This window comes from Duganella sp. 1224, assembly GCF_013408245.1.
GTDB lineage: Bacteria > Pseudomonadota > Gammaproteobacteria > Burkholderiales > Burkholderiaceae_D > Rugamonas.
The window spans coordinates 57672-173014 of sequence record NZ_JACBYS010000006.1 but is presented as its reverse complement, the minus strand read 5'-3'; the positions used below and the strand labels follow the sequence as shown (position 1 = coordinate 173014).

At 63.0% G+C, this 115343-nt stretch carries 94 protein-coding genes, 1 tRNA gene and 2 pseudogenes (2 of these 97 cut by a window edge); 58 read left to right on the top strand and 39 right to left on the bottom strand.

Going from position 1 to position 115343, the window contains the following annotated elements; genetic code table 11:
- The 18 genes from leuS to FHW58_RS22135 all read left to right on the top strand — a co-directional run.
- Nucleotides 1-283 carry the final stretch of a leucine--tRNA ligase gene (gene leuS, locus FHW58_RS22220; protein WP_179675358.1) on the top strand. It extends 2342 nt beyond the left edge of the window, so the window shows 283 of its 2625 coding nt (coding positions 2343-2625); its start codon lies beyond the left edge, outside the window; its stop codon occupies nucleotides 281-283.
- Nucleotides 284-291: 8 nt separating this feature from the next.
- Complete coding sequence (lptE, locus tag FHW58_RS22215) at nucleotides 292-900, top strand: LPS assembly lipoprotein LptE (protein ID WP_179675357.1); 609 nt, start codon at nucleotides 292-294, stop codon at nucleotides 898-900.
- Nucleotides 901-909: 9 nt separating this feature from the next.
- On the top strand, nucleotides 910-1926 hold the full coding sequence (gene holA / locus FHW58_RS22210) for a DNA polymerase III subunit delta (RefSeq protein WP_179675356.1): 1017 nt from the start codon (nucleotides 910-912) through the stop codon (nucleotides 1924-1926).
- Nucleotides 1927-2041: 115 nt separating this feature from the next.
- Complete coding sequence (locus FHW58_RS22205; protein ID WP_179675355.1) at nucleotides 2042-3307, top strand: glutamate-5-semialdehyde dehydrogenase; 1266 nt, start codon at nucleotides 2042-2044, stop codon at nucleotides 3305-3307.
- Between the two features lie 20 nt (nucleotides 3308-3327).
- Nucleotides 3328-3750, top strand: coding sequence for a CopD family protein (locus FHW58_RS22200; protein WP_179675354.1), 423 nt, complete (start codon nucleotides 3328-3330; stop codon nucleotides 3748-3750).
- A 10-nt stretch (nucleotides 3751-3760) separates the two neighbouring features.
- On the top strand, nucleotides 3761-4363 hold the full coding sequence (locus FHW58_RS22195; RefSeq protein ID WP_179675353.1) for a 2-hydroxychromene-2-carboxylate isomerase: 603 nt from the start codon (nucleotides 3761-3763) through the stop codon (nucleotides 4361-4363).
- 58 nt (nucleotides 4364-4421) lie between these two features.
- Nucleotides 4422-5624, top strand: a complete 1203-nt coding sequence (locus FHW58_RS22190) for a class I SAM-dependent RNA methyltransferase (RefSeq protein WP_373996722.1) — start codon at nucleotides 4422-4424, stop codon at nucleotides 5622-5624.
- 102 nt (nucleotides 5625-5726) lie between these two features.
- Nucleotides 5727-7007 carry a multidrug effflux MFS transporter gene (locus tag FHW58_RS22185; protein WP_179675352.1) on the top strand — a complete coding sequence of 427 codons (1281 nt, stop codon included), beginning with the start codon at nucleotides 5727-5729 and terminating at the stop codon, nucleotides 7005-7007.
- Between the two features lie 270 nt (nucleotides 7008-7277).
- Nucleotides 7278-9368, top strand: a complete 2091-nt coding sequence (locus FHW58_RS22180; protein WP_229265448.1) for an HDOD domain-containing protein — start codon at nucleotides 7278-7280, stop codon at nucleotides 9366-9368.
- Between the two features lie 7 nt (nucleotides 9369-9375).
- Entirely contained in the window at nucleotides 9376-11619 is a 2244-nt protein-coding gene (locus FHW58_RS22175; RefSeq protein WP_179675350.1) for an EAL domain-containing protein, read from the top strand.
- Nucleotides 11619-13214, top strand: a complete 1596-nt coding sequence (locus FHW58_RS22170; RefSeq protein WP_179675349.1) for an SEL1-like repeat protein — start codon at nucleotides 11619-11621, stop codon at nucleotides 13212-13214. Before FHW58_RS22175 ends, FHW58_RS22170 begins: the two co-directional genes overlap by 1 nt.
- A gap of 77 nt (nucleotides 13215-13291) precedes the next feature.
- Nucleotides 13292-14743, top strand: a complete 1452-nt coding sequence (locus tag FHW58_RS22165; protein WP_179675348.1) for a flagellin — start codon at nucleotides 13292-13294, stop codon at nucleotides 14741-14743.
- 111 nt (nucleotides 14744-14854) lie between these two features.
- Nucleotides 14855-15886, top strand: a complete 1032-nt coding sequence (locus FHW58_RS22160; RefSeq protein WP_373996721.1) for a sensor histidine kinase — start codon at nucleotides 14855-14857, stop codon at nucleotides 15884-15886.
- Nucleotides 15883-16635, top strand: a complete 753-nt coding sequence (locus FHW58_RS22155; protein WP_179675347.1) for a LytTR family DNA-binding domain-containing protein — start codon at nucleotides 15883-15885, stop codon at nucleotides 16633-16635. Before FHW58_RS22160 ends, FHW58_RS22155 begins: the two co-directional genes overlap by 4 nt.
- 17 nt (nucleotides 16636-16652) lie before the next feature.
- Nucleotides 16653-17747, top strand: coding sequence for a S41 family peptidase (locus FHW58_RS22150; RefSeq protein WP_179675346.1), 1095 nt, complete (start codon nucleotides 16653-16655; stop codon nucleotides 17745-17747).
- Nucleotides 17748-17863: 116 nt separating this feature from the next.
- Complete coding sequence (locus tag FHW58_RS22145; RefSeq protein WP_179675345.1) at nucleotides 17864-18541, top strand: CsgG/HfaB family protein; 678 nt, start codon at nucleotides 17864-17866, stop codon at nucleotides 18539-18541.
- Between the two features lie 12 nt (nucleotides 18542-18553).
- A complete protein-coding gene (locus tag FHW58_RS22140) occupies nucleotides 18554-18925 on the top strand; it encodes a DUF4810 domain-containing protein (RefSeq protein WP_179675344.1) in 372 nt (123 codons plus the stop codon).
- Nucleotides 18922-19587 (top strand): DUF799 domain-containing protein, encoded by a 666-nt coding sequence (locus FHW58_RS22135; protein WP_179675343.1) that lies wholly within the window; start codon nucleotides 18922-18924, stop codon nucleotides 19585-19587. The genes FHW58_RS22140 and FHW58_RS22135 overlap by 4 nt, the downstream gene beginning before the upstream one ends.
- On the opposite strand, the gene FHW58_RS22130 is transcribed toward FHW58_RS22135, so the two are convergent.
- Nucleotides 19588-20844: a M28 family peptidase gene (locus FHW58_RS22130; RefSeq protein ID WP_179675342.1), complete on the bottom strand. Its 1257-nt coding sequence runs from the start codon at nucleotides 20842-20844 to the stop codon at nucleotides 19588-19590.
- Nucleotides 20845-21018: 174 nt separating this feature from the next.
- Between FHW58_RS22130 and FHW58_RS22125 the strand changes: the two genes are divergently transcribed.
- Nucleotides 21019-22497: a sulfatase-like hydrolase/transferase gene (locus FHW58_RS22125; RefSeq protein WP_179675341.1), complete on the top strand. Its 1479-nt coding sequence runs from the start codon at nucleotides 21019-21021 to the stop codon at nucleotides 22495-22497.
- A 58-nt stretch (nucleotides 22498-22555) separates the two neighbouring features.
- Nucleotides 22556-22629 (top strand) — tRNA-Gly (locus tag FHW58_RS22120).
- A 23-nt stretch (nucleotides 22630-22652) separates the two neighbouring features.
- Here the strand turns inward: FHW58_RS22120 and FHW58_RS22115 are convergent.
- Nucleotides 22653-23099, bottom strand: coding sequence for a MarR family winged helix-turn-helix transcriptional regulator (locus tag FHW58_RS22115; protein ID WP_179675340.1), 447 nt, complete (start codon nucleotides 23097-23099; stop codon nucleotides 22653-22655).
- 153 nt (nucleotides 23100-23252) lie between these two features.
- Between FHW58_RS22115 and FHW58_RS22110 the strand changes: the two genes are divergently transcribed.
- From FHW58_RS22110 to FHW58_RS22100, 3 genes are read left to right on the top strand one after another with little or no spacing between them, the layout of a single operon-like run.
- Nucleotides 23253-23663 (top strand): organic hydroperoxide resistance protein, encoded by a 411-nt coding sequence (locus FHW58_RS22110; RefSeq protein WP_179675339.1) that lies wholly within the window; start codon nucleotides 23253-23255, stop codon nucleotides 23661-23663.
- Between the two features lie 19 nt (nucleotides 23664-23682).
- Nucleotides 23683-24060, top strand: a complete 378-nt coding sequence (locus FHW58_RS22105; RefSeq protein WP_179675338.1) for a GFA family protein — start codon at nucleotides 23683-23685, stop codon at nucleotides 24058-24060.
- Complete coding sequence (locus FHW58_RS22100; RefSeq protein ID WP_179675337.1) at nucleotides 24060-25040, top strand: alpha/beta fold hydrolase; 981 nt, start codon at nucleotides 24060-24062, stop codon at nucleotides 25038-25040. The genes FHW58_RS22105 and FHW58_RS22100 overlap by 1 nt, the downstream gene beginning before the upstream one ends.
- Before the next feature lie 83 nt (nucleotides 25041-25123).
- On the opposite strand, the gene FHW58_RS22095 is transcribed toward FHW58_RS22100, so the two are convergent.
- A complete protein-coding gene (locus tag FHW58_RS22095) occupies nucleotides 25124-26044 on the bottom strand; it encodes a hypothetical protein (protein ID WP_218892848.1) in 921 nt (306 codons plus the stop codon).
- 132 nt (nucleotides 26045-26176) lie between these two features.
- On the opposite strand from FHW58_RS22095, the gene FHW58_RS22090 reads away from it, so the two are divergent.
- On the top strand, nucleotides 26177-27322 hold the full coding sequence (locus tag FHW58_RS22090) for an MFS transporter (protein WP_179675336.1): 1146 nt from the start codon (nucleotides 26177-26179) through the stop codon (nucleotides 27320-27322).
- On the opposite strand, the gene FHW58_RS22085 is transcribed toward FHW58_RS22090, so the two are convergent.
- Entirely contained in the window at nucleotides 27319-28893 is a 1575-nt protein-coding gene (locus FHW58_RS22085; protein WP_179675335.1) for a tryptophan halogenase family protein, read from the bottom strand. The genes FHW58_RS22090 and FHW58_RS22085 overlap by 4 nt on opposite strands.
- Before the next feature lie 234 nt (nucleotides 28894-29127).
- Here FHW58_RS22085 and FHW58_RS22080 point away from each other — a divergent pair, with 234 nt between their 5' ends.
- The 4 genes from FHW58_RS22080 to FHW58_RS22065 all read left to right on the top strand — a co-directional run bounded on the left by FHW58_RS22080 (nucleotide 29128) and on the right by FHW58_RS22065 (nucleotide 34269).
- Entirely contained in the window at nucleotides 29128-31596 is a 2469-nt protein-coding gene (locus FHW58_RS22080; protein WP_179675334.1) for a TonB-dependent receptor, read from the top strand.
- A gap of 194 nt (nucleotides 31597-31790) precedes the next feature.
- Nucleotides 31791-32717 carry an alpha/beta hydrolase gene (locus tag FHW58_RS22075; protein WP_179675333.1) on the top strand — a complete coding sequence of 309 codons (927 nt, stop codon included), beginning with the start codon at nucleotides 31791-31793 and terminating at the stop codon, nucleotides 32715-32717.
- Between the two features lie 102 nt (nucleotides 32718-32819).
- Nucleotides 32820-33968 (top strand): TMAO reductase system periplasmic protein TorT, encoded by a 1149-nt coding sequence (gene torT / locus FHW58_RS22070; RefSeq protein WP_179675332.1) that lies wholly within the window; start codon nucleotides 32820-32822, stop codon nucleotides 33966-33968.
- Between the two features lie 40 nt (nucleotides 33969-34008).
- Nucleotides 34009-34269: a hypothetical protein gene (locus FHW58_RS22065; protein ID WP_229265447.1), complete on the top strand. Its 261-nt coding sequence runs from the start codon at nucleotides 34009-34011 to the stop codon at nucleotides 34267-34269.
- Here FHW58_RS22065 and FHW58_RS22060 read toward each other — a convergent pair.
- Both FHW58_RS22060 and FHW58_RS22055 read right to left on the bottom strand, forming a co-directional pair.
- A complete protein-coding gene (locus FHW58_RS22060) occupies nucleotides 34249-35013 on the bottom strand; it encodes a LytTR family DNA-binding domain-containing protein (RefSeq protein ID WP_229265446.1) in 765 nt (254 codons plus the stop codon). The genes FHW58_RS22065 and FHW58_RS22060 overlap by 21 nt on opposite strands.
- Nucleotides 35010-36359 carry a sensor histidine kinase gene (locus FHW58_RS22055; protein WP_179675331.1) on the bottom strand — a complete coding sequence of 450 codons (1350 nt, stop codon included), beginning with the start codon at nucleotides 36357-36359 and terminating at the stop codon, nucleotides 35010-35012. The genes FHW58_RS22060 and FHW58_RS22055 overlap by 4 nt, the downstream gene beginning before the upstream one ends.
- A gap of 133 nt (nucleotides 36360-36492) precedes the next feature.
- On the opposite strand from FHW58_RS22055, the gene FHW58_RS22050 reads away from it, so the two are divergent.
- A complete protein-coding gene (locus FHW58_RS22050) occupies nucleotides 36493-37566 on the top strand; it encodes an acyltransferase (RefSeq protein ID WP_229265445.1) in 1074 nt (357 codons plus the stop codon).
- Here the strand turns inward: FHW58_RS22050 and FHW58_RS22045 are convergent.
- Together FHW58_RS22045 and FHW58_RS22040 are read right to left on the bottom strand one after the other, a co-directional pair.
- Nucleotides 37514-38893: an MFS transporter gene (locus FHW58_RS22045; protein ID WP_218892847.1), complete on the bottom strand. Its 1380-nt coding sequence runs from the start codon at nucleotides 38891-38893 to the stop codon at nucleotides 37514-37516. The genes FHW58_RS22050 and FHW58_RS22045 overlap by 53 nt on opposite strands.
- Before the next feature lie 105 nt (nucleotides 38894-38998).
- A complete protein-coding gene (locus FHW58_RS22040; protein ID WP_179675329.1) occupies nucleotides 38999-40333 on the bottom strand; it encodes a GH1 family beta-glucosidase in 1335 nt (444 codons plus the stop codon).
- Between the two features lie 223 nt (nucleotides 40334-40556).
- On the opposite strand from FHW58_RS22040, the gene trmB reads away from it, so the two are divergent.
- A complete protein-coding gene (gene trmB, locus FHW58_RS22035) occupies nucleotides 40557-41237 on the top strand; it encodes a tRNA (guanosine(46)-N7)-methyltransferase TrmB (RefSeq protein WP_179675462.1) in 681 nt (226 codons plus the stop codon).
- A gap of 132 nt (nucleotides 41238-41369) precedes the next feature.
- Here the strand turns inward: trmB and FHW58_RS22030 are convergent, their stop codons facing one another.
- The 3 genes from FHW58_RS22030 to FHW58_RS22020 are packed head-to-tail and all read right to left on the bottom strand — an operon-like array spanning nucleotide 41370 to nucleotide 44029.
- A complete protein-coding gene (locus FHW58_RS22030; RefSeq protein WP_179675328.1) occupies nucleotides 41370-41747 on the bottom strand; it encodes a hypothetical protein in 378 nt (125 codons plus the stop codon).
- Nucleotides 41744-42253, bottom strand: a complete 510-nt coding sequence (locus FHW58_RS22025) for a hypothetical protein (RefSeq protein WP_179675327.1) — start codon at nucleotides 42251-42253, stop codon at nucleotides 41744-41746. Before FHW58_RS22025 ends, FHW58_RS22030 begins: the two co-directional genes overlap by 4 nt.
- 30 nt (nucleotides 42254-42283) lie before the next feature.
- Complete coding sequence (locus tag FHW58_RS22020) at nucleotides 42284-44029, bottom strand: amidohydrolase (protein WP_179675326.1); 1746 nt, start codon at nucleotides 44027-44029, stop codon at nucleotides 42284-42286.
- Between the two features lie 102 nt (nucleotides 44030-44131).
- Between FHW58_RS22020 and FHW58_RS22015 the strand changes: the two genes are divergently transcribed.
- Nucleotides 44132-44947, top strand: a complete 816-nt coding sequence (locus FHW58_RS22015) for an FKBP-type peptidyl-prolyl cis-trans isomerase (RefSeq protein ID WP_179675325.1) — start codon at nucleotides 44132-44134, stop codon at nucleotides 44945-44947.
- Here the strand turns inward: FHW58_RS22015 and FHW58_RS22010 are convergent.
- Entirely contained in the window at nucleotides 44941-45843 is a 903-nt protein-coding gene (locus tag FHW58_RS22010; protein WP_179675324.1) for a DMT family transporter, read from the bottom strand. The two genes, FHW58_RS22015 and FHW58_RS22010, sit on opposite strands and share 7 nt — an antisense overlap.
- 103 nt (nucleotides 45844-45946) lie before the next feature.
- Here FHW58_RS22010 and FHW58_RS22005 point away from each other — a divergent pair, with 103 nt between their 5' ends.
- The gene (locus FHW58_RS22005) at nucleotides 45947-46873 is read left to right on the top strand and encodes an AraC family transcriptional regulator (protein WP_179675323.1); all 927 of its coding nucleotides are present in this window, start codon (nucleotides 45947-45949) and stop codon (nucleotides 46871-46873) included.
- Between the two features lie 211 nt (nucleotides 46874-47084).
- Here the strand turns inward: FHW58_RS22005 and recQ are convergent, their stop codons facing one another.
- The 5 genes from recQ to FHW58_RS21980 form a co-directional block, all read right to left on the bottom strand.
- Complete coding sequence (gene recQ, locus FHW58_RS22000) at nucleotides 47085-48908, bottom strand: DNA helicase RecQ (protein ID WP_179675322.1); 1824 nt, start codon at nucleotides 48906-48908, stop codon at nucleotides 47085-47087.
- A gap of 25 nt (nucleotides 48909-48933) precedes the next feature.
- Entirely contained in the window at nucleotides 48934-49770 is an 837-nt protein-coding gene (locus FHW58_RS21995; RefSeq protein ID WP_179675321.1) for an undecaprenyl-diphosphate phosphatase, read from the bottom strand.
- 192 nt (nucleotides 49771-49962) lie between these two features.
- Complete coding sequence (locus tag FHW58_RS21990) at nucleotides 49963-52350, bottom strand: TonB-dependent receptor (RefSeq protein WP_179675320.1); 2388 nt, start codon at nucleotides 52348-52350, stop codon at nucleotides 49963-49965.
- Nucleotides 52351-52532: 182 nt separating this feature from the next.
- Nucleotides 52533-54731 carry a glycoside hydrolase family 88 protein gene (locus FHW58_RS21985; protein ID WP_179675319.1) on the bottom strand — a complete coding sequence of 733 codons (2199 nt, stop codon included), beginning with the start codon at nucleotides 54729-54731 and terminating at the stop codon, nucleotides 52533-52535.
- 21 nt (nucleotides 54732-54752) lie between these two features.
- The gene (locus tag FHW58_RS21980) at nucleotides 54753-55574 is read right to left on the bottom strand and encodes an NAD(P)-dependent oxidoreductase (RefSeq protein ID WP_179675318.1); all 822 of its coding nucleotides are present in this window, start codon (nucleotides 55572-55574) and stop codon (nucleotides 54753-54755) included.
- Nucleotides 55575-55721: 147 nt separating this feature from the next.
- On the opposite strand from FHW58_RS21980, the gene FHW58_RS21975 reads away from it, so the two are divergent.
- Genes FHW58_RS21975 through FHW58_RS21960 form a run of 4 tightly spaced genes read left to right on the top strand, consistent with a single transcriptional unit; the run spans nucleotide 55722 to nucleotide 62125 of the window.
- The gene (locus FHW58_RS21975) at nucleotides 55722-57590 is read left to right on the top strand and encodes a hypothetical protein (protein ID WP_179675317.1); all 1869 of its coding nucleotides are present in this window, start codon (nucleotides 55722-55724) and stop codon (nucleotides 57588-57590) included.
- Between the two features lie 10 nt (nucleotides 57591-57600).
- Nucleotides 57601-57981: a 5-carboxymethyl-2-hydroxymuconate isomerase gene (locus FHW58_RS21970; RefSeq protein ID WP_179675316.1), complete on the top strand. Its 381-nt coding sequence runs from the start codon at nucleotides 57601-57603 to the stop codon at nucleotides 57979-57981.
- Between the two features lie 20 nt (nucleotides 57982-58001).
- Complete coding sequence (locus FHW58_RS21965) at nucleotides 58002-59912, top strand: glycoside hydrolase family 2 protein (RefSeq protein ID WP_179675315.1); 1911 nt, start codon at nucleotides 58002-58004, stop codon at nucleotides 59910-59912.
- Entirely contained in the window at nucleotides 59909-62125 is a 2217-nt protein-coding gene (locus FHW58_RS21960) for a glycoside hydrolase family 3 N-terminal domain-containing protein (RefSeq protein WP_179675314.1), read from the top strand. The genes FHW58_RS21965 and FHW58_RS21960 overlap by 4 nt, the downstream gene beginning before the upstream one ends.
- Here the strand turns inward: FHW58_RS21960 and FHW58_RS21955 are convergent.
- Nucleotides 62122-62832, bottom strand: a complete 711-nt coding sequence (locus FHW58_RS21955) for an ABC transporter substrate-binding protein (protein WP_179675313.1) — start codon at nucleotides 62830-62832, stop codon at nucleotides 62122-62124. The two genes, FHW58_RS21960 and FHW58_RS21955, sit on opposite strands and share 4 nt — an antisense overlap.
- A complete protein-coding gene (locus FHW58_RS21950) occupies nucleotides 62826-63728 on the bottom strand; it encodes a LysR substrate-binding domain-containing protein (protein WP_179675312.1) in 903 nt (300 codons plus the stop codon). Before FHW58_RS21950 ends, FHW58_RS21955 begins: the two co-directional genes overlap by 7 nt.
- A gap of 269 nt (nucleotides 63729-63997) precedes the next feature.
- Here FHW58_RS21950 and FHW58_RS21945 point away from each other — a divergent pair, with 269 nt between their 5' ends.
- Nucleotides 63998-64528 carry a GNAT family N-acetyltransferase gene (locus FHW58_RS21945; protein WP_179675311.1) on the top strand — a complete coding sequence of 177 codons (531 nt, stop codon included), beginning with the start codon at nucleotides 63998-64000 and terminating at the stop codon, nucleotides 64526-64528.
- On the opposite strand, the gene FHW58_RS21940 is transcribed toward FHW58_RS21945, so the two are convergent.
- Both FHW58_RS21940 and FHW58_RS21935 read right to left on the bottom strand, forming a co-directional pair.
- Nucleotides 64525-65466 (bottom strand): LysR family transcriptional regulator, encoded by a 942-nt coding sequence (locus FHW58_RS21940; RefSeq protein ID WP_179675310.1) that lies wholly within the window; start codon nucleotides 65464-65466, stop codon nucleotides 64525-64527. The genes FHW58_RS21945 and FHW58_RS21940 overlap by 4 nt on opposite strands.
- A 43-nt stretch (nucleotides 65467-65509) precedes the next feature.
- Entirely contained in the window at nucleotides 65510-66298 is a 789-nt protein-coding gene (locus tag FHW58_RS21935; RefSeq protein ID WP_179675309.1) for an SDR family NAD(P)-dependent oxidoreductase, read from the bottom strand.
- Nucleotides 66299-66526: 228 nt separating this feature from the next.
- On the opposite strand from FHW58_RS21935, the gene FHW58_RS21930 reads away from it, so the two are divergent.
- Nucleotides 66527-66817, top strand: coding sequence for a putative quinol monooxygenase (locus tag FHW58_RS21930; protein ID WP_179675308.1), 291 nt, complete (start codon nucleotides 66527-66529; stop codon nucleotides 66815-66817).
- Nucleotides 66818-66828: 11 nt separating this feature from the next.
- On the opposite strand, the gene FHW58_RS27645 is transcribed toward FHW58_RS21930, so the two are convergent.
- Entirely contained in the window at nucleotides 66829-67074 is a 246-nt protein-coding gene (locus FHW58_RS27645; protein ID WP_373996720.1) for a Fe-S-cluster oxidoreductase, read from the bottom strand.
- A gap of 324 nt (nucleotides 67075-67398) precedes the next feature.
- Here FHW58_RS27645 and FHW58_RS21925 point away from each other — a divergent pair, with 324 nt between their 5' ends.
- Nucleotides 67399-68055 (top strand): hypothetical protein, encoded by a 657-nt coding sequence (locus FHW58_RS21925; protein WP_229265444.1) that lies wholly within the window; start codon nucleotides 67399-67401, stop codon nucleotides 68053-68055.
- A gap of 10 nt (nucleotides 68056-68065) precedes the next feature.
- On the opposite strand, the gene FHW58_RS21920 is transcribed toward FHW58_RS21925, so the two are convergent.
- The 4 genes from FHW58_RS21920 to FHW58_RS21900 all read right to left on the bottom strand — a co-directional run bounded on the left by FHW58_RS21920 (nucleotide 68066) and on the right by FHW58_RS21900 (nucleotide 71192).
- Nucleotides 68066-68344, bottom strand: a complete 279-nt coding sequence (locus tag FHW58_RS21920; protein WP_179675306.1) for a YkgJ family cysteine cluster protein — start codon at nucleotides 68342-68344, stop codon at nucleotides 68066-68068.
- Between the two features lie 138 nt (nucleotides 68345-68482).
- Nucleotides 68483-69247 (bottom strand): alpha/beta fold hydrolase, encoded by a 765-nt coding sequence (locus FHW58_RS21910; protein ID WP_179675305.1) that lies wholly within the window; start codon nucleotides 69245-69247, stop codon nucleotides 68483-68485.
- Nucleotides 69244-70248 carry a M14 family zinc carboxypeptidase gene (locus tag FHW58_RS21905; RefSeq protein WP_179675304.1) on the bottom strand — a complete coding sequence of 335 codons (1005 nt, stop codon included), beginning with the start codon at nucleotides 70246-70248 and terminating at the stop codon, nucleotides 69244-69246. The genes FHW58_RS21910 and FHW58_RS21905 overlap by 4 nt, the downstream gene beginning before the upstream one ends.
- Before the next feature lie 44 nt (nucleotides 70249-70292).
- Nucleotides 70293-71192, bottom strand: coding sequence for a LysR family transcriptional regulator (locus FHW58_RS21900; protein WP_179675303.1), 900 nt, complete (start codon nucleotides 71190-71192; stop codon nucleotides 70293-70295).
- A 104-nt stretch (nucleotides 71193-71296) separates the two neighbouring features.
- Between FHW58_RS21900 and FHW58_RS21895 the strand changes: the two genes are divergently transcribed.
- The 5 genes and pseudogenes from FHW58_RS21895 (at nucleotide 71297) to FHW58_RS21880 (ending at nucleotide 77445) form a co-directional block, all read left to right on the top strand.
- On the top strand, nucleotides 71297-72313 hold the full coding sequence (locus FHW58_RS21895) for an aldo/keto reductase (RefSeq protein WP_179675302.1): 1017 nt from the start codon (nucleotides 71297-71299) through the stop codon (nucleotides 72311-72313).
- A 4-nt stretch (nucleotides 72314-72317) separates the two neighbouring features.
- Nucleotides 72318-72707: pseudogene (locus FHW58_RS27635) on the top strand (SRPBCC family protein); the annotation flags it as partial.
- Nucleotides 72708-72722: 15 nt separating this feature from the next.
- On the top strand, nucleotides 72723-73526 hold the full coding sequence (gene dkgB / locus FHW58_RS21890; protein ID WP_229265460.1) for a 2,5-didehydrogluconate reductase DkgB: 804 nt from the start codon (nucleotides 72723-72725) through the stop codon (nucleotides 73524-73526).
- Between the two features lie 111 nt (nucleotides 73527-73637).
- Entirely contained in the window at nucleotides 73638-75242 is a 1605-nt protein-coding gene (locus FHW58_RS21885; RefSeq protein WP_179675300.1) for an ABC-F family ATP-binding cassette domain-containing protein, read from the top strand.
- Nucleotides 75243-75339: 97 nt separating this feature from the next.
- Nucleotides 75340-77445: a bifunctional diguanylate cyclase/phosphodiesterase gene (locus FHW58_RS21880; RefSeq protein ID WP_179675299.1), complete on the top strand. Its 2106-nt coding sequence runs from the start codon at nucleotides 75340-75342 to the stop codon at nucleotides 77443-77445.
- Here FHW58_RS21880 and FHW58_RS21875 read toward each other — a convergent pair.
- The 3 genes from FHW58_RS21875 to FHW58_RS21865 form a co-directional block, all read right to left on the bottom strand.
- The gene (locus tag FHW58_RS21875; RefSeq protein WP_179675298.1) at nucleotides 77442-77885 is read right to left on the bottom strand and encodes a hypothetical protein; all 444 of its coding nucleotides are present in this window, start codon (nucleotides 77883-77885) and stop codon (nucleotides 77442-77444) included. The two genes, FHW58_RS21880 and FHW58_RS21875, sit on opposite strands and share 4 nt — an antisense overlap.
- A 68-nt stretch (nucleotides 77886-77953) precedes the next feature.
- On the bottom strand, nucleotides 77954-79948 hold the full coding sequence (locus FHW58_RS21870) for a glycoside hydrolase family 97 protein (protein ID WP_179675297.1): 1995 nt from the start codon (nucleotides 79946-79948) through the stop codon (nucleotides 77954-77956).
- Between the two features lie 84 nt (nucleotides 79949-80032).
- On the bottom strand, nucleotides 80033-82993 hold the full coding sequence (locus tag FHW58_RS21865; protein WP_179675296.1) for a sensor histidine kinase: 2961 nt from the start codon (nucleotides 82991-82993) through the stop codon (nucleotides 80033-80035).
- A 197-nt stretch (nucleotides 82994-83190) separates the two neighbouring features.
- On the opposite strand from FHW58_RS21865, the gene FHW58_RS21860 reads away from it, so the two are divergent.
- The 3 genes from FHW58_RS21860 to FHW58_RS27830 all read left to right on the top strand — a co-directional run bounded on the left by FHW58_RS21860 (nucleotide 83191) and on the right by FHW58_RS27830 (nucleotide 87191).
- On the top strand, nucleotides 83191-84156 hold the full coding sequence (locus FHW58_RS21860; RefSeq protein WP_179675295.1) for an MBL fold metallo-hydrolase: 966 nt from the start codon (nucleotides 83191-83193) through the stop codon (nucleotides 84154-84156).
- Nucleotides 84157-84310: 154 nt separating this feature from the next.
- Nucleotides 84311-85333 carry a serine hydrolase gene (locus tag FHW58_RS21855; RefSeq protein ID WP_179675294.1) on the top strand — a complete coding sequence of 341 codons (1023 nt, stop codon included), beginning with the start codon at nucleotides 84311-84313 and terminating at the stop codon, nucleotides 85331-85333.
- A 238-nt stretch (nucleotides 85334-85571) separates the two neighbouring features.
- Nucleotides 85572-87191: a methyl-accepting chemotaxis protein gene (locus tag FHW58_RS27830; protein ID WP_179675293.1), complete on the top strand. Its 1620-nt coding sequence runs from the start codon at nucleotides 85572-85574 to the stop codon at nucleotides 87189-87191.
- Between the two features lie 75 nt (nucleotides 87192-87266).
- Here the strand turns inward: FHW58_RS27830 and FHW58_RS21845 are convergent, their stop codons facing one another.
- Both FHW58_RS21845 and FHW58_RS21840 read right to left on the bottom strand, forming a co-directional pair.
- Nucleotides 87267-87653 (bottom strand): VOC family protein, encoded by a 387-nt coding sequence (locus tag FHW58_RS21845; protein WP_179675292.1) that lies wholly within the window; start codon nucleotides 87651-87653, stop codon nucleotides 87267-87269.
- 116 nt (nucleotides 87654-87769) lie between these two features.
- The gene (locus FHW58_RS21840; RefSeq protein WP_218892845.1) at nucleotides 87770-90688 is read right to left on the bottom strand and encodes a TIM-barrel domain-containing protein; all 2919 of its coding nucleotides are present in this window, start codon (nucleotides 90686-90688) and stop codon (nucleotides 87770-87772) included.
- A 656-nt stretch (nucleotides 90689-91344) separates the two neighbouring features.
- Here FHW58_RS21840 and FHW58_RS21835 point away from each other — a divergent pair.
- On the top strand, nucleotides 91345-91848 hold the full coding sequence (locus tag FHW58_RS21835) for a DUF6036 family nucleotidyltransferase (RefSeq protein WP_179675291.1): 504 nt from the start codon (nucleotides 91345-91347) through the stop codon (nucleotides 91846-91848).
- A 1673-nt stretch (nucleotides 91849-93521) separates the two neighbouring features.
- On the opposite strand, the gene FHW58_RS21830 is transcribed toward FHW58_RS21835, so the two are convergent.
- Nucleotides 93522-96890, bottom strand: a complete 3369-nt coding sequence (locus tag FHW58_RS21830; protein WP_255484694.1) for a DEAD/DEAH box helicase — start codon at nucleotides 96888-96890, stop codon at nucleotides 93522-93524.
- A 376-nt stretch (nucleotides 96891-97266) separates the two neighbouring features.
- Between FHW58_RS21830 and FHW58_RS21825 the strand changes: the two genes are divergently transcribed.
- The 3 genes from FHW58_RS21825 to FHW58_RS21815 are packed head-to-tail and all read left to right on the top strand — an operon-like array spanning nucleotide 97267 to nucleotide 100639.
- Entirely contained in the window at nucleotides 97267-98268 is a 1002-nt protein-coding gene (locus tag FHW58_RS21825; RefSeq protein WP_218892844.1) for an ABC-three component system protein, read from the top strand.
- A complete protein-coding gene (locus FHW58_RS21820; RefSeq protein WP_179675289.1) occupies nucleotides 98256-98768 on the top strand; it encodes an ABC-three component system middle component 2 in 513 nt (170 codons plus the stop codon). The genes FHW58_RS21825 and FHW58_RS21820 overlap by 13 nt, the downstream gene beginning before the upstream one ends.
- Nucleotides 98765-100639: a hypothetical protein gene (locus tag FHW58_RS21815; protein WP_179675288.1), complete on the top strand. Its 1875-nt coding sequence runs from the start codon at nucleotides 98765-98767 to the stop codon at nucleotides 100637-100639. Before FHW58_RS21820 ends, FHW58_RS21815 begins: the two co-directional genes overlap by 4 nt.
- A 319-nt stretch (nucleotides 100640-100958) precedes the next feature.
- Here the strand turns inward: FHW58_RS21815 and FHW58_RS21810 are convergent, their stop codons facing one another.
- The 3 genes from FHW58_RS21810 to FHW58_RS21800 all read right to left on the bottom strand — a co-directional run bounded on the left by FHW58_RS21810 (nucleotide 100959) and on the right by FHW58_RS21800 (nucleotide 105225).
- Nucleotides 100959-101777: a hypothetical protein gene (locus FHW58_RS21810; RefSeq protein ID WP_179675287.1), complete on the bottom strand. Its 819-nt coding sequence runs from the start codon at nucleotides 101775-101777 to the stop codon at nucleotides 100959-100961.
- 71 nt (nucleotides 101778-101848) lie between these two features.
- On the bottom strand, nucleotides 101849-104056 hold the full coding sequence (locus FHW58_RS21805; RefSeq protein WP_179675286.1) for a ThiF family adenylyltransferase: 2208 nt from the start codon (nucleotides 104054-104056) through the stop codon (nucleotides 101849-101851).
- Entirely contained in the window at nucleotides 104053-105225 is a 1173-nt protein-coding gene (locus FHW58_RS21800; RefSeq protein WP_179675285.1) for a metallohydrolase, read from the bottom strand. The genes FHW58_RS21805 and FHW58_RS21800 overlap by 4 nt, the downstream gene beginning before the upstream one ends.
- A gap of 776 nt (nucleotides 105226-106001) precedes the next feature.
- On the opposite strand from FHW58_RS21800, the gene FHW58_RS21795 reads away from it, so the two are divergent.
- From FHW58_RS21795 to FHW58_RS21785, 3 genes and pseudogenes are all read left to right on the top strand, one after another.
- Nucleotides 106002-106712 carry a response regulator transcription factor gene (locus tag FHW58_RS21795; protein WP_179675284.1) on the top strand — a complete coding sequence of 237 codons (711 nt, stop codon included), beginning with the start codon at nucleotides 106002-106004 and terminating at the stop codon, nucleotides 106710-106712.
- Nucleotides 106657-108861 carry a sensor histidine kinase KdpD gene (locus tag FHW58_RS21790; RefSeq protein ID WP_179675283.1) on the top strand — a complete coding sequence of 735 codons (2205 nt, stop codon included), beginning with the start codon at nucleotides 106657-106659 and terminating at the stop codon, nucleotides 108859-108861. Before FHW58_RS21795 ends, FHW58_RS21790 begins: the two co-directional genes overlap by 56 nt.
- Before the next feature lie 424 nt (nucleotides 108862-109285).
- Nucleotides 109286-109612 (top strand): annotated as a pseudogene (locus tag FHW58_RS21785) (helix-turn-helix domain-containing protein); the annotation flags it as partial.
- 5 nt (nucleotides 109613-109617) lie between these two features.
- On the opposite strand, the gene FHW58_RS21780 reads toward FHW58_RS21785, so the two are convergent.
- From FHW58_RS21780 to FHW58_RS21765, 4 genes are all read right to left on the bottom strand, one after another.
- Nucleotides 109618-111072 carry a hypothetical protein gene (locus tag FHW58_RS21780; protein ID WP_179675282.1) on the bottom strand — a complete coding sequence of 485 codons (1455 nt, stop codon included), beginning with the start codon at nucleotides 111070-111072 and terminating at the stop codon, nucleotides 109618-109620.
- Between the two features lies 1 nt (nucleotide 111073).
- Nucleotides 111074-111622 carry a hypothetical protein gene (locus FHW58_RS21775; RefSeq protein ID WP_179675281.1) on the bottom strand — a complete coding sequence of 183 codons (549 nt, stop codon included), beginning with the start codon at nucleotides 111620-111622 and terminating at the stop codon, nucleotides 111074-111076.
- The gene (locus FHW58_RS21770) at nucleotides 111546-111986 is read right to left on the bottom strand and encodes a hypothetical protein (RefSeq protein ID WP_179675280.1); all 441 of its coding nucleotides are present in this window, start codon (nucleotides 111984-111986) and stop codon (nucleotides 111546-111548) included. The genes FHW58_RS21775 and FHW58_RS21770 overlap by 77 nt, the downstream gene beginning before the upstream one ends.
- A gap of 94 nt (nucleotides 111987-112080) precedes the next feature.
- Nucleotides 112081-112509 carry a helix-turn-helix transcriptional regulator gene (locus FHW58_RS21765; protein ID WP_179675279.1) on the bottom strand — a complete coding sequence of 143 codons (429 nt, stop codon included), beginning with the start codon at nucleotides 112507-112509 and terminating at the stop codon, nucleotides 112081-112083.
- Between the two features lie 310 nt (nucleotides 112510-112819).
- Here FHW58_RS21765 and FHW58_RS21760 point away from each other — a divergent pair, with 310 nt between their 5' ends.
- The 4 genes from FHW58_RS21760 to FHW58_RS21745 all read left to right on the top strand — a co-directional run.
- The gene (locus FHW58_RS21760; RefSeq protein ID WP_179675278.1) at nucleotides 112820-113464 is read left to right on the top strand and encodes a TetR/AcrR family transcriptional regulator; all 645 of its coding nucleotides are present in this window, start codon (nucleotides 112820-112822) and stop codon (nucleotides 113462-113464) included.
- Nucleotides 113465-113632: 168 nt separating this feature from the next.
- Nucleotides 113633-114286: a protein-L-isoaspartate O-methyltransferase gene (locus tag FHW58_RS21755; RefSeq protein WP_179675277.1), complete on the top strand. Its 654-nt coding sequence runs from the start codon at nucleotides 113633-113635 to the stop codon at nucleotides 114284-114286.
- 12 nt (nucleotides 114287-114298) lie between these two features.
- Nucleotides 114299-114622, top strand: a complete 324-nt coding sequence (locus tag FHW58_RS21750; RefSeq protein ID WP_179675276.1) for a rhodanese-like domain-containing protein — start codon at nucleotides 114299-114301, stop codon at nucleotides 114620-114622.
- Between the two features lie 99 nt (nucleotides 114623-114721).
- Nucleotides 114722-115343, top strand: partial view of a TolC family outer membrane protein gene (locus FHW58_RS21745; RefSeq protein WP_179675275.1) — the start only. 710 nt of this gene lie beyond the right edge of the window; the window shows 622 of its 1332 coding nt (coding positions 1-622); it begins with the start codon at nucleotides 114722-114724; the stop codon falls past the right edge of the window.

The following is a 115343-nucleotide window of genomic DNA, read 5'->3' as shown; positions in this document are numbered from 1 at the left end:
GCCGCACATCACCCACGTGCTGTGGCAAGAGTTGGGCTACGCCGGCGACATCCTGGACGCGCAGTGGCCGCAGGTCGATCCGGCCGCGCTGGAACAGTCGGAAATCGAGATGATGATCCAGGTGAACGGCAAGCTGCGCGGTAGCGTGGTGGTCGCCAAGGGTGCCGACAAGGCCGCCATCGAAGCCGCCGCGCTGGCCAACGAGGCGGTGCAGAAGTTCATCGAAGGCACGCCGAAGAAGGTGATCGTGGTGCCGGGCAAACTGGTCAACATCGTGGTGTAAGGCGGATTATGGCGACGACTACTAGCAAAATTTTGAGCGCGGCAGCGCTGGCCGCCGTGCTGACGCTGTCCGGCTGCGGCTTTCACCTGCGCGGCGACAGCGGCCATTACACGCTGCCGTTCCCGTCGATTTACGTGGGGCTGCCGGAGTCGTCGCCGTTGGCGATTGATCTGAAGCGTAACATCCGCGCCAACGGCGGCACCACCGTGGTGGCCAGCCCGCGCGACGCGGACGGCGTGATCGAGGTGCTGACCAATCCGGAAAAGACCAAGACCAAGACCATCCTGTCGCTGAACAGCAATGGCCGCGTGCGGCAGTACCTGCTGACGTATAACATCGTGTTCCGCGTGCTGGACAAGCAGGGCAAGGAGCTGCTGGCGCCGACGCAGATCACGCTGACGCGGCCGATCGACTTCAACGAAACCCAGCTGCTGGCCAAGGAGCAGGAAGAGGCGCTGCTGTACAAGGACATGCAGACCGACCTGGTGCAGCAGATGATGCGCCGTATCGCCGCCGTCAAGACGCCGGGCATGTCGCTGGCGCCGACGCCGCTGCCGGCCGACAAGCAGCCCTCGGCGCAGCCGTCGACGCTGCCGCCGGCCGTGCCGATTCAGTAAAGGCGCCGCATGCAATTACGGTTGGAGGCGCTGGACGGTCATTTGAGCAAATCGCTGTCGCAGCTGTACGTCATCAGCAGCGACGAGCATTTGCTGGCGCTGGAGGCCGCGGACAAAATCCGCAAGGCCGCGCGCGCGCAGGGCTATTCCGAGCGCGACGTGCTGACCGTGGAGCGCAGCTTCAAATGGGGCGAGCTGCTGGCGGCCAACCAGGCGCTGTCGCTGTTCGGTGACAAGAAGCTGATCGAGCTGCGCATCCCGACCGGCAAGCCGGGCAAGGATGGCGGCGCGGCGCTGCAAAACTATGTGAAGGATCTGAGTCCGGACAACCTGACTTTGATCACGCTGCCCAAGCTGGACTGGCAGACGCAGAAGGCGGCCTGGGTGGCCGCGCTGCAACAAGCGGCGGTGTATATCGACATCCCGCAGGTGGAACGGGCGCAGTTGCCCAATTGGATAGGCCAGCGCCTTGCCCAACAAGGGCAAAGCGCGGACCGGCAGAGCATTGATTTCATCGCCGATCGCGTGGAAGGCAATCTGCTTGCGGCCCATCAGGAGATTCAAAAACTGGCCTTGCTGCACGAGCCGGGCAAGCTGACCTACGAGCAGGTGCACGAGGCGGTGCTGAATGTGGCGCGCTACGATGTGTTCAAGCTCAGTGAGGCGATGCTGGCGGGCGATCCGGCGCGGTTGATCCGCATGCTGGACGGCCTGAAAGGCGAGGGCGAAGCGCTGCCGCTGGTGCTGTGGGCGGTGTCGGAGGAGATCCGCACGCTGCTCAAGCTGAAGGCGGGCATGGCGCAGGGCCGGCCGCTGGGGGCGCTGCTCAAGGAGCATCGCATCTGGGGGCCGAAGGAACGCATGATGGACCCGGCGCTGCGCCGCATTTCGCTGCCGACGCTGGAAGCGGCAATGAAGGAGGCCGCGCAAGTGGACAAGATGATTAAAGGGCTGCGCGCGAAAGCGTATGCCGGCGATGCCTGGGACGCCATGCTGCAACTGGCCCTCAAAGTCGCCCGTGGCTGACACCGATACCGCGTCATTCCGGCGTACGCCGGAATCCATGCTGAGCCAGCGTTCCATGGACCGCAGCGGCGGACCGTCCGGCTTGCGCCGGAATGACGGGGGCAGGAGATAACGAATGGACATCAAGCAGTACATGGAAGAATTGGGCCAGCGCGCGCGCAAGGCGTCGCGCGCCATGGCCCGCGCCGACACCGCCACGCGCAACCGCGCGCTGACGCTGATCGCCGACGCCATCGAACGCGACGCCTACGCGCTACGCGCCGCCAACCAGCAGGACATGGACGCCGCCGCCGCCAACGGCCTGGCGCCGGCCATGCTGGACCGCCTGGCCTTATCGGACAAGGCCATCGCCACCATGATCGAAGGCCTGCGCCAGATCGTCGCGCTGCCGGACCCGATCGGCGAAATATCCGGCCTCAAATTCCGCCCGACCGGCATCCAGGTCGGCCAGATGCGCGTGCCATTGGGCGTGATCGGCATCATCTACGAATCGCGCCCCAACGTGACGGTGGACGCGGCGGGCCTGTGCATCAAGAGCGGCAACGCCACCATCCTGCGCGGCGGCTCGGAAGCCATCCACTGCAACCGCGCGCTGGCCAGGCTGGTGAAGGAAGGCCTGGAAGGCGCCGGCCTGCCGGCCGACGGCGTACAAGTGGTGGAAACCACCGACCGCGCCGCGGTCGGCGCGCTGATCACCATGCCGCAGTACGTGGACGTGATTGTGCCGCGCGGCGGCAAGAGCCTGATCGCGCGCCTGATGGCGGAAGCCACGGTGCCGATGATCAAGCACCTGGACGGCATCTGCCACGTCTACCTCGACGCCAAGGCCGACATGAAGAAAGCGCTGGACATCGCCTTCAACGCCAAGTGCCACCGCTACGGCACCTGCAACACGATGGAAACGCTGCTGGTGGCGCGCGCGATCGCGCCGGCGGTGCTGCCGGAACTGGCCAGGCTGTACGCGACCAGGCAGGTCGAGCTGCGCGCCGATCCGGAAGCCGCCGCCATCCTGCGCGGCTACCCGCACCTGGCCGCGGCCACGGAAGAGGACTGGTCGACCGAATACCTGGCGCCGATCCTGGCGGTGAAGGTGGTGGCCGACATGGACGAGGCCATGGACCACATCAACACCTGGTCGTCCAAGCACACCGAGGCGATCGTCACCGAGGACCATACGGCGGCGATGCGCTTCCTGCGCGAAGTGGATTCGTCGTCGGTGATGGTCAACGCCTCGACGCGTTTCGCCGATGGTTTTGAGTACGGCCTGGGCGCGGAGATCGGCATCTCCAACGACAAGCTGCACGCACGGGGCCCGGTCGGGCTGGAAGGTCTGACCTCGCTGAAATACGTGGTCTTCGGCCACGGGGAAATTCGACAATAAGTCGACAATAAGGATCGCTCATGCTGTACCTCTGGATCAAGGCACTGCACATCTTCTTCGTCATCGCGTGGATGGCCGGCGTGTTCTACCTGCCGCGCATCTTCGTCAACCTGGCGATGGAGACCGACAGGAATACCACCGAGCGTTTGCTGCTGATGGCGCGCAAGCTGTATCGGTTTTCGCTGTGGATTTCGGTGTTGGCGGTGCTGTTCGGGGCGTACCTGATCTACCTGGCCTACGGCGCGCACATGCCGGGCTGGCTGCACGCCAAGCTGACGCTGGTGGTGCTGCTGATCGGTTATCACCATATGTGCGGCGGCATCCTGAAGCGCTTCGAGCGCGGCGAGAACAAGCGCAGTCACAAGTGGTTCCGCGTGTTTAATGAGCTGCCGGTGTTCCTGATGCTGGGCATCGTGCTGCTGGTGGTCGTCAAGCCTTTCTGAGGGAAACGTCATGAGCAAAGTGTGTCAGTACTATTTTGCGGCGCATTCGCCGTGGGCGTATCTGGGCCACGAGCGATTGGTCGCCATCGCGCAAAAGCATGGCGTGCAGATCGAGCTGAAGCCGTGCGACTTGAGCAAGGTGTTTGGCGTGTCCGGCGGGCTGCCGCTGGCCAAGCGCGCGCCGCAGCGGCAGGCATACCGGCTGCTGGAACTGGCGCGCTGGTCGGAATACCTCGGCATGCCGCTCAAGCCGCAGCCGCAGTTTTTCCCGGTGTCGCCGGAACTGGCCAACAAGATGATCGTGGCGGCGCGGCTGGCACACGGCACCGACGCCGCCCTGCAATTGGCTGGCGCCATCATGCGCGGCCTGTGGGCCGAAGACCGCAACATCGGCGACGAGGCCACGCTGGTGCAGATCGCCGGCGGCTGCGGGCTGGATGGCAAGGCGCTGGTCAAGTCGTCGGAGACGGCCAGCGTGCAGGCCGAGTATGACCGCAACACCGACGATGCGAATGCCGCCAGCGTGTTCGGTTCGCCGTGGTATGTGCTGGATGGCGAGAATTTCTGGGGCCAGGATCGCCTGGACTTCCTGGAACGGGCAATGACGAAGTAACAGCGCCGCGCCCGCGTGGGCGGCGCGCAAATTTTTTTAACGGACAAAAGGTACACCTATGGCATCCTTCTTTTGCCCATGCCCGCGCGGCATGGAAGCGGCTTTAACCGAAGAACTGCGCGAGATCGCGCAACGCAGCACCACCATGAAGGTGCACAACGAAGTCCCCGGCGGCGTGCACGCCTCGGGCGAGCTGACCGACGCTTACCTCATGAACCTGCACTCGCGCATCGCCTCGCGCGTGTTGATGCGCATGGGCGCCGGCGGCTACAAGAACGAGAACGATATCTACGACCTCACGCTGGAGCAGCCGTGGGAGGAGTGGTTCAGCTATGAGCACACCATCCGCGTCGATCTGACGGCGGTGAAGTCGCCGCTGAAAAGCCTGGAGTTCACCACGCTGAAGATCAAGGACGCGATCTGCGACCGCTTCCTCGATCAGTACAAGAAGCGGCCGTCGGTCGATACCAAGGAGCCGGATATGCGCATCTTCGGCTTTGTCGACGCGCACCAGTTCATCGTGTATCTGGATACGTCGGGCGAGGCGCTGTTCAAGCGCGGCTGGCGCACCGAGACCGGCGACGCGCCGCTGCGCGAGAACCTGGCCGCCGGCCTGCTGCGGGTGTCGGGCTGGAAGCCGGGCATGCCGCTGTTCGATCCGATGTGCGGCTCTGGCACGATTCTGTGCGAAGCGGCGCAGATGGTGCAGGGCGTGCCGCCGGGCGCGCGCCGCCGTTTCGCGTTTGAGAAGTTTCACGATTTCGAGGCTGGCGTATGGCAGCAGATGAAGGCGGATATCAAGCCGAATCCGCTGCCGGCCGAGCCGACCATTTTCGGTTCCGACATCTCGGGCGATATGGTGGCGATGGCGCGCCACAATCTGCGCAGCGCGGGCATTCTGTTTGATGTGCCGCTGAAGCAGATCGAGGCGCAGCAGGTGCAGGCGCCAACCGCGCAGCCGGGGATTTTGCTGACCAACCCGCCGTACGGCGAGCGGATCGGCGTGCGTGGCGACAGCAGTTTGCAGCAGGATGAACTGGCCAACAGCTTCTATGCGGATTTCAGTTCGACGCTGAAGCAGCGGTTTGCCGGCTGGACGGTGTATCTGTTCACGGCGGATCTGGGCGTGCCGAAGCTGCTGCGCTTGAAGGAGGCGCGCAAGACGCCGTTCTTCAACGGCGCGCTGGAATGCCGCTTGTTCCGCTTCGACATGGTGGCCGGCTTCAACCGCCGCGAGGCCGCCAAACCCAAAGACGCTTAACCCCGCAGGGCCACAGAGGGGTCAGACCCCGTACGGGGTCTGACCCCGGCGGCGGCGCACCGCTTTGGGGTGAAAGCACGCGCGCTATAAGGAAAACGATTAATGCTACCGACTCCGCCAGCCGACCTGCCCGACCAGGACGTCGACCACGATGTGCCGCCACCCCCGCCGCCGCACCGCAAGCCGCTGACCGCCGCCGCGCTGGCCGTCATGCTGGCCGCGCTGTCGATGATCGGCCCGTTCTCGATCGACGCCTACCTGCCGGCCTTCCCCAACATCCAGGCCACGCTGCACGCCACCCCGCTGGAAGTGCAGCAAAGCCTCACCTTCTACATGCTGGCCTTCGCCGGCATGGTGCTGTGGCACGGCGCGCTGTCCGACGCCTTCGGCCGCCGCAACGTCATCCTGGTGTCGCTGGCCATGTTCGCCATCGGCACCCTGGGCTGCGCTTCCGCCCACACCGTCCACTACCTGTGGGTATTTCGCATCATGCAGGGCGTGTCGGCCGGCGCCGGCGTGGTGGTGGGGCGCGCCATCATCCGCGACCTGTACGAGGATGCCGCCGCCGCGCGCCTGCTGTCGCTGGTGACCATGATCTTCTCCATCGCCCCGGCCATCGCCCCCATCCTCGGCGGCTGGATCGTCACGCTGTCCGACTGGCGCACCATCTTCCTGTCGCTGCTGGCCTACAGCACGCTGCTGTTTATCTTTTGCTACCGCCGCCTGCCGGAGACGCTGCCGCCGGAAAAGCGCCATCCCTTCAATCCGCGCTTCCTGGTGCGTAACTACGGCGAGATCCTGCGCTCGCCGCTGTTCCATATGAAGACCGGGGTGGTGGCGCTGAATTTCGCCGGCCTGTTCATCTACATCTCGGCCGCGCCGATCTTCCTGCCGGAGACGCTGCACCTCGGCGCCTCGCAATTCGCCTGGCTGTTCATCCCGTCGGTGGGCGGCATCTTCCTCGGCGCGCTGGCGGCCAACCGCATCGCCGGCAAGATGACCTTCGCGCGCCAGATCGGCATCGGCTTCTGCTTCCTGCTGGCGGCGTCCACCGTCAACCTGCTGTATCACAGCTTGCTGCCGCCGGCGCTGCCGTGGACCGTGCTGCCGCTGTTGTTTTATACCTTCGGCATGTCGGTGGTGGCGCCGGGGGCGACGCTGCTGGCGCTGGACCTGTTCCCGCACATCCGCGGCACCGTGGCCTCGGTGCAGTCGTTCGCGGTGACGCTGCTGGGCGCCATCGTGGCAGGCGTGATCGCCCCCGTGCTATCACATTCGGCGTTGTGGCTAGCCGCCGGACAAATGGCGTTTAGTGCCTCTGCTCTTGCTTTGTGGTTGACGTCGCGCCGTTACCGGAGCATGCTAACGCGCTATCCGGGTTGATAAACATTAACGGCAGGAAAGTGGCTTAGTTGAGGAAGAAATTTTGCCACGTGTTAAGTTATTATCAGACTTTATGCTAAGATAATTTTTTGGCGCGCCTTTTTGGCCCTGGAAACGCGCCTGGAACCCGCATGAAACCTAACGTTGGTGGAATTTGGCCGTTGAGTTCCGCCCCCTGATTGATGTCTACTGGCGGCAATGTTTGATACGATGCATCAACAATCTGACCATGATATTCGCAATCGACTGCTGATTGCCCGTCTGCCGGCCATGCCGCAGATACTCATCAAGTTGATTGAGCACTTGCAGGCCGACGACGCCGGCATGCCGGAGCTGGCCGCCCTCATCGCCAAGGACGCGGCGATGACCAGCAAGATCCTGACCGTCGCCAACAGCTCGGCCTACCACCGCAACCAGCGCACCGTGGGCCTGGAGCAGTCGCTGGTGTCGCTCGGCACCGACATGATCAAGACGCTGGTGATCAGCGAATCGGTATTCCAGACCTTTAACAGCTTCCCGCATTCCGCCAGCACCGATCTGCGCGGCTTCTGGAAAGGCTCGCTGACCACCGCCGTCATCGCGCGCGATGTCGCCAGACAGATGGATTACCCGCACGTGGAGGAGGCCTATCTGGCCGGCCTGCTGCACAACGTCGGCCGCCTGGCGCTGCTGGCCACCGCGCCCAAGGAATACGCCTTCAACTTCACCGCGCGCGATGACGAAGACCTGTGCGCGGTCGAGCAACGCACGCTGCAGATCACCCATTCGGAAGCCGGCGCCTGGCTGATCGAGCGCTGGAACCTGGACTCCTTCCTGGCCGACAGCGTGCTGTATCACCATGAACCGATCACCCGCCTGGAGGCGGCGCACCCGCTGATCCGCATCGTGCGCCTGGCGCACCTGCTGGGCTGCCATGAAGACCAGCAGCAGGCCATCGAGGACGCGGCGCGCCTGTGCAACCTGGACGCGGAAAAGCTGGAGCACATCGTCAGCAACGCCGACCGCCAGGTGGAGAAGTCGGCCAACTATCTGGGCATCGACCTGGCCGGCGCCGACGACATCGTGGCGCCAGCGGCCTACGCGCCGCCGGTGGTCGATCCGGTGCAGCAGCGGCTGTCGGAAGAGGTGCGCAACATCATGCTGGTCTCCGAGATGGGCCAGACCTTCGCGCGCCAGCACGGCGAGGCGAGCCTGCTGGAAGCCATCACGCGCTCGGCGCGCATCCTGTTCGACCTGGAAAACGCCGTGCTGCTGCTGGAGAATCCCACCGGCCACGCGCTGCATGGCGTGGCCTCCGGCGAGGGACAACAGCGGCTGGCGGAATTCGTCATCCCGCTGAACAAGGGCGGCGCGGTGGCGCAGTCGGCGCTGGAGCGCAAGGTGGCGTATGTGAGCCGCGACAACCAGGCGCACAACGTCGCCGAAGAGCAGCTGTTCCGCATTCTCGGCAGCGACAGCATGGTGTGCCTGCCGCTGGTGGCCAACCAGCGCTGCCTCGGTGTGCTGATCGGCGGCGCGCCGGCGTGGCAGTTGCAGCTGCTGCAGAAGCGCGAACGCTTCCTGCAATCGTTCGGCACCCAGGCCGCCACCTCGCTGGAGACGGCGCTGAGCGAGCGCGGTCACGCCAGGCGCCAGATCGCCCACGTGGCGGAAGAGTATCGCGAAGCCTCGCGCCGCGTGGTGCATGAGGTGAACAATCCGCTGTCGATCATCAAGAACTACCTGTCGGTCCTGGACAGCAAGCTGGCGCGCCGCGAGCCGGTGGTCGGCGAGATGTCGATCCTGAACGAGGAGATCGACCGCGTCGGCCAGTTGATCAACGGCCTGGCCGACCTGCAGCCCACCGAAACCGCGCGCGTCACCGACGTCGCCAAGGTGGTGGACGACGTGCTGCGCCTGTTCCGCGCCACCGACTTCGTGCCGGCCTCGGTGCAGATCGTGGTGCGCATGCAGGAGGAGCCGGCGGAGATCGACGGCGACGCCGACATGCTCAAGCAGATCCTGGTGAACCTGATCAAGAACGCCATCGAAGCGCTGGCCGAGGGCGGCAAGATCGAGATCTCCAATCGCGGCCACGTCAACCGCGAACGCAAGCTGTATCTGGAACTGGTGGTGAGCGACACCGGTCCTGGTTTGTCGGCAGACGTGCTGGCCAACCTGTTCTCTCCTGTCCGCAGCAGCAAGGAGGGCGCTCACCATGGCCTGGGACTGTCGATCGTCCACAGCCTGGTCAAGAAAATGCAAGGCCTGATTACCTGCCGTTCCGGCAAAACGGGTACCACGTTTGAAATCCTGCTGCCCGCCAAGGGCAGTACCAGCCAACTCGCCAACGTGCAAACGAGGGTGATGGATTCCGCTTAAGGCCATGATGAACCTGAACTCTTTCGACCTCGCCCCCGTCGAAGCGCTGACTTCTGATAACCGTCCCCGCCTCCTGCTTGTTGATGACGAACCGCGCCTGCTGTCGTCGTTGTATGAACTGCTGCGCGACCGCGATTACCACCTGGTGACCGCCACCTGCGGCAGCGAGGCGCTGGCCCAGCTGACCAAGCTGAAATTCGACCTGATCCTGCTCGACCTGCGCCTGCCGGACATGAGCGGCCACGAGATCATGGATTACATCAACGCGCGCGACATCGACTGCGACGTCATCATGATGAGCGGCGATGTCGGCATCGAGGCTGCCATCGGCGCGCTGAAGCGCGGCGCCTACGACTACCTGCGCAAGCCCTACAGCCGCGAGGAGCTGCTGAAGACGGTCAAGAACGCGCTGCAGAAGCGCCAGCTGGCGGTGGAAAACGCGCGCATCGCCGGCCAGCTGGAAAACTCGGAGAAGATGTACCGCTACCTGGTGGACTCGTCGCCGGACATCATCTACACGCTGAACCACGAGGGCAAGTTCACCTTCGTGAACGACCGCGTGCAGCAGCTGCTGGGCTTCACCCGCGAGGAACTGATCGGCAAGCACTACTCGGTGCTGGTGCACGACGAGGACCAGGAGCGCGCGCGCTACGCCTTCAACGAGCGCCGCGTCGACGAGCGGGCGTCGCGCAACGTCGAGCTGCGCCTGAAGTGCCATCCGGGCACCGGCGCCGGCGGCGGCGTGGAGCGCACCTTCAACAACACGCTGATGACGATCTCGCTGAACGCGATCGGCATGCACATTCCCGATCACGAGGTGAAGACGCGCGAGTTCTTCGGCACCTACGGCGTGGCGCGCGACATCACCGACCGCAAGCGCGCCGAGGAAGTCATCTCCTACCAGGCCTACCACGACATCCTGACCGACCTGCCGAACCGCATGCTGTTCAAGGACCGCCTTGGCCTGGCGGTGATCCAGGCCAAGCGCAAGCTGACCGAACTGGCGGTGATGTTCGTCGACCTGGACCGCTTCAAGCTGGTCAACGACACGCTGGGCCACGTCAAGGGCGACGAGCTGCTGCAACAGGTGGCGGCGCGCCTCAAGGACTGCCTGCGCCGCGGCGACACGCTGGCGCGCCAGGGCGGCGACGAATTCACCATCGTGCTGCCGGAGCTGCGCGACCGCCAGGACGCCAAGGCCATCGCCGACAAGTTCCTCGAAAGCCTGCAACGGCCGTTCGACCTGGACGGGCACGAGGTGCACATCTCGGCCTCGATCGGCATCGCGATTTATCCGGGCGACGGCGAAACCATCGACGAACTGCTGCGCCATGCGGACATCGCCATGTACCAGGTGAAGGCGCTGGGCAAGAATGGCCACAGCTTCTATCACAACTCGATGCTGGACGTGTCGCACCAGAAGATCGCGCTGGAGCAGGCGCTGCGCAAGGCGCTGGAGCACAACGAGCTGGAAATGTACTACCAGCCGCAGGTGGACGTGGCCACCGGCCGCATCATCGGCGCCGAGGGGCTGATGCGCTGGAACCATCCGCAGCGCGGCTTGCTGTCGGCCGGCGAGTTCCTGCCGTTCGCCGAGGAGAATGGCCTGATGCTGCCGATCTCCGACTGGATGCTGGGCGCGCTGTGCCGCGACCTGGTGCAGTGGAACGCCGCCGGCGGCGAGGCGCTGCGCCTGTCGCTGAACCTGTCGCCGCAATATCTGGACCGCGGCGACTTCTTCGAGAAGATGCGCGGCGCGCTGACGCGCTACGGCATTTCGCCGGCGCAGATCGAGGTGGAGATCACCGAGAACATCTGCATCCGCAATCCGCAGTACGCCATCGAGCAGCTGAACAAGTTGTGCCAGCTGGGCGTGTCGGTGGCGATCGACGATTTCGGCACCGGCTATTCGTCGCTGGCCTACCTGCACCGCTTCCCGATCCACACCATCAAGATCGACCAGTCCTTCGTCAAGGAGATCCACGACGAGAACGGCCACTACCCGGTGATTCTGGCGATTATCTCGATCGCGCGCGGCCTCGGGCTGCACCTGGTGGCGGAGGGCGTGGAAACCGAGGTGCAGGCGCGCTACCTGGAGGCCAACGGCTGCACGACGATGCAGGGCTACCTGTATCACCGGCCGATTTCGCTGCACAGCTTTATCGACGTGCTGCAGGAGCAGGGCCGCCGTTCGTCGGCGCCGGTGACGGCGGCGGAGTATCAACCCGCCAAGATTGCGATTCAGGCCTGATGACGAAGTTCAGTCCCAACGAAGCCGAGGCGAATAACGGCAGCACGTACACGGCGGAATTCCTGCGCGTGAAGGGACTGGCCGAGCGCGGCGTCGCCAATGCCCAGCATAGCCTGGGCTTCATGTACTTCAACGGCCAGGGCGTGGGCCAGAGCTACGAGCTGGCGGTGGTGTGGTATCGCCAGGCCGCGCAGGCGGGGCTGGAGCACGCGCAGTACAACCTGGGCGTGATGTACCAGAAGGGCCAGGGCGTCGGGCAGAACTTCGAGGAAGCGGCGGCGTGGTACCGCAAGGCGGCCGAGCAGGGCTACGCGGCCGCGCAGTACAACCTGGGCTGGCTGTACGCCAAGGGCCAGGGCGTGCCGAACGACACGCAGCAGGCCATGCTGTGGTTCAGCAAGGCGGCCGAACAGGGCGACGCCGGCGCGCAGAATAATCTCGGCATGATGTACGACACCGGCAAGGGGGTGCCGCAGGACTTCAAGCAGGCCATCTTCTGGTATCGCAAGGCGGCGGAGCAGGGTTATGCGCGCGCGCAGTTCAATCTCGGCCTGCGTTATGACAACGGCCAGGGCGTGCCGCAGGATGTGGGCCAGGCGCTGTCCTGGTATCGCAAGGCGGCGGACCAGGGCTATGCGCCGGCGCAGTTCAACCTGGCGCTGCGCTTCGACAAGGGCGACGGCATCGCCCAGGATTCGCAAAAGGCCATCCTGTGGTATCGCCGCGCGGCAGAACAGGACCATGCGAGTTCGCAGTTCAACCTGGGCCTGATCTACGATAACGGCCAGGGCGTGCCGCGCGACGAGCAGAAGGCGCTGGACTGGTATCGCAAGGCGGCCGAGCAGGGCCACGCGGCCGCGCAGAACAATCTCGGCCTGCGCTACGACCACGGCCAGGGTGTGGAGCAGGATTACCAGCAGGCGCAGTACTGGTATCGCAAGGCGGCGGAGCAGGGCTTCCCCGGCGCGCAGTATCACCTTGGCCTGCTGTATGACGCCGGCCACGGCGTGCCGGCGGATCCTCAGGAAGCGATCTTCTGGTATCGCAAGGCCGCCGATCAGGGACATCTGCGCGCGCAGTTCGACCTCGGCCTGCGCTACGAAACGGGGCGCGGCGTGCCGCGCGACTACCGCAAGGCGCTGGGCTGGTATCGCCGCGCCGCCGAGCAGGATTACGCGGCGGCCCAGTACAGCCTTGGCCTGCTGTACGACAACGACGATGGCCCGCAACCGGACTGCGTGCAGGCCAATCACTGGTATCGCAAGGCGGCCGAGCAGAATCACACGCAGGCCCAGTTTGCGCTCGGCCTCCGTTATGACAATGGCCTGGGCGTGCCGCGCGATTACGCGCAGGCGCACCACTGGTATCTGCAGGCCGCCAGCCAGGGCCACGCGCGCGCGCAGTTCAACCTGGGCCTGATGTATCTGGCCGGGCAGGGCGTGGCGGCCGACGCCGGCCAGGCCTGGATGTGGCTGACGATGGCCGACCGCGCCGGCTTCGGCGCCGCCGCGCGCTACCTGTCGAATGCCGCCGGCCGCATGGACCCCGACCAGTTGGCGCGGGCGCGCGAGCGCGTCGAGGCGCTGCCGGGCTAAGCGCACGCCTCAAGTCCGGCCCATTTCCGCCGTTAACAAGACGTCAAGCGTCATTTCGCGCCGGAATAGGTTCACCCATGCAGATCAACACCAACCTGGATTCGCTCAACGCCCAGCGCAGTTACACGCGTGCGGGCGCGGATCTGGCCGTGCATCTGCAACGCCTGTCCAGCGGCACGCGGATCAACTCGGCGCGCGACGACGCGGCCGGGCAGGCGATCGGCGAGCGCATGACGGCGCAGATCAATGGCCTGCGCCGCGCCACGCAAAACATCAACGACGGCATCTCGCTGGTGCAGATCGCCGATGGCGCGGCCGGCCAGCTGACCGAGAATTATCAGCGCATGCGCGAGCTGGCGGTGCAGGCGGCCAATGACACCAACAGCAAGCTGGACCGCCAGTCGCTGCAGCAGGAGGTGGACGCGCTGGTGGCGGCCAATGTCGACATCGTCGACGGCGCGCGCTTCAACAACCAGCGCCTGCTGGACGGCTCGTTTTCCGGCCAGCTGCAGGTGGGCGCCCGGTCCGGCGAGACGGTGCAGCTGCGCATCCCGCAGGCGGTGCTGCTGCCCAGTACCGGCCGCGGCCTGGTGAACCTGGCGCCGCAGCAGGCCACCGCGACCGGCACGGCGGTGGTCGGCGCGCTGCAGTACGGCGACCTGATAATCAACAACGGCGCGGTGCGGGCGTCGGTGGCGGGAACCCAGGCCGGGCAGGGCGCGGACAGCGCCTGGGCGCTGGCGGCGGCGGTCAACGGGTCCGCCATCCCCGGCATCACCGCCACGGCCACCACCACGCTGACCGGTCTGGTGGGCGCCAGCGGCACGCTGGCCAGCGGCGCGCTGGCGGTGAACGGCGTGGCGGTCGGCGCGATTGCCGGCGCCACGGCGGCGGCGCGCGCGGCCAGCGCGGCGGCGGCCATCAGCGCGGTGGGCAATGGCGTGACGGCCAGCGCCAACGGCGGCACCCTGACGCTGACCGCCGCCGACGGCCGCGACATCTTCCTCACCGAGACATCGGGCGGCGCGCTGGCGTCGCTGGGGCTGACGCCGGGCACCAACAAGGGCGCGCTGACCATCACCGAGGATGCGAAGCCGGGCAATCACAGCATGCAAATCGCTGGCGCCAATCCGGCACGGGCGGGACTGACGGCCGGCGCGCAGTCCTCGGTGGTGGTGGGACCGCCGCAGCTGGTGGAGCAGAATATCTCGACCCCGGGCGAGCCGCCAATGGATCTGTCGACCCACAGCGGCGCCAGCGACGCGCTGACCTATCTCGACGCCAAGCTGGCGCAGGTGGACGCGATCCGCGCTGACCTTGGCGCCATGAGCAACCGCCTGACGGCGGCCGCCGGCAACGCCGACAACACGGCCGACAACCTGTCGGCGGCGCGCTCGCGCATCATGGACACCGACTACGCCACCGAAGCGGCACAGTTGACGCGCACCGAGGTGCTCAGCCAGGCCGGCGCCGCCATCGTCGCGCAGGCCAACGCGTTGCCAAGGCAGGTGCTGGCGCTGCTGCGCTAGATCCGCGCCGCCACCGGCCGGCCGCGGCGTGTGCACGGCTCGGCGCATCGACGTGGACCGCTGGTGGATCGAAACGCTAGAATTGCGGGATTGCACTTCTGGAAACCTCGCGTGAAAGTCGACACCCCCTTGTTCGTTCCCGTGCTGGCGGCGCTGCCGGTTTCCGTCTGCATGGTCATTCTGGGCCTGCCGGCCGTCAGCAATCTGTACATCGTGGCGTTTCGCACGCTGTTCCTGGTGGCCTGCCTGCTCTGGCTGATTCCGCTGACGCTGCTGCAGCGGGCCATGTGGCGCCGCGACTGGTCGTGGCTGCGCATGGGATCGATCCTGCTGGTGGTCACCTATGCCATGGCGCTGACCAACGCCTTTCTGGGACAGAGCTTTGGCATCGCGATCGGACGGGAGACCGGCTACCAGTGGCAGTATCTGGCGCGCGGCCTGGACAGCTGCTGGCTGGCGCTGGTCGCGTTCTGCGCGGTGCACGCGGTGGCGGCCTATTACTTTTCGCTGCAACAGGTGCGCCTGCATCTGGCCCAGGCGCAAAGCGCGGCGCGCGATGCCGAACTGCGCGCGCTGCGCCTGCAGGTCAATCCGCACTTCCTGTTCAATTCCCTGAACGCGGTGTCCGCGCTGGTGTCGGCCCAGTCCAACCGCGAGGCCAACCGCATGCTGGCGTCGCTGTCCGACTTCCTGCGCGCCACGCTGGCGCACGACGGCCGCCACGAGCACGCGCTGGCCGATGAATTGGCCCTGCTGGACGCTTACCTCGCCATCGAAAAGGCGCGACTCGGCGAGCGCCTGTGCCTGACCATGAAGGTCGGTCCCGATCTGCTGGACAGCGTTGTGCCCTACCTGATCCTGCAACCGCTGGTCGAGAACGCGATCCGCCATGGCATCGCGCCGCTGGCCAGCCCCGGCCTGCTGGAGATTGTGGTCGGGCGCGACGGCGGGCGCTTGTGCATCGATGTGCGCAATGATGGCCAGCGGCGGCCGCAGGCGGAGCCCGGCATCGGCCTCGCGAATGTCCGGGAACGCCTGCGCCACCTGTATGGCGCGGATCAGCAGGTGGGCGCGGGATGGCATGCGGATGGCCGCTTCCACGTGCGCGTGTCGCTGCCGTGCAGCCGGCTGGAGGCGGCATGACGATCCGGGTGGTGATCGTGGACGACGAGCCGCTTGCCAGGCTGGCGGTCACAGTCCGGCTGGCGCGGCACGCCGGCTTCGAGCTGGCGGGCGAATTTGGTGACGGCGACAGCGCGCGCGCAGGGATCATGGCGCTGAAGCCCGACCTGGTGTTTGTCGACGTCGAGATGCCGGGCCGCAGCGGTATCGAGCTGCTGTCGGCGTTGCCGCCGGCGCAGCGGCCGATGGCGATCCTGCTCACCGCCTACGACAGCTTCGCGGTGCAGGCCTTTGAACTGGCCGCGCTGGATTACCTGCTCAAGCCCGTCGACGACGAACGCTTCGACGAAGCGCTCGACCGCGCGCGCCAGGCTTTCCCCTACCGTGGCCGCGGCCGCGCCGCGGTGGCGCCGGAAACGCGGGCGCTGACGTTCAGCGTGCGGACCGGATCGCGCACCGTGCTGGTGCCGGTGGCCGAGGTCGAGCGCATCGAGGCGGATGGCGACTACGCCACGCTGCATGCCAATGGCAAGACATGGCTGGTGCGCGAGCGTCTGCACCAGCTGGCGCTGCAGCTCGATCCGGCCCGGTTTCACCGCGTGCATCGCTCGTCCATCGTGCGGCTGGACATGATCGCCGAACTGCGTTCGCTCACCAACCGCGACGCGCTGCTGCGCCTGCGCGACGGCAGCGTGCTGCGCGCCAGCCGCACCTACATGCCGGCGCTGGCCGAGGCGCTGCAACAACTCAAAACCAAATCCGATTCGTAGTCCAACCTGGAGGATGTATGGTAGGTAGAAGGAAGTTTGTCGCAGGCATGGTGCTGAGCATGCTGTCATCGTATCCGGCCTGCGCGGCGGAGAGTGCCGCGTTCAACGCGGCCGCGCGCGCGGAGGTCGTGCACGCGCTGGTCGGGAAAATGAACGCGAATTACATCGACCCGGCGCTGGCCGAACGGGTCGGCGGCGCCATCGCGCAGAAAAATGCCGCTGGCGGTTATGCGAACGCCGACAGCGCCAAGGCGTTCAGCACGGCGCTGGCCAAGGACTTGCGCGAGTTCAGCGGCGACCTGCATTTCGGCGCCATGGTCGATGACAATTTTCGTGAGTCCGGCGACGTCGACGAGCCGCCGAGCCGCGCCAAAATGGAGCAGTGGCGCGAGATGGCCGCGCGGCGCGGTTTCGGCATCGAGAAGATCGAACGCCTGCCCGGCAATGTCGGCTACATCGAGCTGCGCGGCTTCGGTCTCACGGAAGCGGTCGGTCCGGCCTACACGGCCGCGCTATCGCTGCTGGCCGGCACCGATGCGCTGATCCTCGACCTGCGCCGCAACGGCGGCGGCAGCCCGGACAGCGTGGCCTACCTGATGAGTCATTTCTTCCCGCTGGGCGATGAGCGTCACCTGATCGACATGTACAACCGCCCGACCGATACGACGCGGCAGTTCTGGACCACGCGGACCGTGGCGGTGCGTTACGACAAGCCGGTGTACGTGTTGACCTCGGGGCGCACCTTCTCCGGCGGCGAGGATTGCGCCTATGACTTCCAGGTACAGAAGCGCGGCACGCTGGTCGGCGAGACCACCGGCGGCGGTTCGAATCCGGTCGGCTGGTTTGGCGTGGGACGCGGCATCGTGGTCGCGATCCCGACCTCGCGCGCGACCAACTTCGTCACCAAAACCAACTGGGAACACGTCGGCGTGAAACCGGATATCGCCGTGCCCGCGGCGCAGGCGCTGCAGACGGCGCATGTCGCCATCCTGCGCAAGCTGCTGTCGTCCGCCAAGGCCGACGAGCGCGCCGCACTCCAGCGCCTGCTGGCCATGGCGGAGAAAGGCGAATCCGAGAAGCCGATTTACACGCTGCGGGGCGAGCCTCGTTGACATCATGCCGTGGGTACTGGGCCGGGTGAGTATTGGAGAGATTGCAAAGAGGAAAAATCTATAAAATTTCCCACTGGAACTTTTTTTTTAAAGAATCCGTTCACTCCAGGGAAAATATGAAAAAGATGCAATCTACACAGTTGGCCGCCGTGGTCATGGCCTTGTCGGCGCTGGCCGGCTGCGCCACCGAAAGCTCGCAGGCGGTGGCGGTGGCCACCGTCAGCAGCGCGGCCAAGCCGTACGCGGGGCCACGGTCGCCGATCGCGGTCGGCAAATTCGACAACCGCTCCAGCTTCATGCGCGGCATCTTCTCCGACGGCGTCGACCGCCTGGGCAGCCAGGCCAAGACGGTGCTGATCTCGCACCTGCAACAGACCAACCGCTTCAACGTGCTGGACCGGGATAACCTGGCCGAGATGAAACAGGAGGCCGGCTTCAAGCAGCAGGCCCAGACCATCAAGGGCGCCGACTTCATCGTCACCGGCGACGTCACCGAATTCGGCCGCAAGGAGGTGGGCGACCACCAGCTGTTCGGCATCGCCGGCCGCGGCAAGACCCAGGTGGCGTATGCCAAGGTCACGCTCAACGTGGTCAACATCGCCACCTCGGAAGTGGTCTACTCGACCGCCGGCGCCGGTGAATACAGCCTGTCCAACCGCGAGGTGCTGGGCTTTGGCGGCACCGCCAGCTACGACGCCACGCTGAACGGCAAGGTGCTGGATCTGGCCATGCGCGAAGCGGTGGACAAGCTGGTGGCCGGCGTCGACGCCGGTGCGCTGACCGTGCGTCGATAACCGGGAGCCTTCATGCACATCACGATCATCAAACGCGCCGGCATGCTGCTGACGCTGGCCGGCGCGGCCTTCCTGACCGGCTGCGCTGCGCCGCCGAAGACCTTGTACGGCTGGGATGGCTATCAGCCGCAGGTCTACCAGCACCTCAAGGGCGAGAGCCCGGACCAGCAGATCGCCGAGATGGAAAAAGCGCTGCAGACCATCAGCGCGCGCGGCGCCTCGGTGCCGCCTGGCTTCCACGCGCACCTGGGCATGCTGTATTCGATCACCGGCAAACAGGACCAGATGGTGGCGCAGTTCGAGGACGAGAAAAAGCTGTTCCCGGAATCGGCGGCCTACATGGACTTCCTGCTGGCGAAAGTAAAGAAGGGTGAAAAAATATGATCAAGCGTATTCTGAAACTGGCGGCTTGCGTGGCGCCGCTGGTGCTGGCCGTGGGCTGCGCCAGCAACAAGCAGGCGGCGTATGACTACACCGCCTTCAAGGCCGCCAAGCCGCGCTCCATCCTGGTGCTGCCGCCGCTGAACAATTCGCCGGAAGTCAACGCCGGCAACAGCGTCTACGCGCAGGTGACGTACCCGCTGGCGGAAGCCGGCTACTACGTGCTGCCGGTGGGACTGGTGGGCGAAACCTTCAAGCAGAATGGCATGACGGTGGCCGCCGACATCCACGCGCTGCCACCGGCCAAGCTGCAGGAAATCTTTGGCGCCGATGCCGGCATGTACATCACGGTGTCCAAGTACGGCGCAACGTACACGGTGCTGAACAGCGTGGTGGTGGTATCGGTCGAGGCCAAACTGGTAGACCTCAAGACCGGCACGGTGCTGTGGACCGGCACCGCCAGCGCCTCCAATAACGAAGGCGGCAACAACGGTGGCGGTGGCCTGATCGGCGCGCTGGTGGCGGCGGCCGTCAAGCAGGTCATCAACAGCACCACCGACCAGTCGCATCCGGTGGCCGGCGTGGCCAGCACGCGGCTGCTGTCGGCGGGCTATAACAACGGCATGTTGTATGGCCCGCGCTCGGACAAGTACGGCACCCAGTAATCACTTCCTGGTGATGCGCACGCCGGCCAGTTGCGCCACGCCGGACAGCGTGGTCTGCGCCGCGTTCAGGCCAAGCAGGAAGTCCTTGTCCGAGTAGGTGTCGTAGTTGTCGGTCGGCTGGTGCCAGTTCGGATTCCAGCCGGCGCCGATCTGCTGGCCGCGCTCATTCTCGCGCAGCGAAATCGACGGCACCAGGTCCATGAACGGCGTCGAATCGGTGTTCGTCATGTGGAAGCCGACGGCGGCCGGGTAGTTGGTCGCGTACTTGTCGTTGGCGGCGCGGAAGGCCCATGCCAGCCTGGCGGAACCCTCGGCCTGCTTCGACACCGACTGGTACTCGATGTTGACGTCCGCCTCCAGCCGCTGCTCCGGCGGCGACACATACACCGGCTGGCCCTTCGCATCCAGCACCGGCTTGCCGCCGGCGTCCAGCTTGGGAATCGGCATGCCATGGTCGTACATCATCATGTCGTGCTGGATCATGCCCAGCCACTTCGGCTCCGGGTACTGGCCCGAGCCCTTGGGCGACTCGATGCCCTGCAAGTCCTTGCGCTGCTCGACGTAGGCGGCGGCGCCGTTCAGGCCCGTCTCCTCGTTGTTCCACAAGATGAAGCGGATCGAGCGATCGGTTTCCACGCCCGGCATGCTGAAGATGCGCGCCAGCTCCATCACCAGCGCGGTGCCGGAACCGTCGTCGTTGGCCGCTTCGCCGAAGCCGATGCCGTCCATGTGGGCGCTGACGATGTACATCTCCTCCGGATGCGTCTTGCCGACCTTGGTGCAGTAGACGTTCTCGCGCGGCGAGGTGCCGACCGGCGTTTGCTCGGCGTTCAGCGCGCGCAGGCGCTCGTCCGGCTGGCGCATCGGATCGCTGTTGACGCCGGTCGGGATGCGGTTGCCGAACAGCGTGCTGCCACCCTGTCCCGGCGGACCGCCGGCGCCGCCGCTCGGAATGCCGGCCGCGCGCCGCGGCGACGGCGTGCCAGGCGCCGGCTGGGTGAACTGGTAGCGCAGCCGTTCGGTGTTGGTGCAGCCGTAGGATTTGAGTTGCGCCTCGATCCAGTCCAGCGCATCGCGGTTGCGCTGGGTGCCCTGGCGGCGGTCGCCGAACTTGGTCAGGCCCTTGATGGTGGCCTTGTACTTCTCCAGCTCCAGCTGTTTCACCAGCACGGCAACCGGATCGGTTGGCGTCTCCTGCGCCCACGCCATCGGTGCGGCCAGGGCCAGCACCACGCTCAAACCTGCAACTGTTTTCATGTCTCGTCCTTATTGTCAAAAGAGCCGGAACATTGTGCATGAGAGGGGCGCGCTTTGGGAAGTAAATCCATGTAAGCACAACCACACACTTCGATACAAAACCAACATCTTCAGCAATTTTCCAGACAAACGCGCTTGGGAAGATCGGCTCACCACCCCGACCCCGTGCGACTCATGAACCTACTTTCACCCACCCTCAAATCGGCCGCGCCGCGCGTCATGCGCAGCGGGATGTACCTGCTTGGGATTTTCCTGTTCTGCTTCAGCTACTGGCTGCACCGCTCGTTCGGCAAGCCGGACATCGAGCAGATCACCTATCACATGAACTTTGGCATGGAGCTGGTGAACACCGTCGATCCGGCGGTGACGCGGCGCTTCGTCCGCTGGTGCCTGGTGGGGCCGCTGGTGTTCTTCGCGCTGGTCTGCTACATGGAGCGGCGTGGACGGCGCGCGCTGGCGCGCCGTTCGCCGCGCTGCCGCGCGATCTGCTCGCGGCTCAACCGCTGGGTGCCGCTGATGGTGGCGTTCAGCGCCACCATGTTCTGGATGCACGACGTCTCGGCCTTCAAGTACATCACTTCCGACTTTGGCCCGGACTACTTCGGCGCCAACTACGTGCCGCCGAAATCGGTGCCGCTGGTGGCCAGCCAGCCCAAGAACCTGATCCTGATTTACGTCGAAAGCCTGGAGCAGGGCTACGCCGCGCGCCAGGTGTTCGGCCGCGACCTGCTGGCGCCGCTGAACGCGCTGCACGGCGTCAGCTTCCCCAGCTACGAGCAGGTGCCGGGCACCGGCTGGACCATCGCCGCCATCGTCGCCACCCAGTGCGGCGTGCCGCTGGCGCGGGTGACGGTGTTCGATCCCAACACGCAGGGGCAGGTGATCAGCTCCTTCCTGAAGAACGCCGTGTGCCTGCCGGACCTGCTGGCGCAGCAGGGTTACCGCAACGTCTTCATGGGCGGCGCCTCGACCAGCTTTGCCGGCAAGGACAAGTTCCTCGCCCAGCACCACTATCACGAAGCGTATGGCCGCGAAGAGTGGCTCAGGAGCGGCGTGCCGGAAAGCGCGCTGAATGGCTGGGGCTTGTATGACGGCGACCTGTTCAGCCGCGCCAGGACCAAGCTGCGCGAACTGTCGGCCAGCGGCCAGAAATTCAACCTGACGCTGCTGACGGTGGACACGCACGAGCCGGAAGGCTATTTGTCAGCCAGTTGCGCGCGGCGCGGTTTCAGCGGCTTTGACGGCGTGATCAGGTGCACGGCGGCCGAGGTGGCGGACTTTGTGAAGTACGCCAGGGACAACGGCTACCTGGAGGATACGAATATCGTCATCCTCGGCGACCACCTGTCGCGCAAGAATCCGCTGACCGACCAGCTGGCGCAACTGCCCGACCGCACCATCTTCAACAGCTTCATCGCCAAGGACGCGCCGGCGCCGAACCGTGCGCAACTGCTGCATTTCGACCTGCTGCCGACCATCCTCGAATTCACCGGCTTCACGCTGCCGGACGGCCGCATGGGCCTGGGCTACAGCGGCTTCAACCAGCACCCGCTGCAGCCGCCCAGGAACCGCTTCGCCGACATGGACAAAAATCTGATGAACCACTCGGATCAGTACATGGCCTTGTGGTCGGACCCGGAGGCGGACCACTAGCACACCTAACAGGCGACAGTTGTAAATCTTGCGCAAAGCCGCGTAGAATGCGGGGCACGCGGGTGTAGTTCAATGGTAGAACGGCAGCTTCCCAAGCTTCATACGAGGGTTCGATTCCCTTCACCCGCTCCAGCGCTCATTCTCCTCTTTCCCCATCAGCCCTTGCCCGGTGCCGCCTTCACCAGGTTGTTGCGCAGCTTGACCACGGCTTTCTGCAGCACCGGGAATTCTTCCGGCGTCAGGCCGGTGGCGTCGCGCAGGTTCATGTGCAGGGCGCTTTCGCGCAGCGCGCGGCCGGCGTCGGTCAGGCCGACGCGCACCTGGCGCTCGTCGGCGGCGTCGCGCGCGCGGTGGACGTAGCCCATCGCTTCCAGTTTCTTCAGGATCGGCGTCAGCGTGTTGGATTCCAGATACAGCTTCTCGCCCAGGCCGCTGACGGTCTGGTTGTCCTCTTCCCACAGGGCGATGATGGCGATGTACTGCGTGTACGTCAGGCCCAGCTTGTCCAGGATCGGTTTGTAGGCCTTGCCATAGGCCAGATTGGCCGAATACACGGCAAAGCACAGAAAGTCCGACAGCTGCGGGGCGCTCGGTTTGCTCATGGTGAACCTCCTCTCAATACCTCTTTCGAATGAGTGGATTATACATCGGATCCGATTTAATCGGAATTGCTTGACAGCGCAAAATTTTCAGGTAAGATGCAACGCATGCGCTTCCATCGGATGCGATTTAAAAACCCACCAAGGAGTTTCATCATGAGCAAGCAAGTCCTGTACACCGGCAAAACCCACACCACCGGCGGCCGCGAAGGCGCCGCCCGCAGCAGCGATGGCCGTCTGGACGTCAAGCTGTCTTCGCCTGGCAGCAACGGTCTGGGCACCAATCCTGAACAGCTGTTCGCGGCCGGCTGGTCGGCCTGCTTCATCGGCGCCATGGGCCTGACCGCCGGCAAGCTGGGCGTGAAACTGCCGGCCGACGTGGCGGTCGACGCCGAAGTCGATCTGGCCAAGGACGATACCGGCTTCTTCCTGGCCGCCCGCCTGAACGTCAGCCTGCCGGGCCTGGACCGGGCCACCGCCCAGGCGCTGGTCGACGGCGCCCACCAGGCCTGCCCGTACTCGAAACTGTCGCGCGGCAACATCGACGTCGAGATCAACCTGATCTGATCCAGCAAGGGAGCGCATCATGTCGAACGATCTCTACCACGGGTCCTGCCACTGCGGCGCCGTGCAATTTGAAGTGCGCGCCGCGCTGACGCCGGCCGGCCGCTGCAACTGCAGCCTGTGCCGCCGCAAGGGCGCGCTGATGTCGCCGCTGTTCCCGGCGGCCGACCTGAGGATCGTGAAGGGCACCGATGCGCTCACTTTGTACCAGTTCAACACCCACGTCGCCAGGCATTACTTCTGCAAGCATTGCGGGATCTATCCCTTCCATCAGACGCGCAAGGACCCGCTGATGTGGCGCGTGAATATCGGCTGCCTCGATGGCGTCGATCCCTACGCATTCGACGCCGGCGTCAATGATGGCGCCAGCCTTTCCACTATTACCCTGGAGGACGCATAATGAAAACCACCCAAGCATTCGCCGCCACCGCGCTGGCCGCCGCCACCCTGTTCGGCGCCGCCGCCCATGCCGCCGCGCCGGCTGGCTTCACCAACATCAAGCAGATCAACGCCGGCGAGCTGAATGTCGGCTACGTCGACGCGGGCCCGGCCAATGGCCCGGTGGTGATCCTGCTGCACGGCTGGCCGTATGACATCAACAGCTACGTTGACGTGGTGCCCAAGCTGACCGCGCAGGGCTACCGCGTGATCGTGCCGCACCTGCGCGGCTTCGGCACCACCCGCTTCCTCGATCCGAAGGCGGTGCGCAACGGCGAGCCGGCCGCGCTGGCGACCGACGTCATCGCGCTGATGGACGCGCTGAAGATCGACAAGGCCACGCTGGCCGGCTACGACTGGGGCGCGCGCTCGGCCGACATCGTCGCCGCGCTGTGGCCGGAGCGGGTCAAGGGCCTGGTGTCGGTCAGCGGTTATCTGATCGGCAGCCAGGAGCAGGGCAAGCAGCCGTTGCCGCCGGCGGCGGAGCTGCAGTGGTGGTACCAGTATTATTTTGCGACCGAGCGTGGCCGCGTGGGCTACGAGAAGAACCATCACGACTTCGCCAAGTTGATCTGGAAGCTGGCGTCGCCACAGTGGAAGTTCAGCGATGACACCTATGAGCGCAGCGCGGCGGCGCTGGAGAATCCGGACCACGCGGCGGTGACGGTGTATAACTACCGCTGGCGCCTGGGCCTGGAGCCGGGCGAGGCCAAGTATGCGGCGCTGGAGGCGAAGCTGGCCACGTTCCCGGGCATCTCGGTGCCGACCATTACGCTGGAGGGCGACGCCAATGGCGCGCCGCATCCGGAACCGGCCAGCTACGCCAAGCGCTTCACCGGCAAGTACAAGCACGAACTGCTTGGCGGCGGCATCGGGCACAATCCTCCGCAGGAAGCGCCCGACGCCTTTGCCAAGGCGGTGATCGAAGTCGGTCAGCTTTAACGGATCAGCGCAATCAGGATGATGATGGGCAGGGGGACGCCGAGCATCCACAGTAATATCGAGCGCATGGTGTTCTCCTTGTCTTAGATGGTGCGTTGGGCGATCAGCACGCGGGCGTGATCGCGGCTACGGCCGCCGGCAATGGCGGACAGGGCGGCGATGAAGGCGCCCAGCAGCAGGGCCACGAACATCCACAGCGCCGAGTGGGCGGCGGCCTTGCGCGCTTCCTCGGCGGCGGCCATGGCCTTGGCCTTGGCGTCGCTGGCGGCCTGCGAGGCCTGGGCGTAGATCAGGTCCACGCGCTGTTCGGCTTCGGCCTGGGTCATGCCGGTGCGCTTGGCCACCAGCTGGGCGAGGTAGACGCGGTCTTCGCCGCTGATCTTGCCGTTGGCCAGGTCGGTGATCAGGATGCGGTTGATTTCCGAGCGCTGGGCGTCGGTGGCCACATCGCCGTTCGGCGAGCGCAGGATCATGTCGGCGAAGTAGGTGTTGCCGCGGCCGGCGCCGGCGTTGGCGCCAGCGCTGGCGCCGGCGGCAGCGGCCACTGGCGCGGCAGCGTTGGCGACGGCGGCGCCGGTGTCGATCGCGCCGCTCAGCGCGGCGCGGGCGCCGCCGGCCAGCACCGCCACCGTCACCAGCGTGGCGACAGCCCAGGCCAGCAGGCCGTGCGCGGTGTCGCGGAAGTAGACCTCATCGCCATGCACGCTGGCCCATTTCACGCGCAGGCGGCCGGCCATGTAGCCGCCGATGCCGGAGGCGGCCAGCTGCATGAAGGCGATCCACACCACGCTGGCGGTGCCCAGCGGCTTGTCGTTGTATTGATAGGGCGAGACCGACGACAGTCCCAGGCCCATGCCGAGGATCAGCAGGATGAAGGACAGCGCGGCGGCGGCGGCGGCGCCGGCCAGGATGGCGCCCCAGGAGACGCCGGAGGCATGGCCGTCGCCGGACGGCACGGCGGCCACCGCCACGCCGGGCGCCGCGTTCAGAGGTTGTGTTTGCATAATGACTCCTTATTGTTGGTGTGTTCATCATGCGCAATGGCGTGGCGGTGGTATGTTCGTGCTCCCACATATGCGCCACCTTGGTGCAGATTGTCTCTATACTGTGGTCCTCATCCATGGAGGCCCTCACGCATGAATCACGTCGGACCGCGGCAGCGTTTATCCACCCGTCTTGCTTTTCTGGCCGCTGGCCTGGCCATGTCGGCCTGGGCGCCGCTGGTGCCGTTTGCCAAAACGCGGCTGGCGCTGGGCGAGGCGCAACTCGGCCTGCTGCTGCTGTGCCTTGGCGCCGGCTCGCTGGTGGCGATGCCGGTCACCGGCGTGCTGACGGCGCGCTACGGCTGCCGGCTGGTGGTGCTGGTGTCCGGCGCGCTGACTTGCCTGTTCGTGCCCGGCCTGGCGTCCGCGCCCACGCCGCTGCTGCTGGGCGCCACGCTGTTTGCGGTGGGCGCGTCGATCGGCACGCTGGATGTGGCCATGAATGTGCAGGCGGTCATCGTTGAGCGCGAGAGCGGCGGCGCGTTGATGTCCGGCTTTCATGGCCTGTTCAGCGTGGGCGGCTTTATCGGCGCCGGGCTGATGGCGCTGATGCTGTTGCTTGGGCTGACGCCGACCGCGTCGGCGGCCGGCATCTCGGCGCTGGTGGCGCTGTCGCTGCTGCTGGCCGCGCCGCATCTGCTGCGCGAGCCGGATGCGGCGGAGCGCGACGGCCCGCTGTTCGTGGTGCCGCATGGCGCGGTGATCTTCATCGGCGCGCTGTGCTTCCTGTCCTTCCTGGCCGAGGGCGCGATACTCGACTGGAGCGCGCTGCTGCTGACGGTGGAGCAGGGGCTGGATGCCAGCCGCGGCGGCCTCGGTTACGCGGCCTTTGCGATCGCCATGACGGTCGGCCGCCTGAGCGGCGACCGCGTGGTGCGCGCGCTCGGCGGCAAGCGCGTGCTGCTGCTGGGCGGCTTGTGCGGCGCGGCCGGTTTCTTCCTGTCGGTGCTGGCGCCGTCCGCGCCGCTGGCGCTGGCCGGCTTTGTGCTGATTGGCCTGGGCGCGTCCAACGTGGTGCCGATCCTGTTCACGGCGGCCGGCAACCAGCGGGCGATGCCGGCCAGCCTGGCCATCAGCGCGGTCACCACGCTGGGTTATGCCGGCATCCTGGCCGGGCCGGCGATGATCGGCTTCGTCGCGCATGCCGCCAGCCTGAATCTGGCCTTTGGCGGCCTGGGATGCTTCATGCTGCTGATCGCCGCCAGCGCCCGGCTGGGCGCGGCCAGCGCCAGGGCTTAGGCGATCTTGCGTTCGCCGCGCTGCAGCAGGTGTTCCACCATGGCGCGGTGATCCGGCAGGTCGGCCAGCGCGCGCTGCGACATCTGCCCGATCATGGCGAACTCCTGGCGCGCCTCCTCCATGCGCGGCAGCGTTCTGGCGTTGGCGTACAAGCCGGTCGCGTATTCCATCCCGTACAGCACATACTGCCAGCTCGATGGCGGATACATCTCGTAGTCCACCACGAAGTCCATGCGGTGCGGCGCGCGCTGGCGCCACATGGCCAGCTTGTCGCGCAGCGAGTCGGGGATGCTGGCCGGGTCGGTGTTGTCGGTCCAGAAGGCGTGGTCCTTGCGCTGCGTGAGGCAGTAGTGCAGCTTGACGAAATCGACGATGCGCTCGTAGCGCGCGCTCATCATCTGGTTGTACACCTTGGCCACCGGCGCGAAGTCGCCGTCGTGCGGGAACAGGTAGCTGACCAGGTAGGCCGCCGTTTCAATCAGGCCGATGCCGGACGATTCCAGCGGCTCCAGGAAGCCGCCCGACAGGCCGACCGCCACGCAGTTCTTCACCCAGTGCTGCTCGCGGTAGCCGACGTTGAGTTTCAGCTGGCGCGGAGTCAGCCCCTCGGCGGCCTTGCCGATGTAGCCGCGCAGGACTTGCTCGGCGCGCGTATCGTCGGTGTGGCGGCTGGAGTAGACGTAGCCGATGCCGCGCCGCTGGTGCAGGCCGATGTCCCAGGTCCATCCAGCCTCGTGCGCGGTGGCGATGGTGTAGGAGGGGATGGGCGCGTCCGGGCGGTCGTACGGCACCTGCATCGCCAGCGCGCGGTCGACAAACAGCACGTCGTTGATGTTGCGGAAGCGGCTGCCCAGCGCCTCGCCGATCAGCGCCGCGCGGAAACCGGTGCAGTCGATGTACAGGTCGGCCGTCAGCACGCCGGCTTCCGTGGTGTGGATGGCGCCGATGGCGCCGTCCTCATCCAGCGCCACCCGCTCCACCGTGGCCTGCACGTGCTGCACGCCCAGCGCTTGCGCGTGGGTGCACAGCAGGGCGGCGAACTTGCCGGCGTCGAAATGGTAGGCATAGTTCAGCGGGCCCGCGAAATCGGCGTCGCCGGGGCGCTTGGGCGCGCGGGCCGCGTCGGCCACGCGCTTTTGCATGGTGGCGGCGGCGGCGAACGCCACGCCGGGACCGGCCGCGCCCTGCAGCCAGTACGGCAGCAGCTCCGGGCCGCCGGGGCGCTGGCTCGGCAGGCTGAACGGGTGAAAGTAATGGTCGGCGCCGGCCGCGCCCGGTTCGCGCACCCAGTGGTTGAAGCGGATGCCCTGCTTGAAGGTGCCGGTGCACTCCCGGATGAAACGCGCCTCGTCGATGCCGATGGTGGCCAGCGTGCCACGGATCGACGGGAAAGTGCCTTCGCCCACGCCGATGATGCCGATGTCCTTCGATTCCACCAGCGTCACGCGGACCGCGCCGGCGTCGGCGCCGGTGCCCAGTTGCTTGGCTAAAAAGCAAGCCGTGAGCCAGCCGGCGGTGCCGCCGCCGACGATCAGCACCTGCTTGACGCCCTCTTTTGGTAACGTTTTCATACCGTTTTTGTCTCCGTAATGCAGCGAAAAACCCTACCAAAAGCAGGGTGATACAACGTTGCTACAATTTTTAAATTGACATCCAAGAACTTGATTATGTACCATGAAATCGATTTCACAAATAAAGAAAACGATTTCAGTATTTCAGAAAACGTTTTCAGCCCGCTTGAAATCGTTTTCCAAGATAAATGGTAGCACCGCCCACCCCCGGCGATCGCTACGCTAAGGAGACTTATGAACTTGCACGTACCGCAGTCCGGGAAGCGTCTGCTCACCCCTATTTCCCTCGCAATTGTTGCCCTGATGGCCGGCGCCAACGTTTACGCCGCCGAACCCGCCGCTGCCGATGCGCAGGCCGCCCAGGCCGCCCAGGCCGCGCCAGCTGCTGACCATGCCGCACCAGCCGATGGCGGCAAAATCACCGAAGTTTACGTTACCGCTACCAAGCGCACCACCTCGCTGCAGAAAACCCCGGTTGCCGTGACCGCGCTGAACGCCGCCGCGCTGGATGACAACCACGTCCAGACCATCCAGGACGTGGTCAACCTGGTGCCGGGCTTCTCGGCCACCGGCCAGGGCGACCACGGCGTCATCACCATGACGCTGCGCGGCATCGGCAACGACTCGGCCAAGACCGAGTACGCCGACCCGGAAGTGGCGTCGTTCGTGGACGGCATCTACTCGCCGCGTCCGGAAGGCGCGACCGCGCTGCTGTTCGACCTGGACGCCATCGAGGTGCTGCGCGGCCCGCAGGGCACGCTGTGGGGCCGCAACTCGACCGTGGGCGCGGTCAACATGCAGACCGTCAAGCCTGAAATCGGCAGCAACAGCGGCAGCTTCGAACTGGGCTACGGCAACTACACCCGCCTGGGCGCGCGCGGCGCGTTCAACATTCCGCTGAGCCCGACCATGGCGATGCGCGTGGCGGTGGTGCACGAGCAGCACGACGGCTATGTCGACTACCAGCAGCCCAACATCCCGTCGCTGGCCGCGCAGCAAGCGGCCGCCGCGCCGGTGATCGCCGCCTGGAACGCCGCCCACCCGGGCAACCCGATCGGTTTCCAGCCGATCAACCCGAACCTGTACGTGCGCAACGGCCAGAAGTACAACGCCCAGGACCAGAGCGCCGCGCGCGTGAGCTTCCTGTGGCAGCCGTCGGCTGACCTGAAGTGGAACATCGCCTACGAGCACTACATCGACCGCGGCACCCCGAACATCAACCTGCTGCAGCAGCAGCGTCCGGGCCAGGACTTCTGGTCGGCGCTGGTCGACACCGCGCCGAACGTCAACCGCGACTCCAACTCTGTGCGCAGCCGCGTCGACTGGCAGATCAACAACGATGTGGCGCTGGCCTACATCGCCGGCTACTCGCGCTTCAACGGCTCGTCGACCTTCGACCAGGACGGCGGCGCCAACCCGGCCACCAGCTTCACCACCGCCACCAGCAGCGCCAGCGCGGGCTACCAGGCCAACAACACCGTCTGGTCCAAGTACAAGAACTACAGCCATGAGCTGGAGATCATGTCGACCGGCAAGCGGGAAGTCGACTGGCTGCTGGGTCTGTACTACGCCAACGAAGACAACGGCATCCGCTTCGACATCCCGATCATGAACGGCACCGAGCAGGGCACCGTCAGCTGGCAGGGGTCGTTCATCCAGCCGAAGGAAACCGTGGATTCGAGCGCCGTGTTTGGCCAGGCCACCTGGAATCTGGCCGACGCCTGGCACCTGACCGGCGGCTTCCGCTACACCTCGGACAAGCGCGAAAACATCGGCGGCACCAACAACAGCTTCAGCGACACCACCGGGCCGCAAGTGCCGGTGAGCCCGTCGGTCAACCCGCTGTCGCCGTCGTCCGGCTTCACCACCTACCAGCACAACGATGGCACCTACAAGGACCACAAGCTGACCGGCCTGGCGCGCGTCAGCTACGACATCGACAAGAGCAACATGGTGTTCGCGTCGGTGTCGACCGGCTACAAGTCGGGCGGCCTGCAGGACGGCGGCCGTCCGTACGGTTCGGAATCGCTGACCAACTTCGAGATCGGCTCCAAGTCGACCTTCCTGGGCGGCAAAGTGCGCATGAACAACTCGGCCTACTACGAGAAGTTCAAGGGCTTCCAGTTCAGCGCGCCGGTGACCAATCCTGACGGCACCCGCGGCTTGGCCACCAACAACGCCGAAGGCGCCAATGTGTGGGGTCTGGAAACCGAGATCGCCGCCAAGATCACCCCGGCCGACCGCGTGCAGTTCACCGCCGCCTACACCCACGCCACGCTCAAGAAGCTGATCGGCGGCAGTAACGACTACGTGCTGCCGGCGTGCTCGGTGCCTGGCATCGCCACCTGCCTGGACGTGACCGGCAACACCATGCCGCACTCGCCGAAGTTCGCGATGCAGCTGCAGTACCAGCACAGCTTCGAGCTGGCCGACGGCACGCTGGTGCCGCGCATCAGCACCCACTACGAAACCGCCAGCTGGCTGAGCGTGTTCAACCTGGGTGAGCCGGATCGTCAGAAGGCGTACAACCGTACCGACCTCGGTCTGCGTTACGACGCCAATTCGAAGTGGTACTTCGACGCCTTCGTGCGCAACGTCGAAGACGGCAAGATCAAGACCAGCGCCATGAACGCCAATGGTCCGTGGCAGGCGCAGTACCTGCCGCCGCGCACCTTCGGCATCAACGTGGGCCGCTCGTTCTAAGCACAGGGTTTTTCATGTAGTCCAGTGTTGTCTGTGGTTTTAAACCCCTCACCCTCACGGGTCCGAGGGGTTTTTTTTGTCTCCTTGCACCCCCAAACCGAAGGGGTCTGACCCCGTACGGGGTCAGACCCCGGCCGCGGCGATGTGCGGGTTTGGCGGGTGCCGCATGCGCAAAGGCATGCGATACTGTGCGCATGCCATTCCCCGCCCTCACTCCCATCCTCGCCGCCGCCGTTCTGGCCGCGCCCCCGTGCGTGGCGCCGCCGGCCGATCCGTCCAACACCTACGACGCGCCGCACACCTACGCCAAGCTCGTCCGCGACTATCCCGACATCCGCATCGCCAGCGACACCGTGCCGCCCGGCGTCCGCAAGACCGCCGACCTCACCTACGCCCAATACGGCAGCCGCTGCCTGCAGCTGGACCTGTACCGCCCGCCCGGCGACCGCCTGCCCGTGGTGGTATTCGTCCACGGCGGCGGCTGGAAAGCCGGCTACCGCGCCGAGTTCGTGCCGATGGCGCTGCGCCTGACGCAGCACGGCTACGCCGCCGTCACCTTCAGCTACCGCCTGTCCGGCGAGGCGCGCTATCCGGCGGCGGTGCAGGACGTGCAGGACGCCGTGCGCTGGGTGCGCACCCACGCCGCCGACTACGGCCTCGACCCCAACCGCATCGCCCTGGCCGGCGGTTCGGCCGGTGGCCAACTGGCCGCGCTGGCCGGCGTCACCGCCGGCGACGACGTCAAGGCCATCGTCAACATCGATGGCCTGTCCGACTTCACCAGCGCGCTGGCGCTCGCCCACGAGGACGACCCGAAGAAAAACCCGTCGGCGGCCGGCGCCTGGTTCGGCGGCCGCTACGCCGAGAAAAAGGCGCTGTGGCAGGCCGCTTCGCCGATCCAGTACGTGCACGCCGGCATGCCGCCGATCCTGTTCATCGGCAGCGGGCAGCCGCGCTTTTCCGCCGGCCGCGAGCAGATGCGGGCGCAGATGGCGGCGCTTGGCGTCGCCAGCGACGAGCTGATCCTGCCCGGCACGCCGCACGCGTTCTGGCTGTTTGACCCCTGGCTCCAGCCTACGGTAGATAAAACCGTGGCGTTCCTGCGTCAGCATTTGCCCTAGCCCATGTTAGTATTCCAGCATTATGCGAAAGACCATCTCTCTGCTGCTGAGCCTGGTAATCGGCGCGCTGGTGCCGGCCGCCGGCTGCCTGGAGAAGCGGGGATGATCGGCATGCAGCACGGCGTGCGCCATCTGTCGTTGCTGGCCGCGCTGGGCCTGTGCGTGGCGTCCGCGCCGGCGCAGCAGGCGCCCGCCAAATTCGCGCCGATCCCGGTCACCTCCATTTTCCGCCCGCTGCAGGCCAACGGCACCGCCGACGACGCGCTGGCCAGCGGCCGCGTGGTGCAGGGCGTGTATGCGCCGGCCGCGCATGCCAGCAAGCGCTGGCGCATCGCTTTCCTGTTCCCGCACATGAAGGACCCGTACTGGAGCGGCGTGGCGTATGGCGTCATCAGCGAGGCCAGGCGGCTGGGCGTGGCGGCCGACATCCTGCCGGCCACCGGCTACGACGACCTGCACGGCCAGTTGCACAAGATGGACGAGGCCATCGCGGCCAAATACGACGCCATCGTGGTGTCGCCGATCAGCATGACCGCCAACAACCAGTCGATCGCCAAGGCGCGCGCGGCCGGCATTCCGGTGCTGGAGCTGGCCAACGACAGCCGCAGCGAGGACCTGAATCTGAAGGTGACCACCTCGCTGCGCAGCATGGGCATGGAGGCGACGCGCTGGGTCATCCGCGACGCCCAGCAGCGCGGCCTGAAAAGCATCAACATCGCCTTGCTGCCGGGGCCGATGGGCGCCGGCTGGGTCAAGGGCGAGGTGGATGGCACGCGCATCGCCGCGCAGGAGGCGCCGATCGAGGTCAACATCCTGGACATCCGCTACGGCGACAGCGAGAGTGCCCTGCAGTCGCAGCTCACCACGCGCATCCTGAACAAGCATGGCGCGCGGCTCGATTACATCCTGGGCTGCACCGGCTGCGCGCCGGCGGCGCTGGCGCCAATCAAGGCGGCCAAACTGGAGTCCAGGATCCGCGTGGTGGCCTTTGACCTGACCTGCGACATTGCCCAGCTGATCCGCCAGAAGCAGATCTACGCGGCGGCCGACACCAAGGGCGTCAGCCAGGCGCGGGTGGCGATCAACGCCGCCGTCAACCTGCTGGAGGGGCGGGCCAGGGAGCAGCCGCACACCGTCCTGGTCAAGCTGGGCATGCTGGACCAGCAGAACCTGGCCAGCTATCCGTTTGATACCTCGATCGCGCCGGCAGGCTACCGGCCGCAGTTGTCGTACGACCCCGGCAAGGAATAGCGCTAACGGACGCGCATGCGGCCCCATCTTGCGCTAATCTATGCGCATGCACATGGAGGAGGCCATCATGATACCGGAGCACGACAGGCGCCAGCGGCCGCAGACGTCGGATACCGCTGGCTGGCATTCATATGAGTTCATCGTGCGGCAGGCATTGCAGGTGCAGCGCGATGTCGGCACGCCCGGCGCGGTGGAGCTGTTGCAGAATATGGGGCTGAATCCGCAAGTGATCGCCCGCGTGCTGGCGCCCGAGCGCCGCATCCGCGAGGAAGACTTGCGCTCACTGTCCGGCGAAGCCTAGGCAGGCCTTGAGGTCCTGCAGGTGGCGCGCGCTTACCGCGAGCTGGGCGCCGCAGGCCAATGTCACTTCATGGCGACCGTCGCCCACCACAGACAGCCGCCGCACCTGGTCGCGCCGCACGATGGCGGTGCGGTGCACGCGCAGGAATTCGTCCGGCCGCAGCAGCTGCTCCACGCGGCTCAGGGGCAGCCGATGCAGCACCGTGCGCTGCGCCAGGTGCAGTTCCACGTAATTTCCCGCCGCCTGTAGCCACAGCACGTCGCGCACGCGCACCTGTTCTATGTTCCCTACCGAACGTACGTGGAAGCTGTCCATCGCCTGCGTGTGCGTGGCGGCGGCGTAGCCGTGCAGCGCGGCGCGGTAGGCGTCGTGCTGGCGCAGGCCGAGCATGGCGTTGGCGCGCTCGATGGCTTGCGCCAGCCGGCGGTCGTCGATGGGCTTGAGCAGGTAGTCCAGCGCGTGCACTTCGAAGGCGTCGACCGCGTGGGTGTTGTAGGCGGTGACGAAGATGATCAGCGGCGGCGCGGGCTGCCGGCCCAATTCGCGCGCCAGTTCCAGGCCGCTTTCGCGCGGCATCTGGATGTCGAGGAAGACCACGTCGGCCGGCGCGCGTGCCAGCGCGTCGCGGGCGGCGGCGGCGCTGTCGCATTCGGCCTGCAGCTGCCAGCCTGGCTGTTCTTGCAGCGCCAGGCGCAGGTTGGCGCGGCCGGGCGCTTCGTCGTCAACGATGATGTAGCGGGTCAATCCCAGTCTCCCAGCGGCAAGCGGATTTCGGCGTAGAAGCGGTCGCCGCGCGCTTCGGCGTGCAGCGTGGCGGCGGGGTTGAAGATCATCACGCGCTCGCGCGTGTTCTTCAATCCGAGGCCGGTGCCGGGATTGGCCGGCGCCTGCCCGCTGAGCGGGTTGGAGACGGTGATCAGCAGGTCGGTGTGGTCGCGTGTGATGTGGACGCGGATGTCGCTGCGGCCGTCGTGGCCATCGAGGTCGTGGCGCAGGGCGTTTTCGATCAGCGGTTGCAGCAGCAGCGGCGGGCAGGGAGCGTCGTGCAGCGCGCTGTCGTCGCACTGGAGGTCGATGTGCAGTCGGCCGCCGTAGCGCAGGCGTTGCAGTTCGGTGTAGTCATGGACAAATTGCAGTTCCTCGCCGAGGCGCACGGCGTCGCGCAGGCTGGCGGACAGCGCGTAGCGCAGCAGGTCGCTCAGGCGGCTGATGCCTTGCAGCGAGACGGCTTTGTCGCCGTCGCGCACCAGCGCGCTGATGGCGTTCAGGGCGTTGAAGATGAAGTGTGGTTCCAGTTGCGCGCGCAGGGCCAGCATGCGCTGCTGCTCCAGTGCCAGCGACAGTTCGAGGTTGTGCGTGTGGGTCCGCTGCAAGGCCTGCTCACGCGCGCGCGCCAGCCGCCAGTTGCCGATGCCGACGATGATGGCGAAGGTGGCGGCGGTGACGAACCAGCTGAAACGCCGCATCCGCAGGCGTGACTGGTAGAGGTTTTCCAGGTTGATGCCGGCGATGTCGCCGCCGTGCCGCACCCAGTCGGCGTACAGCCATTGCAGCGGCTGGAACAGCACCATCACCACGATGAAGAAGGCGGCGATATTGCGCCAGGGCTCAAACAGCGTGGGCCAGCGCAGCAACGCCAGGCACAGCGTGGCGCTCAGCGCCATCATTGGCACGTAGTCGGTGCACCACTGCTGCCACAGGCGCAGGAAGCTGTTGGCGTTGGCCGCGCCATACGCGCCGGCCGCGCTGATTAGCACCCACACCAACGCGTTCAATGCGACGGTCTTCAGCGCGGCACTCCAGAACGGCGGCGCCGATGTCGGCGTCGATGCCAGCGTTGAGGCCGATGCCGATGCCGGCGGCGCGGCGATGGCCGGGCCGCCCGGTGGCCTCGCGCGTTCGCGGACGAGGGACTCGAGCGGCGGCTCGTCCTCGCGGGCCGCGCGCGTGTCGGCCGGCACCCCGCGCGTGTCGGCTGGAGCCGGCGCGTCAACGGCGGCACAAGCGGCTGCAGACGCGGCTGCAGACGCGGTGGCAGAGGCAGCGGTCCGAGCGGCGTGCGTGGTGGGTGTGGCGGGCGCGGTGGTCATCGGCGCGAGTATAGCAGGGGTGCCTGGCGGCTCCGGCGGGTTGCGTCACATGGAACCGGGCTTTCGTCCCACGGTCTGCGCAAGGCGGCGCGGCGGCGGCACAATCGCGTTTTCGCAACCACAAAGGATGGCAATGAGGGGCAGGATACACGGGCTGGATACCTTGCGCGCGGCGGCGATTGTGCTGGTGCTGATGTACCACTACGGCGTGGTGGCCGGCGGCCGTGATTTCGGCGAGGCGGGCCGTGTCGGCTGGGCCGGCGTGGACCTGTTCTTCGTCCTGAGCGGCTATTTGATCGGCAACCAGCTGCTGTCGCAGCCGATGCCGCTGTCGACCTTCTTCGGCCGCCGCCTGCTGCGCACCCTGCCCAACTACTACGTGCTGCTGGCCGCGTACTTCCTGCTGCCCGCCACGCTGGCCGGCAGCGACACCGCGCCGCTGTGGCGCTTCCTCACCTTCACGCAGAACTTCGGCCTGCAATACGGCCAGACCTTCACCCATTCCTGGTCGCTGTGCATCGAGGAGCAGTTCTACCTGATCCTGCCGCTGGCGCTCCTGCTGCTGCGCCGTCCGCGCTGGATCTGGACCGCGATGGTACTGGCCGTGGCGGGCGCGGTGGCGTTCCGCGCGCAGGGCTGGGCACACGGCATGCAACCGTTTTCGCAGGAACTGTACTACGCCAGCTTCGCGCGCTTCGACGAGTTGCTGCCCGGCGTCGCCATCGCCATGCTGAAGAACCACCACCCGGCGCTGTACGGCCGCATTCTGCGCCACGGCAACCTGCTGCTGGCGGCGGGACTGCTGATGGCGGCGGCGCTGCTGGCCCGCTTCGAGGACGAAACGTTGTTCATCACCGCCTTCGGCTTCACGCTGCTGGCGCTGAGTTGCAGCCTGCTGCTGCTGGCGGCGCTCAGCCCCACCGCGCTGCTGGCGCGGGTGCGCGTGCCGGGCGCGGAAAGCCTGGCCTTGTGGTCGTATGCCATCTACCTGGCGCACAAGCCGCTGTTCAAGGTGGTGGGGGAAGCGATGCCGCTGGACCGCCACGCGGCGCCAGGGATCGTGGTGGTGATGCTGGCCGGCGTCGGCGGCGGATGGCTGCTGTACCAGCTGGTCGAGCAGCCCTGCATGCGCCGGCGCGCGGCCTGGTTCCCGCTTACTCCTTGTGGTGGAACGGCGCGAACCACGTCACCAGGAACGACGGGATAGTCGCCGCCATCACCAGCCAGAAGTAGTGCACATAGCCCAGCATCTGCTGCAGGTGGCCGCTGACCACGCCGGTCACCATCATGCACAGGCCCATCAGGCCGGTGCCGAAGGCGTAGTGGGTGGTGGTGTACTTGCCCGGCGCCAGTTGCTGCATCAGGTAGATCATGAAGCCCACCGAGCCAAAGCCGAAGAAGAATTTCTCGACCGCCACGCCGGCGCTGATGACCACCAAGCTGTCCGGCTGGTAGATGCTCATCAGCAGGAAGGTGATGTTGGGGATGTTGACCGCGCAGCACAGGATGAACAGGGTTTTCTGCAGGCCGCGACGGGCCACGAAGATCCCGCCCAGCAGAGAGCCCAGCAGCACGGCGATCAGGCCGTAGGTGCCGTAGATCAGGCCCAGCATCTCGTTGGTCAGCCCCAGGCCGCCCTGCGCCACCGGGTCGACCATGAAGAAGGGACCGATTTTCTCCAGCAGGCCGATACTCAGGCGGAACACGAACGCGAAGCCCACCATCAGCCACACGTCGCGCTTCTGGAAGAAGGTGACGAAGGAATCCTTGAGGATGAAGGCCGCCTCGCCGACGGACTTGGGCGCGTTCTCCACCTTGGCGCCGTCCGGCATCACGCGCAGGTGCCACAGCGCGGTGACGATGGTGATGGCGGCCACGATGAAGAAGATGATGCGCCAAGAATCGATCCACTCCGGCCCGAACACGCCGGCCTGGTGATGGAAGTAGTGTGTGTGCAGCCAGCCGCTCAGGTACACCATGCCGCCCGAGGCGACGATGGGACCGATGTTCCAGCTCAGGCTCTGGATGCCGCAGAACAGCGACTGGGTCTTGGTATCGAGCGCGGTGACGTAGACGCCGTCCGAGGCGATGTCCTGCGTCGCGCCCACCAGCGACAGCACGCCGAACAGGAACACCATGATCACCATGTAATCCGGCAGCGACATCGCCAGCGCCACGCCGGCAAAGCCCAGGCCCACGATCAGCTGCGCGCACAGCACGAAGAACTTCTTGGTGCGGTACATTTCCACGAACGGCGCGAACAGCGGCTTGATGGTGTAGGCCAGGATCAGGTAGCTGGCGTATTGCGCGGCCTGGCCATTGTCCATGCCCAGGTTCTTGAACATGATGGAGGTGACGCTGGTCAGCATCACATAGGTCAGCGCCATGGCGAAGTAGCCGGTTGGCACCCACAGCATCGGCGTGCCGCGCGCGAACATGGCGCGCAGCAGCGACGGCGGCGCGGAAACCGGCTCGCTGGCCTTGGGCGGGGCGGCCGGCGGATCTTGCGGCATGGCGGAAGGGGCGGTGCTCATAATGTCGTCCTCGTTGTCCTCGTGGAGTTTAGCACCGGCTCTGCGGCCGGTTCTTAAACGGGACCGCCGGCCCGAGGGCCGGCGGCGGTACTACGGTTGCGTTGCTCAGGCGGCGTGCTTTTGCGCGCGCTGTTGGACCAGGTAATCGCGGTACCACAGCGCGCTGTGCTTCAGCGTGCGCTTCTGCGTGGCGTAGTCGACGTGGACGATGCCGAAGCGCTTGGCGTAGCCGGAGTTCCATTCAAAGTTGTCCAGCAGCGACCACAGGAAGTAGCCCTGGATGTTCACGCCCTGCAGGCGGGCGTCGTTCAGCGCCTTCAGGTGACGCTGGACGAAGTCGATGCGCGCCTCGTCCGGCACTTCGCCGTTGATCACGGTGTCCGGATTGGCCATGCCATTCTCGGTGATGTAGATCGGCGGCAGGTCGTAGGCGGCGTTCAGCTTGAGCAGCAGCTCGGTCAGGCCGTCCGGGTAGATTTCCCAGCCCATGTCGGTCTTGCCCAGCTTGCACTCCGGCTGGCGCGGCGGCGTTTCGGTCGAGCAGAAGGCGCGGAAGTAGTAGTTCACGCCCAGGAAGTCGATCTTCTGGTGGGCGATGGCCAGGTCGCCATCCTGCACCACCGGCGCGTTGTCGCCGTGGACCTTGAGCGCCAGTTCCGGGTACTTGCCCTTGAAGATGGGGTCCATGAACCATTCGACCGAGCGCGAATATTCGAATTCGGCGGCGGCCTTGTCGGCGGCGCTGTCGGTGGCCGGATCGGCGGTCCACTGGTTCAGCACAATGCCCAGCTGGGCCGAGCTGCCGACCTTGCGCATGGCGCTCATGGCCAGGCCGTGCGACAGCACCAGGTGGTGCGACACCTGGATCGACTGTTTCAGATCCGCCACGCCCGGCGCGAACTGCGCGTTGCCGTAGCCCAGGTTGGCGGTGCACCACGGCTCGTTGTGGGTGGCGATGGTCTTCACGCGGTTGCCGAAGCGGCGCGCCACCTCGGCCGCGTATTCGGCGAAGTGGTAGGCGGTGTCGCGGTTCAGCCAGCCGCCTTCGTCCTGCAGGCCTTGCGGCAGGTCCCAGTGGTACAGCGTGATGTGGGCGGCGATGCCCTTGCTTTCCAGTTCCTTCAGCAGGCGGTCGTAGAAGTCCCAGCCGGCCTCGTTCCACGCGCCCTTGCCCTGCGGCTGCACGCGCGCCCAGGCCATCGAGAAGCGGTAGGCGTCCACGCCCAGGCCGGCCATGATGGCCACGTCTTCCGGGTAGCGGTGGTAGTGGTCGCAGGCGACGTCGCCGTTGGTGCCGTCGATGACTTTGCCCGGCGTGTGGCTGAACGTGTCCCAGATCGATGGACCCTTGCCGTCGGCGGTCGCGCCGCCCTCAATCTGAAAAGCGCTGGTGGCAACGCCCCAGGTAAACGAAGGTGGGAATTGCGTGAAATCGGTCATGTGTCTTTATCGTTTTAATAGGATTAACGGGGTGCGGAGGGGAGGACATAGCTACGTTTGAAAACGATTTCACGCCTCAGATGATGATTAGACCTCAAGTACTTGTGAGTGTCAATCGATTTGAAAAAGCGCCCTGGCAAGCCTGATATAATGCCGCCTCAATAAATTTTTGCTGAATCCGACCATGTCTTCCGATACGCCTAAAGACGCCCCAGCGCGGGCCATGCTGTACGACCCGACCGAACACCGCATCCGCAGCTTCGTCACGCGTGCCGGCCGCCTGTCGACGGCGCAGGCGCGTTCGCTGGAGGAGCTGGGGCCGAAGTTTCTGATCCCGTACGAGAAGGCGGCGCTGGATTATGAACAGGCCTTCGGCCGCAAGGCGCCGGTGGTGCTGGAAATCGGCTTTGGCATGGGCGGCACCACGGCGCACATCGCCGGCGTGATGCCGGACAAGGATTTCATCGGCGTGGAAGTGCACACGCCGGGCGTGGGCAGTTTGCTGAAGCTGATCGGCGAGCAGAATCTGACCAATCTGAAGGCGATTCAGCATGATGCGGTGGAGGTGTTGAACTTCATGATTGCGGATGGCTCGCTGCATGGCGTGCATATCTACTTCCCGGATCCGTGGCACAAGGCGCGGCATAACAAGCGTCGTCTGATCCAGGCGCCGTTCGTCAAGCAGCTGGTGCAGAAGCTGGAGGTGGGCGGGTACATTCACCTGGCCACCGACTGGGAAGATTATGCGGTGCAGATGCTGGAGGTGCTGAGCGCGGAAGAGGGCTTGCGCAATACCGCCGACGGCTACGCGCCGCAGCCGGCCTACCGTCCGCTGACCAAGTTCGAGAATCGCGGCCTGAAGCTGGGCCACGGCGTGTGGGATCTGGTCTTTACCAAAAAATAGTTGGCTTTTACCCCAGAGGATGGGGTCTGACCCCGTACGGGGTCAGACCCCTGTCAACGAAGTGCGGGTTTAGCGATTCCCGCGGATTCAGCAGAAAGGCAACGTCAAACCCGTTTGGTTTGGCTTTGGGGGTTATTGGCGCAGTGCGGCGTTCAGGCGCTGCATCACTTCATCCGGCGTCGCCATGGTGCACCACAGGCGGCGCTCGTCGTAGATGATGTCCGATAGCTTGCCGGCGCGCTCGCGTCCCGGCAGGGCTACCCAGGCCAGCATGCACGCTGGCCGCTCGTTGGCCTTCAGCAGCACCAGTTGCTGCTTCGCCGGCGTGGCGTGGAACTGGTAGGGAAGGTTCGCCGTCGCCAGCGCGGCGCGCAGCCGCTCGATGCCATCGCCTTGCGGCATGCCCTGCCTGGTGTAGTGATGCGGCGGGCGTTCGTTGTAGTGGATCGGCAGCGGTTCGGCCAGCGCCGGCGCGGCGAGCACCATCAGCATGGCCGCGAGCCTGATCATTTTTCCAGCGGCTCCACGTCCAGCACCACCACGTACTGCAGGCGCTTGCCCTGCCACAGCGCGCCGCCGCGCACCTGCGCGTCGGTGCTGCTCAACTGGCCCACGGCCTCTTTCTTGCGCAGCAGTTCGCGGAACCGGATGGCCGCTTTCGGCGACAGATAACCCACCATGCGGCCGCCGATAAACACCGCCACCGCCTCGTTCTCGTAGGCGTTATGATCGTCCGGCATCAGCGTCGCCACGTACGGCGCGGCGGCCGCGCTGCCGCCATGGTCGCCCGCCAGCGCCCGCAGCGTGGGCTGATAGCGCGACTCCGTCATCACCTCCACCATGAACCGTCCGCCGTCGGACCAGTGCAGCGCCGGCGCGCTTTCCGGCAGCACCGGCTCATACGGCACGCCGGACGGCAGCGGCAAGGGCTTGGCCTTGACCGGATTGGTCTTGATGATGGCGTAGACCACCGCCGCCGTGGCGAGGATGATCAACAGGGAGATGGCGAAGGTCATGGCGTACAGGTTTATGCAAAGGCCGACATCTTAACGCATGCCCTCGGACTCATAGACGATTTTCCCGCCCACCACCGTCTGCAGCACCTTGATGTTGGCGATGTCCTCGGCCGGTATGGTGAAGAAGTTGCGGTCGAGGACAATCATGTCCGCCAGCTTGCCCACTTCCAGCGAACCGGTGTCCTTCTCCTGGCGCAGCGTGTAGGCGGCGTTGATCGTGATCGCCCGCAGCACCTCGGCACGCGGCATGCCTGGTTGATCGGTCAGCCGGCCCGCGTATTCCTTGCCGGCGTTGGGCGCGGCGGTGCGGGTCACGCCGACCTTGAGCGCGAACCATTCGTCCAGCGGATCGACCGGCCAGTCGCTGCCATAGGCGATGCGCGCGCCGGCGTTGAGCAGCAGCGCCTGCGGCTCCACCAGCGCGTAGCGGCGCGGCCCCATGTAGTCCTTCAGCGCGCCGACGGTGTCCGGCGCCGGTTTCCCCCACTGGAAGGACAGCACCGGCGTCACATCCAGCTGCGCGAAGCGCGGATAGTCGGCCGGGTCGACGATTTCATCGTGCGCCAGCGCCGGGCGCACGCGCTTGCCCTCGGGCGTGGCGCGCAGGTCGGCGATGGCGTCCAGCGATTCGCGCACGGCGCGGTCGCCGTCCACGTGGATGTGCGGATCGATGCGCGCGCGCGCCAGTTCGGTCAGCGTGGCGCGCAGCGTGTCCGGCGAGAAGTAGCTCGGCGGGCCATTGTGCGGGCCGGGCTGCCAATCCGGCTGGTCGGCCGTGCCCTTGTTGACGAGGTAAGGCTCGATCATCGCGCCGGTGAAGGCGGGGGCCGAGATCACGCCGTCCATGAACAGCTTGGCGTGGCGTACCTGCAGCGACGGCGCCACCCTGGTCGGCCCCTGGTCGAACTGCTTCTGCTGCTTGAGCAGCTCGGCCACCGCGCTGCGGGGCGTGGCGCCCTTGTCCAGATCGATCAGCACCGCGAAGTGCGCGCGCGCCGTCAGCTTGCCCTGCTTTTGCAGGTCGGTGAAGGCGGTCATGGTTTCGGGATCGGTGTAGGCGTCGAGGAAGCTGGTGACGCCTTGCTGGCGCATCGCCGCCAGGGCGGCCTTGGACGCGGCCAGGTTTTCCGCCACCGTCAGCGGCGGCAACAGGTTCATGGCCAGATCCTGCGCGGCGTCTTCCAGCAGGCCGGTGGCGTTGCCCTGCGCGTCGCGGGTGATGACGCCGCCCGCTGGATTGGGCGTGTCGCGCTCGATCTTGGCGGTGCGGATGCCCTTGGAGTTGAGCAGCGCCGAGTGGCCGAAGGACGAGCGCACGATGATCGGGCGCTCGGTCTTGAGCGCGTCCAGCGTGGCGGCGGTGGTTTCCACGCCGTCCGGCAGCATGCCTTGCTGGAACCAGTTGACCACCACCATCCAGCGCTCCGGCCCGGATTTCTTGTCGCGGTCCAGGCAGGCCTGGATGCGCGACTGGAACTGCGCTACTGTCAGCGACGCGTAATCCAGGCTGCAGTTGAGCAGGCGGCTGCCGCCGGACTGCGGGTGCATGTGGCCGTCGATCAGGCCGGGCATCAGCATGCGGCCGCGCAGGTCGATCACCTCGGTCTTCTTGCCGGCATAGGCCTGGGCGCCATCGTTGTCGCCGACGTAGACGATACGGCCGCCGCGCACGGCCAGCGCCTGCTGCACGCTGTCCCTGGCGTCCACGGTGTAGACGTAGCCGTTGCGGTAGATGGTGTCCGCCGGCTGGTTGGCGGCGTGGGCTGCCGACAGCATCAGGGTGATACAAACGATTACAAATTTGTAGCGCACTGGTAGTTTCCTTCAGGTATTGTCTGGCAGCTTAACATTTTGCCACCTTATAAGGATAACTGTGCCATGAAATTGAAGTCCTCTGTGATTGCCGCCTGTGTTGTGTTGTCGAGTCTCGCCGCGTGCGGTGGCGGTGGTGGCTCCGGCGGCGGCAGCCCCGTCGCGGCGCCGGCCGACAATCCGAGCAGCTTCAGCCAGACCGACAAGGTGCTGGGCAGCGGCACGCAAGCCAGCAACACCAATCTGGTCGGCATGCGCTATACCTCGTGGCTGTACAGCGCTACCGCCGCCGATCACAAGGGCATCCAGCTCAATTCCAACACGACCAGCGCGACGCCGTACGTGTTTGTGCTGGGCTCCAACCAAGTGCTGCAAGGGCTGAACCAGGGCATCGCCGGCATGAAGGTGGGCGGCCAGCGCACGCTGATCCTGCCGGCCAGCCTGGCCTATGGCGCGGCCGGCTCGCCGCCGCTGGTGCCGGCCAACGCCGGCGTGGTGTTTGACGTGCAGCTGACCGACGTGCAAACGCTGGCCGATGCGCCGGCCTTCGGCACTAGCGATACCGTGGTCGGCACCGGCGCCACTGCGGCCAACGGCGCCACCGCCAACGTCAAGTACAGCGCCTACCTGTACAACAGCGCCACCGCCGACCACAAGGGCATCCTGGTCGACACCAACGCCAGCGCCAGCACCGCCTTCTCGTTCAAGCTGGGCAGCGGACAGGTGATCAAGGGCTTCGACCAGGGCGTGACCGGCATGAAGGTGGGCGGCAAGCGCGACATCGTCATGCCGTCTGCGCTGGCCTACGGCGCGACCGGCTCCGGTTCGATTCCCGGCAACTCGGGCATGGTGTTCACCGTTGAACTGATCTCGGTTCAGTAAGTCTTCAGCGGCACCGGGCGGCGCAGCGGCGGCAGGAAGGCCAGCAGGTTGCCCGCCAGGACCAGCGCCAGCCCCGCCAGCGCCGGCGCGGTCCAGTGATAGCCTTCGTAGAAGGTCGAGATGGTCAGCGCCACGATGGGGAACAGGACCGTCGAATACGCCGCGCGGTCCGGGCCGATGCGGCCCACCAGCATCAGGTAGGCGGTGAAGCCGATCACCGAGCCCGGTATCGCCAGGTACAGCAGCGCACCCAGGTAGCGCGGCGCCGGATCGAGCGCGAACGGCATGCCCAGCGCCAGCGCCGCCACGCCCAGCGTGGTGGAACCGATCAGCATGGCCCAGGTGTTGGTCAGCCAGGGCGTCAGGCCCAGACCCATCGACTGCATGCGGCTGGACAGCAGGTTCCCGCACGAGAAGCACAGCGTGCCGCCCAAGGTCAGCGCCAGGCCCCACAGCGTATGGCTGTCGTGCCAGTGGCCGGCCATTTGCGGCGCGAACAGCAGCACGATGCCGCCCAGGCCGAGCAAGGCACCCAGCATCACCTGCGGCTTGATCGGCCGTTTCAGGAACAGGCGGCCATTGATGGCGTTCCACAGCGGCGCGGTGGAGAACACCACCGCTTCCAGGCCGCTGGTGACCCATTGGCTGGCGTAGTAGAAGCACAGGAAGTTCACGCAGAACAGCGCGATCCCTTGCGCGAACAGATAGGGCCAGGCCTGGCGCGGCGGCCACCATGGCTTGCGGCTGACCAGCAGGAAGGCCATCAGCACGGCGGCGGCGATCCAGAAGCGGTAGGCGATCGACACCGGCGCCGGCACCACGCCCAGTTGAAACGTAATGGCGATCCAGGTGGTGCCCCAGATCAGGACTGTGAGGAAGTAGAGGAAGATATTCATGCCGCCAGCATGCGGCCTGCGCGCGGCGGCGACTTGTCTGAAATTGCGCATATCGCGGCGGCGGCCGGCAGCGCCGCCGGTGGCGTGCTAGACTTTCCTCATCATGTCGACCCGTCCCGCCATCGCCCACGCCCTTGAGTCTCCGCCGCTGCCGGATGGCGCGCTGTCGCGTTCCGTGTTCAAGACCATGTCGGAGACGGATGCCACGCTGGAGCGCTTTGCCTGGCTGGGCGACGAACTGGCGGTGGCGCTGTGGCGGCGCGAGACGGTGGTGGCCGAAACCAGCTATGACAAGCCGGGCCACCACACGCTGTCGTGCTACATGGACGGCGGCCACCGCACCGAGCGCTGGGAGCTGCCGGGCGTGTACGGCGGCCCCAAGCGGCTGTGCACCTTGCCGGACTGGCACGAATCGTCATGGACGGTGCGGGGGCATATGCACTTCATGCACCTGTACTTTTTGCCCGAGCACTTCACGCGGCGCGCCGTGGTGGAGCTGGACCGCGAGCCGCGCGAACTGACGCTGAGCGACCGCACCTACTTTGAGCACGAACGCATCGCGCAATTGTGCGCGACCCTGGCCGGCCTGTCGTGGGAGGGGCCGGACGCGCAACTGCGCGCCAACGAGGTGGCGCATGAGACCTTGAGTCATCTGCTGCTGGCGCAATCGGTGCCGCGGCACCAGCAGCGCGTGCGCGGTGGCCTGGCGCCGGTGGTGCGGCGCCGGCTGGCGGAGTATATCGAGGCTGACCTGGGGCGGAACATCACGCTGGGCATGCTGGCGGAGCTGGCGTCGCTGTCGGAGTACCACCTGGTGCGGATGTTCAAAGTCTCTTTCGGCATGCCGCCCTCGGCGTGGATCGCCGCGCGCCGCATCGACCGTGCCCGCGCGCTGCTCAAGACCAGCGACCAGCCCTTGCAGCACATCGCCGACGCCTGCGGCTACGCCGACCTGAGCCACTTCAGCCACCGCTTCCGCGCCGCCGTCGGCGCCCCGCCCAGCCGCTACCGCAGCCTCCTCACGGCCTAGTCATCGGCGCGCAAGTGACTTCCGGTTGAGCGCCGCCGGCTTTAACAACGGGCCGCCGGAGAAACGCGCTGATCTCAAACCAAGCTCCGTCAGGGGCAAAGATCCATAGTCAGTGGAGACATGGCGGTTTGATCGGGAAGGTTTCGTCGATGGGTTGTGGCTTGCCTGTGGCTATGGCGGGGCGCGCGATATCGCGATTTCCTGCCGCTGATTATTCCATCTCGTTGATCAAGTCGACGATTTCTTCGCCGTAGGAGGCGAGTTTTTTCTCGCCGACGCCGGAGATGCCGCGCAGGTCGTCCAGTGCGGTCGGGCGGGCCTTGGCGATTTCGCGCAGCGTGGCGTCGTTGAAGATGATGTAGGCGGCGACGTTGTGTTCGCGCGCAGTGCCCATGCGCCAGGAGCGCAGGCGGTCGAAGATTTTCTGCTCGTGCGCCGACAGGTCGCTTTCCACGTAGCCCTTGGCGGCGCGGCTTGGCTTGGCGGCCTTGACCGGCTTCTGGTACTGGCGCAGCTGCACCTTCTGGCCGCCCTTGAGCACCGGGCGCGCGGCGTCGGTCAGCTTGAGGGAGCTGAATTGTTCGTGGTCGACCGTCAGCAGGCCAAGCGCGATCACCTGGCGCAGGATGGCGCGCCATTCCTGCTCGCTGCGGTCGGCGCCGATGCCGAACACCGACAGCGAATCGTGGTGCCAGGTCTTGATGCGCTCCGTCTCCTGCCCGCGTAGCACGTCGATCACATGGCCGGCGGCGAAGCGCTGGTCGACCCGGTACACCGCCGACAGCAGCTTCTGCACCGGCACCGTGCCGTCGAACGACACCGGCGGAATCAGGCAGGTGTCGCAATTGCCGCACGGGCCGGATTGCTCGCCGAAATAGTCGAGCAGGCGCACGCGCCGGCAGCTCAGGGTTTCGCACAGGCCGAGCATCGCATCCAGCTTGGTGCCGAGCACGCGCTTGAAGGTTTCGTCGGCCTCGGATTCGTCGATCATCCGGCGCTGCAGCACCACGTCCTGCAGGCCGTAGGCCATCCAGGCGGTGGCCGGTCCGCCGTCACGGCCAGCGCGGCCGGTCTCCTGGTAATAGCCCTCGATGCTCTTGGGCAGATCCAGGTGGCAGACGAAGCGCACGTCCGGCTTGTCGATGCCCATGCCGAAGGCGATGGTGGCGCACATGACGATGTTTTCCTCGCGCAGGAAGCGCGCCTGGTTGGCCGCGCGCACCGCGTGGTCCATGCCGGCGTGGTAGGCCAGCGCGCGCACGCCGTTCTCGTTGAGGAATTCGGCGGTTTCTTCGACCTTCTTGCGCGACAGGCAGTAGACGATGCCGCAGTCGCCGCCATGTTCGGCGGTGATGAAGTCCAGCAGCTGCTTGCGGCCGTTGCCCTTTTCCACGATCGAGTAGCGGATGTTGGGACGGTCGAACGAGGACACGAACTGCGCCGCGTCCTGCAGCTGCAGGCGGTGAACGATTTCGGCGCGGGTCTGCGGATCGGCGGTGGCGGTCAGCGCGATGCGCGGCACGTCCGGGAACTGCTCGTGCAGGATCGACAGCTTGATGTACTCGGGTCGGAAGTCATGGCCCCATTGCGACACGCAATGCGCCTCGTCGATGGCGAACAGCGCGATGCGCGAATCCTGGAACAGGTTCAGGCAGCGGTCCGTCATCAGGCGCTCGGGCGCCACGTATAGCAAGTCGATCTGGCCGGTGCGCACCAGGCGCTCGATGCGGCTGGCCTCCTCGTAGGTCTGGGTGGAATTGAGGAAGGCGGCGCGCACGCCGACCTCCTCCAGCGCGTCCACCTGGTCCTGCATCAGCGCGATCAGCGGCGACACCACCACGCCGACGCCATCGCGCAGCAGCGCCGGAATCTGGTAGCACAGCGACTTGCCGCCGCCGGTGGGCATCAGGACCAGCGCATCGCCGCCGCCCGCCACGTGGCTGACAATGTCCGCCTGCTGGCCGCGAAAGGCCGGATAGCCAAACACGGTTTGCAGCAGGTGGAGCGCGCGTTCGTTGTTGTCCTGATGAATCATGATACTGCTACTGCTTTATAAAAAATTAGTCGGCCCAGACGATGGTGCCAGTATACGCGGTCACGAGCACCAGCACGCCAAAGGCGATGCGATACCACGCAAACACCGTGAACGTATGCGAGCTGATATAGCGCAGCAGCCAGCGCACGCACAGGAAGGCGGAGATGAAGGCCGACACGGTGCCGATGGTGAACAGCGGCAGGTCGGCGGCCGACAGCAGTGCGCGCTCCTTGTACAGCGAGTAGACGGTGGCGCCGATCAGGGTCGGAATCGCCAGGAAGAACGAGAACTCGGTGGCCACCTTGCGCGACAGGCCGAAGATCATGCTGCCCATGATGGTGGCGCCCGAGCGGCTGGTGCCCGGTATCAGCGCGAAAGCCTGGGCGATGCCGATCTTCAGCGCGTCCACCACGGTCAGGTCGTCGACCGAGTTGATGCGGGCCACGCCCGGATTGTCCTTGGCGCGCTTTTCCACCCACAGGATGACGAAGCCGCCGATGATGAAGGCCAGCGCCACCGGCACCGGCGCGAACAGTACCTGCTTGATGGCCTTGTTGAACAGCACGCCCAGCACGGCGGCCGGCAGGAAGGCGATCAGCACGTTGATGGCGAAGCGCTGTTGTTTCGGGTCGCCCAGGCCGGTCAGCACGGCCAGGATGCGGGCGCGGAACTCCCAGATCACGGCCAGCATGGCGCCGGCCTGGATGACGATCTCGAACACTTTCATTTTTTCTTCCATGCCCTGGAAGCCCAGCAGGTGCTCGGCGAGGATCAGGTGGCCGGTGGAGGAAATCGGCAGGAATTCGGTGAAACCTTCAACCAGGCCCATGATCAGGGCTTTCAGCGCGAGAACGATATCCATGAAATTAAGTATTTACAGGTGGAAGTTGGTGGAAAAAAGGCGTGGCGGGAGGGTGCCGGGGTCGAAGCTTACCATGTTCGGCCTGCTGTTTTCAGAATCTGACCCAACGGTAATGCCAAAAAAATACCCCCGCAGCAAGCTGCGGGGGCCAAAGTGCGACCGATGGAGCGGCGTCGCGCGGGAGATGCGGTTTTAGAAGGTGACGTCGAGGCGGGCGCCGAAGTAGCGCTGGAAGTCGCGCGGCGGCATCCATTCGGTGGTGTTGACCGCGATCGGCGTGTTGGGCGCCTTCGGGCTCCAGGTGCCGTTGGCGATGGCGTTGTTCAGGCCGGTCGCATAGCGCTTGTCGAACAGGTTGTTGACCAGCAGCGTCACCTTGTAGCGGTCCTGCTTGTCCTTGACGCCGAAACTCAGGTTGGTGATGCCGTACGCGCCCTGGATGGTGTTGGGGTCCTGGTTCAGCGAGAACTGGGTGCGGCTCTGGTAGCGCGTGTTGGCCGCCACGAAGCCGTTGAAGCTGTACGACGGCAGCATCAGGTCGTACTGGCCGCCCAGGTTGACCTTGACCTTGGGCGCGTTCGGCAGGGTCTTGCCGGCCAGGTTCTGCACGAAGGTGTTGTTGAACTTGGGATTCTGCGCGCAGCCCGGTCCCGGCACGCCGGCGGTGCCGGCGGCGTTGACGACGTTGTAGCACGGCCCGTTTTCAAACGACTGGATCGTGGCCTCGGTGTAGGCGAAGCTGCCGTTCAACTGCAGCGCGCGCGTCACCCGCACATTGCCTTCCACTTCCAGGCCTTGGGTGTGCAGGCCGCCGATGCTGTTCAGGCCGGTGCGGAAGGTGCCGTCGTCGTCAAAGAAGCTGGACGACTGCTGGAAGTGCTTGAAGTTGGTGCGGAACAGCGCCACGCTGAACATCGCGCGGTTGTCCCACAGGCTTTGCTTCCAGCCCAGCTCGTAGCTCTTGGCGGTTTCCGGCGCCACGGCCGGCAGCTTGGCGGTGGCGGCCGTGAAGCCCGAGGTCAGGTCGTAGGCCTTGCCCTTGTGGCCGGTCGAAGCCATGGCGTAGAACATGGTGTCCTTGTTCTGCCGGTGTTCCAGGCCCAGCTTGTAGGTGCTGCTCTTGTCGTTGTCGGACTTGGTGTAGAACTCGGTGGTGGCGTGGACCTGCGGCGGCACCGTGTAGCGGCGGAAGTTGTAGCCGGTGTCCTCGTCGTTGTAGCGGGCGCCGAGGATCAGGCTGGTGTTGGGGCGGAAGTCCCACGAGCCCTGGCCGTAGATGGCCTTGCTGATGTTCCAGGCGTCGGCGCCGTAGGCGGTGCCGTAGGACTGGATCAGCGGCGCCTTGGTCAGCTCGCGCGTCAGGTCGTTCTTGCCGTACCACAGGCCGGCCACGTAGCGCAGCGCGCCCTTGTCCGGCGAGGTCAGGCGGAACTCCTGCGTGGTCGACTTGACGTCGAAGAAGCCGTACTGATACAGGCCGCCATGCATGCCGGTCGGCTGGCCGTTGGGCAGCAGCAGGAAGGGCAGGATGTCGACGTCGGTGTTGTCGTTGTCCTGGTAGTCGTCCATGTGGTAGGTGCTGTAGGACGAAATCGAGCTCAGCGTGTGGCCGGCCAGCGGGCTCTGGTCATCGAAGGCCCAGTCCAGCTTGACGCCGGTGCCGGCGTCGTGGAACTTGCCGCCGGTCGGATAATCGTTGCGCACGTCGCGGTTGTCCGGGCTGATGTGGATGCCGGCCAGCACCACCGACGGCGGCAGCTGCGGCGCGTTGCGGTACAGCGCACCCGGCGACATCGAGGTGAAGGCGGTCGAACAGCAGAATTTTTCGGTGCGGTTGTAGTGCGGCGTCAGCGTCAGGGTCAGCTGGTCGAGCGGCTGCCATTCCAGCTTGCCGCTGATGTTGTCGCCCTTGCTGCCGTTGAGCTTCTTGCCGGTGGTGAGGTTGTTCAGCGTGCCGTCGAAGTTGGTCTTGCTGGCGGCCACGCGCAGGCGCAGCGTGTCGGACACGGCGCCGCCGGTGCTGACGCCGACGCGCCACTCATCGTCGTTGGTGACATAGGTGGTGGCCTTGGTCTTCCACGGGCCGCCGATCGGCTGGGTGGTGATGTTGATGGCGCCGGCGATCGAGCTCTTGCCGAACAGCGTGCTTTGCGGGCCCTTCAGCACCTCGATGCGGCCGACGTCGGCCAGGTCCTTGAAGGCGCCGGCCTGCATGCCGAGCGGCACGTCGTCGACGATGACGGCCACGTCGGCCTCGACGCCGATGCCCAGCGAGAAGGTGCCGATGCCGCGCATATTGATGCTGAAGTTGCCTGGCTGGGTGCCGTAGGACAGCGTCAGCGCCGGCGACAGCGCGGGAATGTCCTCCAGGTCGCGCACATTGGCGCGTTGCAGGACGGCGTCGTTCAGCACGGTGATCGAGGCCGGCACGTCCTGCAGATTCTGCGCGCGCTTGTTGGCGGTGACGATGACCGACTCCAGTTTGCCGGTGTCGGCGTCCTGCGCGGCGGCGGCGGCGGCCAGCAGCGCCAGGGAAACAGCGGCGGTGATGCGCCGCAACGGTGGATGATTCGCTTGCATATGGTATCTCCTGTCTTATTGGTTTTGGGAACTTCAACTACATTGTGGTAACGCTTCCACTTCACGGTTAAAAAAAATCCAACACCGGGGTCAGTGCCGACATTCGGACACGAGCACAACCGTAACGGCCGCTACGGTTGTGCTCGTGTCCGAATGTCGGCACTGACCCCGGTTTGGGGCGGTTATGGCGAGCTGACCTTGAGCGGCAGCTTGAGTTTTTGTGCGTAGCGGTAGACGTAGCCGTCCCACGCGTCGGCGTCGGCGAAGTCGCCGCTCTTGCTCCAGCCGGCGCCAAAGTAGTAGACGAAGGGCTGGCCCGGTTCGGCGTTGGCGATGGTTAGCTGCTGCTGGTCGATCACGTCAAACTTGTCGGCGCCGGCCGGCAGGATCACGCCGCAGCCGATGCTGCCGTCGTCGCCGTGCGGCGGCTGCCAGTAGCTGGTCAGGTGCTGCTCGCCGTTGGCGGTGTAGTGGCCTTCGCCGTCGCGCTGGACGATGCCCACGCCCACCGTCAGCGGTCCGGCGCCGCTGGCCTTGAAGCGCGTTTCGACGCGCGTCATGTTGGAGCCGGCGTCGATCGAGAAACGCTTCACTTCCGATACCTTGCGGCCATTGCCGGCGTCCCAGTCGGCGTAGGTCAGCTCGAAGATCGACCGCAGCGGACCGTCGGCCAGTACCTTCCACTTGCTGAAGTTGGCGGAGTTGTGCAGCTTGCCGTCGGCCAGGATGGTGGTGCCGCCGCAGCCGCGGCTCTGGCCCACGTCGTAGAAGTCCAGGCCTTCGCCGATGTCGTGGTGATATTCGCCGCGCTGGTACCATTTGTCGATGACCGGCGTGCGTACCTTTTTCACCCACACGTCCACGCCGCTGCTGATCAGGTGTTCCTTCGGGTCCTTGATGATGGCCGGGCCGTACACGCGGTGCGCGGTGCGGTCGCTCTCCCAGGCGAAATCATCGAGACGTTCGGGCACGAAGCGGGCATGCGTCTTGACGTCGGCCGGCGGCACGGCGGCCAGGCGCGCGGCCGGCAGCACCAGGTAGCGGCGCGTTTCGCCGGCCGCCAGGTTGACCGGGAAGACGATCTGCTTGCCGATCACCTGCGAGTTGACGATGGCCGAGGTGGCGGCGTCCATCACCACCGGCTGGTTGATGCCCTTGCCGATGGTGGCCTCGGCCAGTTCGTCGCCGCGCAGGGTGACGTCCGGGTTGGTCACGCTGACGGTTTGCGGCTTGGCCTTCTCCAGCACCGCCATGCGATAGACCTCGCTGCCGGCCAGCAGGAAGCCGCCCACGCCATACACCTCGGTCAGATTGTCGTCGAAGACCTTGGGCGCCAGGCCGATGGGCTGCACGTGCGTCAGCTTGCCGTCCGGCTGAACGTTGGCCACCAGCGCGCTCCATGCCTTTTGCACCGCCGGCTTGAACGCTTTCGCGTCCAGCAGGCCTTGATTGACGCCCCATGCGAACGCGTAGGTGTACAGCGCCGAGCCGCTTGATTCCTTCATCGGGTAGCTGGCCGGGTCGAGCAGGCTGGCGCGCCACAGGCCGTTCGGCTGCTGCAGCGTGAGCAGCTTGGCCGCCATGTCCTGGTACTGCTGGACGAAGCGCGGACGCGCGGGATGATTCTCGGGCAGGTATTGCAGCACGCGCACCAGGCCGCCCATCACCCAGCCGTTGCCGCGGCTCCAGTAGACCTTCTTGCCGTTGGCTTCGCGCTTGTCGAAGTAGTTGGAGTCGCGGAAGTACAGGTGTTCTTCCTTGTCGTACAGGTAGTCCGAGGTCACCCACCATTCGCTGATGGCGAAGTCGAGGTAGCGCTGGTCGCCGGTGATGGCCGACAGGCGCAGCCAGGCCGGCGGCGCCATGTACAGCGCGTCGCACCACGACCAGCGGTCCTGGTTGCCCTTGACGGTGAATTCCAGCGTGCCGGTGCGGCGGTTGGCGAGGATGTCGTCAAAGCTGGCGCGCATCGGCGCGATCATCTTCGGGTCGTGGGTTTGCAGATACAGTTCGGCGTAGGTCTGGCCGACGATGTGATCATCCGCGTGGTAGTGATTGGGGCCGAGTTGCCAGTTGTTCTTTTCGCCCATGGCGATCATCGCATCGCGGTATTTGGCGCTGCCGGAGATGTTGGCCAGCGCCATGATGCCGTTGTAGCCCACCGCCTGCGTCCAGTCGTCCGGCCGGTGCTGGCTGGGATTGGCCAGCTGCCAGTCGGCCACCCGCTCCATGGCGGACAGCACGGCCTTGGGATTGATGGCGGCCGACGGCGCCGCAGCCATCGCGGCCGGCGCATCGGCGGCGATGGCTGGCGCGCCGTGGCACATGGCCGCCACGGTGGCCAGTACGGCGATGCGTAGATACGAATGCGATGCTGTCATGTGTCTCCTCTTTGTTTTGTTTTATTTGTACATCGGTCCCGCAACGACGAACGGGCCGCCCTGGTAGATGGTCGGCGCGTCGTCGGCGGCGGGATACTCGGCATGGTCCGGGAAGTTGGCCGCGAACTCGCGCGAGCTTTGTTTCGGCACGTAGCCCAGGTGCGAGGCGTGCTTGTTGTCCCACCACTTGACCGCGTTGTCCGAGGTGCCGAAGGTGATGGTGTGGCCGACGCGCGGCGTGAACAGCGAGCAGCGGATCAGCTCCACCAGGTCATCATAAGCCAGGTAGGTCACCATCATGCGCGGATTTTTCGGCTCCGGGAACGAGGAGCCGATGCGCAGGCACACCGTCTCGGTGCCGAAGCGGTCGTAGTAGTAGCGCGACAGCGCCTCGCCGAAGGCCTTGGATACGCCGTAAAAACCATCGGGACGCAGCGGCATGCTGGCGTCCACCAGTTCGGTCGTCTTGTAGAAGCCGACGACGTGGCTGGAGCTGGCGTAGATCACGCGCTTGACGCCGCACTTGTGCACCGCCTCGTACAGGTGGTGCAGGCCGAGGATGTTGGCGTTCATGATCGGCTCGAACTGGTCTTCGACCGAGATGCCGCCGAAGTGCAGCACGGCGTCCACGCCTTCCATCATGGCCATCACCTTGTCGCGGTCGGCCAGGTCGCCGATAACGATTTCCTCGCCTTCGCGCGCCGGACCAAGGTCCTTGACGTCGTTCAGGCGGACGACGTCCGCCCAGGCCTTGGCGCGTTCGCGCAGCACGGTTCCCAGGCCGCCGCCGGCGCCGGTCAGCAGGATGCGTTTGAAGGGTTTTTGCGTGGTAGAAGTGGTCATATTTTCAGGCTTATGGTTAAACGTTTAATCGGCAGTATAACCATTTTAGCCCGATGGTCAATAGAATAGTGGGCGCACCCGCTTTACCTCGACATAAAAATCACATACCATCCGTAAAACGTTTTCCAATAATATTTGAGACACCACATGATATCCCTGAATTCCACCGCGCTGGCCGTGCTGCTGGCGTTTGCTCCCGCTGCAGTCGTCGCCCAGGTCACTCCCGCCAATTACGTTCCACCGCTGGCCACCACGCCGATGAACCGCATCGTGCAGGACAACGCGTACCAGCAGCTGGATTACTTTTTCAAGAAGCTGGCGACGGAAAAGGAGGGCATCGTCATGGACGGCACGTCGCCGTTCAAGAGCGGCGACAAATTCCTGCCGGGGAAAGTGGCGGCGGGCCTCGGTCATGTGCTGCTCAATACGCCGAAGGATGATCCTTCGCTGGAGCGGAAACTGAAGGACTACCGCGACATCGCCGACATGACGGTCGGCATGGATAACCATACCTGGGGTATCTACTACTACATCGGCACGCTGGTGAAGCTGAAGCAGGAGGGCCTGCTGGAGCGCGCCGTCAGCCCGGCCACGCTGGAGAAGCTGCGCAAGCAACTGGACTGGCGCACCTTCGTCACGCCGCAGTGGGACCTGATCAACCTGCCGACCAACTACTACGGCGTCGCCTTCAGCATCGCGCGCCTGCGCATGATGATGGGCTGGGAGGACGACAGCGCCGGCAAGGTGCTGCTGGAGAAAATGCTCACGCATTACAAGAAGTACTCCGGCCAGTTCGGCTTTTCCGACGAGACGGACGGCGAGGGGCGGTTCGACCGTTACAGCATCCTGCTGATCGCCGAGATCTGCGAGCGCTTCCTGGAAACCGGCCTGCAGCCGACCGAGGAGCTGAAAGGCCTGCTGCGCAAGGCGGCCGACATCGCGCTCAATGTCGCCAACACCGCCGGCGATGGCTTCAGCTTTGGCCGCAGCCTGGGCCCGTATGGCGAGACGGCGCTGGTGGAGATCCTGTCCGTATCGGCCTACCTGAACGTGTTGACGCCGGAGGAAAAGCAGTACGCCTACGCCTTCTCGTCGCGCGTGGCGGCGCGCTACATGGACTTCTGGTACGACCCGTCCATGCATTCGCTGGACATGTGGGGCAAGGGACGCCGCACCGATACCTATCGCGGCAAGCACCGCATCCTGGGCGAGAACTTCTCGCTGCTGCACCAGCTGCTGTCCACCAACGAGATGTGGAACGCGGCGGGCTTCAAGGATGCGCAGCCGAAGGCCGACCTGCAGGCGTGGCTGGACAAGAACCGTCCGCCCTTCAGCGTGACCACCTTCGCCAAGGGCGAGTACGACCGCGCGCTGGCCATTTTCCGCGACGGCAAGCACGTGGTCAGCCTGAACATGATCAACGGCGGCATCAGCCAGCATGACAACAGCCCTTACTATCCACTGCCGTTCGCGCCGGGCATCGTGTCCGGCGTGGCCGACAGCGGCGCCGCGCATCCGCAGCTGCTGCCCAAGTTCACCATGGCCGACGGCACGCAACTGATCGGCGCGGCGTGGCTGAAGGACATCAAGACCGCGCAGGATGGCCAGCGTTACACCATCACCTATCGCCAGGACGAACTGGATAAACTGGGCAAGCGCTCGCCGGTCAAGGATGGCCGCATCAAGCTGCACACCACCTACACGCTGGAGCATGGCGTGATGACGCGCACCGACGTCTATACGCCGGTCGGTGCGCAGGAGGTGGAGAAGGTGTCACTGGAATTCGCCTCTTTCTCGGATCAGGCTACTATTCAGGGCAATACCGTCACCTTCGCGCAGGGCGATGTGAAGGAATACAGTGTCAGCGGTCTGCAGCAGTGCCAGTCCGCGCCCACCAATGGCAGCAAGGACTTCATGGCGCCGTATGGCGCGATGAAGACGCTGGTCACCTGCAGCACCGGCAAGCTGACGCTGAAAGCGCCGCTGACGATCAAGTGGACCATCAAGTACCAGTAAAAGGAAGCGTATGCCGCATCTGAAAATCGAGTACACCGCCAACCTGGATGCGCATACTGACATCGGCGACATGTGCAGGGCGCTATCGCACACGCTGGTCACCTTGCAGGACGCCGCCGGCGTGCTGGTGTTTCCGTTGTACGGCACGCGCGTGCTGGCCTATCCGGCCGAGCGGTATGCGGTGGCGGACGGGGAGCAAAGCAGGGCGTTCGTCTATCTGAACCTGCGCATTACGCCGGGCCGCGGCCCGGAGCTGGTACAGAAGATCGGCGACACCTTGCTGGAGGCGGCACGCGCCTACCTGGCGCCGGTGATGGACAAGCTGCCGCTGCGGCTCACATTGCACATCGACGCCACGCCGCCCGGCTACGAAGGCAAATTCACCAACTAAAAAAACTTCAGGAGACATGAATGCATAAAGTGTGGAAGCTGCTGCTGTTATCAAGCTGCCTTGCGGTGACCTTCGCCGCGGGCGCGCAGGACGATCAGGCGCCGGGACAGGCGCAAGCCAACAAGGGCAGCGGTGTGCGCCCCGAACTGGCCAAGCAGCCGCCCACGCTGCAGAACATCTACGGCCGCAAGCACGTGCTGCTGGACGGCCGCTGGAACTACATCATCGATCCCTACGAGACGGGCTTCTACAACTACCGCCGCCAGCCATTCGACCAGTCGGCCAGCGGCGCCGGTGGTTTCTACGATGACCGCAAGCCGCGCGACAAGGACGACGCGGTCGAATACAACTTCGACAGCTCGCCAACGCTGGCCGTGCCGGGCGACTGGAACTCGCAGAACGCCAAGCTGGAATTCTACGAGGGCACGCTGTGGATGCGGCAGAAGTTCAACGCCGCGCCGCAAGCCGGCAAGCGCTACTTCCTCTACTTCGGCGCCGTCAACTACGAGGCGCACGTCTACCTGAACGGCAAGAAGCTGGGCAGCCACAAGGGCGGCTTCACGCCGTTCCAGTTCGAGGTGACCGGCCGCCTGCTGAAGGGCGAGAACACGGTGGTGGTCAAGGCCGACAACACGCGCCACCAGGACGATATCCCGACCGTGAACACCGACTGGTGGAACTATGGCGGCATCACGCGCGACGTGCTGCTGGCCGAAACGCCGGACACCTACATCGAGGACTACCAGATCCAGCTGGCCAAGGGCGATATGGGCCGCATCGAGGGCCACGTGCAACTGGCCGGCGCAAAGGGCGGCGCTGGCGCGCAGGACGTCATCATCGCCATCGCGGAACTGGGCATCAAGACCACCGTGCGCACCGACGCCAATGGCCGCGCCGCCGTCAGCATCGCGCTGCCGAAGAACAAGGTGCGCTACTGGTCGCCGGAAGATCCGAAGCTGTACAACGTAACCATCGCCGGCGCCGGCGACACGCTGAACGACCGTATCGGCCTGCGCACCATCGAAACGCGCGGCCACGATATTCTGCTGAACGGGAAGTCGGTATTCCTGCGCGGGATCTCGCTGCATGACGAAAATCCGCTGATCCCCGGCCGCCTGCGCGGTGAGGGCGACATGCGCATGATGCTGCAATGGGCCAAGGACATGAACTGCAACTACGTCCGCCTGGCGCACTATCCGCACAGCGAGGAGATGATCAAGCTGGCCGACGAAATGGGCCTGCTGGTGTGGGCCGAGGTGCCGGTGTACTGGACCATCTCGTGGGACAAGCCGGAAGTCTACGCCAACGCCGCGCAGCAGCTGACCGACCTGGTGGTGCGCGACAAGAACCGCGCCAGCGTCATTATCTGGTCGATCGGTAACGAGACGCCGGTCAGCCCGGTGCGCACGCAGTTCATGGGCAAGCTGGCCGACACCGTGCGGTCGCTGGACCGCACCCGCCTGGTGGGCGCGGCGCTGGAAGTGCACCGCAGCGGCGACGTGGTGACGGTGGAGGACCCGCTGGCCGAGAAGATCGACCTGGCCAGCTTCAATCAGTACGCCGGCTGGTACTGGTCCAACAACAAGGAGATGCTGAAGTTCTCCTTCAAGGTCAATTACAACAAGCCGGTGGTGGTGACCGAGTTCGGCGCCGACGCGCTGGGCGGCTACCACGCGGACAGCGACACCAAATGGAGCGAGGAGTACCAGGACCAGTTGTACAAGAACACCTTCAAGCTGCTGGACGCGATTCCCGGCCTGCGTGGCATGACGCCGTGGGTGCTGACGGACTTCCGTTCGCCACGCCGTCCGCATCCCTACTTCCAGGACTACTGGAACCGCAAGGGCCTGATTTCGGAAACCGGCAAGAAGAAGCAGGCGTTCTACACGCTCAAGTCCTACTACGACCAGAAGCAGCAACAATACAAATGAAGACACACTACATCGCTGCCGCCGTCAGCGCGGCCCTGGCCTTTTCCGTCCACGCGCAAGACGCGCAAATCGACCGCAAGGTCGCCGACCTGATGAAGCAGATGACGGTGGCCGAGAAGGTCGGCCAGCTGCATCAGCTGTCCGGCCGCCAGTTCACCGGTCCCACCAGCAGCAACTACGCCGACAAGCTGGCCGACATCCGCGCCGGCAAGGTCGGCTCGATGCTGAACGTGATCGGCGTGGCCGACACGCGCGAGATCCAGGCGCTGGCGCTGCAATCGCGCCTGAAGATTCCGCTGCTGTTCAGCCTTGATGTCATCCACGGCTACAAGACCGTGTTCCCGGTGCCGCTGGGCGAAGCCGCGTCGTGGGACCTGGACGCGATCGAGCTGTCCGCCCACGTCGCCGCGAAGGAGGCCGCCGCCGCCGGCATCCACTGGACCTTCGCGCCGATGGTGGACATCGCCCGCGACCCGCGCTGGGGACGCGTGATGGAAGGCGCCGGTGAGGACACTTACCTCGGCTCGCAAATCGCCGCCGCCCGCGTGCATGGCTTCCAGGGCAAGAAGCTGGGTGCCACCGATTCCGTCATGGCCACCGCCAAGCATTTCGCCGGCTACGGCGCGGCGATTGCGGGCCGCGACTACAACGCGGTCGATATGAGCCTGCAGCAGTTGTACGAGGTGTACCTGCCGCCGTTCAAGGCCGCCGCCGATGCCGGCGCCGCCACCTTCATGAACTCCTTCAACACGCTGAACGGCGTGCCGGCCACCGGCAGCAGTTTCCTGCAACGCGATATCCTGAAGGGCGCCTGGAAGTACAAGGGCTTCGTGGTCAGCGACTGGGGCTCGGTGCGCGAGATGGTGCCGCACGGGTATGCGGCCGATCTGTCCGACGCTGCCGTCAAGGCTATCAATGCCGGCAGCGACATGGATATGGAGGGCTATGCCTACACCCAGCATCTGGAAGCCGCCGTCAAAGCCGGAAAGGTGAAGTTGACGACGCTGGACGATGCCGTGCGCCGCGTGCTGACCAAGAAATTTGAACTGGGCCTGTTCGATGATCCGTACCGTTATTCCGACGCCGCGCGCGAGAAGGCGGTGCTGGGCGACGCCTCGCACCGCGCCGCCGCGCTGGACGTGGCGCAGAAGTCCATCGTGCTGCTGAAGAACGAGAACAAGCTGTTGCCGCTGTCGCGCGATGCCCGGCGCATCGCGGTGATTGGACCGCTGGCCGACGCGCAGCGCGATCTGGAGGGCGGCTGGGTGGTGCAGGGCGAGCGCGCCAAAGTGGTCAGCATCCTGGAGGGCATGCGCGGCCACGCCGGCAAGGCGGAGATCAGCTATGCGCAGGCCTGCGCGCCTGGCTGCGCCAGCAGCGAGGGCTTTGCCGAGGCGGTGGCCACCGCCGCGCGGTCGGACGTGATCGTGCTGGCCGTCGGCGAGACGTGGGACATGAGCGGCGAGGCCAAGTCGCGTACCGACATTTCGCTGCCCGGCCAGCAGGAGGCGCTGTTCAACGCGTTGAAGGCCACCGGCAAGCCGGTGGTGGTGGTGGTGCTGGCCGGCCGTCCGCTGGTGTTCAACGCCATCGCCGACAAGGCCGACGCCATCGTCTACGCCTGGTTCCCCGGCAGCGAAGGCGGCAACGCCGTGGCCAATGTGCTGTTCGGTGACTACAACCCGTCGGGCAAGCTGCCGATCACCTTCCCGCGCAGCGTGGGCCAGATTCCGCTGTCGTACGCGCAGTACAACACCGGCCGTCCGGTGACGGATGAAAAGAACGTGGTCTATAAATCGGCCTACATCGACTCCGTCAACACGCCGCGCTACGCGTTCGGCCATGGCCTGAGCTATACCGACTTCAAGTACTCGGGCCTGACGTTGAGCAGCCCGGCCATGAGCGGCAAGGACAAGGTGACGCTGTCCTTCGACCTGGCCAACAGCGGCAAGATGGCAGGCACGGAGATCGTGCAGCTTTACCTGCGCGACATGGTGTCATCGGTGGTGCGGCCGCTGAAGGAGCTGAAGGGCTTCCAGAAGGTGCATCTGAAACCGGGCGAGACGCGCCGTATCAGCTTCACCATCGACCGTGACACGCTGTCCTTCTATAACAGCCAGCTGGCGTGGGGCGCGGAAGCGGGCGACTTCAAGCTGATGGTCGGCAGCGCGTCCGACGACATCCGCCTGGAAAGCACGCTGACGCTGCGCTAGCGCAGCCGCAGGATGCCGGCCAGTTCGCCGCTCTTCTCCATGGCATTGATCGCCGCGTTGACTTCCTCGACGGTGATCTGGCTCTTGCGGGAGACGGCGCACTTGGCCTTCACCTCGTAAACCACCAGCATGTGATAGCCGTCCGGCAGACCGCCCGCGGCGAGCTGGCGATTGACCGTGGTGCGCTGCGTGACCAGATAGTCGACACGCCCCGCCAGCCATTTACGAACCGACATCATGCTGGTGGGCGCATCGTCGCGCACATAGTCATTGCCGAGAAATTTTTCCAGTTCGGGATACTGGTAGCCCAGCACCGTGCCGAGGCGCTGGCCGCGCAGGTCGGTCAGCGTCGCCGGCGCTTTCACGCGTGGTGACGACAGCACCACTTCGCTGGTCGGAATGAAGGCGCGCGTCCAGTCGACCGCGCCGGGCAGCCATTCGGGCAGGTAGCTGCACAGGATGTCGCCGTCGCCGTTTTCCAGCGCCGCCATCAGCCGCCTGCGCGGCAGCTCGATGTATTGCAAGGGGCGTTTCAGCTGGCGCGCCAGCGCGGCGCCCAACTGGTCCTGGAACTTGGTGATTTGCTGCTGATCGGGCGTCAGCATGCCGTCCACTTTTTGCAGGTAGCGCAGCGGGGTCTTGTCGGCCGCGTGGGGCGACGACGCCGTTACCGTCAGCAGCAGGGCCAACGCGAGTCGGGCTAACATGGGTCGAATCCTTTCCGCATGGCGTCCGCCTCTTCGCGCAGCCAATCGCAAAAGTGGGTGATCTTGCTCATGCCCTGCTTGCCGCGGCCGACGATGATGCGGTAGCCGCGCTTGTACTCGGCGCGCGCGCAGTGCACCATCTTCAATGCGCCGTTGCTCAGGTCTTCGTTGGCGATGGCGTGCGATACCAGCGCCACGCCCTGTCCGGCCAGCGCCGATTGCACCATCACCGCAAAGTTGGTGTAGCTGCGCGCGAAATGATAAGGCCCGTTGAGCGCATTGTTATGCCGCAGCAGGCGGATCCAGGTATCGGTGGTGGTCTCGTGCAGCAGCGGGTAGCGGTGCAGCGTGTCCAGCGTGATCTCGGTGTCGCCGGGCGCCAGCAGCGACGGGCTGTAGACCGCCACCAGTTCGTCCTGGAACAGCAGGTCGGGATCGCCGGGGATGACGTCGTAGGTACGCACGGCGATGTCGGTGCTGCCGTCGTTCATGTCGGCCAGTTGGTCGCTGGAGTCGATGCGGATATCCAGCTCCGGATGGCGCATGGTGAAGCGCGGGATGCGCGGTACCAGCCACTTGATCGCCAGCGAATGGGTGGTCGAGATGCGCAGGATTTTTTCCTCGTCGCCGCCCTGCAGCGCGGCCACCTTGGTATTCAGTTCGCCCAGCATGTGGCGCACCGTGGCGGCCAGTTCCTGGCCTTTCTCGGTGAGCGCGATGTGACGCGGATGGCGCACAAACAGCTCGAAGCCCAGCGCCTCCTCCAGCTGTTTGACCTGCAGGCTGATGGCGGCCGGCGTCTTGTGCAGCTCCTGCGCGGCCAGCTTGAAGCTGCCCCAGCGCGCCGCGCAATCGAAATCCAGCAGCCCGGACAGGGAGCGCAGAGGTTTGGTCATGAATAAGATTTTCTAATGTGAAAGACGAAAATAACTCGTTTGATAACGGTTTGTCGTCAGCTCAGAATATACAGCATACGGCGTGTAAATTCATGAGCAAGTTTTTCTTGTAGGAGATCACTATGTCCTATCCTGATTTGATGAGCTGCCTCCGGCGTGAACTGGCGCGGCTGCTGTCGCAAATGGCGCAGCGGCGCTGAGGTTTGTCTTGTATGTTGGATGATGCTTCCAGTATAGTGGAACGCATTCTTCCACCTTGAGAGCATTTCATGAGCAAGCACACTGTTGTGCGATGCACGTTTGAGCGGCACGCCAACGCCATCCTGGACATCTTCAACGATGCCATCCTGAACTCGACCGCGCTGTACGAATACAAGCCGCGCACGCTGGAGGTGATGGCGACCTGGTTCGAGACCAAGCGCAATGGCGGTTTTCCGGTGATCGGCATCGAGGATGACAATGGGGTGCTGATCGGCTTCGGCAGTTACGGCACCTTCCGCGCTTTCCCAGCGTTCAAGTACACGGTGGAGCATTCGGTGTACATCCACCGGGACCATCGCGGCAAGGGCATCGGCAAGCTGCTGATGCACGAACTGATCGCCGCCGCCCGCGCCGCCGACCTGCACGCCATGATGGGCGGCATCGACGCCGCCAACGCAGGCAGCATCAAGCTGCATGAGGGCCTGGGCTTCCGGCACGTCGGCACCCTGCCGCAGGTCGGCTTCAAGTTCGGCAAGTGGCTGGACCTGGCGTTCTACCAGCTGATGCTGGACACGCCGGCGCAGCCGGTCGACGGCTAGCGTCGGTTTTCAGCCAGGCGAACGTCGCCCTTCAATGCCAGGATGGGCGACAGCCGCGCGACGGCAAAATCGATGAACGCGCGCACGCGCGGCGGAATGTGCTTTTGATGCGGGTAGATGAGCGTGATCTCTTCGATGTCGCCGGCGTTGTAGTCCGGCAGCAGCTCGACCAGGTCGCCGCGCTGGATGTCGTCGAACACATGGAACATGCCCAGCCGGCTGACGCCCAGGCCCTGCAAGGTGAGCTGGCGCATCGTTTCGCCATTGTTGGCTTGGGCGTCGCCGTCCACCGCCAGATGCAGCACTTGGCCGTCGACCAGAAACGGCCACTCGTCCAGCGCGCGGCGGAAATTGAAGTTCAGGCAGTTGTGGTGCGCCAGGTCCGCCGGCGTCTGCGGCGCCGCCTTTCCGGGCAGGGCCAGGTAGGACGGCGCCGCCACCACCACCTTCCTGCTGCTGCCCAGCTTGCGCGCGCGGAAGGTCGCGTCGTGCAGCGGCCCCATACGGATGGCGACGTCGACTTCCTCGCGCTGCAGCGCCACCTTGGCGTCGGTCAGGGAGATGTCGATACGGATTTCGGGGTAGAGCGCTTTGAACTCCTTCAGCAGCGGCACCAGATAGTGCTGCCCGAACGGCAGCGACGCGTTCACGCGCAGCAGCCCGCGCACCTGGCCGACGCCACGGGTCACACTGAGTTCGGCGTCTTCGATATCCTGCAGGATGCGGACGCAGTTGGCATAAAACTCGCGTCCCTCGGCAGTCAGCGTCACGCTGCGGGTCGAGCGCTTGAATAGCTGCACGCCCAGGCGGGCCTCGGTGCGGGAGACCAGCTTGCTCACCGCCGACGGCGTCATGTTCAGCAGTTCGGCGGCGGCGGAGAATCCCCCGGCTTCCACGACCCTGGCGAACACCTGCATCTCTCCGCTGCGATTATCCAAGCCTGCTCTCCCATGCTGAGTTCAACCACAGGATCATACCGCGTCAGGCGATGGTCGGCACCGTGCCGCCCTCCGCGCGAATGGCGGCGCCGTTAATGACGGCGGCGTGCTCGCTGGCCAGGAAGCCGACCACGCTGGCCACTTCCGCCGGCTTGGCCAGGCGGTAGATCAGCGACGATGGCCGGTTCTCGTCCATGAACTTGCGTTCCGCCTCGGCATAGGACAGGCCAGGATTGACCGACTGGATGAAGGACTTCAGGCTGTCGGTTTCGGTGGGACCCGGCAGCACGGCGTTGACCGTCACCGCCGTGCCCTTGGTCAGCTCGGCCAGGCTGCGCGAAATGGACAACTGGGTCGCCTTGCTGGCGCTGTAGTGGGCCATCGATGCCATCGGCGTCAGCGCCACTTCGCTGGAGATGAAGATCACGCGGCCATGGCCGCGTTCCAGCATGCCCTTCATGTAGGTGCGCGCCAGGCGCACGCCACTCCAGACATTGGTGTCGAACATGGCCTGCCAGTCGGCGTCGGTCATGCTGAAGAAATCCTTCAGCGCGTAGGTGCCCATGTTGTTGACCAGGATGTCGACCTGCGGGAAGCGGGCGGCCGCTTCCTGTTCGGTGCCGGGCACGCTCAGATCGGCGACCAGCGATTGCACACGCGCGGCGCCATATTTGTCGGCCAGCGCCGCCACCGCCGGCGCCACGGTGGCCTCGCCGCGGCCGTGGATGATGACGGTGGCGCCTTCCTGCAGCAGGCGCTCCGCGATGGCATAGCCGATGCCGGAGGTGGAAGCGCTGACCAGCGCGGTTTTATTGTCCAGGTTCAGATGCATGTTTGCCTCGTCATGAGTTGGTTGGGAACGAGGCGAAGATTAGGTCCTGGTGCGCAAACGAAAAATACGGCGGCCGGCAAAAGATTTGTGAATCCGGTTCTCAAATGTAATTTATTAGATGAATTGGATTCAAGACTGATGTGCCGGTGCGGGGATTTTTCGGTGCCGGCGCGCGCGCCATACTGCGGTCGTGCGGCAACGGTGCCGCGATAACCGAGGATGCACGCTATGGAAAAAATCACGATCGTGGCGCAGGCACGCGCCAAGCCCGGCATGGAAGAGCGGATGGTCGCCGCGCAAATCGCGCTGGTGGAAGCAACGCGCGGCAGCGCCGGCTGCCTGCGGTACGAGCTGCACCGCTCCCTGCAGGACCCGTCGCAAGTGATGTTTGTCGAGGAGTGGGCGTCCTACGAGGCCTGGCACGCGCACATGCGCAGCGAGCGCATCCGGCAGTTTCAGCGCACCGGCGGCGCGGCCATCGGCGACTTCCAGCTATACGAGATGCGGCAAGTCGCGTAGCGCTCCCCGGACTACGCCGCGCCCGGCGCGGTGGCCCGCTCCAGGTCCCCCAGCCAGCGGACGGCATGCTCGCGGCTAGCGCCGCACATGTCCGCTGCCGGTTGCAGGCCGGCGCAGAAGGCGGGACGCTCGGGGCGGCCAAAAATCAGGCAGCGGTTGTCGTCCGCCGGCTGCGCGCAGCGGACGCCGGCCGGTTTGGCACGTGGCGTACGCGGGCACCTAAAGAGAGGGCCGTCGAATCTCGGACGGGATTTCACTCTGCGCCATCGCTCGTGCGACTAGCCCAATGCCGGTGCTTAAAATTGCAGCAGCTTCGGAGTTGTGCGAAAATGAAGCATGGTTACCTCAAAATCAAAAGCGACGCCAGCGCGTGAGCCCGCTTCCAAGCCCAATCGCAAGGAAGTGAGTCCCTCTGCCCCCAAGGTAACGAATCCTTATGCCATATCGAGCAACGCCGCCGCCCAAGCCGTGCGCCGCTCAGGAATTGTTACCGTTGGCGGAAAGCTCTCCCGTATCTACAAATGATAGAGGGGCGGTTGCTCGTCGCTTATCACGGGTGCGATATCACAACGCGAGACGACTTGGTCACTGGCAAGTTAGCAGACCTTGACCATAGTAAGAACCCCTACGATTGGCTGGGCCCCGGTGTCTATTTCTTTGAAGGAGATGCCGAGCGAGCACTGATGTTTGCCAAGGCCTCCCACGAGAACCCCGTAAAAATGTACACCGCGAGGGCAATCGGCACACCTGCAGTTGTAGGCGCAATTCTTAGAGTTCAGCGTTGGCTGGACATGACCACGCAAGAAGGCATTAATGAATTCACGCTTGCCTATCCTGCATTGCTTGCCGGGTTGGCAAAGACCGGTAGTCCTGTGCCTAAAAACGCCGCTGCAAGTGAAGACGACATCGACGTCATCCTGCGGAAGCTTGACAATGCGGTGTTCACTTTCATTCACGATATCCGCGACAACGCCAATTCTCCGGCGTCCCCAGTCCCACCCCCTCCCTTTTTTCAAGCCGTGCGGGGAGCTTTTTATCAGGGCGCAGAGATAGCGCCGAAGTCAGGTTTTCGCGTAGGAACTCACGTTCAGATAGCTCTGCGCGATAACAGCTGCGTAGAAGGTTGGTTTCTGCCAAGGGGAGAGCAGTTGCTGAAGGAGGCTGAATACTTGGAAGCCGTAGAAAGGCGCGAACAAATCGCGATGAGTCGAAAACCTAAGAAACGTGCAGGAAAATAGTTAAATCTGCTCAGCCCCGGCTCGCTTCAACCTTATCCGGGCTGGTGGCGTGCTCCAGCTCGTTCAACCAGCGTATCGCCATCTCTCGGCTAGTGCCGCACATCTCTTCCGACGGCTGCAATCCTGCACAAAACGCTGGCCGTTCCGGTTTTCCGAAAATGAGGCAGCGATTATCTTCGCCAAGCTGTATACATTTGACTCCAGCAGGTTTCCCATTTGGCATCCCCGGTATCGGACTCGTAATCGACGGAGCGATGCAGCACGCCCCGCAGTTGTCACGGCAGTTCATGGTATCCCTTTAGTTGACAACCGGCTTGCCGTTGGGCATACCGGGGGGGGGGCTGGTGATGGAGGGGGCCGTGCAGCAGGCGCCGCAGTTGGGCCGGCACTCCAGCGGGGAGGTGGTGGCTTGCATAGGGGCGGTATTTTACCGCGCTTCGCCGGCCCTCAGCCATTTCGCCACTTCGTCGGCGACCCATTCGCCGGCGTCCAGCGGCAGGTCGTGGCCGGCCGTCAGGTGCACGGCGTGCGCCGCTTGCCAGGCGCTGGCCAGGTTGGCCGAGCAGCGCGGGTCGACCAGCCGGTCGCCGGCGCTGCTCAGCACCAGCAGCGGCACTGCCGGCCGCGTGGACGGCGCGCGGAAGCGGCCGGCGGCCCACAGCTGGCGCAGCGCGTTGGCGCGCGTGACCGGGCAGGCGCGCTGGTAGTCCAGCCAGCGTTTCAGCAGCCCTTCGCGCTGCGCGGCGTCGCCGGTGTTGCTGGTCAGGCGCAGGATCAGGCGCTCCTGGTTTTCCACGCCGCCTTGCAGCAGCAGCCTGAGGATGGACGGGTAGTTGCGCCAGCGTAGCCGTTCGTGGAAGCGGCTGTAGGGCTGCATGCTGGTGTTCACCAGCACCGCGCGCTCGATCTCTTGCGGATAGCGGCTGGCCCATTCCACCGCCACCATGCCGCCCAGCGACAGCGCCAGCAGCGACCAGGGCGGCGCCACGCCGCGCGCGCGCAAATCGGCGCGGCAGAATTCCACCATGTCGGCCACCGACGTCGGGCTGCGCAGCAGGTGCTGCTGGCCGTTGCCCGGCAAGTCGGGCGTGATGATGGTGGCCGATGGCAGCGCCTGCGACAGTTGACCGGGGAAGCGGCCCCAGTGCCGCTGCTCGCGCATCAGGCCGCGCAGCAGAACCCAGGCGCTCATGTGTGATACCACTGCGTCAGCGCGCGGCGGTGCTGGATGGTGCGCGCCATGCCTTCCGGCAGCCAGCGTCCGTGGCTGTTGGCGGCGCGCATCAGGAAGTCGAACAGGATCAGGTGGCGCCGCAGCACGCGCTGCAGCCGGTGCCGCGCGGTCGGGTTGAAGATGGCGATGCGGTCGAAGATCTGGCGCGGGTTCTTCTTCACCCACAGCCACGAGCCCATCTCCAGCGTCAGCGGCAGGAACACCTTGCCGGCGTTGAGGTACAGGTAGTCCCACAGGTCGCCGTGGGTGCGGTACTGGCGGCTCTGCGGTTCGAACACGTAGTTGTGGTTCGGGTAGCTCTGGCTGAACAGCTGCTCCAGCGCGCCGATGTCGGCCAGGTGCGGGATCGGCGTGGCGGTGTGCGCGTGCGGGAACCAGATGCGGTCGCGCAGGCCAAAGCCGGAGTGGCAATCCAGCGCCATGCTGAACTGGCGCGGCAGCAGTTCGCGCGTGACGACTTCGCACACCGCCTCGGCCTCCGGCTCCATCGGCGCGCCTTGCACGCCGCGATACCATGGAAGGTGATGGCTGAAGGTTTGCCCGCCCAGCATGAACGGCACTTTCTCGACCGCGCTCAGGGGCGCGTTGCGCATCAGGTCCACGCCTTGCGGATTGCAGCGCGTGGCCTGCCACATGCCGCCCGGGTTCACCAGCGGCATGAACACCAGCCGCATCGACTCCAGTTGCTGGTGCAGTGTGCTGTCCCAGCGCAGCCGCGCCAGCAGGCTTTCCATGAACGACAGCACCACCTGGGTGCCGATCCGTTCCAGTCCGTGGATGCCGCCGAAAAAGCCCAGCGCCGGCACGTCCGGACTCGGGTTGCCGAGCGCGATGGTGTAGACCGGGAACTGGCGGCCGTCCATCGCCACCGTGCACGAGGTGCCCACTTCGAGATGCTTCCCGCCTTCATCGATCAGACGTTTGAGGGTGATGAGTTCGGGCAGATTCTTCTCGGGCATGGCGGGTACGCAAAAAGATGTGACCGACAGTGTAGCCGATATTGCTAGCGTTCCGTCGCCAGCGCCAGCAGTGTTTCGCGGAAGGTGGCCACCAGCGGCCGCAGGTTGATGCGGTGCCACGCCGCCCACACCGAGGCGCGGTAGGTGAACCACGGCAGCTCGCGCAGCACCACGCCCGGCGGCGCCTGGTGGCGCAGGCCTTGCTGCACCAGCGCCACCCCCAGGCCGGCCGCCACCAGTCCCAGCGCGGTGGTCGGCTCGCTGGCCTCCATCTTGATGTTGGGCGTGAAGCCGGACTGCACGCAGGCCGCCACGAACTGGTGGTGGTGGTCGCCGGTTTCGTGATGGCGCACCACGATGAATTCCTGCCCGGCCAGGTCGGCCGGCCGCAGCGTCTCCAGCGCGCTCAGTGGATGGCCTTCCGGCAGCGCCAGGATCATCGGGTCGCTGAGCACCTTCATGCCCTCCAGATCGGGATCGTTGGCCGGCGGCGGGTCGCACACCAGCGCGATGTCCAGGCTGCGCTGGCGCAGGCCCTCCAGCTGTTCGGACGAGTGCAGGCTGTACAGGGCCACGTGCACCTGCGGCCGCGAGGCGCGCAGTTCGCGCAGGCCGGCCGGCAGCACGCCGGCATGCATGGCGTTCTCGATGTAGCCGACGCACAGGCCGCCCTCGTCACCGCGCCCGAGCCGCCTGGCCAGACCCTCCAGCCGCGAGGCGTGGGTGAGGAAGGCCTGGGTTTCGGCCAGGAAGGTGCGGCCGTCGCGCGTGAGGCGGATGCGTTGCTGGCTGCGTTCAAACAGCGTCAGGCCGAGCTTTTCTTCCAGCTGGGCGATCTGGCGCGACAGCGGCGACTGCGAGATGTGCAGCTTCTCGGCGGCGCGGCCCACGTGCTCTTCCTCGGCCACGGCGACAAAGTATTGGAGTTGGCGTATATCTAACATATCAGACCTTCTGGGACTTAAGCTGTGCAAATTATGTCTTGGACAGTCTTATCTCGTCAACGTAAACTGGCTTCACTTTCTTCATTTACTCCAAAGGAATCAAGATGAGCATCCGAAATAAACTGAATGGCAAGCTGGGCTTCGGCACCGCGCCGCTGGGCAATATGTTCCGCAACATCCCCGACGCCGAGGCGCTGGCCACGGTGGACGCGGCCTGGGAACAGGGCATCCGTCACTTCGACACCGCGCCGCTGTATGGCGCCGGCCTGGCCGAGCTGCGGCTGGGCGAGGCGCTGTCCGGCCGCAAGCGCGCCGACTATGTGCTGAGCACCAAGGTGGGCCGCCTGATCCTCGACGAAATCGAGGACCCGTCGCAGCGCGACCTGGGCGAAAAGGGCGGCGTGTTCGAGCATGGCCGGCCGAACAAGGTGGTCAACGATTACAGCGCCGACGCCACGCTGCGCTCCATCGAGGACAGCCTGAAACGCCTGAAGACCGATTATCTGGACATCGTCTACGTGCACGACGTGGCGCAGGATTTCTACGGCGACGAATGGCTGGCGCAATTCGAGATCGCCCGCACCGGCGCCTTCCGCGTGCTGGACCGCCTGCGCAATGAAGGCGTGATCAAGGGCTGGGGCCTGGGCGTCAACCGCGTGGAGGCGCTGGAAACGCTGCTGGACCTGAACGAGCCGCAGCCGAACGTGTCGCTGCTGGCCGGCCGCTACACGCTGCTGGACCACGAGCGGGCGCTGCAACGGCTGATGCCGGCGGCGGCCAGGCGCGGCGTCGACATCGTGGTCGGCGGCCCATACAGCTCGGGCATCCTGGCCGGCGGCGCGCATTTCGAATACCAGAAGGCGCCGGCGGACATCATCGCCAAGGTGGAACGGATCAAGTCCATCGCGCAAAAGCACGGCATCAGCATCAAGTCGGCGGCGCTGCAATTCTCGCTGGCGCATCCGGCGGTGGCGGCCGCGATTCCCGGCGCCAGCCGTCCGGAGCGCATCGCCGAGGACAGCGCCGCGCTGGACGAGCGCATTCCCGCCGCCTTCTGGCAGGAGATGCGCGAACAACAACTGGTGGCCGCCGACGCGCCGCTGCCGGGCGACAAGGAGTGAGCCCATGGCCAGCACCATTGCACGCATAGCGCTGCCGGTGGCCGCGGACCGCGTATGGCAACTGATCGGCGGCTTTCATTCGCTGCCCGACTGGCTGCCGTACATTCCGAGCAGCGCGCTGAGTGAGGGCGGCCGCGTACGCACGCTGGCCAATCCCGCCGGCGAGGCCATCGTCGAGCGGCTGGAGGCCTTCAACGACAAGGAGCGCTTTTACAGCTACTCGATCCTGAAGGCGCCGTTCGCAGCCAAGGATTACTTCGCCACGCTGCGCGTGAAGCCGGACGGCGACGCCGCCTCGGTGGTGGAGTGGTCGGGCAGCTTCACGCCGGTGGGCGTCTCCGAGCAGGAAATCACGCAGCACTTTCACGGTATTTACACCGACGGTTTATCCGCATTAAAGGAAAAGATAATGAGCATTCCCGCACTGGGTATTGGCACCTTCCGCCTGCAGGGCGAGGTGGTGATCGATTCGGTCCGCAACGGCCTGGAGGCCGGCTACCGCGTCATCGACACCGCGCAGATTTACGGTAACGAGGCGGAGGTTGGCGCGGCGATTGCCGCCAGCGGCGTGCCGCGTGCGGAGCTGTTCATCACCACCAAGATCTGGATCGAGAATCTGTCGAAGGACAAGCTGATTCCCAGCCTGCGGGAGAGCCTGGCCAAGCTGCGCACCGACTATGTGGACCTGACGCTGATCCACTGGCCATCGCCGGGCGGCGAGGTGCCGGTGGCGGAGTACATGGCGGCGCTGGCGGAAGCCAGGGCGCTGGGGCTGACGCGCCAGATGGGCGTCTCCAACTTTACCGTGGACCTGATGCGCCAGGCTATCGACGCCGTCGGCGCGGAGGCCATCGCCACCAACCAGGTCGAGCTGCATCCGTATCTGCAGAACCGCAAGGTAGTGGAATTCGCGCGCCAGCATGGCATCCACATCACCTCCTACATGACGCTGGCCTACGGCAAAGTGCTGGGCGACCCGGTGATCCGGCAGATCGCCGCGCGCCACCACGCCACGCCGGCACAGGTGGCGCTGGCGTGGGCGATGAAGCTCGGGTATGCGGTGATTCCATCGTCGACCAAGCGCGCCAACCTGGACAGCAACCTGAAGGCGCGGGACCTGAAGCTGAGCGACGACGACATGGCGCAGATCGCGGCGCTGGACCGGGGCGAGCGCTTGACCAGCCCCGCCGGCCTGGCGCCGGTCTGGGACTAGCCTTTCCGCGGCGGGCCTGCTATATTCGCGCCATGTGATCCGATGATGCCCCTTACTGATTAACCACGTGTCCCGCAACGGGACGGTTTTCACGCATCATCAGGAATCATCATGGCGCATACTTTTCTGACGCTGGAAGGCGTCTCCTTCACGCTGGCCGATGGCCGCGTCCTTTTCCAGAACCTGAACGACGTGTTCGACCAGCGCCGCACCGGCCTGGTCGGCCGCAACGGCGCCGGCAAGAGCGTGCTGGCGCGGCTGATGGCCGGCCAACTGGTGCCGACGTCGGGCCGCGTCGCGCGCCACGGCGCGGTGCATTATCTGTCGCAGCAGATCGCGCAGCACGGCACGGTGGCGACGCTGGCCGGCGTGGATGCCATATTGGCGGCGCTGGAGCGCATCGAAAACGGCAGCGCCGATCCGGCCGACTTCGACGCCGTCGGCGACCGCTGGGACATCCGCGAGCGTCTGCAATCCGAGCTGGATCGCCATGGCTTGCCGCATCTGCGGCCGGCCACGCCGGCGTCGGGACTGAGCGGCGGCGAGGCGATGCGCGTGTCGCTGATCGCCGCCTGGCTGTCCGGCGCCGCTTTCCTGATCCTCGACGAACCGAGCAATCACCTCGACCGCGCCAACCGGCTGGCCCTGATGGCGCAGTTGCAGCGCTGGCCGAACGGTTTGCTGGTGGTCAGCCATGACCGCGAACTGCTGGCGCAAATGGAGCGCATCGTCGAACTGTCGCCGCGTGGCTTGCGCAGCTACGGCGGCGGCTATGCGTTGTATGCCGATTGCAAGCGGGTGGAAGGCGAGAGCGCGCAGCGCCAGCTCGAGCAGCGCAAGCTGGAACGCAGGCGCGAAACCCAGGCCATGCGCGAGCAGCAGGAGCGGCAGGATCGCCGCGCCGCGCAAGGCGCCAGCGACGGGCGCGAGGCCAACCAGGCGAAGATCCTGCTGGGCGGGCAGAAGAACCGCGCGCAGGGCACGGCCGGCAAGCTGCGGCAGCAGCATGCGGCGCAGCAGGAGGCGTTGACGCAGCGCGTGCAGGAAGCCGCGCAGCAGGTGGCGCCCGCCGCCGCCATCGCCATGCATGCGCTGGGCGGACCGCAGGCCGCGCGTTTGCGCCTGGCGGAACTGGAGGACGTGGTGCTGCCGTACGCGCCGCCGGCCACGCGCGCCATCAGCCTGACGGTCACCGGCCAGCAGCGCATCGGCGTGACGGGGCCGAATGGCTGCGGCAAATCGACCTTGCTCAAGCTGCTGGCGGGGCAGGTGGCGCCGCTGTCCGGCCGCTGCGAGCTGCGCGCGCGCAGCGCTTATCTCGATCAGCAACTGGCGCAACTGGCGCCGCAACGCTCCGCCATCGACCATCTGCTGGACGCCAACCGCGAGGCCGGCGAGTCGGCGTTGCGCACCCACCTTGCGCAAATGGGGCTGGACGCGCAACTGGCCGCCGCGCCGGTCGGCACGCTCAGTGGCGGCGAACGGCTGAAGGTGGCGCTGGCCTGCGCGCTGTACGCCCATCCGCCGGCGCAGCTGTTGCTGCTGGATGAGCCGAGCAACCACCTCGACCTGGACTCGCTGGCAGCGCTGGAGGCCATGCTGCGGCAGTACCAGGGCGCGCTGCTGGTGGTGTCGCACGATGAGGTCTTCCTGCGGGCGCTGCACCTCACGCAGTGTTTGCGGGCCGATGCGGCAGGCTGGCATCTGCAAGTGTGAGCGCTTACTGCTGGTTCGTTACGGTATGCATGAGCAGATGCGGCCGGGCCTTGTGTTACTGTCGTTTACGGTGGCTGGCACCGGCGAGAGGAAAACGATGGACATGCATGTACTGGCCGTGACCAGCGACCCCGCTGAGCGGGCGCAGCTGGAGCAGATCCGGGGCCCGGCCGCCACCGATGACGCCGTGATCACGCTGCAGTTTGCCGCCACGCTGGCCGAGCTGGCCGCCCTGGCCGACGGCGCCGCCCCGGCGCCCGATCTGATCCTGCTCAACCCGCTGCTGGCGGATGCCCCGCCGGGCGCGCTGTGGCAGGCACTGGGCACCGCCGGCGACCGCACCCCGCTGGTGCTCCTGGCGCCGGCCACCGGCCTGTCACCGGCCGAGCAGGCGGTCAGGCTGGGCGCGGTGACCTACCTCGTCACCGCCGCCACCCCGCGCGAACTGCTGCGCCGTCTGCTGCAATCGGTGGTGGTGGCCACGCGGCTCGGCCGGCCGCCGCTGGACCAGCAGGGGCAGGACGCGCTGGTGCTGGAATCGATCGCCGACGCCGTCATCAGCACCGATGAGCATGCCCACGTCAGCTATTGCAACCTGGCCGCGCGCCGCCTGCTCGGGCTGGAGGTGGCGCAGATGCTGGGGCGGCCGATCGCCGACCTGATGCGCTTGCAGGACCCCAAGTCGCTGGCCGACATCGAGCATCCGGTGTGGCAGGCGTTGGCCAGCGGCGCGGTGGTGCGCATCCCCGCCGGCTGCATCCTGAGCCGGCCCGATGGCAGCGAGCTGATGATCGAGGACTCCACCGCGCCCATCCATGACGGCCGCGGCCGGGTGTGCGGCGTGGTGATGGTGTTCCACGACATCACCAACGCGCGCGAGCTGCAGGCCCAGGTCGATCACCTGGCGTGGCACGACTTCCTGACCGGGCTGCCGAACCGCTTTGCCGCCCACCGCCACCTGAACCGTATCCTCAAGGAAGCCCAGGCCGCCGGCCAGTCGCTGGCGGTGATGTATCTGGACCTGGACAAATTCAAGCTGGTCAACGACACGCTGGGCCACGCGGCCGGCGACGCGCTGCTGGTGTCGGTGGCGGCCCGGCTGCGCAGCTGCTTCCGCGTGGTGGACCTGGTGAGCCGCCAGGGCGGCGACGAATTCGTCGTGCTGATGGCGCCCGGCAGCAGCCGCCTCGACGCCACCCAGGCCGCGCAGCGCATCAGCGCGGCGGTGGCGCTGCCGCACCAGCTCGATGGCGAGCCGGTCCATGTCGGCTGCAGCATCGGCATCGCCCTCTACCCCGGCGACGGCGACAGCGGCGACGTGCTGTTGCGGCATGCCGACACCGCGCTGCACGCGGCCAAGGCGGCCGGGCGCAATGTGTGGCGCTTCTTCCAGCAGGAGCTGCTGAGCAGCGCGATCGAGCGGCGCCAGCTGGAGAACGGCTTGCGGCAGGCGCTGGGCAGCAGCGAGTTTGAGCTGTTTTACCAGCCCAAGGTGCGCCTTCGCGACGGCGCGCTGTGCGGCTGCGAGGCGCTGCTGCGCTGGCAGCACCCGGCCTGGGGCTGGGTCGATCCGGCGCGCTTCATCCGCAGCGCCGAGGAGTCCGGCCTGATCATCCCGCTGGGCCGCTGGGTGCTGGGCCAGGCGGTGCGGCAGGCGCGGCGCTGGGAGCAGCAGGGGCTGCTGCCGGGCGCGGTGGCGGTCAACGTCTCGGCGCTGGAGCTGCGGCAGGGCGATTTTGCCGACCATATCGGCAGCCATCTGGCGCAGGCCGGACTGGATCCGGCCCGCCTGCAGCTGGAGCTGACCGAATCGGCGCTGATGCGCGACATGCACGGCGCGCACGCGCTGTTGCACCGCCTGAAAGGCATCGGCGTGTCGCTGGCGATCGACGATTTCGGCACCGGCTATTCCAGCCTCAGCTACCTGGCCGATCTGCCGATCGATTTGCTCAAGGTCGACCGCAGCTTCGTGCACGGCATCGACCATGCCGCGCCGCGTCGCCAGACCCTGCTGCGCGCGGTGCTGGCGCTGGCCGACAATCTGGCGATCGCGGTGGTGGCGGAGGGCGTGGAAACCGCGCCGGAAGCCGACTTCCTGGCGGCGGCGGGCTGCGGCCAGGGCCAGGGCTATTTTTACAGCCGGGCGGTTGACGCGCGCACCTTCGAGCGGCGCTTCCTGGCGGCCGCGCCGGGCGCTCCCTAGGACGTCGCCGGACCGCGCCGCCGGCGCGACTCGAACAGGACGCGCATGATGGTCGCCGTCGGCAGGCCATAGATGCGCAGCAGGCTTTCCGCATAATGGCGGTCGCCGGCGCCGCACAGGCCGATCGCCCGCTCGACCGCCAGCGCGGCGGCCAGGTTGGTGCGCAGCGGCTGCGGGTGGGCGTCCGCCGCGTCGGCGTCGGCGCGCTGGCCGATGCCGGCGCGCGGCTCGGTGGCCAGCGCGTCGCGCACCGCCGGGTGCAGCGCGTCCTCGCGCCTTCGCGGCCCGGCCTTCGACAGCACGCGCGCCGCCACCGCCGGCGTCACGCGGCGCAACTGCAGGTAGTGCCAGGCGCTGACGCAGCCCCACAAGGTATCCATGCGGATGCCCGCGTCTATCACCTTGGCGCAGTGCCGGTCCTGCCGTTGCTCGTACTTCATGATCGCCTCCGATATGCTCAGCCGCGGCGCCGGGCGGCGCCGCGCGGCAGGCAACCACTATACCCCCTTTACGGCGTGAGCACGGCCACCGCGCCGCCGGACGGCGCCAGTTTCAGCGTGATGCTCTGCGCGGCGGTCACGCTGGCGCTGCTGGCGCGGAGGCGACTGGCGTCGGCGCCGTCCTGCAGCAACTCTGCGCGGTAGCTGCCCTTGCCGAGGAAGGCCAGCGGCACCGTCAGCGTGCGGGCCGATTCGTTGGTCATGGCGCCGATGTACCAGGTGTCGCCCTTGCGCCGCGCCGAGACGATGTATTCGCCGATGTCGCCGGCGAGGATGCGCGTTTCGTCCCACGTGGTCGGCACGGTCTGGATGAACGCCGCGCCGTCGGCCCACTTGCCGTCCGCCGTCTTGTAGGCCGACGGGCCGTCGGACACCATCTGGAACGGGCTGTCGTACACCACGTACATGGCGATGGCCTGGCCGCGCGTGGTCATCACCATCGGCTGGTGGTTGCGGGCCACGAAGGTGGCCGGCGTGGCGTTGCGGAAGCCGCCCGGCGTGTAGTCCATCGGCCCCAGGATCATGCGCGTGAACGGCAGCGTGACGTTGTGGCGGGCGGTGATGCGCGCGCTCCACTTGTTGTTCTCCGCGCCCAGCACGCCCTCCTGCGTGACGTAGTTGGGCCAGGTGCGGTTGAGGCCATTGGGCGGGTAGGCGCCGTGCAGGTCGACCATCAGGCGGTGCTCGGCGGCCTTGCGCAACACCGTGTGATACCAGTCCACCATCTCCTGGTCATTGCGGTTCATGAAGTCGACCTTGATGCCCTTGATGCCCCAGGCGGCGTACTGGGTGAAGGCGGCGTCCATCTGGTTGTCCAGCTGCTGCCACTGCACCCACAGCCACACGCCCACGCCTTGCGACTTCGCGTATTGCAGCAGCGCCGGCATGTCCAGCGCCGGCTTGGCGCGGGTGACATCGGCCTGCGGATTGGGTTCGACGTCGCTGCCGACCGACCAGCCTTCGTCGATCAGGATGTCGTCCAGCTTCATCTCGTTGGCGAAATCGACAAACGCCTTGTAGGTGGCGGTGTTGACGCCGGCGTCGGGCACGTTGACGGCCCAGTCGTTCCACCAGTCCCACGCGGTCTTGGCCGGCTTGATCCAGCTGGTGTCCTGGATGCGCGACGGCGCGGCCAGCGTCGGAATCAGCGACGACGCCACCAGGTCGCCCGGCGCGTCGCCCAGCATCACCACGCGCCACGGCGTGCGGAAGCCGTCCCCGCCCAGCTGCACGCTGGCGGCGACGCTCTGCTTGAAGCGGTAATCGCGGTTGTTGTCGAAGCGCGGCGGCAGCGTGACCATCACGCCCAGGCCGCCGTCGCCACGGCCGGACAGGTAGAAGCCCGGATAATCCTTGACGTCCGATTCGGCGATGGCGAAAGTGGTGCCGCCGGCGCCGGTCTTGCACACCAGCGGCGCGCTGTAGTTGTGGAAGTTGCGGATGCGCGAGGCCTGGACCGGGTCGTATTCCGCCTCGAAGCTGGTGTCGAAGCGGCCCATGTTGGCGCCCCAGCAGTCGTAGTCGCGCGGGAACTGGAACTGCGTGGCCTCGTTCATCACCTTGAAGGCGCTGACGCCGGCCTGCGCCGGCACCACGTAGCGCAGGGCCACGCCGTTGTCGTAGGCGCGCGCCAGCAGATGGAAGCGCAGCTTGCCGCCGGCGGCGGTAAAGGCGGTAAAGGCCAGGTCGGACTGGCGGTAGTGATCGGGCGCGCTGCGCGCCTTGCCCAGCACGATGTCGTAGGTGGCGTTGACGGTGTTTTCCACGTGGCCGTCCAGCGTTGCGCCGGCGCCGATGGCGGCGATGTCCAGGCTCAGTCCCAGCGGCGACGGCGCGATGATGCGCTTGCCGTCGCGGCTGACGCTGTAGGTGAACTTGTCGCTGTCGATGCTGATGGCGCTGCGGCCGTCGGGCGACTTGACGGTGACAACGTCGGCCCAGGCGGGAGCGGCGCAGGCGGCGGCCAGCGCCAGCAGGCCGGCGGCGCGGCGGGGATCGGTCATGGGAGGTCTCCAGTTGGTTTTTTCGCCATTTTGCTATCACCGCCGCCGCGACGCAATTATGAAAATCACCAACCGGCTGACTGTTTATGCAGCGGCCGCGTAACACAGCCTTGCCGGCACCTTGAGGGTGATCACCGTGCCCTGGCCCGGCGCGCTGCTGATGTCGATGGCGGCGCCGACGAAGCGCGCGCGTTCGCGCATGCCCAGCATGCCGAAGTGGCGCTCCTGCATGCGCTTGCGCACCTCCTGCTGATCCAGCCCGCGGCCGTCGTCGGCCACCATCAGCAGCAGGCCGTCGTCGTGGTATTCGATGCGCACGCCGACATTGGCGGCGCGCGCGTGCTGGAAGGCGTTGCGCAGCGCCTCCAGCGCGATGGCGCACAGCTCCTCCTGCACCGGCGGCGACAGCGGCCGGCCCACGCCCTCCACGTCGAGCCGGAACGCGGTCTGCGGCTGCTGCGCGGCCAGCGCGGCGCCGGCCTGGTTGAGCTGCTGTTCGATGTCCTGGCCGCTGCGCAGCTGTTGCATCTGGTCGCGCCCCTCGTTCATGGCGCGGTCGGCGTCGTCGAGGATGGCCTCCAGCCGCGCGCGCGGCTCGCTGCCCTCCGGCATCCGGGTCAGCACCGCGTACACCCGCAGCACCAGCGCCTGCACGCTTTGCAGGAAGGTATCGTGCAGCGTGCGGGCGATGCGTTCGCGTTCGTCCATGCGCACCTGCAGCTGGCGGGCGATGACGGTGGTGGCCTGCTTCAGGCGGTACTGGTAGATGCCATACAGGAGCAGCGCGCCGGCGGCGATGCACAGCAGCTGGAACCACCAGGTCTGCACCATGGTCGGGGCGATCTGCAGCGGCAGCGTGGCCACCGTCTCGCTGGCCACGCCGTCCTCGTTGACGGCGCGGACTTGGAACACATACTCGCCGGGGCCGATGTTGGTGTAGTAGGCGGCGCGGCGGCTGCCGGCGTCCTGCCAGCGGGCGTCGACGCCTTCCAGCATGTACTGGAAGCGCATGCTCTCCGGCTTGCGCAGGCCGGGCGCGGTGTACTGGATGTTGAAGTTGCGCGAATCCGGCGGCAGCAGCAGCGGCGCGTTGGCCGCGTAGACCTGCTTGTCGGTGGTGACCCGCAGCAGCTGCACCACCGGCTTGACCGGGTTGGTCTGGCGCGCCTTGGTATCCAGCCGCACCATGCCGCCGCTGGCGCGCAGCCACAGCACGCCGTTGCCGACGTTGTAGATCGATGGCTGGCGGTTGCTCAGCACGGCGCGTCCGGGATAGCCCTCAAGCGCGTCGATCAGCTCGTAGGCCAGCGGCATCGCTGGTTGCCGCAGCGCCGCTTCCCAGTCGGCGCGGCGCACGTGTACCAGGCCCTTGGGGCCGTTCAGCCAGCGGTCGCCGTCGGGCGTGACGGCCAGGCCGCTGATGTTGCGCAGCGCCTCGCTCTGGCGCGGCGCCAGCAGCTCGAACTTGCCGTTGCGCATGACGGCCAGGCCGCGCTCGCCGCTGACCACCATCTGCGGCCCCGGGAAGATGCCCGATTCCTGGCCCACCAGCGCGATGTCGTAGCGGGTTTTGTTGCCGTTGTCGTAGAAAATCAGGCTGCCGTCGTTGTTGCTCAGCCACAGCTGGCCGGGGCCGCCGCCGAGCGCCGACATGTAGATGCGTTGGGGCATCGGGAAGGCGTCGCGCGGCAGCCACTTGCCGTCGACCCAGCCCATCAGGCTGGTTTGCAGCGACACCATCCACAGCACCTTGCCGTCGTCCAGCAGGCCCACCACCGTCAGGTCGGTCGGCTTGCCGTTCACCGTCGGCAGCGGGATGCGGGTCGAGCGGCCGTGGTGGATGCGTTCGATGTCGCGGCTGCCGGCGATCAGCAGCGCGCCGTCGCGGTCGGTGGCCAGCGAGGTGCCGCTGCGGCGCGGGTCGCGCACCGGCGGGCCGTCGGCGCCGATGGTCCAGATGCCGCGCGACATCCATTCGGCCAGCCACAGCGTGCCGTCGGCGTCGCTGGCGACGCTCAGCTCGCCGCTGGGCGCGTCCAGGCGCGTTGGAACCAGCTTGTTTTCGCGGAAGCGGTCCAGCCCGGAGCGCGAGGCGATCCAGATATTGCCCTCGCGGTCCTCCAGCACGGTGGTGGCGGCCAGATCGGCCAGATGCCAGGTCTGGTCGAGCCGCTCGCTGGCGTCGCGGCGCGGGTCGAGCGGCTGGCCGGGCAGCATGCCGGCGCGGTTGATGCGGCAGATGCCCCGCGGGCACAGGATCGCCCACAGATTGCCGTCGCGGTCGAACTGGCCGGCAGGGCGCGACTCGGCCTGGTTGAAGTCGGGCGCGCGCGGCAGCGGCTGCGACAGCTGCGGCGCCGGCACCGGCCGCAGCACGTCGTCGTTGCCCGATATCCACAGGCGGCCGTCGGCCGACTGCAGCAGATCGCCCTGCATGCCGGCGCCGTCGACGCGCACCATCTGCCCGGCCTGCGCATCGTAGCGGTACAGGTGCTTGCGGTTGGCGACCCAGATGCGGTCGTACTGGTCGATCAGCAGGCTTTGCGTCCGGTCGGCCCACTCGGCGCCGGTGAACATGGCGTGCCACCGGCCGGCGGCGTAGCGGAACACGCCGGCCACGGTGGCGGCCCAGAGCGCGCCGTCGCGGTCCATGTCCATCGATTTGACCGAGCCCATCAGGGCCGGCACCGGCGGCAGCTCGCTGACCTTGCCGTTGGCGTGCACGACCAGCAAGCCTTCCGGCGCAAAGCCGACCACCAGGTCGCCATTGTCCAGCGCGCGCAGCGCCTGGACCTGGCTGTATTTCAGCGGATAGCGCTCAAAGCTGATGCCGTCGAAGCGGTACAGGCCGTCGAACGTGGCCAGCCACAGCCAGCCGTCGCGCGTCTGCGCCATGTGGCGGACGCCGGACGGGGCGCCGTCTTTTTCCGACCAGCGGGTGTGATTCAGGTCTTCCAGCCGGATGGCCGGATTCAGCGCCTGCGCCGCCTGGCACACTAGCAGTGCGGCCAGCGCCGTTGCCAGTTGAGTGAGTAGTGCGCGCATGACTGGGTCCCCGATGGCAAATAGATCATTCTAATTCGCTAGTCAGAGCGCCGGCCCGATCTTTCGATCGGTTTTATTCAGGAAACAACAGGTGGCGCTACCCGGATTGTCTACAGGGGGATCTGGCCAATTGCGGAGGCGCTGCGGGGTTGGCAATGAAATACTATTTTCCTCCAAACTTGATCGAAAGGCATACCATGCGACAGTTCTTCCCACCGGCCGCGCTGCGCCGCACCCTGCTGGCCGCCGTCTGCGGCCTGACGCTGCTACAGGCGCACGCCGCCGCGCCGCTGTCCACCATCGTCACGCCCGGCTATGCGCGGGTGATGGTGGGCGATTTCGAGGTCACGCCGCTGAGCGACGGTACCGCCGATCTGCCAATGGTCGACCTGCTGCAGAACGATAAGGCCGCCACCCAGGCGGCGCTGGCCAAGGCCCACCTGGGCACGCCGACCACCACCTCGACCAACGCCTTCCTGGTCAACACCGGCAAGCGGCTGGTGCTGGTGGACACCGGCAGCGGCGCGCTGTTCGGGCCCACGCTGGGCAAGCTGGTCAGCAATCTGAAGGCCTCCGGCTACCAGCCGGAACAGGTGGACGACATCCTGATCACCCACTTCCACCCGGACCACGTGGGCGGGCTGGCCGCCAACGGCCAGATCGTCTTCCCCAACGCCGTGGTGCACGCCGACCAGCGCGACGCCGATTACTGGCTCGACGCCGCCAACAAGGCCAAGGCGCCCAAGGACTTCGCCGGCTTCTTCGATGGCGCCGAGGTGTCGCTGCGGGCCTACATCAAGGCCGGCAAGTTCCAGCCCTTCGACCACAACGGCGAGGTGGTGCCGGGCATCAGCTCCTACTCCAGCTACGGCCACACGGCCGGCCACACCTCGTACGTGGTGGAAAGCAAGGGCAAGAAGCTGGTCATCCTGGGCGACCTGATCCACGTGGGCGCGGTGCAGTTCGACAAGCCGAGCGTCACCATCGCCTTCGACAGCGACGGCAAGCAGGCCTACGCCGCCCGCACCGCCGTGTTCGGCAAAATCGCCAAGGAGGATGACCTGGTGGCGGCCGCCCACCTGCAGTTCCCCGGCATCGGCTACATCCGCGCCAACGGCAAGAGCTGGACCTGGACGCCGGCCAATTACACCGTCCGCCCTTGACCGGCTGGCCGGCTGTGATACGCTGCTGCGGTTGCCATAACGTAGGAGTGTCGCGGTGGATCGTCGTCAATGTCTCGCCCTGGCCGGGGCGCTTGCCCTGGGCCGGGTAGTGCCTGCCTTTGCCTCGGACCAGGGAGCGCGCTATGACGCGGTCATGACCGATTATTACGACTTCAACGGCACGGTGGCGGTCGGCCTCGGCGCCGAGGTGTGGTACACCAACGCGCTCGGCAGCGCCAATCCGCAGACCAATACGCCGATGGCGCTGACCACCCGCTTCGAGACCGGCTCGGTGTCGAAGTGGGTGGCCGCCATGGTGGTGATGAAGCTGGTCGACATGGGCAAGCTGGCGCTGGACGAGCCCATCATCCGCTACCTGCCGGCCTACCGCGCTGACACCGGCGCCCAGCTGACGCTGCGTCACCTGATGAGCCACACCAGCGGCGTGCCCAACCAGGTGCTGGAGGCGCGCAAGGCCGATCCCGCCATGCGCTCGCAGCCGCTGGAGCAGATGGAGGCGGTGCGCCGCTACGCCAGCGGCGACCTGCGCTTCAAGCCGGGCACGCAGTGGGACTATTCGCACTCCAACTGGCTGATCGTCAAGGCCATCGTCGAGCAGGTCAGCGGCCAGCGCTACCGCGAGTGCGTGGCGGCTTGGCTGCTGGAGCCGCTGCAACTGCGCAATTCCGGCATCTTCGCCGGCGACTCCGACCAGGTGGCCGGCATGGCGCTGGGCTACACGCCGTCTGCGCAGACGCCGCCGTGGACGCGCAACGTCAGCCCGGTGCCGGACTACATGGCCATGGCGGGGGGTTTCTACAGCACCGCCATCGACATGATGTTCCTGATGAACGGCGTGCTGGGCGGGAGCGTCCTGACGCCGGCCTCGCGCGCCACGCTGCTGCGCGTGCAGCACCAGGGCGAACACTACGCGCTGGGCGGACGCACCCAGCTGGCGGGCATCGCCGGCCAGCCGCGCGAGTGCGCGTGGGAAGACGGCTCCAACGGCGGCTTCCGCCTGGTGGCGCGGCGGGTGCTGGCGGACGAGGTCAACGTGGTGGTGTTCAGCAACAGCAGTTACGATCACCGCAAGCTGGGCCAACTGGCCAGCGCGCTGACCGAGGTGGCCTACGCCGGCTTCAATCCGATGCGCTACCGCAAGGCGCCGGGGGCCTAGCGCGGCGGCCAGTGTGGTGCCGGTGTGACGTCCGCCGGCACGTGCAAATTGCTAGTAACGAAATTCTTTCCAATTGTCACGAAACGCGCGTAGAATTAGTTCCATACGGAAAAACTCTCCGCCACCGAAACCTTATCCTCGTTTCTTCCTCTCTAACGCAGCCGCTATGCTGCCGATCTGACCGCCCGAGTGCGCGCACTCCATCTTCGCGGGACAGCTGGTGTGTATGGAGTGCATTATGAAGGTAACGATCAAATTCCGCCTTATCGCGACCATGGCCTTGTTGGGGCTGTTAATTGTGGTCGCCGGCGTCAGCGGACTGTACGGCATGCAGAAGGTTAATCTCAGTCTGCAGGACGCCAATGACAACACCATGCCGTCGGCGGTCGCCATCGGCGAATCGCAACTGGCAATGGCGCGCTCGCGGCTGGCGCTGGACCGCGTCACCATGCATCCGGAACTGCCGGACTCGGGCAAGACGCTGGCGCGCGCCGAGAGCTTCATGGCGACCTCCGACAAGGCCTGGGCGCGCTACCTGACGCTGCCGCAGGGCGACGAGGAAAAGCGCCTGTCCGACCAGATGGACAAGGACCGCAAGGCCTTCATCGAGCAGGGCTACCAGCCGCTGGTGCGGGCGCTCAACGCCAAGGACGCCGAACAGGCCGACAAGATCACCATGTCGGTGATGCAGCCGCTGTTTGCCAAGCTGTCGGAAAGCGCGCAGGCGCTGAGTGAGTTCCAGACCAAGTCCAACGCCCGGCAGTATGAAGACAGCCAGGCGCGCTACGCCAGCCAGCGCTGGCTGACGGTGGGCGTGATCGGCGCCGGCGTGGTGCTGATGCTGGTCGCGGCGGCCTCGCTGCTGCGCTCGATCCTGGTGCCGATCCGCGCCTCGGTGACGCACTTCTCGCGCATGGCTGAAGGCGACCTGTCGAACCAGATCGAGGTGCGCGGCAACGACGAGATGGCCGAACTGATGCAGGCGCTGGCCACCATGCAGAGCAAGCTGGCCGCCACCGTGATGACGGTGCGCGCCGGCGCCGCCAACATCGCCACCGCCACCTCGGAAATCGCCACCGGCAACCTCGACCTGTCGGGCCGCACCGAAGAGCAGGCGGCCAGCCTGGAGGAAACCGCCTCCTCGCTGGAAGAGCTGACCGCCACCGTGCGCCAGAATTCCGAGAATGCCCGCCAGTCCAACCAGCTGGCGCAGGACGCCTCGCGGGTGGCGGCGCGCGGCGGCGAGGTGGTGGGCAATGTGATCAACACCATGGAAGCGATCCGCGCGGCGTCGACCCGCATCGCCGACATCATCGGCGTGATCGACGGCATCGCCTTCCAGACCAACATCCTGGCGTTGAACGCGGCGGTGGAAGCCGCCCGCGCCGGCGAGCAGGGCCGCGGCTTTGCCGTGGTGGCGTCCGAAGTGCGCAGCCTGGCGCACCGCAGCGCCGAGGCGGCCAAGGACATCAAGGCGCTTATCAGCGACTCGGTGACGCAGGTGGACGGCGGCGTCACCCAGGTGCGCGAAGCGGGCGACACCATGGGCGAGATCGTCGCCAGCATCGAGCGCGTCACCGCCATCATGGTGGAAATCAGCGCGGCCGGGCAGGAGCAGGAGATCGGCATCAGCCAGATCAACCAGGCGGTGGCCACGCTGGACGCGACCACGCAGCAGAATGCCGCGCTGGTGGAAGAGGCGGCGGCGGCCTCGGCCTCGCTGTCGGAGCAGGCCGAGCGGCTGTCGCAGGCGGTGGCCGCGTTCAAGCTGGACGGCAGCAGCCAGCCGCGCAGCGCCGGGCCGCGCGGCGGTAACGCCCCGCGCATGGCCAGCCGCGCCCTGCTGGCGCACGCCTGACGCACCGCCGCGCCGCAGGGGCGCCGTTACGCCCGCTGTCGCGGCGTCTGCGGCAGCCCCTGCGGTTTCAGGCGACTAGGCAGTCCAGACCAAATTCCACAGGTGCCCATCCAGGTCCTCGAAGCCCTGGTCGTACATGAAGCCATGGTCCTCCGGCGGATGCGGAATGCGGGCGCCGCCGGCGCTGGCCTTGGCGATCAGGCGATCGACCTCCTCGCGGCTGTCGCACATCAGGCAAATGACGACCTCGTTGGCCTCCCTGGCCTGCACCACCGGCTTGTTGATCAGCGACTGGAAAAAGTCCTCCGCCGCCAGCATCACGTGCATGCCGTCCACAATATCCATGAACGCCGCCTGCGGATTGCTGAATTGCGGATTCAGCCGGAAGCCCAGCGCCGTGAAGAACGCTGTCGATTGCTCCACGTCCTTGACCGGCAGGTTGAAAATGATTTCCTGTTTCATGACGCCTCCTCAGTAAAAATGACGGGACCTCCGACTGCCCCTCTTGTCTGACGACGAATCATGACGCAAGAAATCGACAAGCGGCGGATATTTTTTTTTTCAGGCCAGCGGGACATTCAGGAACCGAAGCGCACCGTCACGGCCTTGCCCGTATACCTGACGGTACGGGGCGCACCGCCGGCCCCCGCCACCGAGATGCGCAGCGAGCGTTGCCGCACCATGCCGGGGAACGCTCCCTGGCGTGCGCCGATGCGCAGGGTGCGCGTGGCGTCGTCCCAGGCCAGCTCGTAGCGCGCCGACTGCCCTTTTTCGTAGGCGTAGGTCTCGTTATCGTCTTCGTAGACGGTGAAGCGGCCGTCCGCGCCCGGGTAAACATGCACGTCGTATGGCGCATCCGGCTTTTCGGTCGCATACTGCTGCACCGGGCCCATGGGAATGATGGCGCCGGCGCGCACGTACAACGGCACCACGTCGAGCGGCGTCTCGCGGCTCACCGTGGTGCCGCCGGCATAGCGCTGCTGGGTCCAGAAATCGTACCAGTCGCCCCCGCGCGGCAGATAGGTCTTCAGCGACAGGTCGCGCGGCGCATTCGCCGCCGCGGCCAGCGCGCGCAGATCGGATGGTGTGCGCCACGTCAGGCGCACGGAACGGTTGCCGATGTCCTGGTAATACTCGACCTTGAGCGGCACCCGTTCGCCCTTCTTCAGCGTGCGCTTGACCTCAAGATGGCGCGTCGCCGAATTCTTCCAGTCGTCGATCACCTGCTGGTCGCCGAGGAACAGGCGCAGGCCATCGTCCCCGCTCAGGCCGATTTCATATGCGCCGTCTTCCGGCGCCACCAGTTCGCCCTGCCAGCGTGCTGAAAAGCGCTGCAGCGAGGTCAGTCCGCCAGGGATCTCCGCCAACGGCGGGTCCGGCCAGTCATGGTCGATCTTCTCGTCCACCAGCTGCCCGCGCGGCGTGTCGAAGTTCTCGCCGGAGAAGTACTGCAGCGCCAACCCGCGCTTGCCGTCCGCCGTGCGCAGGTAGTCGGCCGGTATGGTGGCCGGCGCCGGCGTGACCGCGTGGTACATCGCCCGCGTGACCGGGTGCACCAGCAGCGCGGGACCGAACATGAACGCGTCGTTGATGTCGTAGGTGGCCGCGTCCTGGGCGAAGTCCATCGGCAGCGCGCGCATCAGCGTGTAGCGATCCGACGTGACTTTGGCGCTCAGACTGTAAATATAGGGCAGCAGCCGGTAACGCAGCTGTACCGCGTTGAGCATGGACTGGTACACCACCGGGTCGAGCTGCTTGAACAGGTAGGGCTCGCGTTCGATGCTGGTGCCGTGCACGCGCATGATCGGATTGAAGGTGGCGTACTGGAACCAGCGCGCATACAGTTCGCGGTACGCCGGATTGTGCTCGCCGCCGGGGAACTCGGTGACAAAAAAGCCGCCGGTATCCTGCGTCCAGTACGGGTTGCCGGTGATGGTGACGTTCACGCCCCCTGCAATCTGCTGGCGGAAGGTCTTCCAGCTGGCGAAGATGTCGCCCGACCATGAAGCCGCCGCCGTGCGCTGCGCGCCGGCCCAGGCGGAGCGGGTCAGTGTGAACACGCGCTTGTTGTCGCTGGCGCGCTGGCCCTGGTAGGTGCCTTCCGTCGTCAGCAGCGAGTACGGGTTGAGGTAGCGCGTGAAATCCCCCATGGCGTTGCTGCCCAGGGCTTTGGTGTCGCGCACGTTGTCCATGGCGTTCCACATGGCCGAACTGACTTCGACCTCGGTACCGTCCATCCACAGCGCATCGACGCCCTGGTCCAGCAGGCCGGATTTGATGTGCTTGAAGTAGATCTGGCGACCCAGCGGGCTGTAGGCGTCATATACGCGGGCGTGTTTGGAAATCCAGTGCAGCGGCGCGAAGCGCAGGCGGTGCTGGTCCAGTTCATGCGCCAGCGCCGTGTCGTCGCCGATCGAGGGCCAGATCGATACCATCAGCTTCATGTGCAGCCTGTGGATCTCGTCGGTCATGGCCTTCGGATCGGGATAGCGCTCGCGGTCCCAGGTCATTCCGCTCCAGCTGCCGTCCTTGTCGGAGCCCCAGTATTGCCAGTCCTGCACGATGTAGTCGAGCGGGAAGCGCTCGCGGCGGAAGGTGCGCGCCACCTCCAGCAAGCGTTGTTGCGTGGGGTAGCGTTCCTTGCTCATGAACAGGCCGAACGCCTGCTTGGGATACATGGGCGCGTCGCCGGTGAGCCAGCGGTAGGCGCCGACCACGTGGTCCATGCTGTCGCCGGCCATGAGGTAGTAATCCACCCCGCCCGGCGCGCTCTCGGCCCACAGGCGCGCGCCGTCGGCATCGTCGCGGAAGCGCATCATGGAATAGGTATCCCACAGCACGCCATAGCGCTCGGACGACACCATCACCGGGATGATGATGCCGACGTTGGTCTGCACCAGCAGCAGGTCCTTGTTGCGGCGGTTGACTTCTTCATCGGCGGTGAAGCCGAAGCCGTAGATCCCTTCGCCCGGTTTGAGCGTCAGGCGGTTCTCCACCTCGTAGGTTGGCGCACCCGAGATGGTGCGCGGCGTGATGGTTTGCGGCGTGGCCGCATCCTCCCGCGTCAGCGCGCGGCCGTCGCCGTCGGCGAAGGCGATGGCACCGCTGTGCTTGTCGATGGTCAGGCGCAGCCTGGCGCCGACCAGTTCCAGCGCGACGCCTTGATCGCGCAGCGCGAACGCTACGTCCTGGGGACGGCGTATCACCACCAGGCTGGGATGCTCCCAATACGACGCGCCAAGGTTGGCGTTGACGCGCACCACCGAAGGCGAATAGAAAATCACCGATTTAGTGACGCCATTGAGCTGGAATTGCACACCGTTGGCCACACGCTGGAAGCGGAATTCCGTGCTGGCCGGGGCGTGCAGCGCTTGGAGCCGGCCCAGCGCATCGAGCGGCTGGGGGATCTCGGCGGCCTGCGCGGACCAACATGCGGCGATCGCCAGCGCCACCAGCGACGCGCGCCGTACGCCCGTAAAACGAGGGTAATGAACCAATCGTGTCTCCTCATCCCTGGTGGATGCTTATTTGTTTGGCAAACATACCGCTTTTGGCTGGCACTGGCCAATAACTTTATGGCCGGATCAGATACCAGAACCAATATCGTCGTGAGCACATATTCAGGTGCGTCGCTACCGCCTTGAGCATCTGCAGAATTACCCGCGCGTTGTGCAGGAAGTTGAACCCGATGCGTTCGTTATCCACGATTCATCCAGTCCAGGTGGAGGTATCGATGAAACCTGCTCACTGTTTGTTTCCAGATCGACTGCTTCGTGGTTGCGTTGCTCAATTTTTGAGCGGAATTGTGAGACGATAAGTGCACTGGGATCTGTCCCATTCTTGAACCGCAACGCTCTCCGATGGCAAACCACCATGACAATCTAGTGCAAGCCGTAACATCGTCCGGTGGCTCGCGCGCTGCGTGGTGGTGACGCAACTGGTGCTGATGAGGTGTTGGCGCTCGCGCATGACCAAGTTGCTCTCTGGGAGCAAGGCCGTTTGTGTAGTCAGGACTATATAGACGCGTGGAGGGAACTGCTGCAGCACCCGCAGCAAGCAGCTCAGATTCTTGAAGAAAGGTCCTCCCGTGCAGCTGCATTACGCCAGAACTCGCCCTTCGTTGCTTCTGTCCGCAAATTCCAAGCATTAGCGAATGCGGCGTGAGCAGATTCTGCTTGCTTTAAAAGAGGCTGCGAAGTGTGGTCCTCACACTGAATTCGTCATTGCCGGTAGCCTGTCCGTTTTGGGCCTCAAAGCGCTGCCTCCCGAGCTGATGTCCATGTCCATCGACATCGACTTCTTTCCGTTACGTGACCCTACGCATGTGCAGGACATTGTCGATGAGTTGGGTGAGGACTCGGTCTGTCATGAGCAGCATGGCTACTATCTCGATCCGATCAGCAGTGGCATCTTGGTGCTGCATCCCGGTTGGATGGAGCGCCTGGTGATGTTGGAGTTCGGAAGTATTCGCGCCTACTTCCTTGATGTCAACGACACTGCTATTTCCAAATATGTGCGCAGTGCTGAGAATGATTTCCGACGGATCGATGCCGGCCTGGAGGCCGGTGTGCTCGACTTCGACATCATCGAAGGCCGAGCCCAGTTTGAGGTGGACTACCCTGGCAAAGACGATAGGCATTTGCTTGTCGAAGGGTGATGTCCGGATGCAAACTATATTCTTCGTCTGCCCCCGGTCTAATCAACTAAGTGTCGTTGGATATCTGATTATGCGTCGCAAATATCCGCGTATGCGTCGCGCGTGGCTGGCAGGCCGGAATATTAACTTGAACGGCCTATCAATAAAATCAATTTGTTAGAGAAATCTGCGCTTAGAAAGAGGCTGTGATTAACTTGAACACAAAAGGGATCGCAAACCTTTGCCTTCACGTCCAGGAATATTAACTTGAACGTAGGCTCACGTATTGGTCTCCAGATCTTCGTAAGCGTATCAGCATAAGCCGAGCGCAAGATCGCCCGCAGATTGCCGAAGAGGCAGCGCAATATGGCGCTTACGTTGTCGCCGAAGCCGTCGATGCTTCGTGCTGGACTGCATCCTGATGGCGCAAGAGCAACAGGCACAAGATGCTGAGTGCCCTCAAAACGTTGCATGAAGGGAATTATATGAAATTATGGCTCAGGAATAATTTTGAGAATTATGATTTTTCCGTAACTTTATTTCCTATAGTCTGACTTCTCAAGCTTTTGTAAAGCTGCAAGCGTCCCTTAACGAACAAATCTCAGCTAAGCTATCGGAGGTTGCAGAGAACATTTTGGGGGCAACGAGCTCCTTGACAGGTACGCCAAGGGCCTCGACCAGCAGACTAAGTGATGCACCCATCTGTAATAAACTCCTGAATTCGGTACTGCCCCTCCGCCCCCAGTATTTCAGCAACTGCGAAGCGGTGATATGTTGGCCGTCGTTGAAGTCACGGCAGATGCCCCACCAACTCGGGGGCAAGAGTGTGCTTGGACGGATGTCAAACCAACGTCCGGTAATTCTCATTTACTATGCGTGGCCTGATTCCCGCCAGATGCTGGACTTGTCGAGGGAATGGATGCAGCTTGCAGTTGAACTCGATATGTCCGGATAGTGCGCCGTCTAGGTCGGGGGGGCTGACTTTCCGATTCCGCACGATCTGGTTTGCGAATCCGTCGGAGATCGGGTTCGATATCTGAAGTATCGCGTTCTCCCCGGGAGCGAATTTCTGCTTACGCAGGACAGTTGCCTTCATCGACGCACCGGCATACGAGAATTCGAATTCCGCTCGGTCAAGCTCCACCTCGAATGGCGAAAGGTTGATGATGTGAAGCCACAGCTGGAACGACGCTGCTTCTCCAAGGTCCACTCTCGCGGCTTCATTCCGTGGCATTAGGTCTACGTACTGGAGTGCCGCGAGCCTTTCGCGCGGAAAGAAGTACTTCAGTGCGAATCCTGGCATCCACTTTACGGCAGTCCAAATGCTTTGCACCGGTATTCCATGAAAATCCATTAGATAAGCCTTTCATATTTCAAGAACGTGGGATTCGCGTAGTCTATTGTTCCAGGTTCGTATTTGCTCTCTGCTCCGCCGACCACGTGAGAAATTCACTGAATACCTTGCCGTGGTGTAGTGGTGTGCGAACTCTAACGGGATGCTTTTAGCTGATTTAGCACGAGCTGCAGCCTTCGGAACAGATCGTCGTATGCGTCAATGTCGGCGACTTTTCTATATTTCCGCGTCCACTTCAAAGTCGCGACACTGGCCTTAGTCATGTTGCGGTCTCGCCCCATGACCACGATGCCCGATGGGTTAGTGAACTAAGAATGGTTTGATTCATGATTCTTGTGGATTAATCAGAGCAAAATATTCGCATGGCAACGTTGGCGCGAGCAGCGGAAGTTTGGAGTGTGCCGAGGTAGTACGTCATCTGAAGTGACAATGGAGTAGGTCCGCCGCCACGAGTGAGTTGTCGAACAAGTGCTTTCTTACTGAGGGTACGGCCAACAAAGATCCAAATCTCCTTTGAGTACTGTGCAGACTGGATGCAACGTTTGATCTCGCCCCATGTGGCAGCAAGATCAGGGTTAGAAGATCTCAGAACTCGATGCGGAACCTGCCGGAGATCATCGGTCGACCATGGCGATGCCCACCATGTGGCACGATCCTTTAGCCGTGCGCCACGAGCCATGAATGCAAGAGATGCCATCGCCTGCCGGCCAACGATTTGCATGGAGCTCACGCTCATCGTGCTATCGTTGACCTTGGCGTGGACGAACACTACGCGACGAGGGTTCTCACCCTTGAGCATGAAATCTGCTTGTTCTTGGCCGCCATCATCGCAAACCACCGTGTCAAAAGTGTGTAATTCCTGAGAAAGCGTAGGGTCGAGCGTGCGCAGGGGGCGTAACCTAGCGGTGGACGGGGCGCCGTGGTTCGAGAGACCGAACTCGGCGAAAACGCCACCAAAGACTGATTGCTCCACCCACTGCCGCGCATTTCCTCCGCCCTTCTCCGACAAAACTTGCGCGAGCCATGGTGACGGCGTCAACATCTCCAGGGGGGAACCTTCTTCATGGCCCGCCGCAATGGCATCAATGTCCAAGCCAGTTTGATAAAAGAGTCGCTTCGCGTAAGTGAGATCTGATCCGCTCGGTATGACTCGAAATGCTTGCTCTTTGTTGAGGGCGCGCACTATCGACGCGGGCTCAGTGGAGGGGGAATTGGGGTCCCTGACGAACGCGTCCAGCTCTGGCGATTCGATGTCATATCGACCTCGAGGTCGAACATTACCAGTGACTGAATATTTTATATTCCCATTGAGGGCTTCGCCGTCGACATTCAAGATAAATGCCCCGGTCCCGTCAACATCGACACAAGTTTCCGCGTGTCGAAGCGATTCGCACTTCGCGGAATTCCAGCCAGCTGTATCCAATGAAATGTCTAGTAAATCATAAAAATCAAACAGGATGTTCATGGGTACAGCATCCTGTACAGGTGGTGCCGCAACAGACCGAGCGAATCGATCAAAGACGCCGCTGATGGGGGCTTTTGAATCAAGAACTGCGGCCAAATGCTGAATCCACAAGAAGTATTCATTGACCGATCGTCGCTGCGTGCGCGCGCTGTAGTCAGAAACGCTGGCTCTGGAAATCGACAAGTACCGTGTCACCGCGGTATCTTGCAGCCGCATCGATGCCCGCACTGAATGTAGCGCCTGGCTGCTTTGCGACAAATCGAAGAAGCCGCTGGCGAAATCGTGCATACGAGCTGTTACGGAACGGACAGCAGATTCTGACAAGTCTAAGCCGATGGCAGACGCTTGTGACACTCTTGACGCTATGCCTTTCCCGTTCGCCGGAATCAGACGCTGTAGGTGTTCCGCGCACTCAGGCTCCAGACCAAGTGCTTCCAAGTCAATCACTATGCCGTCGGTGTCTAAGATGAACACCCGCGCGTCGATGTAGCAGATTACCATCACACCCAATCCCCAAATCGGTAGGGAGTGTCTAATTAACAGTTCAGAGTTCTTGCAAGTCAGATAGTGAATTAACCGGACTGACGTTGGCTCCGCGACTCCAGGTAGAAGAATTGTCACGTTGTAACGGTCCTCGAGCTGCATTGCCTCGGCACATGCTGTTGCGAGACCGTCAAGTGTGGCAGTGCCTGAGTACCGGTAGATAGAAGTCCTGAGAGGCACGGCAAAATCTGCGTATTTAGGCGGTTCCAGAGAGTTGTCCAACGGAACACGCTCGCGAAAGTCGCCAGCCAAGTATTGGTAAGGGGCGACGCTCTGCAAGAGCAAATTCGGCAAGTTCGACTCTTGTTCAAGAGCGCGCTTCGGATCCTTGGCGAAGTGGCGCTCGTAGCGGATGTATCGCTCAAAGCGGGCTTGTACATCGGCCTGTATATCTGCGCTGGCAAATACGGTTGCAACTTCTTTGCCGGGAGAAGTTCGATCAAGTACACGAATTACGCGACCAATCTGCTGGATTGTCGCTCGTGATGCGGAAAATGGTTCATAGATCGCGATGGCTGCGAAAGTGCTATCGTCGACACCTTCGAGGAGCTTCCATTGATGGAGCCAGTACTCTACAGGGCCGCTCTCATGCGCTCGGAGAGCCCGATTGACGCTTTGAAACTCCAGTTTCGCCGGGTCGTCACGTTTTACGTTGTCATGGATTAGAACAGCGCTGCTGCCGAGAATCTTTAGTGCATCACGCATGCGAATCAGCGATTCATAATCGGCGCAGCGCACGATCACGCGTCTTGGTGCTAGCGTTGCGGGCCAGTACTGAGTGTCCAAAACTGAGATCTTGAATTTTCTCAAGGCATCGGAGAATTCCGAAGGACTACAACCGCTTTTAGGTAAATGCTGAGTGCCAGCAAACATGACTGGCCGGACTAGATGCTGGCTGGTCGCTTCTTCATAGCCAAGATTGAAAGCAAAATTGCCGCGCACTTGAAAGTACTTGAAATCGTTGCGGTAAGGCGTCGCACTAAACAGCACTGTAGGACGCGCCAACTCGCGAATGCACTGAGACCAAACAAAGGCCGGTTCGTAGTGGCCTTCGTCAACAATGACGAGATCAAAGTCGGAGAGCACTGCACGGACGAGATCTGCTTGTGAAGTCGTCCATTCAGAAGATCGAGGGACATCGGTAGGGACTTCATCGCGCTCGGTCGGATAGCTACCGGTGAGTCGATGGGCAGGACGAGGTGGTCGAAGTATCTGCGCTAAGGCATTGAAGGTTCCCACAACGACCAGCCGCTCGCCCTTAGGATAAGAACTCAAGGCTGTCGACGTCGAGGGCAGAAGCCTCATGACGCCATCGGTAGCCATCTGGGTATCCGTGGGTGCTGCGCCGCTACGTTGGGAGGCCCTAAGCCCGGTTTTCCCATACTCAAGATTAAAGTGCTTCCAAAACCTCCAATGAACATCGTTTAGCATCTGATCGACCAGGGACCTTCGGGGCGTGATGATGAGAGTCCTGGAAACTTCCGGCAGTGCACAGGCTAAAGTTGCAATCACTCCGGACTTTCCTGTTCCTGTGGGCATCTTGATAAGCGCAGACTCTGATATCGAGCCCCTCCCAACTGCGCCGAGATAGGCCACTGCAGTTCCCACTGCACGACGCTGAGGGGCCCAGAGACCTGCTGACGGCCTATAAGTTCCAGAGTCGGCCGCCGCAGTCCAGAACTTATGATTCGACAATGCCATCATCGCGTTGTCGAAATATTGCTGCTGGTCTGCTGTTCGGCTCTGCGGCAAGCAGCATGTCCCGCCGAAATGGGACATATCCGTCGCTGCGGAATTAGTGATGTCCAAGTCCGATAGCTGCAATTTTTTTCCCCCAGTTCTATATTTTCCGGCCACAGCGGACGGTCTGGTCAGCCCCAAACCCTATACCAATCACCTTGCCACCTATAAGTACGGCCTAGTCAAGATGACGGAATTGTCAAAAGCCCTCTGAAACGACAAGCGCAGCCGGATCAGCCTACCCGGATAAAACTTTTCCCATGATAAACGTGATTGTTAGTATGATTGTAATAATGCCACATCATCCTGATCGTAAATCTGTAACCCGGAGAAATATTTGCGCATTAACCACGCCATTTTGATTCGCGCGCTTCCCGCTGACCGGCTGGAGGACTTTGTTAACGACTGGTTGGAGCAGCGTTATAAGGACTACAGTAGTCACGAGCTTTGGCGCGGGACGGGGGACATGGGACGCGACGTTACAGGCTATGTCACGGAAATGCGCATGGAAGGCCCATGGGACAATTTTCAGTGCAAGCAACTCAACAAAAATTTGTCCGAAAGCGCTGCTTTCATCGAGCTTGGTAAGATTTTTATGCACTCGGCAGACGGGGCGTTCGCTTTACCTCGTGCCTACTTCTTCGTCGCGCCAGTCGGCGTCGCTCGCGCCGTGCAGCAATACATCGCCCATCCAGAACGCTTCAGGCAGGCCTTCCTTGATCGATGGAATGCCGACATCGCTGGGCGACTGGTGGACAAGCAGACTATTTCATTGAGTCCTGCTATCGAAGCCAAAATCAAAGCCTTTGATTTCAATCAGATCCATTGGCTTGACTCTACACGGCTTGCAAACGACGCTGCCTGTAAGCCAGTTCTTGTAAAGTGGTTCGATGAAGATCCAGGCCCCTCGCCGCGAGGGGTGGTACCTACAGAGATTCAGGCGAACGAATCGGCATACATCGGTCAACTACTCCAGCTTTATTCAGAAAAGGGGCCTGGTAATTACCCCGATGCCGCAGCCGCGTTGGCAAGCGTACAGTTCGGGACACACTTGCGTGACCAACGGACACGCTTCTTCGACTCGATGGCGTTCGATCGCTTCTACAGAGATTCCACGCCGGAGGAATATTTGAATACCTTTAAGGACGAGATCTACCATGGAGTCGTTGAGATTCATGGCGATGAGCACGCGAACGGTTTTGCAAAGCTTAGCCAAGTAATGAAGCAGGCCGCCGTCCTTCAACCTTCCGGTGTTCTTGGCAAGCATGCGGGTCCGCAGGTTAAGCAGGGAACCTGCCATCAATTTGCAAACGAAGGACGTCTGCCATGGCATCAATAGAAGTAACACGCGGCATTCCTCCCTTCAACAGTAAGCTCGAGACCGGCATCCGAGCTCTGGTTGTACTAGAAGCGTTTTATCCCCGTCGTTGCGATTTAACCGAAATGACGTGGTTTGATCACCTAGTGGTCCACACCGGAGACCTTGATGGTCAGGATGTGCCCGATAGCCTCCATCCAGATCTTCCTAACAGCGCTGGCGAGCTACTCGTTCGCCGCCAATTAGTAGAACAAAGCATGCGCATAATGCAGCAAATGCACCTCATCGAAGTGTTCGAGTGTGAAAGAGGAATTGAATACTGCGCGAGTGAAGAGGCACCGAGCTATCTAGACTTATTGCAGACGCCATATTCGCTCGCCCTGAAGCAACGCGCCAAATGGATGGCAAACCACTTTGTTGATCGCACAGCTGCAGAGATGCGGGGGTTAATTGAAAATAGAATTGGGCGATGGACCGCGGAGTTCCACTCCGTTGAGACACCAATAGGATTATCGAAATGACTGGCATCCGACTTCGCCACCTTAGCTTTACCGGTCCCAACGTAAAACCTGCGGAGCTGGAGTTCGACAACGGACTAAACATTATCTATGGCGCGTCGAATACCGGTAAGTCTTTCACTTCGAAAGCGATTCTCTTCATGCTTGGCGTGTCTAAGAGCTTGCCGCAGACCGAAGAGATTCTTGCATACGACGCTGCCTGGTTGGGCCTGACCCTGGCCAATGGTCGCAATGTCACGCTCTACCGCGCTACCGAAGGCGGCCATTTCAAGCTCTTTGAAGGCCTCATTAAGAACGCGAAACCAACCGAAGGTACTGTTTTGCGTCAACAGCATGATACCCGGCGGACAGATTCTGTCTCACAAATGCTGCTCGATGTGATGGGATTTTCGGGTAAACAAATCGTGCGCGACTCCAACGGGAAAAAAGATAATTTGTCCATCTTCCGCTTGTCGCCATATGCCGTTGTTTCTGAAGAAGATATCATTGCAGAGAAGAGTCCTGTCTTTGCTTCAGGTACACCAGCAGAGCGCACGTTCGAACAGAACTTATTTAAATTTCTGATTACTGGGATTGATGGTTCTGCCGCTGTGACGGTACCCAAGGTCGCCGAAAGAAAGGTGGCGAAGACAGCCAAGATTGAGTTGGTAAACGAACTAATCGCTCAGCTTGATATCGAGCTCGGGGAAGATTGCCCCGACGAGCAAGAGGCCGAGAAACAGCTAGCGCTGCTGAATAAAAGTACTGATGATCTGTCCACGCATTTGCAGGATGCTCAGAAGAAGTTGGACACTCTAGTTGTCGAGCGGCGCAGCGCTACTGATCATCATCGTGAACTGCGCAACCGAGAAAATGAACTGGACCTGACTCTGCAGCGATTCGCGAAGCTACAAGCAGTCTATAGCTCGGACTTGCAGCGTCTGCAGTCAATCGAGGAAGGTGGTTTTGTTCTTTTGGCGATGGCCGATATGGATTGCCCTGTATGCGGTGCATCCTCTGAAGCTCAAACGCACAACTATGCAGCCGAAGAAATCTCGATGGCACACAAAGCGGCGACGGCTGAGGCACGCAAGATTGAGCGAGAACAGTTGGAGTTGACGCAGACGATCACTTCGCTTCAGGCTGAGGCAGGTGGTCTTGGACAGACGCTTGATCAACAAAAGACTGACATCGAAATTCTGGACAAGTCTATCCAAGAGACACGCCCTTTGGAAGCCTCGCTCCGGTCGACTTACGAGATGTACACAGCAAAGCGAACCGAAATCAGCAAGGTCCTTGACCTCTACCAGCGCCGCGCGAAACTGGTCACCCGTCGAGCCGAAATTGAGAATGAACCAACCAGGAGCGAGGAAAAAGCTTCGCCTCCTGGCCCAGACTCAACCACAACGTTCAAATTTGGCGAAACGGTAAAGGCTGTTTTGACAGCTTGGCAGTTCCCCAATGCCGACAAGGTTCAGTTCGACGAACGGACATATGACATTACCATCGGAGGTAAGAGTCGTGCTGCGAATGGTAAGGGGGTTCGCGCAATTCTCCATGCTGCCTTCAACGTAGCAGTCATCGTTTATTGTATTGAGAACAGCCTGCCGCATCCGGGCTTTGTCGTCCTCGATACGCCCCTTCTTACTTATCGGGAGCCTATGTCATCGCGTCACGGCGAGCTTTCTTTGGACGAGGCACAGCTCAAAACTACGAGCGTTGCCGAAAACTTTTATAAGCATTTGGCGAGCCTTCAAAATCAAGTACAGTTCATTGTTATTGAAAATACTGATCCGCCGGCAGCTATTCGAGACTTGGCACGCATCGAAACCTTTACCGGAGTTGACGGCAGCGGCCGCTTCGGATTGCTCGGAAAGCCCGGCGCTGACGTGTAGCAGAACGCTTGTGCTAAGGCAGTGACAAAAAATCGAGAAGGCCCGTTGGTGCGCAAGCGCGGTAGTCGTCGTCTGCACGCACTATCTAAGCATCGTCAGCTGGAGCGCTTGGCAGTCCAGCTCGGTGGTGATTAGGATTTAGTCAGCTATGCACGGTAATTAGTCGATAGTCTATGGGGGAAGCGCCATGAGCCGTTCAAAATACCTTCGTAACTCGCTTGGTTCGCTAGACAGTTTTGAGGTTTAGTTTTCGCAATCGCTTTATGAGGCACTTCAAAGACAGCGCATGCAGTAGAGGCCTTCCGCTACTGCAACTATACTAAATCGTTCCGCTGGCTGCGTTCGGGGAGGTCGCTTTGTAAGATTTGGGCGGCGGTTTCTTGACTGTGAGCAATGCCTCCCACAGCCGAAGGGCATAGGTGTAGCCGGCCTGCTCAACCGTCTTATCTGTAAAGTGAAGTAACCACACCAGCATAAAGACACCTGCGACAACTAGCGTTAGCACATGGGCAGCATCCTGTGCTGCCAAGGCTGCAAAATCGCCATATGGACTGGTGAGCTTTAGAACGGCCCCATGTACAAGAGTAGCGAGGATTGCAGCAGCACAAATGAAAACCCCGACCCATCGAGAACCATATGCGTTCCGATTGAAGCCATACGCGACGAGCTCTTTGAAAACGAAAGGGTACCTCTTCTTGTCAGCATTCACCAACGGTCGTAACGCATTCGCAGCTGCAGTGTACGCTTGATCAGCACTTTCAGAATCATAGGCCTCGTCCGCAGCAGTAGGGACGTTAATCGACAGCTTCTGCTGAATTAATTGGTGGTACTGTAACTTTGTCGGCGTCGCCATCCGGGAATCGCTATGCCGCAGGATTATCGTGGATGGTTGACCACCCCACCTTTTGTTCAGACGATCTTGTGCCCGCTGCCCCCAAGTTCTGACAACGCTGGCGATTAAATAAGGGCCGCCACAAGTCGCCAGCACCGAGCTGAGTGTGACTATTAATGGATCTTTACGGCCAAGAATCAACGCGATGAAAACAATGGCTGGAATCAATAACAAAAGACCAGGAAATACTCGCGCTTTCAAGTCATATGGATCAAACAGCTTCGACAGAACAGAAGACCAAATCATAAATTCTCCGTTGAATTATCGGTTTAAGCTGAGCGGAGCTCACGTCGGCAAAAAACATTAGCAAAAAACGTTCAGGCTGTAACCGTTCTGACGACTGCGCTGTATCCATTCGGGCGATGGATCAACAATACGGTTAAGCGCTGCATTTGCATCAACAGTGCGTCAGCCGTCTCCCGGTCCATCTGCGAAGGACCAACATCTTCCAGATGGCTATGCCAGGTTCCCAGGCACACCAAGATACCGCCAGCGGACTCCGCAAATGCGTTCACCATTGAGTCTCTGCCATCGGTTCCGAGTACGAATTGAGCAGGGCTTCTTACACTGTCGCGTGGTGCTGGAAGCACGTCCGTGATGAGAATTTCACGCCCGGCCGGCGACACGCGACCTACGATGATGCCGCCTGTCTCCACTGTGGGAAAGCGCTGGACGTCCTCTATGATTTTCAGATGCGCAGGGGCCAGAATTCGAATATTCCATCCATCTGCTTGATCGGGGTTGATGATCTGCGTGGCGCCAATGCTGCTATGGCTCCATTGCACGGACATGCCATCCCCGTCGATAATGCCCAGAGAAATCTTCCCGCAATCTGGCAGGCCAGCAGTGTGCATTCCTAGCAAAGCTTGGCCCACACTCGCCGCGATGAGTGAGATACGCGTGTCCGGCATCGGAAGCGTGACGGAGTTGCAGCCAACGCCTACCTGTAGCGTATTGCTGGCATCTTGCTTAAATGCGTGTAGGCGACCGAGTTCACGTAGTTTTTCATAGGTGAGTGCCATGAGGTCCGAAGTCGATGGATTCCTGCCTGGGCCCTCCAGTGTCATGATGCCGACGTTGCCTAGTTCTGCTAGGCACGCTTCAACTGTTCGTGAACGAAACGCTGAGCCAGAAAGGAACTGCCGAACCGGATTCGAGGCGGTAGTGTTGACCACGATGGCTTCGGGATCGAGGACGATATCTAAACCAGATCGTGAATCGAGCGGTAACGCCTGTATCGGGCCGTTAAACGTTCTGGGAGCCTTCGCTGGATTGAATTCCTTGACCAGTTCGGCGATTTTTTCCGACTTTGATCCTGGGAAAAACATGTCATTCGGCGTCAAAGTGTGTCGCGCCGAGTTGTGGGAGCTGAAATATCCCCGATCGATTAGCAACTCCGGCGCGAAACCTGCGCGTGTGATATGTAATGCCACCTTCGAGCCTAAGCTACCGCAACCAAGGACTGTAGATCGCAGACCAGTAACGTCATTTGAGATTCCAGAGGTGCGGCGCAGCAGCGATGTGGAAACAGGCGAAAGTATGGGAACAGCCACAGCTTGGCTCTCACTAAGGATACCTTGAGGGATCGATATCTGGAGCCTGTAGAGCAATATTTCGTAGTTGGTTGTCATACCAATCAGGTGATATGGGCGCTTTACCGCCAAGCCGATGTAGATTGGATAAACGCAAGAAAAAGGTAAGTGCTCAGCAGCTTCGTTGAGTACCCTTTTGAAGCGATCAATGGCACCTTTGCAGCCATAAGCTTCCGCGCGCTCGACCATTTCAGCAAAGTTCGTCACTGTGTCGGGCTGGAAGCGTGCATACGGTTCTCTTAAGCCGTCCAAATCAGTTGCGGGCCAACACATCGCTAACGTGCCCTCTCCGGACTCAATTAGCTCGCGCAGGTGGCGTCCCGTAAATGGATTTGCCGTGTGAGGCTTTGGGTCTCGTGCATAAGAGCGGGTTCCCTTGTTCCACCACACTTGGGGCATACGCAGCAGTTGCAATCCTCCCGGACGCGGACGGTTTTTCTCGATTTCTTCAATATCGAAATCGATGATATGCTCACCTCCCATTCGGCGGGCAGGCTCCCACCCTTGCGCTGGATTGATGAGCATGCCTTCACCAGCCTTTTCGAGCCAGTCCACCAGTTGCACCACCAGTCGGCCAAACCCATCGCTATGCAGAGCATCTAGCAGGTATCCTTGGTAGATGCAAGGCGGAACTCGCTCTCCTGTCTTGTGAGGATTGATATGCGGCAGGCTCGCATCAAAATCAGCGCGTAGTGTCGCGACTGGAGCGCTTTGCGGGTAGTTTGATGGAAACAGAATTTCGACTGTTTCAACAGGCCGAACTCCGCTTGGAGTGCTCCCCTGAGCCTTCCATGTCGATGCCAGATTCGTATCGATATCCGCGCAGACGACAACGTCCCCGACCGATGTAGCAGGAAGGGCGTGGACGTTGCTGACCTTAGGATGCCGTTTTAGTATCTCGATCGCATCCTGTATGAGTACATTGATAGTCAAGACGCTTCCCCGCCGTGATACAGAGGCGTCGCACCGAGCCCACTATTGGCCGACAATGCGGCTGCTGCCGCGACGGCAAACTTGACGCGTTTCATTCCGCCGACCGACACTTCGAACTTCAACGGCTCCTGCTTGTCTGGGGTTTGGTATGCACCTGTATTCCAGAACTCGCCTTTGACCTCAGCGACAATTTCCTCGTACTCCTGCTTCGCACGGTAGCAAGGCGGATCATTATCATCGTCCTTGATCTCGTCAGAGCTCGCGACGATTACTGCACCGGGCAGTGCCTGGCCGAGCGCTTTGCGCGCCCGGTCACTTACTTTCGCCTCTACCTTCTTAGCAGACCAGCTATCCCAGGACAGCGAGTGCCACGAGCAATGATGCGGCGTGTTCAACAGGTTGTACTGTAGTGCCGACACGTTCTTCTCGTGCCGATCCCACAGCTTTTCCCAGATCGCCACCTCAGCGTCGCCGGCATCGATGTAGCGGACCGCAGTCGGATTGGTGCCGGCACCGATGGAGTAGTTCATGATGATGCTGGAATTGTTCTTGGTCAGAACTTCTTCTTCCTCATCATCTGTGCCCTTCATCGGCGCCAACAGCAAAGCACTGAAATTCGGTTCGATGCTGCCGCAGATTTTAAACACTGTTTCGCCGGCTTTAACCACAATCTCCATGATATCGTCGGTTTTACCGTCGCAGTCCTCGCCCATGATGACGATGCGATCGCCATCGCTACCGATGGTGCCCACCTGGCGGAACAAAGCGACCCGACGTTTCGCCTCGCAGTTCCATGCTTTTGCGTCGTCACTCAAGGTGTGCGTTTTCTTTTTAGCACGGCGGAACACTAGTGGCGACGACCACATTTCGCGAATCACAATCTTTTTGGGATTCGCTTTGTCTGAATAGTTCTCCAATGGCCCTGTATGGAAATGCTCTTCAAATCCACGGCAGTGGTCTTGGTCTGGGTGGCTCAGTACCATCACGTCAACATACGGGCGTCCCTTGTTGTCCGTTTTTAAGGACTTGCGCAGGTCTTCAGCAACATCGCGGATTTTGTCCGACGGCACCCGGATGTTCGTATCGATCAGGATGGTGCGCTCACTCTCAAGTTTAATGAGCGTCATGTCCCCATTGCCTACGGGGAAAAAGGTGATTTCTGGCTTCATGCTGTCTTATGCTTTCTGGAGGAGATGAAAGTTAGATGGCTCGCGAAGATCCACCCCCGACATTTGCCCATGCCAACGTCATTTGTAAGCAAATGTAACTCAGTGCGCATATCTAGCCGACACAAGGATTTTCAAGGGCGGCTCTGTTGCTCAAAGAGTCAGGGGATGGTCAACTCTCATAAATATTCTGATTATTGAAAGCGCGGCCTTGGCCGCGCTAGGTCTAAATTACTTCAGTGGTGCAGAGCGGCAGTGTGCCGCGACTACTTCAAGCTTCCCCATACGGAAGCGAACATAGGCGCATACGCTGACCGATTTCGGATAAGTACAGTGCATAGCAAGGACTCCTCAATCAAAGTTGCCCCGATCAAGAACTTATTCTTGCTACCCGACGAAACTAAATCTATAATCGTCCTTCTCTACACAAGATCTAAGAGACGCGCCAGAGGCTTTTGTTTGGCCGTCTTTTCCTAAGGGGGGGAAGCGGGAAAGGCTTTCCCCCCCTTTGTCCCTTTTGATGGCCGGTATCGAACTTCCTGCACAGGCATTGCAGGGACACTAGAATTTTGCGCCAAACCGGATAAGCAGTGCTTGATCGTTGGGTTCGGATTTCCCTATCGAAATCATGATGACCTCTGCGAATCCACATCAAAATTCGCTTTTCTTGATGGTGGTCAGCAAACCTGAACGTGCTCTCTGTCACATTCGGAAATCCGAATGTCTGTACAGTTGATTCCTTATGACAAGTGTGTAATTGTGTCAAAGAGGAGAAAACCATGCCCAAAGTTGCCATCATTGAGGATGATCAGTCTACTAACGATCACCTTCGCGATCTTATATCCAAATATCCCGTAGAAATTCTTCAGGCATTTAATCGGGAAGATGCTATCCAGATCATCGAAAATCATAGACTTGATGTTGTCATTGTTGATGTTGATCTCGGTCCCGGGCCAAAAGAAAAATATGCCGGCTTTGAATTGCTGAATTTATTAAATGGAAAAAAAACCATCACATTGGTGGTCTCAGGCGTCCCTCAGCCCAACTTACATGAGGTAGCACTTTCTTTCCAAGCGTACGACTTCATTGGGAAACCTATCCCTGATCTTAGTTTTGTTAATAAATTCGAGCATGCGCTACGAACCTCCCAAATGCGAGAGGATGAGAGTATCGTTAAGCCGGGTGAGGACGGATTATTACCAGAGCATCTAACTAAAGACCCTTATGTCCGCCATACTTTAAGATGGAAGGGGCAAGTGGTAAAAGGATTGACACTGACTCATCTCAGACTAATTGCATGCTTAGTTGAGAATCCAGGCGTGCCGATTACGAAAATTGTCTTAGCCAAGCAACTAGGCACGTCGAATGCTACAACAGCTATCGCGACACATATGAGTGAAATTCGTAAAAAATTTGTTGAGATTGATCAAGACTTTGATCGCATTCAACCAGAGCCTGGCGTTGGATATGTTTGGAAAACGAAGCAATAATACAAAGCATCAGTCTAAACTATGGCGTGTTCTTCAGCGTCGAAGTTTTACGATAGTATTCTTATTAATCGCAATATTGTTGCCAACGATCATTCTTGTTGCAATAGTTGACTTTGTTAGCACTGCAAAATCTAAAGATGCAGAAGTTCATTCAGCTGCTTTACGGAGTGAACTATCTCAATTTGCTTTGGCACTAAGAGATGATGAGAGTGCTGCGATTGCTGCATTCCCTGACATTTACGCCTCGTCCCAACGTAGCTTGCGAGCGGTACCAGTAGTTACTCCCTTTTTTAAATATTTTCTTAAACGCGACAATGCGAAGTCATTTGACGCCAGAAATTTACAATGGGCGGCGCCAGCGGCGTGCTCACTTGATTTTTCATTTCCTCCATCAATAAAAGGTGAGACTGAGGACACAGCTAGAATTTGTTTGGGTTATCTTTCTGATGACTTAGCTGGGCCCTACTTATATTTTAGCCTCCGATACCCGACTAATAGAATCACCCGACATTCACAGGGAACTGATTTTTTTAATGCAGATCATGTTGAACTTAATTTAAAAAATTCAAAGAAAAAAGTACGATTGCAACTTGTTTATGAGCCGGCGACCTTAGCTTTAGACCGCTATCCATCGCAACCGCAGAGATTTGTGGGCCTGCATGAAGTAACGGGGTATTTTGGAGATGATCCTAGGCGACCGACTCGCGCAGTCAGTGGGCAAGCATTTGAGCATGCAATTCGCACTGGCTCTGGGCAAGAAAGAACGTATGTAACTTTACTCGTCCGTATCGATTCAAGCTTGCTATTAGATTCAGTTGCTTCCGGTGCCGGCAGCGAATTGCAAAATGTACGAGGGGCGGTAGGAATATATGTCAAAGACTCAGTTCAGAGAAAGGCTAGTCTTTTGTATGATATTCCGTATGACAGATCTGGAGTTGCCCTAATGTCACTGGAAAAATTGTATATCGCCAACGTCCCTTCTAAAGCACTTCTCACTCTCAGTATTCAAAATGGTGAAAATAACAATGAAGTATGGCGATCTGACTCTATTCCAGAAGAAGTCAGAAAGCCCAGCGGTTTTCAAATAGCTTCGGACAACTGGGCGAAGTTGATCGTATCTTGGTTTGGATATAAAAGCCAGGAGGCTAATGCATCTCAGAATCTTGGGAAAAGCACCAATATGCTAGCAACTCTCCGTCAAAGCGGAGTTTTACTGCCGGACGTTGCGACCCGATCCTTCCTATATTTGACTGTTGCACTTGGTCTTATAATTGTTGCCATTTCATATTGGACATATTCCTTATTTTATCTGCGGCGCGTATCAAAAATATCATATTTGTTTGCCTCATGGAAAACCGTTGATGTTCAGTTGTTTAAACCTGCCGAAGGTAACAACGAAATTAGCATGCTTAGCCGGGTTATCTATCTGTTGATATCACGCAGCCATTCTCGGTCTGAAAGATTGCAAAGAAGAATTCAAAGAGAAAGAAACGAGCAAATCGAAAGGAATAGAGTGGAGCAGGAGCATGTTCGCAATCGAAAAGCTATCTTAGATGCTATCGGGCATGAAATTAAGTCTCCGCTCCAGTCTTTGTCTATCCAAATTCATAAGGATAATGTGGCTGCAAACCGCCATGTACAACGGATGATGCGTGCGGTATATGCCTTGGATCTGGCTACTTCTGTAGAGTCTGGCTTGCAGGCGTCCATGATGGTCAGCAACTATCAAGATGTGGCGAACTATGTCTCAGCTTTTGCTAAGAATACTGCTGCTGAAGGAGTTATCTTTGATGGTCAGGACTCTGGAGTAATTGCGTATTTTGATCCGATAGCATTAGATACGGTATTTGACCATATCTTGTCGAACGCTTACCGTTTGCGGACTGCCGGGACAGAAATCACAATCTCATTAAAAAAGACTTTAAGTGCTGTACAAATAGAAATATGTAATGACGGTCCCAAAATTGAAGATGGTAAAGAAGAAGCAATTTTCATGTTGGGAGTATCGTCCAAAACTGAAAATGGAAATTTGGGGCAAGGGCTTTTTGCCGCTCGAGCACAGATGGTAGGGATGAAAGGCTCAATTCGGGCTGAAAATAGAACAAATGGAGTGGCCTTTATACTGTATTTGATGTCAAAACAGGATTGATTTTTAGTCTCGACATGGAAACGCTACTATTCGAACACCATGACCTTCATGAGCAACCCTTGCAGTGCTACGGATCTTCTCTCGATGACGTTCATCTATGTCGCTAAATTGCGTGGGAAAAAGAGCAGTATGCGCGTAGGTCTGTATAACTATTAACGGTGAATTCTTGAATGAAATTTTAAAGTGGCTGGGAGTCGTAATCGTGCTCGGAGCTTCGGCTCAAAAGGTTGGGAAATATTTGGATTTCCGCATTGGGCTGAATGGAATCTCCGCGCTCAAGAAGAAAGCTCGCCTTGAGAAATATTGGCTAGCCCTTGCTTGTTGATTTGCATCGAAAAGTGACCCACTTTCCCCAGTAATTTGCAACTGAATCTGACCCACGTGAAGAGCACAATTCGACCTGTCTTATCGGCAGGAGAACGGAGTGATCAACGTGGCTTTACTAGGCATCATTCGACGCTGGCACATACGTGACCAGATTCCTCTACGCGAGATCGCCAGGAGACTGGGCATCTCTCGCAATACTGTCCGGCGCTACCTGCGTTCGGAGATCACTGAGCCCAGCTACGCCGAACGCCATATCGCGAGCGGACTGGACAAATATTCTCTGCAATTATCGGGATGGCTGAAGAGCGAGGCGAGCAAGCCGCGTAAGCAGCGCCGTAATTTGAAGCAACTCCATGCAGAGCTGCAAGAGCTGGGATATGAAGGGTCGTATGACCGCGTGGCGGCGTTCGCCAGGCAGTGGAAGGCGGGTCAAACTGAGTGGGTCAATTCATCGAGCAAACGAACACGCTGCCGACCAAAAGTCGCGCCGGGGAGCTTCTGGTCTAACGTCTTATGGCGCAACTGATGCCCTGTCTCGGATGGGCTATTCAAATCGGCTCTCCTGGACGGGACGTATTCGATACTTCGTTTCAACTCATCTCCAATGGAAAACATCGCGTCCTTGCATCGCAGTTCGCCGTTGTCAGAGTGGTATCTGGAAAAGAAGATCGAGGGAAAGTCACTTTCCGGAAAGTTCAAGCCGTACTTTTTCAGCTGGTTCTTCTTGCTTTCCGCTGCGCGTAATATCGCAAGCTTCGCGTCTTCCGCTTTGGGGTTATTGATCGATAGCGACCAGCCAACTAATAGTCCAGAGTAGACGTCTCGAACGAATACTGCACGTCCAACGCCAATTGGCTGACATGGATTTGTGATTGAAACGGTGTGTACATCGATTGGGGAAGCGTCAACTGAACCTGTCTGTCCAATTGCCGCGACGCCGTCGGTAGCGGTGCCAGAGAGGGGGCGAAAGTCTCTCAGCCATTTACCTTCGCCCATTATTCGTCTGGTGGCGCCGCCATCGGCGACGGACTGCGTACCTCTATACATGAACTCGTCGTAGGTAGGACGCAAATGCTTAGGTAGAAGCTGGGGCATGACAACCCCATTCTTATACTCATTGCCGCTTTTGTAGAACATTCTTCCCATGAGATCGTACGCATCTTTGGAGGTGGTTCCTGGGCCAATAAGTTGAAAGGCGTCTTCAATATTTTGGATGTCGTCGTGAGTTAGCATAAGTCCTCGCTGCTCATCGTCTCCCAGTTTGGCTGCAGTATTTTTGCGGCCAAGCTTTGAGTTTTTTCCTACGCGCTTTTTGCCTGGATTGCCACAACGACCTAATCGGTTCGGCAGCAAGCTATTGGTTAGACAGTGAAAAGCGTAGAAACGATGGAGCGCGTCGAACACCTGGCCTGGGCTGACGCCGGCGGCTTTGGCGCGTTCGGTGACCAAGCTATCGAGATAGCTTAGGTTGGGCGGTATCGCTCCTGTTCCCAAAGGAGGTGGGACGATTGGTTCGATAAGTGACCATTTGAAATCGCGAGTCTTCAAAGCTTTGGGTCGATCCTCCGAGTTCTTTGTGCGTGAGAATCGTACGGTCAACTGCTCGTCACTCATCATCCAAAATGGAGGGAGTTGAAGATTGGATGGCTTTATCAAGCCCTGCATTAGCCATTCACGTAACTCTGATAGCTGTATGCGCTGGAAGCCTCCAGCGTAGTAGTACTTCTGTTTGCCTTCGCCACGACTATGCACTTCTGGTATTCCAATGACTGTGGCGCCGTTCAGGCTTACCTGAATGTCCAACAAACGGAAAGTATTAGGTAAAGGTAAATGGTCCTTTAAGCAGGCGTAGATTGCGCCAGCTTGAAGATCAACGTTGTCCATGTCATACCCATCCAAAGAATTTTTCGCGAAGCTGCTGCCTAAAGTTCTGCCCGCCGGCTGGTGCTGGGTACGAGTGCAGTGGTTCGACGCGCGGATCGATGTCGATATACTGGTGCCAGGCGCAGTGGCTGTAGAGCACCCAGGCTTCGCCAATGTTGATTCGGCATACCTCAGCTGCATGTGAGACAGCATCCCTAATTGATACATTGCGATGTCCGTTCATCTCGTCAATGAAGCGACGCACGCTGGCTAGTAAATGCTGATGCTCGTTCAAGTCCGAATGTACTACCCACTGATCTAGATTTGCCGCGAGAGTGTCAGGGACGATGCCGCTGTAAATTAAATCGTAAGGCGCAGCTATCTCCATTGAATAGCGCCTCTCAAGTTCGAGACGCTCAGCTGTCCTCCAGGGAACCTTGTGGTCCTCCGTTGCGAACGGTTTTAGGGCGAAGAGGAATAGACGAGCTGTGCCGTCAACAACAACTGTCGCAGCTAAAATCGATTGTTGCGATATATGGGATGTTTGTGCCGACTTCTTGACCGTGCTCAATGCCGGCTTCTTCCGCGATTTCAAGAAGGCCTCTAACCCGGCCGAGATTCGGCGGCGCGAACTCTGCACCTTGTAAGGGATGGGGGTGTGCGGTCGGCCAAATAGGATACTGCTCTCGCAGATCAGCAACACCAAGCCAGAGCATTAGCAGTGCGGTGCGATACTCTCCCCGCGACATATAGGTTGCTGTCCGCCCGAGCGGTACGACCCATCCTTGTACCTGGTTGGATACTTTAGACGTGTTTTTTCTATGGAGCTGTAACCAGGGCCGATAAAACGTGCGATGTCCAGATCCATCTCCTGCGAGGATGCGCTCGCAGATTTTTTCAAATATCAATTCCTGACGCCGTGTGACCGTATTCATAAAACATCCTGCGGGACCGCGATGAGTGACCTGGTTTCTCAAGAAGAAACTGGGAACTGCGCGGCCTGAATGTTCTATGAATCAGCCGCGACCGCTATTGCCCCAGATCTTTCTCAACATTGCCTAAGGCTGCACGAGTCACTCGCAACTGACTTTCGTGCATTTTGATAACATCAGGCAGCTTTAATGCGTACTCAATTAATTCAATTTGTGCCGGATGAAGATCGTTGATCTGTTTCCTCAATCCGTTAAAAATCCTGTAGGTCTCAGTTGAGGTGCCTTTAGGAAGTTCCATTCTTCGTTGAGACAAATCCAGAGCTTCTTCTAGGCGACGCTCCCATCTGCTGTCCAAATCGAAGGCCTCAATTAGTTTTGCGATGAAATCCGCACTCGGAGGGCCTTTTTTGCCGACCTCTACGGCCGATACGTAACTCTGCTCGACACTAAGTTTTAATGCGAACTCGACTTGCGTCAGGCCACACCATGTACGTAATTCCTTCATCAAAATTGAGAACGGGCTCATAAGCAATTTGCTGCCTTAAATAGAACCTTCTGCGGAGTATAAAAACGCGGCAAAAGGGGTTGTAAGATATTTTTTTGTAATTCTGACTATAGTCAACACAAAAGTTTGATAATTGCCACTTAGTGTGAATTTGGTGTTGCTTTTATGTGATTTAGTCGACGCATTGTTCGTTCAAGTTTTTATTCCGGGTTCAAGTTCTTATTCCCTGTTCAAGCTCATATTCCCGCGCGTCAGTGGCCGGGCTTGCTTGACTAGACATCCTCTTGCGCTTATATTAATGACTTATAAGTAAGTTACGCTCACTACGCCCATGCAAGCCCCTCAAGATACCAAGCCACGCTGGGAGCGGCGCAAGGATGCGCGGCCGCAGGAGTTGCTGGCGGCGGCGCTGGACCAGTTTGTCGAACGCGGCTATGCCGCCACCCGCCTGGAGGACGTGGCGCGCCACGCCGGCGTGTCCAAGGGCACGCTGTATCTGTATTTCGCCAACAAGGAAGAGCTGTTCAAGGCGGTGGTGCGCGACAACATCGTCGCCACCATCGGCGCGGCCGAGCAGGACGCGGCCGCCTTCGACGGCCCCAGCGGCGAGCTGCTGGGCACCTTGCTGATGCGCTGGTGGACCGAGATCTGGGCCACGCCGCTGGGCGGCATCACCAAGCTGATGCTGGCCGAGGGCAACAACTTCCCCGAGTTGGCGCAGTTTTACAACGACGAGGTGGTGGCCCGCGGCAGCGGCCTGATCACCCAGGTGCTGGTGCGCGGCATTGAACGCGGCGAGTTCCGCCCGGTCGACCCGGTGGTCATGACCCAGGTGCTGATCGCCCCGGTGCTGATGCTGATGATGTGGACCCACTCCTACATGCCCACCTGCGACATGCCGCAGATTCCGCCGCAGGCCTTCATGGACACCTTTATCGCCACCACGGTGGCCGGTTTGAAGGCCGACGCCCCGTGACGCGCCCGGCTGTTTTCCCGTCCAGCTTGCCATTTTCGCAGGTTCATCCCCTTGAAAGTGCAGACTGTCGCAATTTCCCGCGATCCCGCCGTCTAATCGTTAATATGTGCCTCGTTGCCAGTTCAACGATAAAATGACGGATTATTTAATCCCGACATGAGTCAACAGATGAATATCGAACAAGCCCGCTTCAACATGATCGAACAGCAAATCCGTCCGTGGGACGTTCTGGACCCGGAAGTCCTGGAGCTGCTGCACGTAGTCAAACGCGAGAATTTCGTGCCGGCCGCGCACAAGGCGCTGGCGTTCGCCGACATCGAGATCCCGCTGCCGGGCGGCGAGGCGATGCTGGCGCCGAAGATCGAGGCCCGCCTGCTGCAGGACCTGGCGCTGAAAAAGCATGAGACCGTGCTGGAAATCGGCACCGGTTCGGGCTACCTGACGGCGCTGCTGGCGCACAAGGCGCGCCAGGTGACGTCGGTGGAAATCTCGCCGGAGCTGAAGGCGCTGGCCGACCAGAACCTGGCCGCCAACGGCGTCACCAACGCCACCGTCGAACTGGGCAATGGCGCCCAGGGCTGGACCAGCGGCGCGCCGTTCGATGTGATCGTGGTGGGCGGCTCGCTGCCGGTGCTGCCGGAAGCGTTGTTGCAACAATTGAAAGTTGGTGGCCGCCTGGCCGTCATCATCGGCACCGCGCCGGCGATGAAGGCGCAGCTGATCACCCGCACCGGCGAGGCCGGCTACGACACGCGCACCCTGTTCGAAACCAACGTCAAGGCGTTGGAGCAGGCGGTGGCGCCGTCGAAGTTCCAGTTCTGAGCCGGGGCCGCCATGCAGCAGATTACCGCGCTGGAACTGGCCGACTGGCTGGCAGACGAAGCACGGCCCAGCCCGATGTTGCTGGACGTGCGCGAAAACTGGGAATTTGAAACCTGCCGCATCGACGGCTCGGTGCAAATGCCCATGAATACCATCCCGGCGCGCATAGACGACCTGGATGAGGATGCGGCGATCGTCTGCATCTGTCATCACGGCGCGCGCAGTATGCAGGTGGCCGCCTTCCTGGAGCGGAACGGCTTCGGCAAGGTGATCAACCTGACCGGCGGCATCCACGCCTGGGCGCTGCAAGTCGATAGCACGATGGCCAAGTACTGAGCGGCCGGCGCTGTCGACGGCAGCGCCGCCAGCAGGGCGCCAAGGTAGCAGTGTGTTTTTGATTTGTTCAACTTTTTGATGACTCCAACGGAGATTGCAATGCAGAGACCCCTTATCGCCGTGCTGATCGCCAGCGCTTTCCTGACGCTCAACGCACAGGCGGCCGACCTGATCCAGGTGTACCAGCAAGCACTGGCCAATGACGCGACTTACGCCAGTGCCCGCTCCTCGCTGGCCGCCGGGCAGGAACGCATCACCCAGGGGCGTGCGGGCCTGTTGCCGACGCTGTCGGCCAACGGCAGCAATCTGCGCAACGACAGCTACAATTCCGGCCCGGACACGGTCTTCGGCATCGTCACCGACGCGCGCACCAAATACCATTCGAACGCCTACACGGTGTCGCTGGCGCAGCCGCTGTACGACTGGAACGCCTGGCAGACCTACCAGCAGAGCAAGCTGGTACAGGCGACCTCGGAAGCCACCTTCTCGCAGGCCCAGCAGGATCTGATCCTGCGTGTGGCGCAAGCCTATTTCGACGTGCTGACCGCGCAGGACAACCTGACCGCCACCCAGGCGCAGAAAGTGGCCACCACCGAGCAGCTGGCCTCGGCCAAGCGCAACTTCGAGGTCGGCACCCAGACCATCACCGACACCCACGAAGCCCAGGCCGCGTATGACCTGGTGGTGGCGCAGGAGTTCGCCGCCATCAACGACCTGGACA

Coding starts and splice junctions, on each gene's coding strand:
- lptE (WP_179675357.1), top strand. CDS start 292: ATGGCGACGACTACTAGCAAAATTTTGAGCGCGGCAGCGCTGGCCGCC.
- holA (WP_179675356.1), top strand. CDS start 910: ATGCAATTACGGTTGGAGGCGCTGGACGGTCATTTGAGCAAATCGCTG.
- FHW58_RS22205 (WP_179675355.1), top strand. CDS start 2,042: ATGGACATCAAGCAGTACATGGAAGAATTGGGCCAGCGCGCGCGCAAG.
- FHW58_RS22200 (WP_179675354.1), top strand. CDS start 3,328: ATGCTGTACCTCTGGATCAAGGCACTGCACATCTTCTTCGTCATCGCG.
- FHW58_RS22195 (WP_179675353.1), top strand. CDS start 3,761: ATGAGCAAAGTGTGTCAGTACTATTTTGCGGCGCATTCGCCGTGGGCG.
- FHW58_RS22190 (WP_373996722.1), top strand. CDS start 4,422: ATGGCATCCTTCTTTTGCCCATGCCCGCGCGGCATGGAAGCGGCTTTA.
- FHW58_RS22185 (WP_179675352.1), top strand. CDS start 5,727: ATGCTACCGACTCCGCCAGCCGACCTGCCCGACCAGGACGTCGACCAC.
- FHW58_RS22180 (WP_229265448.1), top strand. CDS start 7,278: ATGCCGCAGATACTCATCAAGTTGATTGAGCACTTGCAGGCCGACGAC.
- FHW58_RS22175 (WP_179675350.1), top strand. CDS start 9,376: ATGAACCTGAACTCTTTCGACCTCGCCCCCGTCGAAGCGCTGACTTCT.
- FHW58_RS22170 (WP_179675349.1), top strand. CDS start 11,619: ATGACGAAGTTCAGTCCCAACGAAGCCGAGGCGAATAACGGCAGCACG.
- FHW58_RS22165 (WP_179675348.1), top strand. CDS start 13,292: ATGCAGATCAACACCAACCTGGATTCGCTCAACGCCCAGCGCAGTTAC.
- FHW58_RS22155 (WP_179675347.1), top strand. CDS start 15,883: ATGACGATCCGGGTGGTGATCGTGGACGACGAGCCGCTTGCCAGGCTG.
- FHW58_RS22150 (WP_179675346.1), top strand. CDS start 16,653: ATGGTAGGTAGAAGGAAGTTTGTCGCAGGCATGGTGCTGAGCATGCTG.
- FHW58_RS22145 (WP_179675345.1), top strand. CDS start 17,864: ATGAAAAAGATGCAATCTACACAGTTGGCCGCCGTGGTCATGGCCTTG.
- FHW58_RS22140 (WP_179675344.1), top strand. CDS start 18,554: ATGCACATCACGATCATCAAACGCGCCGGCATGCTGCTGACGCTGGCC.
- FHW58_RS22135 (WP_179675343.1), top strand. CDS start 18,922: ATGATCAAGCGTATTCTGAAACTGGCGGCTTGCGTGGCGCCGCTGGTG.
- FHW58_RS22130 (WP_179675342.1), bottom strand. CDS start 20,844: ATGAAAACAGTTGCAGGTTTGAGCGTGGTGCTGGCCCTGGCCGCACCG.
- FHW58_RS22125 (WP_179675341.1), top strand. CDS start 21,019: ATGAACCTACTTTCACCCACCCTCAAATCGGCCGCGCCGCGCGTCATG.
- FHW58_RS22115 (WP_179675340.1), bottom strand. CDS start 23,099: ATGAGCAAACCGAGCGCCCCGCAGCTGTCGGACTTTCTGTGCTTTGCC.
- FHW58_RS22110 (WP_179675339.1), top strand. CDS start 23,253: ATGAGCAAGCAAGTCCTGTACACCGGCAAAACCCACACCACCGGCGGC.
- FHW58_RS22105 (WP_179675338.1), top strand. CDS start 23,683: ATGTCGAACGATCTCTACCACGGGTCCTGCCACTGCGGCGCCGTGCAA.
- FHW58_RS22100 (WP_179675337.1), top strand. CDS start 24,060: ATGAAAACCACCCAAGCATTCGCCGCCACCGCGCTGGCCGCCGCCACC.
- FHW58_RS22095 (WP_218892848.1), bottom strand. CDS start 26,044: ATGCAAACACAACCTCTGAACGCGGCGCCCGGCGTGGCGGTGGCCGCC.
- FHW58_RS22090 (WP_179675336.1), top strand. CDS start 26,177: ATGAATCACGTCGGACCGCGGCAGCGTTTATCCACCCGTCTTGCTTTT.
- FHW58_RS22085 (WP_179675335.1), bottom strand. CDS start 28,893: ATGAAAACGTTACCAAAAGAGGGCGTCAAGCAGGTGCTGATCGTCGGC.
- FHW58_RS22080 (WP_179675334.1), top strand. CDS start 29,128: ATGAACTTGCACGTACCGCAGTCCGGGAAGCGTCTGCTCACCCCTATT.
- FHW58_RS22075 (WP_179675333.1), top strand. CDS start 31,791: ATGCCATTCCCCGCCCTCACTCCCATCCTCGCCGCCGCCGTTCTGGCC.
- torT (WP_179675332.1), top strand. CDS start 32,820: ATGATCGGCATGCAGCACGGCGTGCGCCATCTGTCGTTGCTGGCCGCG.
- FHW58_RS22065 (WP_229265447.1), top strand. CDS start 34,009: ATGCGCATGCACATGGAGGAGGCCATCATGATACCGGAGCACGACAGG.
- FHW58_RS22055 (WP_179675331.1), bottom strand. CDS start 36,359: ATGACCACCGCGCCCGCCACACCCACCACGCACGCCGCTCGGACCGCT.
- FHW58_RS22050 (WP_229265445.1), top strand. CDS start 36,493: ATGAGGGGCAGGATACACGGGCTGGATACCTTGCGCGCGGCGGCGATT.
- FHW58_RS22045 (WP_218892847.1), bottom strand. CDS start 38,893: ATGAGCACCGCCCCTTCCGCCATGCCGCAAGATCCGCCGGCCGCCCCG.
- FHW58_RS22040 (WP_179675329.1), bottom strand. CDS start 40,333: ATGACCGATTTCACGCAATTCCCACCTTCGTTTACCTGGGGCGTTGCC.
- trmB (WP_179675462.1), top strand. CDS start 40,557: ATGCTGTACGACCCGACCGAACACCGCATCCGCAGCTTCGTCACGCGT.
- FHW58_RS22030 (WP_179675328.1), bottom strand. CDS start 41,747: ATGATCAGGCTCGCGGCCATGCTGATGGTGCTCGCCGCGCCGGCGCTG.
- FHW58_RS22025 (WP_179675327.1), bottom strand. CDS start 42,253: ATGACCTTCGCCATCTCCCTGTTGATCATCCTCGCCACGGCGGCGGTG.
- FHW58_RS22020 (WP_179675326.1), bottom strand. CDS start 44,029: ATGCTGTCGGCAGCCCACGCCGCCAACCAGCCGGCGGACACCATCTAC.
- FHW58_RS22015 (WP_179675325.1), top strand. CDS start 44,132: ATGAAATTGAAGTCCTCTGTGATTGCCGCCTGTGTTGTGTTGTCGAGT.
- FHW58_RS22010 (WP_179675324.1), bottom strand. CDS start 45,843: ATGAATATCTTCCTCTACTTCCTCACAGTCCTGATCTGGGGCACCACC.
- FHW58_RS22005 (WP_179675323.1), top strand. CDS start 45,947: ATGTCGACCCGTCCCGCCATCGCCCACGCCCTTGAGTCTCCGCCGCTG.
- recQ (WP_179675322.1), bottom strand. CDS start 48,908: ATGATTCATCAGGACAACAACGAACGCGCGCTCCACCTGCTGCAAACC.
- FHW58_RS21995 (WP_179675321.1), bottom strand. CDS start 49,770: ATGGATATCGTTCTCGCGCTGAAAGCCCTGATCATGGGCCTGGTTGAA.
- FHW58_RS21990 (WP_179675320.1), bottom strand. CDS start 52,350: ATGCAAGCGAATCATCCACCGTTGCGGCGCATCACCGCCGCTGTTTCC.
- FHW58_RS21985 (WP_179675319.1), bottom strand. CDS start 54,731: ATGACAGCATCGCATTCGTATCTACGCATCGCCGTACTGGCCACCGTG.
- FHW58_RS21980 (WP_179675318.1), bottom strand. CDS start 55,574: ATGACCACTTCTACCACGCAAAAACCCTTCAAACGCATCCTGCTGACC.
- FHW58_RS21975 (WP_179675317.1), top strand. CDS start 55,722: ATGATATCCCTGAATTCCACCGCGCTGGCCGTGCTGCTGGCGTTTGCT.
- FHW58_RS21970 (WP_179675316.1), top strand. CDS start 57,601: ATGCCGCATCTGAAAATCGAGTACACCGCCAACCTGGATGCGCATACT.
- FHW58_RS21965 (WP_179675315.1), top strand. CDS start 58,002: ATGCATAAAGTGTGGAAGCTGCTGCTGTTATCAAGCTGCCTTGCGGTG.
- FHW58_RS21960 (WP_179675314.1), top strand. CDS start 59,909: ATGAAGACACACTACATCGCTGCCGCCGTCAGCGCGGCCCTGGCCTTT.
- FHW58_RS21955 (WP_179675313.1), bottom strand. CDS start 62,832: ATGTTAGCCCGACTCGCGTTGGCCCTGCTGCTGACGGTAACGGCGTCG.
- FHW58_RS21950 (WP_179675312.1), bottom strand. CDS start 63,728: ATGACCAAACCTCTGCGCTCCCTGTCCGGGCTGCTGGATTTCGATTGC.
- FHW58_RS21945 (WP_179675311.1), top strand. CDS start 63,998: ATGAGCAAGCACACTGTTGTGCGATGCACGTTTGAGCGGCACGCCAAC.
- FHW58_RS21935 (WP_179675309.1), bottom strand. CDS start 66,298: ATGCATCTGAACCTGGACAATAAAACCGCGCTGGTCAGCGCTTCCACC.
- FHW58_RS21930 (WP_179675308.1), top strand. CDS start 66,527: ATGGAAAAAATCACGATCGTGGCGCAGGCACGCGCCAAGCCCGGCATG.
- FHW58_RS21920 (WP_179675306.1), bottom strand. CDS start 68,344: ATGAACTGCCGTGACAACTGCGGGGCGTGCTGCATCGCTCCGTCGATT.
- FHW58_RS21910 (WP_179675305.1), bottom strand. CDS start 69,247: ATGAGCGCCTGGGTTCTGCTGCGCGGCCTGATGCGCGAGCAGCGGCAC.
- FHW58_RS21905 (WP_179675304.1), bottom strand. CDS start 70,248: ATGCCCGAGAAGAATCTGCCCGAACTCATCACCCTCAAACGTCTGATC.
- FHW58_RS21900 (WP_179675303.1), bottom strand. CDS start 71,192: ATGTTAGATATACGCCAACTCCAATACTTTGTCGCCGTGGCCGAGGAA.
- FHW58_RS21895 (WP_179675302.1), top strand. CDS start 71,297: ATGAGCATCCGAAATAAACTGAATGGCAAGCTGGGCTTCGGCACCGCG.
- dkgB (WP_229265460.1), top strand. CDS start 72,723: ATGAGCATTCCCGCACTGGGTATTGGCACCTTCCGCCTGCAGGGCGAG.
- FHW58_RS21885 (WP_179675300.1), top strand. CDS start 73,638: ATGGCGCATACTTTTCTGACGCTGGAAGGCGTCTCCTTCACGCTGGCC.
- FHW58_RS21880 (WP_179675299.1), top strand. CDS start 75,340: ATGGACATGCATGTACTGGCCGTGACCAGCGACCCCGCTGAGCGGGCG.
- FHW58_RS21875 (WP_179675298.1), bottom strand. CDS start 77,885: ATGAAGTACGAGCAACGGCAGGACCGGCACTGCGCCAAGGTGATAGAC.
- FHW58_RS21870 (WP_179675297.1), bottom strand. CDS start 79,948: ATGACCGATCCCCGCCGCGCCGCCGGCCTGCTGGCGCTGGCCGCCGCC.
- FHW58_RS21865 (WP_179675296.1), bottom strand. CDS start 82,993: ATGCGCGCACTACTCACTCAACTGGCAACGGCGCTGGCCGCACTGCTA.
- FHW58_RS21860 (WP_179675295.1), top strand. CDS start 83,191: ATGCGACAGTTCTTCCCACCGGCCGCGCTGCGCCGCACCCTGCTGGCC.
- FHW58_RS21855 (WP_179675294.1), top strand. CDS start 84,311: ATGACCGATTATTACGACTTCAACGGCACGGTGGCGGTCGGCCTCGGC.
- FHW58_RS27830 (WP_179675293.1), top strand. CDS start 85,572: ATGAAGGTAACGATCAAATTCCGCCTTATCGCGACCATGGCCTTGTTG.
- FHW58_RS21845 (WP_179675292.1), bottom strand. CDS start 87,653: ATGAAACAGGAAATCATTTTCAACCTGCCGGTCAAGGACGTGGAGCAA.
- FHW58_RS21835 (WP_179675291.1), top strand. CDS start 91,345: ATGCGGCGTGAGCAGATTCTGCTTGCTTTAAAAGAGGCTGCGAAGTGT.
- FHW58_RS21830 (WP_255484694.1), bottom strand. CDS start 96,890: ATGGCATTGTCGAATCATAAGTTCTGGACTGCGGCGGCCGACTCTGGA.
- FHW58_RS21820 (WP_179675289.1), top strand. CDS start 98,256: ATGGCATCAATAGAAGTAACACGCGGCATTCCTCCCTTCAACAGTAAG.
- FHW58_RS21815 (WP_179675288.1), top strand. CDS start 98,765: ATGACTGGCATCCGACTTCGCCACCTTAGCTTTACCGGTCCCAACGTA.
- FHW58_RS21810 (WP_179675287.1), bottom strand. CDS start 101,777: ATGATTTGGTCTTCTGTTCTGTCGAAGCTGTTTGATCCATATGACTTG.
- FHW58_RS21800 (WP_179675285.1), bottom strand. CDS start 105,225: ATGAAGCCAGAAATCACCTTTTTCCCCGTAGGCAATGGGGACATGACG.
- FHW58_RS21795 (WP_179675284.1), top strand. CDS start 106,002: ATGCCCAAAGTTGCCATCATTGAGGATGATCAGTCTACTAACGATCAC.
- FHW58_RS21780 (WP_179675282.1), bottom strand. CDS start 111,072: ATGGACAACGTTGATCTTCAAGCTGGCGCAATCTACGCCTGCTTAAAG.
- FHW58_RS21770 (WP_179675280.1), bottom strand. CDS start 111,986: ATGAATACGGTCACACGGCGTCAGGAATTGATATTTGAAAAAATCTGC.
- FHW58_RS21765 (WP_179675279.1), bottom strand. CDS start 112,509: ATGAGCCCGTTCTCAATTTTGATGAAGGAATTACGTACATGGTGTGGC.
- FHW58_RS21760 (WP_179675278.1), top strand. CDS start 112,820: ATGCAAGCCCCTCAAGATACCAAGCCACGCTGGGAGCGGCGCAAGGAT.
- FHW58_RS21755 (WP_179675277.1), top strand. CDS start 113,633: ATGAATATCGAACAAGCCCGCTTCAACATGATCGAACAGCAAATCCGT.
- FHW58_RS21750 (WP_179675276.1), top strand. CDS start 114,299: ATGCAGCAGATTACCGCGCTGGAACTGGCCGACTGGCTGGCAGACGAA.